The sequence below is a fragment of the Acinetobacter sp. YH12098 genome, from assembly GCF_013419235.1.
In the GTDB taxonomy this organism is placed as follows: Bacteria; Pseudomonadota; Gammaproteobacteria; order Pseudomonadales; family Moraxellaceae; genus Acinetobacter; species Acinetobacter amyesii.
The window spans coordinates 1-82,264 of sequence record NZ_VPAO01000014.1; the positions used below are offsets into that span (position 1 = coordinate 1).

General features: G+C 40.7%; 98 protein-coding genes, 3 tRNA genes and 4 pseudogenes. 68 read left to right on the forward strand and 37 right to left on the reverse strand.

Annotation, left to right across the window (positions count from 1 at the left end):
* Positions 1–110 (forward strand): annotated as a pseudogene (locus FTU38_RS05780) (IS5/IS1182 family transposase); the annotation flags it as partial.
* A gap of 144 nt (positions 111–254) precedes the next feature.
* Here FTU38_RS05780 and map read toward each other — a convergent pair.
* On the reverse strand, positions 255–1,082 hold the full coding sequence (gene map / locus FTU38_RS05785; RefSeq protein ID WP_078191991.1) for a type I methionyl aminopeptidase: 828 nt from the start codon (positions 1,080–1,082) through the stop codon (positions 255–257).
* Between the two features lie 207 nt (positions 1,083–1,289).
* Here map and rpsB point away from each other — a divergent pair, with 207 nt between their 5' ends.
* The 3 genes from rpsB to FTU38_RS05800 all read left to right on the forward strand — a co-directional run bounded on the left by rpsB (position 1,290) and on the right by FTU38_RS05800 (position 3,737).
* Complete coding sequence (gene rpsB, locus FTU38_RS05790) at positions 1,290–2,036, forward strand: 30S ribosomal protein S2 (protein WP_078190314.1); 747 nt, start codon at positions 1,290–1,292, stop codon at positions 2,034–2,036.
* Between the two features lie 141 nt (positions 2,037–2,177).
* Complete coding sequence (gene tsf / locus FTU38_RS05795; protein ID WP_078190313.1) at positions 2,178–3,053, forward strand: translation elongation factor Ts; 876 nt, start codon at positions 2,178–2,180, stop codon at positions 3,051–3,053.
* A gap of 174 nt (positions 3,054–3,227) precedes the next feature.
* Positions 3,228–3,737, forward strand: coding sequence for a DUF3465 domain-containing protein (locus tag FTU38_RS05800; protein WP_180007645.1), 510 nt, complete (start codon positions 3,228–3,230; stop codon positions 3,735–3,737).
* Positions 3,738–3,990: 253 nt separating this feature from the next.
* On the opposite strand, the pseudogene FTU38_RS05805 reads toward FTU38_RS05800, so the two are convergent.
* The 7 genes and pseudogenes from FTU38_RS05805 to FTU38_RS05835 form a co-directional block, all read right to left on the reverse strand.
* A pseudogene (locus FTU38_RS05805) lies at positions 3,991–4,447 on the reverse strand (DUF962 domain-containing protein).
* A gap of 152 nt (positions 4,448–4,599) precedes the next feature.
* Positions 4,600–5,214, reverse strand: a complete 615-nt coding sequence (locus FTU38_RS05810) for a septal ring lytic transglycosylase RlpA family protein (RefSeq protein WP_078190310.1) — start codon at positions 5,212–5,214, stop codon at positions 4,600–4,602.
* Between the two features lie 287 nt (positions 5,215–5,501).
* On the reverse strand, positions 5,502–6,503 hold the full coding sequence (gene mltB / locus FTU38_RS05815) for a lytic murein transglycosylase B (protein WP_078191987.1): 1,002 nt from the start codon (positions 6,501–6,503) through the stop codon (positions 5,502–5,504).
* A 787-nt stretch (positions 6,504–7,290) separates the two neighbouring features.
* Entirely contained in the window at positions 7,291–7,941 is a 651-nt protein-coding gene (locus FTU38_RS05820; RefSeq protein WP_180022475.1) for a hypothetical protein, read from the reverse strand.
* 17 nt (positions 7,942–7,958) lie between these two features.
* Entirely contained in the window at positions 7,959–8,777 is an 819-nt protein-coding gene (queF, locus tag FTU38_RS05825; RefSeq protein ID WP_180003222.1) for an NADPH-dependent 7-cyano-7-deazaguanine reductase QueF, read from the reverse strand.
* The gene (locus FTU38_RS05830) at positions 8,777–9,550 is read right to left on the reverse strand and encodes an ABC transporter permease (RefSeq protein WP_180003220.1); all 774 of its coding nucleotides are present in this window, start codon (positions 9,548–9,550) and stop codon (positions 8,777–8,779) included. Before FTU38_RS05830 ends, queF begins: the two co-directional genes overlap by 1 nt.
* Entirely contained in the window at positions 9,547–10,482 is a 936-nt protein-coding gene (locus tag FTU38_RS05835; protein ID WP_180003219.1) for an ABC transporter ATP-binding protein, read from the reverse strand. The genes FTU38_RS05830 and FTU38_RS05835 overlap by 4 nt, the downstream gene beginning before the upstream one ends.
* A gap of 188 nt (positions 10,483–10,670) precedes the next feature.
* Here FTU38_RS05835 and FTU38_RS05840 point away from each other — a divergent pair.
* The 6 genes and pseudogenes from FTU38_RS05840 (at position 10,671) to FTU38_RS05865 (ending at position 18,591) form a co-directional block, all read left to right on the forward strand.
* A tRNA-Arg gene (locus FTU38_RS05840) sits at positions 10,671–10,746 on the forward strand.
* Positions 10,747–11,213: 467 nt separating this feature from the next.
* Positions 11,214–13,028, forward strand: coding sequence for an allophanate hydrolase (atzF, locus tag FTU38_RS05845; RefSeq protein WP_180110743.1), 1,815 nt, complete (start codon positions 11,214–11,216; stop codon positions 13,026–13,028).
* Positions 13,029–13,047: 19 nt separating this feature from the next.
* Positions 13,048–16,647, forward strand: coding sequence for an urea carboxylase (uca, locus tag FTU38_RS05850; protein WP_180003215.1), 3,600 nt, complete (start codon positions 13,048–13,050; stop codon positions 16,645–16,647).
* 2 nt (positions 16,648–16,649) lie between these two features.
* Positions 16,650–17,336 (forward strand): GntR family transcriptional regulator, encoded by a 687-nt coding sequence (locus tag FTU38_RS05855; RefSeq protein ID WP_180003212.1) that lies wholly within the window; start codon positions 16,650–16,652, stop codon positions 17,334–17,336.
* A 159-nt stretch (positions 17,337–17,495) separates the two neighbouring features.
* Positions 17,496–17,897, forward strand: a pseudogene (locus FTU38_RS16820) (guanosine-3',5'-bis(diphosphate) 3'-pyrophosphohydrolase); the annotation flags it as partial.
* A gap of 556 nt (positions 17,898–18,453) precedes the next feature.
* Positions 18,454–18,591, forward strand: coding sequence for a hypothetical protein (locus FTU38_RS05865; protein ID WP_180003210.1), 138 nt, complete (start codon positions 18,454–18,456; stop codon positions 18,589–18,591).
* Positions 18,592–18,621: 30 nt separating this feature from the next.
* Here FTU38_RS05865 and FTU38_RS05870 read toward each other — a convergent pair whose 3' ends face one another.
* Together FTU38_RS05870 and FTU38_RS05875 are read right to left on the reverse strand one after the other, a co-directional pair.
* Positions 18,622–19,317, reverse strand: coding sequence for a pirin-like bicupin family protein (locus tag FTU38_RS05870; RefSeq protein WP_168379153.1), 696 nt, complete (start codon positions 19,315–19,317; stop codon positions 18,622–18,624).
* Between the two features lie 192 nt (positions 19,318–19,509).
* Entirely contained in the window at positions 19,510–20,730 is a 1,221-nt protein-coding gene (locus tag FTU38_RS05875) for a L,D-transpeptidase (protein WP_180003208.1), read from the reverse strand.
* A gap of 205 nt (positions 20,731–20,935) precedes the next feature.
* On the opposite strand from FTU38_RS05875, the gene hemE reads away from it, so the two are divergent.
* From hemE to FTU38_RS05900, 5 genes are all read left to right on the forward strand, one after another.
* Positions 20,936–22,006, forward strand: a complete 1,071-nt coding sequence (gene hemE, locus FTU38_RS05880; RefSeq protein ID WP_078191978.1) for a uroporphyrinogen decarboxylase — start codon at positions 20,936–20,938, stop codon at positions 22,004–22,006.
* Positions 22,007–22,046: 40 nt separating this feature from the next.
* Positions 22,047–22,838: a DUF817 family protein gene (locus FTU38_RS05885; protein ID WP_373683033.1), complete on the forward strand. Its 792-nt coding sequence runs from the start codon at positions 22,047–22,049 to the stop codon at positions 22,836–22,838.
* A 150-nt stretch (positions 22,839–22,988) separates the two neighbouring features.
* Positions 22,989–23,459: a DUF3015 family protein gene (locus tag FTU38_RS05890; protein WP_180003204.1), complete on the forward strand. Its 471-nt coding sequence runs from the start codon at positions 22,989–22,991 to the stop codon at positions 23,457–23,459.
* Positions 23,460–23,538: 79 nt separating this feature from the next.
* Positions 23,539–25,443 (forward strand): DUF4105 domain-containing protein, encoded by a 1,905-nt coding sequence (locus tag FTU38_RS05895; RefSeq protein WP_180003202.1) that lies wholly within the window; start codon positions 23,539–23,541, stop codon positions 25,441–25,443.
* 106 nt (positions 25,444–25,549) lie between these two features.
* Positions 25,550–26,926, forward strand: a complete 1,377-nt coding sequence (locus FTU38_RS05900) for a diguanylate cyclase (protein WP_180110744.1) — start codon at positions 25,550–25,552, stop codon at positions 26,924–26,926.
* An 80-nt stretch (positions 26,927–27,006) separates the two neighbouring features.
* On the opposite strand, the gene FTU38_RS05905 is transcribed toward FTU38_RS05900, so the two are convergent.
* The 21 genes from FTU38_RS05905 to FTU38_RS06005 form a co-directional block, all read right to left on the reverse strand.
* The gene (locus FTU38_RS05905; RefSeq protein ID WP_180003198.1) at positions 27,007–27,363 is read right to left on the reverse strand and encodes a cupin domain-containing protein; all 357 of its coding nucleotides are present in this window, start codon (positions 27,361–27,363) and stop codon (positions 27,007–27,009) included.
* A 118-nt stretch (positions 27,364–27,481) separates the two neighbouring features.
* Positions 27,482–28,030, reverse strand: coding sequence for a GTP cyclohydrolase I FolE (folE, locus tag FTU38_RS05910; protein WP_171262632.1), 549 nt, complete (start codon positions 28,028–28,030; stop codon positions 27,482–27,484).
* 95 nt (positions 28,031–28,125) lie between these two features.
* Complete coding sequence (locus FTU38_RS05915) at positions 28,126–28,815, reverse strand: Smr/MutS family protein (protein ID WP_078190270.1); 690 nt, start codon at positions 28,813–28,815, stop codon at positions 28,126–28,128.
* A gap of 111 nt (positions 28,816–28,926) precedes the next feature.
* Positions 28,927–29,910 carry a hypothetical protein gene (locus tag FTU38_RS05920; protein ID WP_180003197.1) on the reverse strand — a complete coding sequence of 328 codons (984 nt, stop codon included), beginning with the start codon at positions 29,908–29,910 and terminating at the stop codon, positions 28,927–28,929.
* A gap of 106 nt (positions 29,911–30,016) precedes the next feature.
* Complete coding sequence (gene trpC, locus FTU38_RS05925; RefSeq protein ID WP_180003195.1) at positions 30,017–30,823, reverse strand: indole-3-glycerol phosphate synthase TrpC; 807 nt, start codon at positions 30,821–30,823, stop codon at positions 30,017–30,019.
* 16 nt (positions 30,824–30,839) lie between these two features.
* A complete protein-coding gene (trpD, locus tag FTU38_RS05930) occupies positions 30,840–31,886 on the reverse strand; it encodes an anthranilate phosphoribosyltransferase (RefSeq protein ID WP_168379163.1) in 1,047 nt (348 codons plus the stop codon).
* Between the two features lie 18 nt (positions 31,887–31,904).
* Complete coding sequence (locus FTU38_RS05935) at positions 31,905–32,489, reverse strand: aminodeoxychorismate/anthranilate synthase component II (protein ID WP_078190263.1); 585 nt, start codon at positions 32,487–32,489, stop codon at positions 31,905–31,907.
* A 119-nt stretch (positions 32,490–32,608) separates the two neighbouring features.
* Positions 32,609–32,878, reverse strand: coding sequence for a hypothetical protein (locus tag FTU38_RS05940; protein ID WP_078191966.1), 270 nt, complete (start codon positions 32,876–32,878; stop codon positions 32,609–32,611).
* On the reverse strand, positions 32,878–33,198 hold the full coding sequence (locus FTU38_RS05945; RefSeq protein ID WP_180110745.1) for a hypothetical protein: 321 nt from the start codon (positions 33,196–33,198) through the stop codon (positions 32,878–32,880). Before FTU38_RS05945 ends, FTU38_RS05940 begins: the two co-directional genes overlap by 1 nt.
* On the reverse strand, positions 33,195–33,509 hold the full coding sequence (locus FTU38_RS05950; protein ID WP_180048701.1) for a hypothetical protein: 315 nt from the start codon (positions 33,507–33,509) through the stop codon (positions 33,195–33,197). The genes FTU38_RS05945 and FTU38_RS05950 overlap by 4 nt, the downstream gene beginning before the upstream one ends.
* Positions 33,506–33,874: a hypothetical protein gene (locus tag FTU38_RS05955; RefSeq protein WP_180110746.1), complete on the reverse strand. Its 369-nt coding sequence runs from the start codon at positions 33,872–33,874 to the stop codon at positions 33,506–33,508. The genes FTU38_RS05950 and FTU38_RS05955 overlap by 4 nt, the downstream gene beginning before the upstream one ends.
* Complete coding sequence (locus FTU38_RS16750; protein ID WP_218954698.1) at positions 33,867–34,307, reverse strand: hypothetical protein; 441 nt, start codon at positions 34,305–34,307, stop codon at positions 33,867–33,869. The genes FTU38_RS05955 and FTU38_RS16750 overlap by 8 nt, the downstream gene beginning before the upstream one ends.
* A complete protein-coding gene (locus FTU38_RS05965) occupies positions 34,307–34,690 on the reverse strand; it encodes a hypothetical protein (RefSeq protein WP_180110747.1) in 384 nt (127 codons plus the stop codon). The genes FTU38_RS16750 and FTU38_RS05965 overlap by 1 nt, the downstream gene beginning before the upstream one ends.
* Positions 34,690–34,974: a hypothetical protein gene (locus FTU38_RS05970; protein ID WP_257225682.1), complete on the reverse strand. Its 285-nt coding sequence runs from the start codon at positions 34,972–34,974 to the stop codon at positions 34,690–34,692. The genes FTU38_RS05965 and FTU38_RS05970 overlap by 1 nt, the downstream gene beginning before the upstream one ends.
* Positions 34,971–35,591 carry a lambda exonuclease family protein gene (locus FTU38_RS05975; RefSeq protein ID WP_180110748.1) on the reverse strand — a complete coding sequence of 207 codons (621 nt, stop codon included), beginning with the start codon at positions 35,589–35,591 and terminating at the stop codon, positions 34,971–34,973. Before FTU38_RS05975 ends, FTU38_RS05970 begins: the two co-directional genes overlap by 4 nt.
* A complete protein-coding gene (locus tag FTU38_RS05980; protein ID WP_180110749.1) occupies positions 35,572–36,411 on the reverse strand; it encodes a RecT family recombinase in 840 nt (279 codons plus the stop codon). The genes FTU38_RS05975 and FTU38_RS05980 overlap by 20 nt, the downstream gene beginning before the upstream one ends.
* Positions 36,412–36,422: 11 nt before the next feature.
* Positions 36,423–37,433, reverse strand: a complete 1,011-nt coding sequence (locus FTU38_RS05985; RefSeq protein ID WP_180110750.1) for a hypothetical protein — start codon at positions 37,431–37,433, stop codon at positions 36,423–36,425.
* Positions 37,430–37,864, reverse strand: coding sequence for a hypothetical protein (locus FTU38_RS05990; RefSeq protein ID WP_180110751.1), 435 nt, complete (start codon positions 37,862–37,864; stop codon positions 37,430–37,432). Before FTU38_RS05990 ends, FTU38_RS05985 begins: the two co-directional genes overlap by 4 nt.
* Positions 37,861–38,112 carry a hypothetical protein gene (locus tag FTU38_RS05995; RefSeq protein ID WP_180110752.1) on the reverse strand — a complete coding sequence of 84 codons (252 nt, stop codon included), beginning with the start codon at positions 38,110–38,112 and terminating at the stop codon, positions 37,861–37,863. Before FTU38_RS05995 ends, FTU38_RS05990 begins: the two co-directional genes overlap by 4 nt.
* Positions 38,109–38,465, reverse strand: coding sequence for a hypothetical protein (locus tag FTU38_RS06000; protein WP_180110753.1), 357 nt, complete (start codon positions 38,463–38,465; stop codon positions 38,109–38,111). Before FTU38_RS06000 ends, FTU38_RS05995 begins: the two co-directional genes overlap by 4 nt.
* Before the next feature lie 207 nt (positions 38,466–38,672).
* Positions 38,673–39,362, reverse strand: coding sequence for a LexA family transcriptional regulator (locus tag FTU38_RS06005; protein ID WP_180110754.1), 690 nt, complete (start codon positions 39,360–39,362; stop codon positions 38,673–38,675).
* Between the two features lie 99 nt (positions 39,363–39,461).
* Between FTU38_RS06005 and FTU38_RS06010 the strand changes: the two genes are divergently transcribed.
* The 34 genes from FTU38_RS06010 to FTU38_RS06170 all read left to right on the forward strand — a co-directional run bounded on the left by FTU38_RS06010 (position 39,462) and on the right by FTU38_RS06170 (position 57,849).
* Positions 39,462–39,692 carry a hypothetical protein gene (locus tag FTU38_RS06010; protein WP_180110755.1) on the forward strand — a complete coding sequence of 77 codons (231 nt, stop codon included), beginning with the start codon at positions 39,462–39,464 and terminating at the stop codon, positions 39,690–39,692.
* 42 nt (positions 39,693–39,734) lie between these two features.
* The gene (locus tag FTU38_RS06015) at positions 39,735–40,025 is read left to right on the forward strand and encodes a hypothetical protein (RefSeq protein WP_180110756.1); all 291 of its coding nucleotides are present in this window, start codon (positions 39,735–39,737) and stop codon (positions 40,023–40,025) included.
* Between the two features lie 14 nt (positions 40,026–40,039).
* Complete coding sequence (locus FTU38_RS06020) at positions 40,040–40,750, forward strand: phage antirepressor KilAC domain-containing protein (protein ID WP_180110757.1); 711 nt, start codon at positions 40,040–40,042, stop codon at positions 40,748–40,750.
* Entirely contained in the window at positions 40,747–41,781 is a 1,035-nt protein-coding gene (locus tag FTU38_RS06025) for a hypothetical protein (RefSeq protein WP_257225683.1), read from the forward strand. Before FTU38_RS06020 ends, FTU38_RS06025 begins: the two co-directional genes overlap by 4 nt.
* Complete coding sequence (locus FTU38_RS06030) at positions 41,778–42,623, forward strand: hypothetical protein (RefSeq protein ID WP_180110758.1); 846 nt, start codon at positions 41,778–41,780, stop codon at positions 42,621–42,623. The genes FTU38_RS06025 and FTU38_RS06030 overlap by 4 nt, the downstream gene beginning before the upstream one ends.
* On the forward strand, positions 42,620–42,847 hold the full coding sequence (locus FTU38_RS06035) for a hypothetical protein (protein ID WP_180110759.1): 228 nt from the start codon (positions 42,620–42,622) through the stop codon (positions 42,845–42,847). Before FTU38_RS06030 ends, FTU38_RS06035 begins: the two co-directional genes overlap by 4 nt.
* The gene (locus FTU38_RS06040; RefSeq protein ID WP_180110760.1) at positions 42,844–43,107 is read left to right on the forward strand and encodes a winged helix-turn-helix domain-containing protein; all 264 of its coding nucleotides are present in this window, start codon (positions 42,844–42,846) and stop codon (positions 43,105–43,107) included. Before FTU38_RS06035 ends, FTU38_RS06040 begins: the two co-directional genes overlap by 4 nt.
* The gene (locus tag FTU38_RS16825; protein WP_257225684.1) at positions 43,104–43,280 is read left to right on the forward strand and encodes a hypothetical protein; all 177 of its coding nucleotides are present in this window, start codon (positions 43,104–43,106) and stop codon (positions 43,278–43,280) included. Before FTU38_RS06040 ends, FTU38_RS16825 begins: the two co-directional genes overlap by 4 nt.
* Positions 43,273–43,695 carry a hypothetical protein gene (locus FTU38_RS06045; protein ID WP_257225685.1) on the forward strand — a complete coding sequence of 141 codons (423 nt, stop codon included), beginning with the start codon at positions 43,273–43,275 and terminating at the stop codon, positions 43,693–43,695. Before FTU38_RS16825 ends, FTU38_RS06045 begins: the two co-directional genes overlap by 8 nt.
* Complete coding sequence (locus tag FTU38_RS06050; protein ID WP_180110761.1) at positions 43,692–43,883, forward strand: hypothetical protein; 192 nt, start codon at positions 43,692–43,694, stop codon at positions 43,881–43,883. Before FTU38_RS06045 ends, FTU38_RS06050 begins: the two co-directional genes overlap by 4 nt.
* Entirely contained in the window at positions 43,880–44,347 is a 468-nt protein-coding gene (locus FTU38_RS06055; RefSeq protein ID WP_180110762.1) for a dATP/dGTP diphosphohydrolase domain-containing protein, read from the forward strand. The genes FTU38_RS06050 and FTU38_RS06055 overlap by 4 nt, the downstream gene beginning before the upstream one ends.
* Complete coding sequence (locus FTU38_RS06060) at positions 44,340–44,678, forward strand: DUF1064 domain-containing protein (protein ID WP_180110763.1); 339 nt, start codon at positions 44,340–44,342, stop codon at positions 44,676–44,678. Before FTU38_RS06055 ends, FTU38_RS06060 begins: the two co-directional genes overlap by 8 nt.
* A gap of 10 nt (positions 44,679–44,688) precedes the next feature.
* Positions 44,689–45,201 carry a hypothetical protein gene (locus FTU38_RS06065; protein WP_180110764.1) on the forward strand — a complete coding sequence of 171 codons (513 nt, stop codon included), beginning with the start codon at positions 44,689–44,691 and terminating at the stop codon, positions 45,199–45,201.
* A gap of 601 nt (positions 45,202–45,802) precedes the next feature.
* Positions 45,803–45,878, forward strand: a tRNA-Arg gene (locus FTU38_RS06070).
* 2 nt (positions 45,879–45,880) lie between these two features.
* Positions 45,881–45,957 (forward strand) — tRNA-Met (locus FTU38_RS06075).
* Between the two features lie 234 nt (positions 45,958–46,191).
* A complete protein-coding gene (locus tag FTU38_RS06080) occupies positions 46,192–46,365 on the forward strand; it encodes a hypothetical protein (protein WP_180110765.1) in 174 nt (57 codons plus the stop codon).
* A complete protein-coding gene (locus tag FTU38_RS06085; RefSeq protein ID WP_180007703.1) occupies positions 46,358–46,633 on the forward strand; it encodes a hypothetical protein in 276 nt (91 codons plus the stop codon). The genes FTU38_RS06080 and FTU38_RS06085 overlap by 8 nt, the downstream gene beginning before the upstream one ends.
* Before the next feature lie 34 nt (positions 46,634–46,667).
* Complete coding sequence (locus tag FTU38_RS06090) at positions 46,668–46,979, forward strand: Gp49 family protein (RefSeq protein ID WP_180007704.1); 312 nt, start codon at positions 46,668–46,670, stop codon at positions 46,977–46,979.
* A 23-nt stretch (positions 46,980–47,002) separates the two neighbouring features.
* Positions 47,003–47,488: a recombination protein NinB gene (locus FTU38_RS06095; RefSeq protein ID WP_180110766.1), complete on the forward strand. Its 486-nt coding sequence runs from the start codon at positions 47,003–47,005 to the stop codon at positions 47,486–47,488.
* Between the two features lie 248 nt (positions 47,489–47,736).
* A complete protein-coding gene (locus FTU38_RS06100; protein ID WP_180110767.1) occupies positions 47,737–48,516 on the forward strand; it encodes an AAA family ATPase in 780 nt (259 codons plus the stop codon).
* Between the two features lie 113 nt (positions 48,517–48,629).
* A complete protein-coding gene (locus FTU38_RS06105; protein WP_180091892.1) occupies positions 48,630–49,082 on the forward strand; it encodes a terminase small subunit in 453 nt (150 codons plus the stop codon).
* A 4-nt stretch (positions 49,083–49,086) separates the two neighbouring features.
* Positions 49,087–50,760: a terminase large subunit gene (locus tag FTU38_RS06110; RefSeq protein ID WP_180110768.1), complete on the forward strand. Its 1,674-nt coding sequence runs from the start codon at positions 49,087–49,089 to the stop codon at positions 50,758–50,760.
* A 60-nt stretch (positions 50,761–50,820) separates the two neighbouring features.
* Positions 50,821–51,417 carry an HK97 family phage prohead protease gene (locus tag FTU38_RS06115; protein WP_180110769.1) on the forward strand — a complete coding sequence of 199 codons (597 nt, stop codon included), beginning with the start codon at positions 50,821–50,823 and terminating at the stop codon, positions 51,415–51,417.
* Entirely contained in the window at positions 51,414–52,742 is a 1,329-nt protein-coding gene (locus tag FTU38_RS06120) for a phage major capsid protein (RefSeq protein ID WP_180110770.1), read from the forward strand. The genes FTU38_RS06115 and FTU38_RS06120 overlap by 4 nt, the downstream gene beginning before the upstream one ends.
* A 76-nt stretch (positions 52,743–52,818) precedes the next feature.
* On the forward strand, positions 52,819–52,986 hold the full coding sequence (locus FTU38_RS06125; RefSeq protein WP_171292543.1) for a hypothetical protein: 168 nt from the start codon (positions 52,819–52,821) through the stop codon (positions 52,984–52,986).
* A gap of 10 nt (positions 52,987–52,996) precedes the next feature.
* Positions 52,997–54,433 (forward strand): phage portal protein, encoded by a 1,437-nt coding sequence (locus tag FTU38_RS06130; protein WP_180110771.1) that lies wholly within the window; start codon positions 52,997–52,999, stop codon positions 54,431–54,433.
* Entirely contained in the window at positions 54,430–54,720 is a 291-nt protein-coding gene (locus tag FTU38_RS06135; RefSeq protein ID WP_180110772.1) for a head-tail connector protein, read from the forward strand. The genes FTU38_RS06130 and FTU38_RS06135 overlap by 4 nt, the downstream gene beginning before the upstream one ends.
* A gap of 8 nt (positions 54,721–54,728) precedes the next feature.
* Complete coding sequence (locus tag FTU38_RS06140; RefSeq protein ID WP_180110773.1) at positions 54,729–55,058, forward strand: phage head closure protein; 330 nt, start codon at positions 54,729–54,731, stop codon at positions 55,056–55,058.
* Positions 55,059–55,065: 7 nt separating this feature from the next.
* Entirely contained in the window at positions 55,066–55,545 is a 480-nt protein-coding gene (locus tag FTU38_RS06145) for an HK97-gp10 family putative phage morphogenesis protein (protein ID WP_180110774.1), read from the forward strand.
* A complete protein-coding gene (locus FTU38_RS06150) occupies positions 55,542–55,898 on the forward strand; it encodes a DUF3168 domain-containing protein (RefSeq protein WP_180110775.1) in 357 nt (118 codons plus the stop codon). The genes FTU38_RS06145 and FTU38_RS06150 overlap by 4 nt, the downstream gene beginning before the upstream one ends.
* A gap of 143 nt (positions 55,899–56,041) precedes the next feature.
* Positions 56,042–56,593, forward strand: a complete 552-nt coding sequence (locus FTU38_RS06155; protein WP_180110776.1) for a hypothetical protein — start codon at positions 56,042–56,044, stop codon at positions 56,591–56,593.
* A 105-nt stretch (positions 56,594–56,698) separates the two neighbouring features.
* Complete coding sequence (locus tag FTU38_RS06160) at positions 56,699–57,187, forward strand: phage tail tube protein (protein WP_180073750.1); 489 nt, start codon at positions 56,699–56,701, stop codon at positions 57,185–57,187.
* A gap of 3 nt (positions 57,188–57,190) precedes the next feature.
* Positions 57,191–57,634, forward strand: coding sequence for a phage tail assembly chaperone family protein, TAC (locus FTU38_RS06165; protein WP_180110777.1), 444 nt, complete (start codon positions 57,191–57,193; stop codon positions 57,632–57,634).
* An 89-nt stretch (positions 57,635–57,723) separates the two neighbouring features.
* Complete coding sequence (locus tag FTU38_RS06170; RefSeq protein ID WP_306670421.1) at positions 57,724–57,849, forward strand: hypothetical protein; 126 nt, start codon at positions 57,724–57,726, stop codon at positions 57,847–57,849.
* Positions 57,850–58,020: 171 nt separating this feature from the next.
* Here FTU38_RS06170 and FTU38_RS06175 read toward each other — a convergent pair whose 3' ends face one another.
* A complete protein-coding gene (locus FTU38_RS06175; RefSeq protein ID WP_168378338.1) occupies positions 58,021–58,350 on the reverse strand; it encodes an Arc family DNA-binding protein in 330 nt (109 codons plus the stop codon).
* Between the two features lie 115 nt (positions 58,351–58,465).
* Between FTU38_RS06175 and FTU38_RS06180 the strand changes: the two genes are divergently transcribed.
* From FTU38_RS06180 to FTU38_RS06240, 13 genes are all read left to right on the forward strand, one after another.
* Positions 58,466–58,627 (forward strand): hypothetical protein, encoded by a 162-nt coding sequence (locus FTU38_RS06180; protein ID WP_168378337.1) that lies wholly within the window; start codon positions 58,466–58,468, stop codon positions 58,625–58,627.
* Positions 58,628–58,706: 79 nt separating this feature from the next.
* Entirely contained in the window at positions 58,707–59,540 is an 834-nt protein-coding gene (locus FTU38_RS06185) for a Bro-N domain-containing protein (protein WP_180110779.1), read from the forward strand.
* Between the two features lie 93 nt (positions 59,541–59,633).
* The gene (locus tag FTU38_RS06190; RefSeq protein ID WP_180110780.1) at positions 59,634–60,350 is read left to right on the forward strand and encodes a hypothetical protein; all 717 of its coding nucleotides are present in this window, start codon (positions 59,634–59,636) and stop codon (positions 60,348–60,350) included.
* 80 nt (positions 60,351–60,430) lie between these two features.
* A complete protein-coding gene (locus FTU38_RS06195) occupies positions 60,431–60,835 on the forward strand; it encodes a hypothetical protein (protein ID WP_180110781.1) in 405 nt (134 codons plus the stop codon).
* Between the two features lie 60 nt (positions 60,836–60,895).
* Positions 60,896–64,357, forward strand: coding sequence for a transglycosylase SLT domain-containing protein (locus tag FTU38_RS06200; protein WP_180110782.1), 3,462 nt, complete (start codon positions 60,896–60,898; stop codon positions 64,355–64,357).
* Positions 64,358–64,394: 37 nt separating this feature from the next.
* Entirely contained in the window at positions 64,395–65,537 is a 1,143-nt protein-coding gene (locus tag FTU38_RS06205) for a hypothetical protein (RefSeq protein WP_180110783.1), read from the forward strand.
* Entirely contained in the window at positions 65,534–66,634 is a 1,101-nt protein-coding gene (locus tag FTU38_RS06210) for a phage BR0599 family protein (RefSeq protein ID WP_180110784.1), read from the forward strand. Before FTU38_RS06205 ends, FTU38_RS06210 begins: the two co-directional genes overlap by 4 nt.
* A gap of 2 nt (positions 66,635–66,636) precedes the next feature.
* Positions 66,637–66,852, forward strand: a complete 216-nt coding sequence (locus FTU38_RS06215) for a hypothetical protein (protein ID WP_180113475.1) — start codon at positions 66,637–66,639, stop codon at positions 66,850–66,852.
* Positions 66,849–67,070 carry a hypothetical protein gene (locus FTU38_RS06220; RefSeq protein ID WP_180004828.1) on the forward strand — a complete coding sequence of 74 codons (222 nt, stop codon included), beginning with the start codon at positions 66,849–66,851 and terminating at the stop codon, positions 67,068–67,070. The genes FTU38_RS06215 and FTU38_RS06220 overlap by 4 nt, the downstream gene beginning before the upstream one ends.
* Entirely contained in the window at positions 67,036–69,825 is a 2,790-nt protein-coding gene (locus tag FTU38_RS06225) for a phage tail protein (protein WP_180110785.1), read from the forward strand. The genes FTU38_RS06220 and FTU38_RS06225 overlap by 35 nt, the downstream gene beginning before the upstream one ends.
* Position 69,826: 1 nt before the next feature.
* Complete coding sequence (locus FTU38_RS06230; protein WP_180110786.1) at positions 69,827–70,720, forward strand: hypothetical protein; 894 nt, start codon at positions 69,827–69,829, stop codon at positions 70,718–70,720.
* 49 nt (positions 70,721–70,769) lie between these two features.
* Positions 70,770–71,327, forward strand: a complete 558-nt coding sequence (locus FTU38_RS06235) for a hypothetical protein (RefSeq protein ID WP_180110787.1) — start codon at positions 70,770–70,772, stop codon at positions 71,325–71,327.
* The gene (locus tag FTU38_RS06240; RefSeq protein ID WP_180110788.1) at positions 71,324–72,070 is read left to right on the forward strand and encodes an N-acetylmuramoyl-L-alanine amidase; all 747 of its coding nucleotides are present in this window, start codon (positions 71,324–71,326) and stop codon (positions 72,068–72,070) included. The genes FTU38_RS06235 and FTU38_RS06240 overlap by 4 nt, the downstream gene beginning before the upstream one ends.
* Before the next feature lie 14 nt (positions 72,071–72,084).
* Here the strand turns inward: FTU38_RS06240 and FTU38_RS06245 are convergent, their stop codons facing one another.
* Genes FTU38_RS06245 through FTU38_RS06255 form a run of 3 tightly spaced genes read right to left on the reverse strand, consistent with a single transcriptional unit; the run spans position 72,085 to position 74,452 of the window.
* The gene (locus FTU38_RS06245; RefSeq protein WP_180110789.1) at positions 72,085–72,948 is read right to left on the reverse strand and encodes a restriction endonuclease; all 864 of its coding nucleotides are present in this window, start codon (positions 72,946–72,948) and stop codon (positions 72,085–72,087) included.
* 58 nt (positions 72,949–73,006) lie between these two features.
* Positions 73,007–73,231, reverse strand: a complete 225-nt coding sequence (locus FTU38_RS06250; RefSeq protein ID WP_180110790.1) for a hypothetical protein — start codon at positions 73,229–73,231, stop codon at positions 73,007–73,009.
* Positions 73,232–73,240: 9 nt separating this feature from the next.
* The gene (locus FTU38_RS06255; RefSeq protein WP_180110792.1) at positions 73,241–74,452 is read right to left on the reverse strand and encodes an integrase arm-type DNA-binding domain-containing protein; all 1,212 of its coding nucleotides are present in this window, start codon (positions 74,450–74,452) and stop codon (positions 73,241–73,243) included.
* Positions 74,453–75,528: 1,076 nt separating this feature from the next.
* Between FTU38_RS06255 and glnA the strand changes: the two genes are divergently transcribed.
* Both glnA and FTU38_RS06265 read left to right on the forward strand, forming a co-directional pair.
* A complete protein-coding gene (gene glnA, locus FTU38_RS06260) occupies positions 75,529–76,944 on the forward strand; it encodes a type I glutamate--ammonia ligase (protein ID WP_180004821.1) in 1,416 nt (471 codons plus the stop codon).
* A 96-nt stretch (positions 76,945–77,040) separates the two neighbouring features.
* Positions 77,041–77,319: a hypothetical protein gene (locus FTU38_RS06265; RefSeq protein WP_180004871.1), complete on the forward strand. Its 279-nt coding sequence runs from the start codon at positions 77,041–77,043 to the stop codon at positions 77,317–77,319.
* Positions 77,320–77,405: 86 nt separating this feature from the next.
* Here FTU38_RS06265 and FTU38_RS06270 read toward each other — a convergent pair whose 3' ends face one another.
* Positions 77,406–78,320, reverse strand: coding sequence for a polysaccharide deacetylase family protein (locus FTU38_RS06270; RefSeq protein WP_180004820.1), 915 nt, complete (start codon positions 78,318–78,320; stop codon positions 77,406–77,408).
* 203 nt (positions 78,321–78,523) lie between these two features.
* Between FTU38_RS06270 and FTU38_RS06275 the strand changes: the two genes are divergently transcribed.
* The 4 genes from FTU38_RS06275 to FTU38_RS06290 all read left to right on the forward strand — a co-directional run bounded on the left by FTU38_RS06275 (position 78,524) and on the right by FTU38_RS06290 (position 81,934).
* Entirely contained in the window at positions 78,524–79,009 is a 486-nt protein-coding gene (locus FTU38_RS06275; RefSeq protein WP_180004819.1) for a chorismate lyase, read from the forward strand.
* 22 nt (positions 79,010–79,031) lie between these two features.
* Positions 79,032–79,913, forward strand: a complete 882-nt coding sequence (ubiA, locus tag FTU38_RS06280) for a 4-hydroxybenzoate octaprenyltransferase (protein ID WP_180004818.1) — start codon at positions 79,032–79,034, stop codon at positions 79,911–79,913.
* 122 nt (positions 79,914–80,035) lie between these two features.
* Positions 80,036–81,490, forward strand: a complete 1,455-nt coding sequence (locus FTU38_RS06285) for a S9 family peptidase (RefSeq protein ID WP_180110791.1) — start codon at positions 80,036–80,038, stop codon at positions 81,488–81,490.
* 183 nt (positions 81,491–81,673) lie between these two features.
* Entirely contained in the window at positions 81,674–81,934 is a 261-nt protein-coding gene (locus FTU38_RS06290) for a hypothetical protein (RefSeq protein WP_180004816.1), read from the forward strand.
* Between the two features lie 75 nt (positions 81,935–82,009).
* On the opposite strand, the pseudogene FTU38_RS16830 reads toward FTU38_RS06290, so the two are convergent.
* Positions 82,010–82,141: pseudogene (locus FTU38_RS16830) on the reverse strand (DUF559 domain-containing protein); the annotation flags it as partial.
* Positions 82,142–82,264: the final 123 nt, after the last annotated feature.

Sequence of the window (82,264 nt, forward strand, 5' to 3'; positions counted from 1 at the left end):
TGAAAACCTTCAAAATTCTTGCTGAGCGATATCGCAATCGAGGCAAAAGACTAGCATTAAGATTCAATCTAATTGCTGGAATTTATAACTTGGAGCTGAGTGAAAAATGACTTATGAAAGAAATCTATTGAGTTACTTAAATTTTTAATCAAATTTTATGGAAAAATCTTAAAGTCACGGATAAAAAAAGGGCATAAAAAAGGCCACAACCTGTGTGACCTTTTTAATTAAATTTTATACTTCAAATACTTTGCTTATTGAACAAAACGCGATAAATCTTCTTCAGGGCGAGCAGTTAGCACTTCTACACCATTTTTTGTTACAAGTAGCGTGTGTTCGTACTGTGCAGACAAGCTATGATCTTTAGTCACGACAGTCCATTTATCGCCAAGAAGTTTGGTTTTCCAGTCGCCACCATTCACCATTGGTTCAATCGTGAATGTCATGCCTTCTTCTAAGATCATGCCTGTATTTGGTTGACCATAGTGTAAAACTTGTGGTTCGTCATGGAAAACGGTACCAATACCATGACCACAATATTCACGTACAACACCAAAACGTTCTGATTCAACATATTGTTGAATAGCATGGCCGATATCACCCATGGTTGCGCCTGGTTTTACCACCGCCATACCACGGTACATGGCTTCTTGGGCAACTTTGCATAAACGGTTCGCTAAAATAGATGTTTCACCACCCACGATATACATCATGTTGGTATCACCATGGTAACCATCTTTGATCACAGTGACATCGATGTTTAAGATGTCACCTTTTTTTAATTTTTTGCTTTCAGATGGAATACCGTGACACACCACATGGTTCACTGAAGTGCAGATAACGTGCTGAAATGCTGGACGACCCGGCGCAGCGCCATAACCTAAACATGCAGGAATAGCTTCTTGTTTATTGACAATATAGTCATGACAAATCGTATCAAGTTCTAGGGTAGTCACACCTGGAACAATATGCGGTTTGATCATATCCAAAACTTCTGCCGCCAGTCGACCCGCGACGCGCATTTTTTCAATTTCGTCAGGCGTTTTAATTAATCGACGTGGAGCTTCGTAAGTACTGTTCATGATCTCTAAAAACTTTTGGAAATTTGTATGTGACTATGGTATAAATAGCCGCCCATTTTATCAAATGCTTTTTCGTGAATATCTTTCACGAGCTTTGTGCGATGGGGCAATAAAATCCGCACATATATCGACACATTTCTCTGGGTGCCTTTTTAGGTGGAGAATGCGGGTATATGGAGGCCTAACCCAAACTTTAAGGTAAAGAAAATGGCAGATTACAACGTAAGCATGCGCGACCTTCTTCAAGCAGGCGCACACTTCGGTCACCAAACACGTTTTTGGAATCCAAAAATGCGCGAATACATCTTCGGTGCGCGCAACAAAATTCACATCATCAACCTTGAGCACACTGTTCCTGCGTTAAATGATGCTTTGAACTTTGCTAACAACTTGGCTAGCAAAAAGAACAAAGTTTTGTTCGTTGGTACAAAACGTGCAGCTTCTGCAATCATTCGTGAACAAGCTCAACGTGCAGGTCAACCATATGTTGATCACCGCTGGTTGGGTGGTATGTTGACTAACTGGAAAACTCTTCGCCAGTCAATCAACCGTCTAAAAGACCTTCAAACTCAATCTACTGACGGTACTTTCGCTAAACTTACTAAACGTGAAGCTTTAGAACGTACTCGTGAGATGGAAAAACTTGAACGCGCTCTTGGCGGCGTTAAAAACATGGGTGGTTTACCTGACGCATTATTCGTAATCGATGTTGATCACGAAGCAATTGCAATTAAAGAAGCTAAAAACCTCGGTATTCCTGTTATCGGTATCGTTGATACAAACTCTAACCCAGACAACGTAGACTACGTTATCCCTGGTAACGACGATGCGATCCGTGCAGTTACTCTTTACGCTTCTGCTATGGCTGATGCGATTCTTGCTGGTAAAGAATATGCTCAATCACAAGCAAATGCACAAGCTAAAGGCGAAGAAGCTCCTGCTTCTGAGGCTTAATGCGTTTGACGTAAGCTTGTCATTTTTGCGACACGTGATGGTGGCAAAGTAAGCGTCATGTATGCAGACGGCCCAAGAGACAGCTCTGGGCCGTTTCTGTTCTAAAAAGAATTCATTTTCTACCGTATTTAGGAGATTAACATGACTGCAGTTACAGCAAGCATGGTTAAAGAATTGCGCGATCGTACTGGTCTTGCAATGATGGAATGTAAAAAAGCATTAACAGAAGCGGGCGGTGACATCGAATTAGCGATCGACAACCTTCGTAAATCTGGTCAAGCTAAAGCTGCTAAAAAAGCGGGTAACATTGCTGCTGACGGCGCGATCACTATCGCTCAAGAAGGCAACAAAGCAATCCTTGTAGAAGTTAACTGTCAAACTGACTTCGTTGCTAAAGACGAAAACTTTGCTGGTTTCTCTGCTAAAGTTGCTGCTGCTGCGCTTGCTGCTGGTGTAACTGATGTTGCTCAAATTGCTGAATTGAAACTTGAAGATGGTGCTACTGTAGAAGAAGCTCGTATCGCGCTTGTTCAAAAAATCGGTGAAAACATTCAAGTACGTCGTGCTCAAATCGTTGAAGGCGACAACCTTGCAGTTTATAAACACGGTTTAAAAATCGGTGTTGTAGTTGCATACGCTGGTGATGCTGAAACTGGTAAAGGTTTGGCTATGCACATCGCTGCATTCAACCCAGTTGCTGTAAACGAAGCTGGCGTTTCTGCTGAACTTATCGCTAAAGAAAAAGAAATTGCTGAAGCGAAAGCAATTGAATCTGGTAAACCAGCAAACATCGTTGAAAAAATGGTAACTGGTTCAGTTCAGAAATACTTGAACGAAGTTGTTCTTGAGAACCAAATGTACGTTATCGACAACGATAAGAAAGTTGCAGAAGTTCTTAAAGCAACTGGTACTACTGTTGCTAACTTCGTACGTTTCGAAGTTGGTGAAGGTATTGAGAAAAAAGCTGAACTTTCTTTCGCTGAAGAAGTTGCTGCTGCTCAAGCTGCTGCAAAATAATCTCTGATTATTTGTAGAAAAAAGCCCTCGTTTTAGAGGGCTTTTTTTATGGCTGTAGCTTTACTGATTTCAAAGCTATTTAAACTTTATATTGTGTGCATTCTTGTGCATAGATTCTATTTTTATCCATATTAATGACTATAATGAGTTGAAAATTTAGATTTAAACTATCTTATGGCAAACAAAACAAATTTAACCATCGGCGGAATTATTGTTGCGCTTACAGCCGCTTATTTCGGAATCGATTTACAACAACAAAAATCTGCACCAGTTCAGACGACAGCGGAACAAAACGCACAGCCAAAAATAGAATCAGTACAACCTGTAGATGCTCAACAAAAAGGGCAGAGTGCTGAAGATATTATTGCACATGCATTTAAAAATAAACTCAGTAATGTTCAGGTTGAGGGTGCAGGTCAAGTCAAAGCGGTACTTCGAGATGATAATGAAGGTAGCCGACATCAAAAGTTCATTTTGACCTTAAATAATGGTCAAACGCTTTTAGTCGCACATAATATCGATCTTGCTCCACGCATTGATGACTTGGAAAAAGGCGATACAGTTCAATTTTACGGTGAATATGAATATTCAGATAAGGGAGGTGTGATGCATTGGACACATCACGATCCGAATGGACGTCATCAAGATGGTTGGTTAAAGCATCAAGGTAAAACCTATCAATAAAAATCACGTAGTCATTTTTAACTTTAGTCATTTAAATGATCATGATTCAGATGAAGCTATCAACATAAAATTGGATTAACCATATTGAGTAAAAGCCAGTGTTTAAACACTGGCTTTTTGGTCGTATAAATAGAAAAAATGATTGGAAATACCAGAGATAAATACACCTATAAACAATAGGGTTTTAAGCATCGAATATGAAGAAAACCAATGTCGAATAAGTGAAAAAGAGATCTATGAAATTAATCGTGCTCTAAATGCTCTTTATTTGCGATTTATGGTGTGTTTTCCAATTACTAAGTACTTTTGCTTGCAAATGTATCTAAACACCAAATAGGGCCAATGAGGAGGAATTGGAGATCTTTGAAAAAAGAGGGCTTTTTACCTTCAATTTTATGGCCATAAAATTGACCAATCCATGCGAATACAAAGAGTGCGATATAAAAGCCATAACCAACTGGTAGTACCCAAATTAGCCATACCATGATTAACGTTAACGCGGCCATTGCAACAGCAAGGACAATGTCTAAACGTGCGTAAAAGATAAATGCTAAAGCAAGTAAGACAGCAGTAAGTAGCGCGCTAAAATGTGCCAATATGCCAACGATTGAAAAATAAATCGTGGGTACGCAAATCCAGTGAATAATTTTATTGGTTTTATTTTGATGACTTTCGCTGTATTCATCAAACCATTCGTTGATTGTTTTCATGATAGTCCTTAATCATGGGGAAGGACTTCAATATAAACAAGAATGCGGGAAGGGTCAAAATCAGGATTACTGAAGATTAGAAAGGCTAAGAGGCTTCAAATAAAAAACCACGCTAGGCGTGGTCTGTTAAATGCAGTCACTTCATTGGAGAATTAAGAATTTGGACCGTCTACGCGCTCAATGCTCACATTTGCAGTACCCGCACTGGTAATACCCAATTGCTTAGCAGCACCATAAGATAAATCAAGAACACGGTTACCATGGAATGGACCACGGTCATTTACTTTCACCACGACGCTTTTACCATTATTGCGATTCGTAACACGAATAAAGCAATTAAGTGGCAGGCTACGATGTGCTGCTGTAAGTGCGTTCATGTCAAACGTTTCACCGCTTGCTGTTTTACGACCGTGGAATTGACGACCGTACCAAGAAGCAGTACCTGTTTGAGTGAACTTACGAACAGTATTCGATGCAACAGTATTTAACTTTTCAATCACTGAAGGCTCATCTTCAGGAATTTCGATTTTAGCAGCGATTGTTTGACGACGAATTTTATCGCCAGAACGCTCAGTGATTGAAAGGCTACTTAAATTCGTAAAGTTTGAATTGAAGCTTTGAGCTTCTTTATTCAATACACGAGCTGCAAGACGAGAGTTGTCATTATCATGATTGAATGATGATGACTGAACCATCTCAGCTTGTGACTGACTTAGCGCAACTGCCGTGGCAACCGCTAAGGCATATTTAATAATTGATGACTGCATTGTTTATCTCCCAATGGCATATTTACTGGTTCAACTAAGTCGCTGATATCCATGTAAACACGTCTGATATTTCACTTTTGCAACTATATTTAACGAGATGGATAATATTCATGCCATCAATAGGCTGTCTAGTGTTTAATTAAAATACTTTGAAAATGTCTAAAAAATTAACAATAGTTGGTTAAAAAATAATCAATAATGTAACAAGGTGTGTAAAATGTCGAATAAATGCTCGTTTTGGTGAAAATATTTGTTGACTTTTTTGCTCTATAAGAAAAAAACCAGTCTTATCGACTGGTAACTTCAGTGCCTAAAAGCCATAGTGCAGTCGCATACATACGGCTTTTGTTATAGGTTGTAATGACCTGAAAATTTGGATAAGTAATGTAATAAATTGGTCCATAACTATCTTGCAATTGGATGACATTGACTAAATCGAGATCATCGATTTTTACCAATGGATTCATAGGGGTTACACCTTGAGCCTTGAGTACACCATAGGGTGTTGGCTGGTTTAAATCCTTTGCAATAATAGCATCTGGGTTATTTCCGCTATAGCGAGCAGCAAAAGCAATCGGTTGATTACGCTGCCAACCATAATTTGCTAAATAATTTGCAATTGAACCAATGGCATCGACAGCTGAATTACGCAGGTCAACATGACCATTGCCATCGTAGTCCACACCAAATTTTGGAATGTTACTTGGCATAAATTGAGGATAACCCACAGCACCTGCATATGAACCGACGACAGAGTTGGTTGGAACACCATCTTTATATGACCAAGCAATCAGTGCAGCAAGTTCATCTTGGAAATATTGCGCACGGCGTTCATAGCCAAAACCAAGGGTCGCCAAAGCATCACGGGTAATAAAATTACCTTTATTGCTGCCATAGCCTGTTTCAACACCCAAAATGCCTAAAATCACGGATTGAGGCACACCAAATTGTTGTTCTGCACGATTTAAAGTGTCGGCATATTGATTTTTGAAGCGAACACCGCGTTGAATTGTACTTTCAGCTAAAAAATTGGTTTTATATTGATACCAAGGCTTTGATTCGCCGGGTCGATTCATAATGCTAATAATATTGGGTAGGTTTTTACTACCTTGCATTGCCCAATCAATTTGATTTTCACTCAGACCATAGGTTTGCATTGCATTTTGTTTAAAGCTTGCATATGCCGGATGAGATTGGAAGTCGTTAGCCTGACAAAAACTGGTCAGTGAAATTGAACCGGCCATAATGGCAATATGTGATAGTTTTTTATAAAAATTTCGATTTAGCATAAATAAAAAATTTCCAGTTGCTTTAGCGATGAGTATGAACAAAATTTCGAGGGGAAAAGATCCTGAAAATTGTGATGACCTTCTGGTTTCATAGCTCATTAAAGGTAAAGGTTACCAATAGCAACTAAGATACCACTGACAGCGCATGCTTTCATAAATAGATATACAAAAAAAGACAAAGCAAAGGGTTTTTTCGCAGTTAACATATTGAAAAGTGACATATTCATTTACATAACTTGCAAATATTCACAAATCATTTGAAATAAAGATGACTCTAAAACTCATGCTTCATAAAAACGCAGAACGAGTAAACTTTATCGCGTTGCGAAATACTGTTTAGAAGCTACAAAAGTTGCAATGTTATATCTAAAAATAAAGGGACAGGATTAAAAAGGTACCGGTCTAAAAGCTTCCATATGCATGTGATGGCATATTCACCTCGTGGGTGTTTTCGCTAACGCTTCAATGCTGTTGAAAACGTTGCTATATAAAGTAGAAATATAGAATGAATGATAAAAAAGAAAGAGATTGAATATTAAAATGGACACATTGAAATTTAAGCCAAAATGACGACTAACATTAAAAGTTGATCTGTAATCAGGTTCTTTCTTTTCTGTGTGGATTTTTAAAAATAGTACATATAAATGTACTGTCATTTAATTGAGATCAGTTCATATTCTAGAACTGTGTTTGCATGACTATATATAGTCATTGTATCGGGATTCGATTTTATGCGTTTAGCCATAAAAAAACCTAGCTGAAGCTAGGTTTTGACGAGTAGTGCGATTTATTTGTTAAACATCGAATCATGTGCTTCTGCAAGGGCACCTAGCTCTTCTTTGGTCAGATTTGGGAAAATCTTATCAATCGCGATATGAATTGCTTTAATCACGGCAGAAGAACCGATATCGGCTGCTTTACGTTTAATCATGCCTAAATCGAGTGTTTTATTAAAGTCATTCATAAAATGACGTACTGCAGCTTCAGCAAACTGTTTATACAGTTCACCAAAAGCAGCTTTATTGACATCTACACCCGATTTAATTTCGGCATAACTGTTCTTAAGGTTAGTGACCAGTCCTGCATCTAAGCTCAGACCTACACGATGAGCGCCGACTGTGTCCTGAAATAAACTTCGTTCTGAAAATTCAATGGATTGTTTCACCACATCATTCGGAGATTTACCCAGTAGCTGCTTTAACAATACAGCGACTGTTGATTTGACATAGCCAGCCAGTTTTTCTGCTGTGTCGCGCTTATCGCTTGCAGGAAACAGATGAACAGGAGCTAATATAGTTGCACCAATGATTTCTTCATTAATCAGCAAAGCTGTTTTATCACGTAAAGGATAAAGGGGTTCACTTGAATTTTTTTTCGCGTGACCAGTTTGGATACTGTTTAGAAGTTCCTCAGAAGGAATAAAACCAAAAAATGGCATCACTAACCTCAATTTTTTTATTGTCGCGCCAATCGAATGGGGCGAGGCATCCATGTTAAATCCGATACACGACAAGGGTTGATATCCAATCCACCACGGCGTGTATAGGCAGCATATACCATCAGCTGACTTGGTTTTAAATGTTGCCAAATATCGGCAAACATTTGCTCCACACATTGTTCGTGGAAACCATTATGCTGACGGTAAGAAATAATATAAGCCAGAATACTACGATAACAAGGCTTAGTACCTTTATACCTTATAAATACCGTTCCCCAATCAGGTTGACCCGTGACTGGGCAGTTACTTCTTAATAAATGTGAATAAAGTTGAATTTCAACTTCTTCTTGCGCTGCATCTTCATCTAAAGCGAGTAAAGCTGCATTTGGATGATTTTCTAACTGGGTGGGTTCTAAGTCATCAATACAAATGCCTTGCGGTTTTGAAATTTCAACATCATCGACATGAAATAGATCAATAGTCACAGCGGCATTGGCTGCTGCCGATAAGTCTTTTTCAACGGTTGCTTTAAACGCTGCCTGAGAATCAAATTTGGTAAAGTTCATACTATTAAAGTAGAGCTTTAAAGATTTCGATTCGATGAGGTTGTCTGAACTTGCAGGCAAAGTTAAACGGCCAATAGCGACTTGAGGCACACCTGAAGTATTTAACCAAGAAATTTCAAAAACATGCCACCAGTCTTTACCTTGGCGGATGCCTTCCACATGGGCATATTGTTCACGTGCAGTGGCACGTGCAATCGGAAAAAGAATATCAGGTTGATATTCTGTTGGGTAGTTGGTGTCTTTACCTAAAAGGGATTGTTCTACACTCATTATTCACGCATTCCTGAACTACGAGAAAGTAAATGATACGCCACGCCATAAAGAACAACGCAACATGCAGTAATTACTGTCAGTGAAATGCCGACATTCACATCGCTATGACCTAAAATACCGTAGCGGAATGCATTGACCATATACACGACAGGGTTGATTAAAGAGAGATTTTGCCAAAAAGGACTCAGTGATGAGATGGCATAGAAAACACCGCCTAAATAAGTCAGCGGAGTCAGGACGAAAGTCGGGATAATCGAAATGTCGTCAAAAGATTTTGCATAAACAGCATTAATAAATCCGCCAAGAGAAAACAGCAGCGAAGTAATGAGAACTGTATATATAGTTACGAAGATATTGGTCAGGTGTAATTCAGTAAAAAATAGGCTCATCACAGTGACAATAAAGCCGACTAAAACACCACGGCAAACACCACCGATCACATAACCCCAAAGCACCATATGTAACGGCACCGGGCTCATGATTAATTCTTCGATGCTTTTTTGAAATTTTGCACTAAAGAAACTGGATGACACATTGGCATAGCTGTTGGTGATGACCGCCATCATAATTAAGCCGGGCACGATGAACTGCATATAGCTAAAACCACCCATTTGCCCAATGCGTGAACCGACTAAATTACCGAAAATCACAAAGTACAAACTCATGGTGATCGCCGGTGGGAGAAGAGTTTGCGGCCAAATACGCATGAAACGGCGAATTTCTTTATACACTAAGGTGTAGAGGGCGATACACAGTTGGTTAAAATTCATTGTGCTGCACCTTCAAGATTTTTTTCGACCATACGGACAAACAGTTCTTCTAGTCGGTTAGATTTATTACGCATACTTCGAACCTGAATACCTTGTGATTCCATGAGTTGGAATAAATCATTTAAGGTATGGGCTTTATCCATAGTGACTTCTAAGGTGATAGGATCTACTAAGTTGAAACGGACACCAATAATTTCTATATGGATCGGTTCAATGGGTTCGGCTAAATCGAAAATAAAGGTTTCTTCATTCAACTGACTGAGAAAACCTTTCATGCTGGTGTCTTCTTTAATCACACCACGATCAATAATTGCGATTCGACGGCACAACATTTCAGCTTCTTCTAAATAGTGTGTCGTTAAAATAATGGACGTGCCTTTTTCGTTCATTTCAGTGAGGAAATCCCACATTGAACGGCGTAGCTCAATATCAACACCAGCAGTCGGCTCATCTAAAATCAGTAGTTTAGGTTCATGCATCATGGCACGAGCGATCATTAAACGGCGTTTCATACCGCCCGATAGCATGCGTGCTTGGGTGCTACGTTTTTCCCAAAGGCCAAGCTTTTCTAAATATTCCTCTGCACGTTTCTCTGCTATCTTTTTAGAAATACCGTAATAACCAGCTTGAGTCACCAAAATATCAAATGTTTTTTCAAATTGACCAAAGTTAAATTCTTGAGGTACAACGCCCAAACACTGCTTTGCATGCGAGGGATGGGTATCTAAATTATGGCCAAAAATTTCGACAGTACCTGAAGTTTTACGGGTTAGTGAACTGATAATACTAATCGTGGTAGATTTTCCTGCACCATTGGGACCTAAAAGTGCATAAAATTCACCTTCGGGTACTGTTAAATCAATACCTTTAAGCGCCTGAAACCCATTTTTATAGGTTTTTGACAGCTGCTTTAACGTTAGTGCATCAGTCATAAATAATTCACTCTATAAATAGTGTGAGTATTGTGCGATATCGGGGCAAATAAACCAAGTAAATCGTATGGAATTCTGCATTTTATAAATAGAACGTTGTATAAAGCTTAAGCAGAAAAAAGCCTAACATCTATATAGTTGCTTTACCTTACAGTTTTTTTTGTTATGATGTGCGCAATCCAAAATAAGCGCTCATAGCTCAACTGGATAGAGTACAGGTCTCCGAAGCCTGTGGCGTGGGTTCGAGTCCCGCTGAGCGCACCATTTTTTAGTTTTGACTGTTTAACTAAATTTTGCGAATCAATAGCTTTTATTATTACTACTTTTCTATTCAACCCGATCAATCTCAAAGCCCAATATTGCTTTAGCCATCATTGATGTATCTTTTTCTATATATAAAATTCAAAATATTTCTCAGTTGTTTTTATTCTAAGTTCAAAGTCATAAAAACATTTAAATTGAAAGTTTATAAAGAGTGAAAATAGAAAGTTCACTATATTTATATCTGCATCTAAATGAAAAGAATCTATTGAAAACACGATATTAAAAGTCATGCACCAAAATAGTGGAGATGGGAAACTTAATAGAACATTTATCCTTTTGTACTGGCTAAATAAAATAGGCCAATGATCGATAAAATATATTAAGATATTGAAAAATAAATAATAATTAGAGTTGGCATGATGTGTGCAACATAGTATTCAAACTTGGATACAAGAATGAGCACATCAATGAACTCAATAAAAACTTTAGGCTGGACTTTAGCGGAATGGAAAGCGGGCTACGCAAACAACACACTTCAACTTGAAGACTTATATGCCTTGGTCGAGCAATTTGACCATGCAGATCCAGCATGGATTTCCATTGCATCTATAGAGCAATTAACTGCACAGGTTGACGCTTTAAAACAAATTGAAAATGCGACTGCCTTACCTTTGTTTGGTGTGCCTATTGCAGTGAAAGACAATATTGATGTGGCAGGCTTTGCGTCAACGGCTGCGTTTAAATTATTTACTGAAATTAAAACTGAAGATGCCTATGTGGTACAACGCTTAAAACAAGCGGGTGCGATTATTGTAGGCAAAACCAATTTAGATCAATTTGCCACAGGATTGGTCGGTACACGTTCACCATTTGGTGCAGTGCCAAATACTTTTAATCCTGACTATGTAAGCGGTGGTTCAAGCTCTGGTTCAGGCAGTGTGGTGGCGCGTGGTTTAGTCCCGATTGCACTCGGTACAGATACAGCAGGCTCAGGACGAATTCCCGCAGCATTTAATAATATTGTTGGTTTAAAACCGACCAAAGGTCGCTTTTCAAATACAGGCTTATTGCCTGCGTGTAAAAGCTTAGATTGCATTTCAATTTTTGCCTTAACCGTCGCTGATGCGACTGCTGTGGCAGATGTTATGGAAGGTTTTGATGTAAGCGACAGCTATTCACGTGTGAATCCTGCAACAGCGCCTGCAACGTTCAGCGCACAATTAAAGTTAGCCATTCCAAAACAATTAGAATTTTTTGGCGATGCTCAATCGGCGGATGCATTTCAGCAAGCACTGACTAAATTAAAAAACTTAGGCGCAGAACTGACAGAAATTGATTTCAGCGCTTTTAGTCAATTGGCGAGCCAACTTTACCAAGGGTCATGGGTCGCAGAGCGAACTGCTGCAGTTGCAGACTTATTAGAAACATCGGTACAAGACTTTGATCCAACAGTTTTAGAAATTATTCAAAAAGGGCAGCAGTACACTGCGGTGGATGCTTATAACGCCGAATATTTAAAGCAAGAATTGGCTCGAGACATTCAGCAAATCTTAGCGCAATTTGATGCCTTAGTGGTGCCAAGTTCGCCAACCATTCACACACTGGCAGAAATGGCTGAAGCGCCAATTGAAAATAATAGCCAATTTGGCACCTATACCAACTTTACCAATTTAGCTGATCTGAGTGCCATTGCTGTACCTGCAGGCTTTCGCGCCGACGGGCTGCCTTTTGGAATTACTTTAATTGCACCGGCTTGGCACGATACGGCTTTAGCAAACTTTGCAGAAAAATGGCAAAACCATCTGAAATTACCACTTGGTGCAGTAGGCAAAACATTGCCTGAAGTAGCTTCAGTCATTTCTGCACCATCAGCACAGCATTTTCGAGTTGCGGTTGTAGGCGCACATCTCACAGGTATGCCACTCAATTTCCAACTGACAACACGCCAAGCTGTGCATGTCGAAACCACAACTACTTCTGCCGATTACGCCCTCTATGCACTGCCGGGCACAGTACCGCCGAAACCAGGTTTAGCGCGTCAGGAAGCGGGGCAAAAAATTATTGTCGAGCTTTGGGATATTCCAAAAGCACGCTTTGGTGAATTTGTCGCCGAAATTCCAACACCACTCGGTATGGGCAATATCGAGCTTGCCGATGGACGTTGGGTGAAAGGCTTTATTTGTGAACCTTATGGCCTAAACGGTGCAAAAAATATCAGTGAATTTGGCGGCTGGCGCGCCTATATCCAATCACTGCAAGCAACAACAGCAAAATCAAATTAAAAAAATCGGGGAAATAATCATGTTTAAAACAGTTTTAATTGCAAACCGTGGTGAAATTGCTGTTCGTGCGATTCGTACTCTAAAAAAATTAGGTGTGAAATCTGTTGCCGTGTATTCAGAGACCGATCGTTATGCACAGCATGTCTTAGATGCAGATGTGGCAGTTTCTCTTGAAGGTATTAAACCTGCAGAGACTTATTTAAGTATTGAAAAATTGATTCAAGCAGCCAAACAAACTGGTGCTGAAGCAATATTTCCCGGTTATGGTTTCTTATCTGAAAGTGCCGACTTTGCCCGTGCATGTGAGGAAAATAACATTGCTTTTATGGGGCCAACCGCCGAACAAATTTTAGAATTTGGCTTGAAGCATCGTGCACGTGAATTGGCTGCGGCAGCCAATGTACCCATGACACCGGGCACAGGTTTATTGGCAAGTTTGGATGAAGCACTCGCATCTGCTGCAGAGATTGGCTATCCCATCATGCTGAAAAGCACCGCAGGCGGTGGCGGGATTGGTTTAACCCGCTGTGATGATGAACAATCATTAAAAGATGCGTATGAAAGTGTAAAGCGTCTAGGCGAGCAGTTTTTTAAAGATGCGGGTGTTTTCCTCGAGCGTTTTGTCGATAAAGCCCGTCATGTAGAAGTACAAATTTTTGGTGATGGTTTAGGGCAAGTCGTTGCCTTTGGTGAGCGTGATTGTTCCTTGCAGCGCCGTAACCAAAAAGTGGTGGAAGAAACACCAGCACCGCATTTACCTGAAGCAACCCGTCAAAAATTGCACCGTGCTGCTGTAGAGCTTGGTCAATTGGTGAAATACCGCAGCGCAGGTACGGTTGAGTTTATCTATGATGCTGCCCGTGATGAAGTGTATTTCCTTGAAGTGAATACCCGTTTGCAGGTTGAACACCCAGTCACTGAAATGGTGACGGGTTTAGATTTGATTGAATGCATGCTGAAAGTGGCGGCAGGTGATGCTTTAGATTGGGAAAAACTCAGCAATATTCAACCCAATGGTGCTGCCATTGAAGTGCGAATTTATGCGGAAGATCCAGTGAAAAACTTCCAGCCAAGTCCGGGTGTGTTGACGGATGTGTATTTCCCTGAAGATATTCGTGTGGATACTTGGGTGTCTACAGGTACTGAAATTTCACAATATTTTGACCCGATGATTGCCAAAATTATTGTGCATGCTGCAGACCGAGACAGTGCGATTGCCAAGTTAAAAACAGCCTTGGCTGAAACCCGCTTGAATGGCATCAGCACCAACTTAGACTATGCGCATACCGTAGTGTCTGATGCACGCTTTGAAAATATGCAAATTTGGACACGCCTGCTGGATGATTTTAAATATGTGCCAAATGTGATTGAGGTGCTGCAACCAGGTACACAAAGTACGATTCAGGATTATCCGGGGCGTGTGGGCTATTGGGATATTGGTGTACCGCCATCAGGCCCAATGGATGATTATGCATTTCAGTTGGCCAATCAAGTTGTGGGTAATCCAAAATCGGCAGCAGGCTTTGAATTTACCTTACAAGGACCAAGTCTTAAATTTCATGCCGACAGCATCGTAGCCTTAGCAGGTGCGCCATGTAGCGCGACTCTAGATGGTGTGAATGTCGATTTTTGGCAACCGATCAGCATCAAAGCAGGGCAAACATTAGTACTTGGACAAGTTGAGTCGGGTTGCCGTACTTATCTTGCAATCCGCAACGGACTAAATGTACCTGAATATCTAGGCAGCCGCTCAACCTTTGCATTGGGTAATTTTGGCGGTCATGCAGGGCGAGTGCTGCGTGCAGGTGACATGATTAAAATGGTCAATCCAAGTCTGCCTTTAGATGGATTGGAAATTGCAACAGCAGCACCGCAAGCTTTGGCAGCAGAACGTATTCCAAGCTATGGCAAAGAATGGAAAATTGGTGTGCTCTATGGCCCGCATGGTGCACCAGATTTCTTTAAACCTGAATATATTGAAGAATTTTTTGCTTCAACATGGAATGTGCACTTTAACTCAAACCGTTTAGGCATTCGCTTAACAGGCCCGACACCAAGCTGGGCACGTGAAAATGGTGGTGAAGCAGGTTTGCATCCATCCAATGTGCATGACTGTGAATATGCCATTGGGGCGATTAACTTCACTGGTGATTTTCCCGTGATTTTGGCTAAAGATGGCCCAAGCCTCGGTGGCTTTGTTTGCCCAGTGACGATTGCCAAAGCTGAACTTTGGAAAATTGGTCAACTGAAGGCAGATGACAGCATTAGTTTCTATCCGATGAGTGTTGAACAAGCCAATGCATTGGAAGTTCAGCAAATTGCCGATATCCAAAACTTTGCTCAAGTACCTGAAAAGTCAGCGTTGGTCAATTTTGAATGCAAGCCTGAAGGGATATTGGCTGTGCGTGAAGCGGATGCACATGCGCCAAAAGCGGTCTATCGTCAGGCAGGTGACAGTTATATCTTGTTGGAATATGGCGAAAACGTTCTCGACCTTGCATTACGCTTACGTGTTTATCGACTGATGCAGCTCATTCGTGAAGCGACCATTGATGGCATTTTAGAGCTTTCACCAGGTGTACGTTCACTGCAAATTAAATATGATGGATTGCGTTTCAGCCAAGCGAATTTAATCCAGTTCTTATTAGGACTCGAAAATGAGATGGGAGATTTGAGCCAAATCAAGATTCCATCCCGTATTATTCACTTGCCGATGGCATTTGAGGACTCGGCCACTTTAGGTGCTGTGGAACGTTATCAAGAAAGTGTCTGTGCCAAAGCGCCTTGGTTGCCAAATAACGTCGATTTCATTCAGCGCATTAATGGCTTAGACAGTCGTGAGCAAGTCAAAGACATTCTTTTTGATGCAAATTACTTAATTTTAGGTTTGGGTGATGTGTATTTAACTGCACCTTGTGCAGTGCCAATTGATCCGCGTCATCGTTTGCTCAGCTCGAAATATAACCCTGCACGTACTTTTACTGCAGAAGGCACAGTGGGTATTGGCGGTATGTACATGTGTATCTATGGCATGGACTCACCAGGCGGTTATCAATTGATTGGCCGTACACTGCCTATTTGGAATAAGTTTAAAAAGAACAAACAGTTTGGCGATCAGCAATGGTTCTTACGCTTCTTTGATCAAATTAAATATTATGAAGTAACCGAAGCTGAACTGGATCAATTCCGTGCTGACTTTGCCAATGGTGTGGCGGAAATCAAAATTGAAGAAACTGAATTTGATTTTGCAGCCTATCAAGCCTTTTTGGAAACAGAGAAGGACAGTATTGCCGAATTTAAAGCACAGCAGCAGCAGGCATTTACAACTGAAGTTGAACGCTGGAAAGATGAGTTTGATGCACCTGCGGAAATGGAAATCCTGCAAGATGATACCGACTATAGCCAGTATGCAGCTTTAAATGCATCGATGACCGGCAACATTTGGAAAATTTTTGTCGAAGCTGGACAGTCTGTGAAGAAAGGTGAGACTGTAGCCATTATTGAAGCGATGAAAATGGAGCTTCCAGTCTATGCCGATGATGATGGTATCGTGAAAGCGATTATTTGCCGTGCAGGACAAACGGTACATAGCGGTGAACCGCTGGTTTATATGGAATAAACATGACCTCAGCCATTGTTGGGAAAAGCTCAGACAACTTGTCTGAGCTGGTTTTCCAAAAAATAAAAAACGATATTTTTGATTTCCAGCTCAAACCGGGCGCACGTTTTACCGAATCTGAAATTGCCGAGTTGTATGAAGTGAGCCGTACACCCGTACGTCAGGCTTTATACCGTTTACAGCAAGATGGCTATGTAAGGGTGCATTTTCGTAGCGGTTGGGAAGTGAAGCCACTCAATTTTAAAGCCTATGAAGAACTCTATGATTTACGGATTTTGCTGGAATGCTATGCCATTGAGCAGCTCTGCAAAATGGAATCAGAGCAACTCAAACAGGCTTTACAGGACTTGGTGAATTTGTGGTGTATTCCGCCTGAGCAGTTTTTGCATGATTTAAAAACTTTATCGATGCAAGATGAAGCATTTCACTGCCAATTGCTTGAAGCAATCGCTAATAGTGAAATGGCAAAGGTGCATCGGGATGTGAGTGAAAAAATTCGTATTATTCGTCGCTTAGATTTTTCTAAAGATTATCGAATTGAAGCCACTTATGCAGAGCATCAACAGATTTTACAATTGATCCTTGGACATAATGTTACAGCGGCATTGGAGAAAATGCGCAGCCATATTCAGCAAAGTAAAGAAGAGGTGAAAAAAATTACTTTGGAAATGTTGGCGCGAATGGCATAGAAGTATTTGCAAAAGATCTACCTCATGGAAAGTCTTGGAAAATATGCATTTTACGAGTCAATCTGTGTCGTTAGGGGCGTGCTTAGAGCTACAAATATCTGTATTCACTGGTTAATATGATGGAGAAAAATAAAAAAAACCACGAAGGGGAGGTTCTATATTTCAACTTTAGAAAACGCGATTTCTTTGGCGACTGAACGCCATTTCGGACAAGTCGATAAAGCGGGTCAAGCTTATATTCAGCATCCACTTCGTGTGATGCAAAATGTGCAACATCCCGACGCTAAAATCGTCGCTGTATTACATGACATTTTAGAAGATACAGAGACAACGACGGATGAGCTTCATGCTTTAGGTTTTCAAGCCCATATTATCGACGCAATACAGGCACTAACTAAAACAACAGGTGAGAACCGATTTCAAGCGGCGCAGCGTACTGCTAAAAATGCAATAGCGTGTGAAGTAAAACTCAGTGATTTACACGACAATATGGATTTGTCTCGCTTAACTTCGGTCACAGTAAAAGATAAACGTCGGTATCAACAATATGTAAAAGTTAAACATAGATTAGAGTGTGCTCGGAGCGTCCATTTACATCTGATCAATTTAAATCTAACAACAGATTATCCGAGATTTCAATTTCAAAGTTCACAGCAAAATTTTCAATATCTTCTCAATGCGATGTTTGATCTAGAGCATTCATTAGGTGGTATTCAGATTGGAAGTCCACAGGAATGGTGGAATTTATTTGAAGATGTCAGCGCATATTTTGCATATTGCCAAAGAAAGGGAGTGGTTCCCAAGCAGGCAATATTCTTAAATTTAATTTTAACCATAGATCGAGACTATTTCGGGGGCATTTTTCAAGCTGAACAAGATCGGCAATTATTTGCTTCTATGTTTGGCGTCTTTATGCAAAATCATTTTTATCGCGTGGAAGCTTAAGGCTGACTGGGTGGATTCTAGGGGTCGTACATAAAGTGCAAGCGCACCAAGAGAAAGTCACTGGTGATTGATGAATCTTATCTAGATAATTAGATGCTGAGTGTCATTTAAGAATATCTCGAAATGCTTGATTTCGAGACTTTTAAAGTGATTCCATCCATTGACATCTCCAATGAAACATGTGGCCATGCTTGCTGAACCTTATGCTTCAATCCTACATGGCATCATGGTGGCTGCAGGATTTATCATTCCAACTTTGGTGTTGATGTGGTTGTATAAACGAAGTGAACGCCTGAGCCAAGCGGCATAAAAAAAGCCCTCACATTTGAGGGCTTTTTCGTTATTTTACTTCGGGTAAATCAAACCAAATCACTTGAGCATCTTCAAGCGCTTCAATTTGGCTATCTTCTAAGAACGCAATTGCACCACCAGCTTCAACTTTATGTTCAGCAATTTGCACTGAACCTGAAATAACATGGATATAGTTGATATGCTGCGTTGCATGGATATCTAAAGATTGACCTTTCGTCAAAAATGCAGATTTAACTTCCGCTTGCTGGCGAATATGCATAGCTGCATTGTCATTTGGACCGACAATTAAATGCCATTGATTGGGTTGATCGCGTGGATCACATTTAATTTGTTGGTAGGTCGGTTCAGCATCACGTTCATTTGGAACGATCCAAATTTGTAGTAAATGCACATCTTCATCACCTTGGTTCATTTCGCTATGACGCACACCTGTACCTGCACTCATCAGCTGCCATTCACCTGCAGAAATGCCACCATGGTTGCCCATACTGTCTTTATGCGTAATGGTACCTTTTAACACACAAGTTAAAATTTCCATGTTGTCATGTGGGTGTTGACCGAAACCTTCATGTGCTGCAATTAAGTCATCATTAATTACACGAAGCGCACTAACGCCCATGTATTTCGGGTCATACCAGTTACCAAAAGAGAAGCTGTGTTTAGACTCAAGCCAGCCCATTTTTACGTGACCACGGTTTTCACTTGGATGTAAAAAAGCATTCATGGCATTCATCCTTATCTTAATTATTGAACATGTGCCTATTTTAAGATTGAACTAAATCGGGATATATAGTTTTTTAGCGACAATTCATCCTATTTTTGCAACGATCATTCATGATTGAGTCTTTTGTTATGCATGAATGCACAGCTATAAAAAAAGCCTGCACGAAGCAGGCTTTTTTAAATGTGACTAAAATTATTCTAAGAATTTAACAGTCACACCAGATTTCACTTTCTTACCTAAGTCATTTGCATCCCAGTTGGTCAAACGAATACAACCGTGTGATGCAGTTTTTGAGATAGCAGATGGGTTCGGTGTACCGTGAATACCAAATGATTTTTTGCTCAAGCCAATCCAGATATTACCGACAGGGCCATTTGGACCAGGTGGTAATGAAAGTGGTTTTTTGTTGTTGCCTTGAACAAAGTTAGACGGTGAGTAGCTGTACCATGGGTTTGGTGCAACACCTGTGACTTTGTATGTACCTGTAGGCGATGGAGTATCTGAACTACCAATCGTTGCAGGGAATGAACCGATCATTTGGTTGCGGCTATTAAACAAGTAAAGTTGTTTCGCGCCTTTATGTGCAACGATTAGGTGAATATCTTCAGGAACTTCGTTACGAATATTCGCTACTAAGATTTTTTCACCAGCTTTTTTAAATGTCGCTTTTGGATTCAACTTTTTCAAAAAGTCTTCATCCATGTGGAATTTTTCACCCAACATTTCAGTCACACGTGTGTAGTACAAGCCCTTCATTTTTGCTTGTAATGCATAGTCGTGTGGAATCGATGCTGCATAAGGACCTTTCAAGTCTGCATCAGTCAACGTGTATTCAATGAATGCAGGTTTAGAACCTTGTTTCGCAATCAGCGCATCCCAAGTTTCTTTAGTTAAAGTCCCTGTAGGTTTCAACCCATTCATTTGTTGGAATGAAGCGATCGCCTTTAGGGTATTTTTACCACTGGTACCATCAATTGCACCCGGTGAAGCATGTGCATTATTGAGCATGACATGCGCACGTGCATAAACAGGGAATTGACCTTTACCAATGTTGTCATACCACTGAGCATTATTTAGGTCATTTAAACCCCAAGCAACTTTGGCAGCAGGCGAAGTTGATGTTGGAGTTGTAGCAGTCGCTGTAGCAGGTGCAGCACCGATGTCGGCTTTAACATCTTCTGATTGTTGCAAGCTGTCTAAAGTTTGCGATGCTTGGTTCAGATCTTCTTGTTCTTGAGCGCTAATCTGGCTAGTTGCAGATGAAGCTTCAGTCGCTAACGGATCAATGGGATCCTGAACTGCAACATTAGTCACTTTTTTTGGCGTTAATGGTTGTTCAGCAGTAGATGCGGCAATAGCTGTACCAGCAAATATGCAACTTAGGCTCAGTGCGAGCATGGTGCGAACGAACATGTAATTCAACCTTAAGAATTATTCATTTACTGTGTATTAAAAACTGGCTAAGTATTACAGAAAAAAAGTGGAGATGCAGTAGTTGTTTTGTGTAAATATCATTTTTGGCACTCAACATGATCGGTTTTTAAATGCTTGAGAAGTTATTATATTTACAACCTTTTTGATATGATGATGCCAATATCGAATTAAGTTGGGAAAGTGAATGACGACCTTAAAAAATGATCGTTTCTTGCGCGCCTTATTACGTGAACCGGTAGATGCAACTCCGGTTTGGATGATGCGTCAGGCTGGCCGTTATTTACCAGAGTATCGTGAAACACGTGCCAAAGCAGGTGATTTCCTATCCCTTTGTAAAAATACAGAATTTGCTTGTGAAGTTACATTACAACCTTTGCGTCGTTATGACTTAGACGCAGCCATTTTATTTTCAGACATTTTGACTGTACCTGATGCGTTGGGTTTGGGACTGTATTTTGAAGCTGGTGAAGGTCCGAAGTTTCATAAAACTGTACGTACTGAACAAGATGTACTGAATTTACCTAAGTTTAATGCCAAATCTGACTTAGATTATGTCATGAATGCTGTGACTACGATTCGTTCAGCATTGGGCGGACAAGTTCCTTTGATTGGCTTCTCAGGCAGTCCTTGGACATTGGCAACCTATATGGTGGAAGGCGGTTCAAGCAAAGATTTTCGTTTTACGAAACAAATGATGTATGCACAACCTGAAGTGCTGCATGCCTTATTAGACCGTTTGGCTGTGGCGGTGACTGAATATCTCAATGCGCAGATTGATGCAGGTGCGCAAGCCGTACAAATCTTTGATAGTTGGGGTGGGGCATTAGCACACCGTGAATACATTGAATTTTCACTGAACTACATGCAAAAAATCGTGGCAGGTTTACAGCGTGAAAAAGATGGACGCAAAGTCCCTGTGATTTTGTTTACCAAAGGTGGTGGTCAATGGTTAGAGCCAATGATTGCAACGGGTGCAGATGCCTTTGGTTTAGATTGGACTACGCCATTAAATGTAGCACGTCAAACAGTCGCAGGCCGTGCAGCATTGCAAGGCAACTTAGACCCAGCAACATTGTATGGTTCGCCTGAAGCGATTGCGAAAGCGACGCGTGCCATGTTAGATGACGCATATGCCAACGGTGAAAAAACCGGTTATGTGGCGAACTTAGGTCATGGTATTACCCAGTGGGTAGATCCAGCCAATCCAAAAGCTTTTATTGATACGGTACACGAATATAGTGCCAAGTATTTATAAGGCTTTAGGGAAATTGGTTTAGGATTCAACCGTGGTCAAGATTATAAAATCATGTTTTGAGTTCTCTTATAAGGCAGCTTCGGCTGCCTTATTTGGGATATTACTGCTGATCGCTTTTGCATTCACTGCAGCAATGGGAAGTCAGGAATATTTTGGCTTTTTCCGTTATGATTATTTATTGTTTTATGCACTGATTATTCAAGTGTGTTTACTCTGCTTAAAACTCGAGTCTTGGGCGGAAGCCAAAGTCATAGCACTGTTTCATATCCTTGCAATGGGGATGGAAATATTTCTGACCCATCCACATATTGCCTCATGGCAATATCCGCAGCCTGCGGTTTTTAAACTGCTGACCGTGCCATTATTTGCAGGTTTCATGTATTCGGCAGTAGGAAGTTTCTTTGCACGTTCGTTACGTCTATATCAGGTGTCGTTCAGTAACTTACCGCGTTTTGGCAATATGCTGTGCTTAGCCGTTTTGTCATATCTTAATTTTATGACCAAATTTTTTGTGCCAGATATTCGTATGTTTTTGTTTGCTTGGAGTGTGGTGATCTTTTGGAAAACCAAGCTGAGTTTTCAATTACAAAATCATGTGATTCAGTTGCCTATGTTACCAGTACTGTTGATTTTGGCATTCTTGATTTGGATCGCAGAAAATATCAGTACCTTCTATCAAATTTGGTTATATCCAAGTCAGGTCGATGCATGGCATATGGTCGGTTGGGGGAAACTCGGTTCTTGGTATTTGTTGCTATTACTCAGTCTGGTTTTAGTACTCAAAATCCTTGGAAAACGGGATGAAAATGGTACTTGGTTGCTCAAAAAATAGTGAAAAAGAACGTATTATTTTTAGCCAAAAGTTTTAGATGAAAATGTTTTGCCTTATCTGAAAGATCAAGTTAATCTACAGGTGTGTAATCAAAATTACACATGTTTTAATAATTAAAAACAATGGAATAAAATTCCCTGGAGAAGTGCTATGTTAAAAAAATTAGCTTTAGTTGCAGTCGTTGCACTAGGTTCTACAGCTGCTTTTGCTGACCGTGACGTAGGTTGTGGTGTTGGTTCTCAAGTTTGGGCTGGTCAATCAGGTAAAATTCCTAAAATTTTAGCTGCGACTACCAACGGTATTTTTACTAACCAGTTACTTGGTATTACCTTTGGTACTTTAGGTTGTAGCGGTACAGGTACAGTAACTGCTCAAGCGGTAACATTTACCAATGAAAATGCTGAATCACTTGCTCGTGATATGGCAGTTGGTCAAGGTGAGAGCCTGAATGTTTTGGCTGAGCTTTTAAACATCCAATCAACAGATAAAGCACGTTTCTTTGCTGTGTCTAAAGCAAATTTTGCTGAAATCTATTCAGCTGAAAACCAGTCTTCTCTACAAGTACTTGCTTCATTGCAAAACGTAATGGCGAAAGATGAAGTACTTAAAGCATACGTTTAATCGTTGTTTTCAAAACCCTGTCTCTTGGCAGGGTTTTTTATTATCTAAAATATATAAAAATGGATTTGAATTTAACTGAATGAAATCAATTGCTTTATTTTGTACCTTTATGATTCCGAGCATCTTATATGCTCAGCAAGTTGTAGATCCAAACCTCTCTAAAACCGTAGAGGTGCAGCGATATATTGAACTTGCACAATCAAAAAAACTGTCTGAACACATCAGTTGGCAACGACTCTTGTATACAGATCATAAAGGACAAAGTGAAGTTGCTTTTTCAGGTTACTTTCTAGCTGAAAATGGCCGTCAAAATGCCCAAGCCGAATTAGAGGCAGATGTCGCTGCACTGTTTCAAACCGCCGAACCTAATCAAGTCTTTCGTTGTCGTTTCCCTGCGCGTAGTCAGTGGCTGATGCAAGAATTATTCATCCGTTCAGAGCAGTTACCTGTGGTGAGTTGCCCTGAGTTTGATGAATGGTTTGGGAAAATTAAGCCGTATAAAGCGACATTAATTTACGCCACAGACTTTATGGGGAATCCAAGTTCTATGTTTGGACATACCTTGTTGCGTCTCGATCCGAAAGATCAGAAAGAGCTAAATTTGGTGTCCTTTGCCATTAACTATGCAGCGACAGTTGCAGGTGAAGATAACTGGTCTTATGCATGGAAAGGCTTAACAGGGCAATATCCTGGTGAATATTCCTTGATGCCGTACTACCGGAAGGTGAAAGAATATGGTGATTTTGAAAGTCGTGATTTGTGGGAATATGAGCTAGCGCTGACCGAGCAAGAAACCAGTTATTTGGTTAAACATATTTGGGAAATGCAAAATGTCAGTTTTCCCTATTATTTTGCTAGCGATAACTGTGCTTATCGTTTACTAGGCTTAATGGATTTGGTTCGCCCGACACTGAATTTAACCGAGAAATTTAAAGTTGCTTCGATTCCCGTTGAGACGATTAAAGCGATCAATGATGAACAACTGATTCAAGCAGCGGTGTATCGTCCTGCATTAGAAACGCAGCTTTTATCACAAGCGCAGCAACATGGATATCGTTTAGCACGTGAAGCGCATAAGCTCGCTGAAATTGAACCTGCGATGATGTCGACAGCACTCGCTCAGTTTAATGAAGCAGAGCAAGCGAAAATATTAGAAATGGCGTATGACCATCTGTATTTATTGCTGATTGGTCGAAAGGTGAGTGCGGAAGAAACGCAGCCTAAATTGCGTCAAATCTTGGCCTTACGTAGCCAGTCTTCGCAACCAAAACAACGGACTGAACCTACGCAGCCAAGTCTAGATCCAGTGAATGGACATCATGCGCGAAATTTTTCAGCTACCGTGGGTGAAGTTCAAGGTGAAAAATATATCGAACTCGGTCATCGTCAGGCTTATCATGATTTGATCGATCCGCAAGGTGGTTTTCGGATTGGAACGCAGCTGATGTTTTGGGATGGCTCGATCCAATATCGAGACGACCAATTCAAACTCAATCATTTTGATTTTTTATCGGTCAATTCTTACAACCCGATCACGCCATTTAAAACACCGCTAAGCTGGGGTTTTAATTTTGGCTGGCAGCAAGTGTCTGTAGATGCAGGTCAATTTAGCGAAACGAAACAACATGGCGTAGCTACATTAAAAGCGCAATCTGGATATAGCTGGGCCAATCAAGAACGCACGCATTTGTGTTATGTGCAGTCTCAAATGCAGGTGCAGGGCGGTAAGTCTCTCGATCAGGGCTGGCGAGTTGGCCTTGGGCCGACACTGGGTTGCCAAAATATTTGGTCAGAAAAATTAAATAGTTTGGTTCAGGCAGAGCTTCCGTATTGGGAAGATGCACATCAATGGAATCTGAAACTCGATGCAGAATTACAATATATCGTCAACCAACAAAATGCCTTAAGACTAGGCTATGAATACCAGCAGCAAGATGATCAAGATTGGAATAAATTGAAATTGAGTTATGTATTTTTCTATTAATTTTTAAGATAGATAAAATATGAAATATCAAATAAATTTGTTTTTTTATGTAAGTAAAGCAAGGTATGATTGCTAGCTTTGTAATAGCTGTGGTTTGTGTCACCGAATGAATCAAGAATGTATTACAGGTCTAAGTCAGACTTGGAAAGATATTTGTGATCAATATACTGAAAATGAACATCTTGCAGCATTGCAATTTATCCAAAGGCATGTTGAACATTTAGTTACTGTTTTTTATGAACAAATGTCACGTGAGCCAGAGTCGGCTGAATTTTTTAAAGACGATATCATTCAAAAAAGGCTCATCGACACTTTAAGAAAATGGTTGTTAGAAACGTTTAATGTCGCACTGAATGGTGAATTTGAAAGCTCAGTCAAAAGACAGCAGAAAGTTGGAATGGTACACGCGCGTGTTGGTATTCCGTCATGGTTCATCATACGTGGTGTGCGTGAAATAGAACGTAAAATATTTGAAATTTTAGAGCTAAACCAAACGCAAAGTATTCTCCATATGTGCAGTTATATTGTACAAATTATGGGGTTCAGCACAGAAATTATGTGCCGATCTTATGAGATCAATACGGAAAAAAACCAAGAAACAAAACACAATTATCGCTTATTTTCAGCGATGCAAGATGTGGCCGTGCATAAAGATAAACAACGGGGTTCATTGCTCGACTGGGAAAATGAACTGATGTTTAAAATCTTTTCGGGCAATGTTGGTTTTTATCATCCCTTATTTTCAAAATCAGAGTTTGGGCTATGGTTCATTCATAAAGCGGCATATGCTTTTTCAGGTTCAGATCAGGTTCAACTGATTATTGACCGAATTTATGAAGTGGATCAATTAACCCAGCAAACGATGCAGATGACGGAAAAAGATCAGCTGCAACAGTTGATTCAACAGATTCGTGAATTGAACCGTGAAATTCAGCATTTAGTCGATCAACTATTTCAAGTGGCTGAATATATTGAGTCTGGCAACGATTCTTTGACTCAACTTCTAAACCGCCGCTATCTCAGTACGATTATTTCACGTGAAATTACCTTTGCGCGGAAAAATGAAACGCCATTGTCTTTGCTCGCCTTTGACGCGGATTATTTTAAAATGATCAATGATAAGTTTGGTCATGCAGCAGGTGATCTCGCACTCAAATTTATTGCTGAAGCCTTGCAGCGTTATAGTCAAGGTAGCGATTATGCATTCCGTATCGGTGGTGAAGAGTTCTTATTACTCTTGGTCGATACTGGTGTAAACCGTGCGATGAAAATTGCAGAAAATATTCGCCAATATATTGAAAAGGGCTTGATCCGAACGGCACAAGGTCAGCAATTTAGTTTTACCGTAAGCATTGGTTGTGTGCAGTATGATGGCCATCCTGATTATCAGCGTTTCTTAGATGCCGCAGATCATGCGCTGTATGCGGCAAAAAATAATGGTCGAAACTGTATACAAGTCACAAAGCATTTGTCGTATATCTAATTTATCCTGAGAATAAAAAACTCCCATATGTGGGAGTTTTTTTATGGGTAAATATGTTTTATGGCGAGATGTGCCGTAATTTAAACTTCGACAACTACATAGTATTTTTTGACGGCTTCGACAACTTCAAACTTGCCCTGAAAAGATGGGGGAATAATGCCCGCATGGCCAGCGGAAACCTCGATATATCCACCTTGTTGATCATGAATACGTACTAAACCTTCAAGGATTGTAAAAAATTCTTGTTTATTGGGTGCAAAGACAATATTCCATGCGCCAATTTCACATTGCCAAATCCCGCAGTCCATATTGGGGTGTACATACAGGCTTGCAGTTTCACGTTTAGGATTGCCCTGAACCAAACGGTCTGGGCGAGGGAAGTCTATGCTGTGTTTGGCTTGCGCTAAACCCTGACCGGCAATATATACATCTGACATGATTCATCCTGAAAATAGTGCTTTGCTATCAAAGCAAACGATTTGCGATATTAAAACACAAATAAAAAAAGCCTCAAAAGTTTGAGGCTTTTTTAAAGAGCTGACGCTGAATGTTCTATTAATAGCTTTCAGGCACAGCACTTAAGAATTCACGGCGTTCTTCTTTATTGGTTTTAAAGTCACCGACAAAAGAAACGGTACGGGTTGTAGACTCTTGTTTACCTACACCACGCATCATCATGCACATGTGAGCTGAATCAATCACCACAGCAACACCACGCGCACCAGTCACTTCAGCCACTGCTTCAGCAATCTGCTGAGTAAGGTTTTCCTGAATTTGTAAGCGACGGGCAAACATTTCTGTAATACGTGCGAATTTTGATAAACCTAAAACATTGCCTTCTGGGAGATAAGCAATATGTACACGGCCATAAAAAGGCAATAAATGGTGCTCGCACAAAGAATAGAATTCGATATTCTTAACTAAGACCATTTCACGGTTATCGGATGGGAAAACCGCATTGTTGGTCACTTCTTCAAGTGTCTGGCTATAACCAGAAGTAAGATATGAAAAAGCTTTAGCAGCACGCATAGGCGTATCTTTAAGACCTGGGCGATTCAGATCTTCACCAACGGCAGTTAGGATATTTGCGTAGGATTGCTGCATAGACATAAGACGTGTTCACTTACACTGAGAGATTGAACAAGGACGGCATTGTAGCAGAAAACTATTACAATGCCTTCTTTTGGAGTTAAATCCGATTATTGTTTAAACTGTGGGTTCTTTTCTGCACGTTTAAGCAGAACCAGTACAGCACCTGTACCGCCTTGTTTTTCTGGGGCGCTCACAAATGCCAATACGTCACGGTGTTGACGTAACCAACTATTTACATAAGTTTTTAAAATTGCTTCTGGCCCTTTGCCATGCACAATTTTAATGACGTTTTGATTGTCATCTTTCGCCATTTGAATGATTTGCAGCACAGCCGAACGAGCTTCTTCTACAGTGCAACCGTGTAAGTCGACTGCTTCGAACCAACGTAGATTACCGGCTTTTAAATCTTCAAAAACTTTATGCTGTAAGGTTGCAATGCGATAGCTTAAGGCCGCTTGACTGGCAACAGGGTTGAGCATCGCTTGCGTATCAGAAAGTAATGCATCATCTGTTTCCATAGGACCAATTGCAGCAGCACGTTTAGCCAACGTTTGCGCATCAGGTTTTTTACGACCCACTTTTTCCATTTTTGCAGTATTTCCTGCATTCATTTTTTGAACACCTTGCATTTGCTTTTGGAAAAGCGCGAAGTCTTCTTCCTGCTCTTGTTCAACAGTCTTTGGCGTTGGCTCAGGCTGTTTAGCAATCGTAGAGGAATGTGGATTCGTAATTTGCTTTTTAAAAGATTTCAGTAGGTTGTACTGATCTTTTGAAAGCGAAGAATCGTGTTTGCTCATAATGAAAAAACGGGAAATATACAAAAATTTAAAGCAATTATAGCCTTAAATGGCACTGATTTGAACTGGAAAGACTTTATATAAAGAAGATCTCTTAATTCATTACAAATCCTATTTGGACTTCAAAGTTGAATTAATTAATTTAATAACTTTTTTATTTTTATATTGTTCTGCAAGAGCTAATGCTGATTGTTCTTCATTAAATTTAGAAATACACACGATTTCGGTTGAAGCGCCTTTTTCAAGTAAATAAGAAATTATCTGATATTGATTTAGGCGAATGGCTTTACCTAATGGGGAGCATCTAGTGAAATAATATGTTTGTGGTTCAACTTCATCTACTACAAGTTCATTTATTTTTCTAAGCTTCATTTTTTTAATGAAAGAAATATCTGTGTGCTCGATTGCCGCCATAATTAAGGTGGTATCATAAAATTCATTGTTTTCACCAAAATTTAAATATTCAAGATACAAATTTTTGGCTTTTTCATAATTATCAATATCATTTTTCTGTGTCAGGTTCTTTATCGCATTTTGGAAAAAATCATTCATATCATCAAAATCATTTATTGCTGCATGGAACATGAATAGATTTATTAAATATGGCTCATCAGCTAAATTCTTTTTCAATAAATGAGGGGTATCTTTATAAAAAATCTGTTCAAAATGATTTAATTTTTCCATGGAAATAGGGTGAGATTTAATATTGATTGGTTTTGATAAAGAATTTTTATGTCCTTTAGAAATAGAAAAATAGGTTGAATTTTCAATATTCTTGTTTTTAGTATTGATTGAGTAATTAATGACTATTGGTAAGCCTTGATAACTAATGATTTCAATTTGATTATTATTGAAATCATAATTTTTGCCCTTTAGCACGTTAGTATTTATATTTGGAAAAATTTGATTTAGGTCAATCTGCGCAGCAATGATGCCTTCGGGCATAGTGGAAATATTGAAGTAGAGGATATGATTTTGGTCAATATGATACGGTGAGCCAGTATACAGAGTTATATTTTTTGCCCAACTTATCTGGTGTAGTGAAACCAAGATTAATGAAATGAATAGAAGAGTAGAAGAAATAATCGACTTCATTATTTTTAATTCTCAAATGAATAAAAATTATAAAAAGGATGTGTAATTTTTTTAATATGGATGCAAAGGAGAAAAAGGGTGAGCGAACTCACCCTACATATTTCATTTATATTTTATCAGGCACACCAAACAGCTCCTTAAACGCCTGATCAGGGCGTGGCTGCTTCATAAAACTTTCACCGACCAAGAATGCATGAATGTCATGTTCTTGCATCATGGCAACATCTGTGGGTGTGGCAATACCGCTTTCTGTCACGAGTAGGCGAGAAGGTTCAAGTAACTTTTTCAAACGTAATGATGTGTTGAGGTCAACATCAAAGGTTTTTAAATTACGATTATTGACGCCAAGTATACAGTTGTCAGAAAGACGCATTGCACGCTCAAGTTCTTCTTCGTCATGTACTTCAACCAACACGTCGAGATTGTGTTCAAAAGCAGTTTTCGACATTTCTTCGAGTTGTTGATCAGACAAACAAGCCACGATTAATAAAATACAGTCCGCATGTAAAGCGCGTGTTTCAATTACGCCATAAGGGTCAATCAAAAAGTCTTTGCGCAGGGCTGGCAAGTCACAGTGCGAACGTGCGATCTGAATGTTTTCATCAGCACCTTGGAAAAAATCCACATCGGTTAAAACAGACAAACATGCCGCACCAGCATCTTGATACTGCTGCGCAATTTCAGCAGGGTTAAAGTTTTCACGAATGATGCCTTTCGATGGTGATGCCTTTTTAATTTCAGCAATCACCCCCGGACGTTTAGAGCCGAGGTTTTGTGCAAAACCTCGAACAGGTGTAGCTGCTTGAGCTAGCTCTTCGACATCTTTATAGCTACGTTGTTTAAGACGGGCTGCAAATTCTTCTTTTTTACGTTCAACAATTTTACCTAAAATTGTATTGGCGATATCTACCATGATTTGAGTCCTAATCTTAAGCTTCGTATTCTTTTAAAGTTTTCGTAAATTCAGACAAAATGCCCATTTTCTCTAGAGCTTGACCGCCATAGATAATGTCATGTGCTAATGCAACACCTTGTTTATAGCTTTTGGTTAAGCCTGAAACATAGATACCGGCACCTGCATTTAGGGCAATCATATTCGCGGCTTTATCACCGAGAGCAGATTTATTTTTACCTAAAGCATCTTTGATCAATTTCAGACTTTCCGCAGCACTATCTACAGATAGACCTGTTAAGGTTTGCGACTCGATATCTACAGCTTCAGGTTGAATTTCCCATTCAGTGACTTCGCCATCTTTGAGTTCAGCAACATAAGTACTTGATGCAAGGCTAATTTCATCTAAACCGTCTTTAGAATGCACCACCAAGACATGTTCTGCACCGAGTTGTTTTAAAACTTCAGCCATAGGACGACATAATTCTGTAGAGAAAACACCAATCACAAAACGTTTTACGCCGGCCGGATTCGTAAGCGGGCCAAGTAGGTTGAAAATACTACGGAAGCCCAATTCTTTACGTGGACCAGCAGCATATTTCATGGCTTTATGATGATTAGGTGCAAAGAGGAAACCAACGCCCATTTCACGAATACAACGTTCAGTTTGCTGCATGTTCAGGTCAAGGTTAATTCCAGCTTGTTCTAAAAGATCAGAAGAGCCTGATTTTGATGAAACACCACGACCGCCATGTTTAGCAATGGTTGCACCTGCTGCTGCAATGACAAAACTAGACGCAGTAGAAACGTTAAATAAGTTTTGACCATCACCACCTGTACCAACGATATCCACCAAATGTGGCAGATCACTGACATCGATTTTGATCGCAAATTCACGCATTACACGTGCTGCGGCAGTGATTTCATCAATACTTTCACCTTTTTGGCGTAAGCCCATCATAAGTGCGCCAATTTGCGCATCGGTCGCTTCACCTTGCATGATGGTACGCATCACTTCTTCCATTTGAGGTTGAGTGAGTTCAATATTTTTCGTGATGTTATTTAAAGCTTGTTGAATATTCATAATATTTTTTGCACTCGATTAAGCGTAAATTTCTAAGAAGTTTTTAAAGATTTGATGACCATGTTCACTAAGAATTGATTCAGGGTGAAACTGCACGCCTTCGACAGGCAATGTCTTATGTTTAACGCCCATGATTTCTTCCATCGTGCCATCTTCTTCATTGGTCCAGCAGGTCACTTCTAAACATTCAGGCAAAGTCGCTTGATCAATCACCAAAGAGTGATAACGCGTTGCGGAAAATGGAGAAGGGAGGTTGCTGAAAATACCTTGATCGCTGTGATACATGTCAGATAAACGACCGTGCATCACTTTTTTAGCGCGAATAATATCGCCGCCAAAAGCTTGTCCTATGGCTTGGTGGCCTAAACACACACCCAGTAAAGGAATTTTTCCCGCAAAGTGTTGAATCGCAGGAATTGAAATACCTGCTTCACTTGGCGAACAAGGGCCAGGACCAATGACTAAATACTTCGGTTGCCATCGCTCGATATCTTCCAATGTCACGGCATCGTTACGTACAACTTTTACTTCCTGATTTAACTCGCCAAAATATTGGACGATGTTGTAGGTAAAAGAGTCATAATTGTCGATCATTAGAAGCATTTTGGATGTAAACCTCTGATTTTTATTGTGGTAATAATTAATTAATATAATTGTTACTCACAATGTTACTCACATTAGAATTTTTGCTTAAATTTAGCGCAATTAAAAAAGCCGCTAATTTAAGCGGCTACTTTATCAGAGTTTGAGGGTTGTGTGACAACTTCATTTACATAGCTATTCAGCCAGTAACTTAGTTTTCCATCCTTATTCGGTTTTTGAATCACACCATCATTAATACGAGAATAAAGAGAGGGGATTGAGATATTTAATCGTTGGGAAAACTCTCTCACATTTACTCGACGCTCATCCTTTTTTTGAATAGCTTTTTTTAGCTCTTGCATTTCATTAAAGATAGCTTGAAGCAATTCATGTTCAGCATTAGATTTCATCAAGACACCTCCAATCTTTTACCAGCTTTGATTTCCGCATCATTGGCATGAGAAAACCATTTTTTGGGATAACAATAGCCCTTGCCTTTCTTGCACTTCACAACAATATTTTTCCCTATTGTTGTTTCGTATTTAAAAATCCTTGTTTCCTTATCATTGCATCTTGAAACAACATTATCACCTTCTTCAAAAATATTATGCTGGCGGCGGTATTCTAGAAGCTGTCTATCTAATTCTTGATAGTACGCTAGCGTTATATCGCAGCTTCCAAGTCTAATTTTAGCCTTCTCATACCCACCCAACTGCTCAATTAGATTCATGACACCTCCTTCAAACTTTCCATCACATTTCTAGGCAACCCACTCAAATAACAACTAAACAAGTGATATAGCTCATCCGCATTCATTTCATTTACTTCGATCATTCCGCCTGTGCCATTCACTACACGCTGACGAGACCAACCACGCATATTGAAAGTAAACTCATTGTCGTAATCGACTGCATTCACAATTGCATTAAACAATCCAATTTCTTGCGCATCCCAATTTTCAAAGTAGGGCATATCTTTTGAAGTTAAGTTGTCAATTTGGAGTTGGGCGAATTGAGGTTTTGTTAATTGAATTTCAGTCATTTCACACCACCAAATACTTGACGCAATGCTGCGACTACTTGCTTGACTTCTTCTTCTGTTTGCCACCAGTAAAGAGGGTTTTCATCAGACTCATCAAGAATAATCTTCGAGTATTCACATGGTTCAAGGCTATTCAAAACAAACATAAATGTGTGTGGTTTGTAATTAGTTCCACAGGCAGGCACCTCAATCCCATTAATCATGATTGTTTGAGGTTTTAGGCGAAGCTTACAATCTATCAAAGCAGATATAACAACAAACTCTTTATCTATCAAATTCCACTTGTTGTCGTCCTCAAGATATTCAACATCCTCACCATTCTCCAACGCAATTAACGCATCTTTACCACTGATTAGATTAGTCATTGGCTAGCTCCTGTGGTTTCGGCGGTTCAGGCAACATTCCCCAGTGACTAATCAAGTCCTGAATAAGCGCTTCGCCTTCAACTGGATCTGAAAATCCAAAAGGTGATTGCCAGTCAGCAGTAATTTGCTCGCCGCTGATAAATATTTGATAGCGACCATCAATACGCGGTGACTGCTTTGTGTAGTCAATCCATTCCGGCACCGCTTGGGCTTTGGCTTCCTCCTTACTAACCGTACCCATTTCAATAAAATCGGCTTCATAAAGTCTTTTAACTTCAGCCGAAAACTCCTTAAAACCAAACTCAAAAGTCTGCACACCGCGACCAAGGCGCTTTTCAACATCAGCATGAAAGTCTGAAAATTCACCGCACAAAATGCCAGTAAAGCCTGAAATTATTACTGCCTGTTCTTTTGTTAATTTCTGAATATCCATCACGCCACCTTATAGAAGCGCTTGGCTTCTTCAAAATCAGAAGTAATTAACTCAGCATCATCTTTGTAGCAGTGCACGATTTCACCATACATAAAAGCTTGTTCAGCCTGCTGCATGTTTTTGCACTGATACATTGGCTCTTTAAACCAGTCTTCTGTGTAAAACATTTGTTCCTGGTGTTCTTTAGCTGTGCCTTCCCATTCTTGAACCTGAAAGTATTCATCAAATGATTCGATCATAAACTGATTGCCTTCAGCCTTAGTCATAGCTCTGTAGCGAGCCAAAGCACGTTCAGCAATTTCTTTTGATGCGGCAGGTGACTGCTCATGAGGACTATCATCTTCAGGGCAGATTCCTACGCACCACAATTTGTCATCTTCCATCACGCCACCTTCATTATTTGATTAGCCACAACACGCGCTAAATTTTCATTTGTTTCATCTGATATAGCAGGGCTGCGCAAGTGCATTTCATATTCATCAAATAGCGCTTGGCACGCCGCATTGCCCGTTAAATCATTTTTTACAAACACATAGCTCAAAGCCTTACGTGTGCCTTTACCGCTAAAAGTGCAACTACCATCTGCAAGGACTTTCTTCACATAACCGAGCTTCTCTAACCAAATTTTGAAGCCGTCGGCATGTTTATTTTTGATTCTGAAAATCATGCTGCCACCTCATACTCTGCATTCAGTTCAGCTATTGCCTTATCAACAACAATATTGAAATTAATGACTGCTTGTTCAACACCTGCAATGTCCAAATCTTTTGCAAATACCCGAATAATCACAATTTGCAGATGCTCAGGCAGGCGAGGGTCAAAGCTAATAAAGTCACACCATTTACGACGAGTACACGCCAATTGCCAAGTAATCTGCGGGATGTATTCCGCAGGCACTTCTTTAGTGAGTAACGTGTTCAAATGAGTTGTTGTAGCAGGGCACTTAACCTCAATTTGACCATCTAAATTAATTAATCCATCAGGCGATGCACCGCTTGATTTAATGACCGGATGATCAATTAACCCTGTGCCTTTAACAAAATTACCTGTCTCATTTTCATAAGCGGAAATCGCATTTTCTTCCTGATCAATACCCCATTGCATTGCTTTTGAGGTTGGAGTTTCCTCCTGAACGCCAGTAATGCGCTCAGAAAGAATTGTTAATGTTAGGGCATTGTATTTCTTACCTTTAACTGGTTTTGCGCCAATATCTTTAATGCGGCTTGCAGTCACTTTGCCGCAGCGATCTGCAAACCAACCTTCACTACGCTGGAGAATGGTCATAAGTTTCTCCTTGGCGTGCTAAAGCTTGATCAGCTAGTTCAGCGATTTGCTTTAAGTTTGCTGAGTGAGTGGTCCAAAAGATGCGCTTATATTCACCTTTTAACAAACCCATATATGCAGACTGTAATCTTTCTGAACCATATTGAGCTTCGTTCTGAAAATGAGGCAAATTCTCAGCTTCAAACGCTAGGTACTCAGCATTGTTTTCAGCAGGACTTACATCCATCATTGGCGCGTAATCCTGCAATTCATCCTCTGAATAAACACCCAAAATCACATCAGGAAAGTGTAGGCGGGCTAATTTTTTTGTCGCAAGGTATGCAATTTGTTGCTTTGGGTCATTCACCCATAAAGGTGAGTTGCGAACACTCCCAACCTGAGCAAATGACACATCAAGTACACGTGGATTTGAGTCACCCTTAATAGTTACCCATGTGCGGACGCCGATGTCATGAGCCTTGCAAGTCTTACCATCTACCTTTGACCAGTCACCATACCATTCGTAATCAGGACGACCAACAATAGGTCCCTTAGAGATAATGACCGCATTAATTAACTGAGCTTCATAACCGAGATTTCCGTTCACAATATGGGTTTTTTGAGCCACTGCAAAAGGATTCATATCCCACTGCATAGCTTGCATGGTTACCGCTAGACAATCACCAGGTTGTCCCTGTAAATGTTTTGGCACAGTGATAGTTGCTTTACTCATAAAGTCCGCAAAAGACACCATGTTTTGCATCGCCACTGGATCAAGCACAAGGTTTGAAGTTTGTGAATTTACTGGCAATACTGGATTTGTTTGAGCTACTGCATTCATATTCTTATTCCTTAAAATTTGATCGATACGTGAGGAACTAAGCCTTTATTGATTGCGTTCAGAATGGCTTTACCTTGATCAACATTCACACTAAGATCAGTCAGACCTTTAAGCGCTTCACTACAGATTTGCTTTTTGTGAGCCACATCAGCTTCACGCGCTTCAGCTGCTTTACGTTCAGCCTCAGCTTGTGCAAATTGTTCAGCTTCAATGCGTTTACGTTCAGTTTCAGCAGCTTGTTGAGCTCGTAACTCCGCAGCTTCTTTTTCAGCTTTAAGTCTAGCTTCACGCTGTTCTGCTTCACGTTTTTCACGCTCCACACGCTCAGCTTCAAAACGTGCTTTTTCTTCTGCTTCACGTGTCGCTTTCTCAGCAGCTTCACGGGCAATTTGAGCTTCATGTTCGCGCTGTAAACGAGCCTGTTCAGCTTGGCGTAAACGCTCCAATTCAGCCTGCTCAGCTTCAAGCTTTTCACGGTCTGCTAACGCTTTGCGCAATACTTCCAGTGTTTCAAATTTGGCAAGCTTGGCTTGTTCTTCGTATTCTTCAAACGTGTAATCCACATCAAAATTTTCTAGATGCTCAATGCGATTTGCGATGTAAGAGGAGTCAAGAGTGCTGAGTTCTTGCAAGTGCTCTTTGATAACCAAAATCGCATTTTCATGCTTTGCCACACGATCTTTTTCAGCTTGTTCCCAAGCATCACGAGGTGCCAAGATTTCATTGCGTAGCTCATCAAACTTCTTAACAGTTGCAATGCGGTCATCATCAATAAGCTTGATTTGAGCCTTTTGCTCGGCAACCAATTCCTTGCCACACTTCTCAATAAAAGTCTTGGATTTGCTAATTTTTAGAGCGAGTGAGCCAATCTGATCTCGTCCTTTTTTAGTGGTCACATCAGGCACATGTGAACGCGCTTCTTGAGCAATGCGCTCGAATAATTCAGCAGTACCGCCTGGTGTGCGAAATGCAGATACAACAATGTTTTGATCCGCGATTTCTAATTCAAATTTCGCATTCATCCGTAAATCTCCTCCGCAATATCTTCCGCAACGTAATTAGCTTGCTGTTCAGATTCCTTTAAAAACTGCTCTTCACACCAATCCACAATCAACACATTCAACGCACGTAACTGCTCAGGAAGTAAGACAAATTCATTGCCTTCTTTAGTTGCCACAGCATCAGTTTTCATTACAGTTACCAGTGTGTTTTCAATTGCTTTAAAAGCAGGGATATCAATTTCATGGCAGTTTTGTGGATCTGAATCACCAACTGCAAAACCTTGTGTGCATTCAAGTAATGGCATACTGCATTCGATTGACGCATCACTGATAAAATCGAAGCGATACTGAAGCGTGAATTCAACCTTGCCATCTTGAATAGCAATGTCTTCAACCACTTCAAAATCAGGGAAGACAGGGGCAAGGATTAAAGTATTAGTTTTGATGTTCATGCTGGAACCTCCATTTTTACCAACCAAAAACCATGACCATCTTCAATCTTTGAAAAACCCTTAAATTTAGTGCCAGTCAATGGAGACACGCCAACATCGATAAGCGGAAGCAGGTTAGTAATTAGCTTGTGAAAAGTGTCTACATCCATTCCATATTTGTCACAAAGAGCAGCATCAACATCGTCATAATCTGCATCTTCACTCAGACTGCACACATGGCAGGCCAACTCATAAGCATCGATACTCACTTCACACCCCCAGCAATCGCAGCGTTAATCTTTTGAATATCCACCTGATCAATGTATGCATTTACTTCTACACCATCTTTAGTGACGCTCATTGGTTCCATATAGCGAATTGACTCACCATCAAGCCCATATTCAACAAATACTTCGTAATCACCGATAGTGATTAGCGCAGGGCATTGTTCAGCACAAAATTTAAGTTTTTGCTTAAGCTTTACTTCGCCTGTAACGACAACTTGATTGTCATCAATCGGTGCGGTAGTGGAGGCAGGTGATATTGAAAATGCACCAATAATGAATGCTGCAAGTGCAATAGCACCACCAGCAAACTTGATTTGTTTCTTGTTACTATCCATAATAGACCCCGTAGTTCACGCCCCGCATCCGCCAAGATTGTTCGGGGCTTTTTTTGTGTTTACGAGGTTAATAATGAACTAATAGTTCACATTAGTAAAGTACCAAAAGTACATTTATGTGAACTTTTTGTTCACATTATTAATTTTTAAGAAATTATAGATAACAAAAAACCCGCGCTTGGCGGGTATATGATTTTGTTTGCTGCTCTAATTATTAAAAAAATATCTTCTTGCTGGCTTAAATGTGCCAACGTATTTACCAACAAGCACACAATCATCTTTCAATTGAATGACCTGTTCGCTCCAGTTTGGATTTAATGGCTTTAAGTAATACCCATCCGTTTCAGCAATTAATGCCTTGAAAGTGGCTTCTGTACCACATCTGACCACAACCATTTCACCAGTGTGAATGTCTGCTAATGCCCAGTCTGGGTCAATGCAAATTTTTTCACCTTCTTCAAAATAAGGCGCATTGCTTAGTCCACGAACTTCTAAATAAAAACTTCTCTTTCCTGCTCCTGGTACCAATGGGAGCATTTCACATTCTTGTATATTCACTGATTCCATGTCTGTCCAACTACCAGCCTGTACCCAAGATAGTAAAGGTGCATATCCAACTGTTTCAACAGAGTTGGTATCAACGCTGCTTTCTATGCGTCCAATTATGTCGCTTCCTTCACCAGTAAGTAACCATTGAATTGATTTATTCAGCCATTTTGACAACTCAGCAACTTTTTCAGTTTCAGGAATTGCTTCGCCTTTAATCCATTTCCCTGCGCCTTTTGGAGTCACTCCAAAACGTTTTGCTAATTCTGTGGCACGTCCACGCTCAGGCATACCAATATCATCCAGCGATTTATTAAGCCTTTCCGCAAATTCCATACGGTAATCAGTCATAGCATTTTCCTTGTGTACTACAAGTTCATAATAAAAGTTCTTGTAAGAATTATCAGTTCCCTATATAGTTGAACTAGAAGTTCACATTAGAGGTGTAAAATGAACTTAAAGTCATATATTGATGATGCAGGAGGTGTTTACACAGTAGCTGCATGGATCAACTTAAGCCCACGGTCTTTATACAAATGGATTTCGCGTGATGAGCTTCCGAATACTGAATATTCGGGTCGCACCAAGTACGCAGAAATCATCGAAATAAACACAAAGGGCAGAGTTAAAAAATCGCAACTTTTGGAGGCTGGTCGTCCAAAGGTGCGCGAAGTTGCATAACAAACAGACTTAAGAGGTCTTTCCACAATGGGAGTAGACGATATGCAAGAAGCATTGGATTTAGGTTTTCTTGATGTGCATGGGAAAAAGACCGATTCAACATCAGTCCGCATGACACATGAAGCATTGCAGGCGATTGATGCACTGGCAGCAATGGACGACATAAAGCGTTCAGAGTGGATTCGGGATGCAGCCATTGAGAAGCTCCTGAAGTTCAAGAAACAACATGAGTATCTCAGCAGAGCATTCGGTAATACCACGAATACGGTGAATACATCATCCACAAATAAAGAAAGCCCAGTAGCGCGAACTACTGAGCCTGACGTTCAATAAGGAGTCTAGTCAATATGAACATGCCAATTTTACCACAGTTCGGAAGTTCTGAACAGAAAATGTCAAGCAAAGACTTACTTGATTTGATTAATCAGGTTCGCACTCAATTCAACGAAAAACCAGTTCGATTGAATGATTTTAATAATCGAGTGGCTGATGAGCTTGATGGTGATAACTACGAAACTTTCGTAGTTCAGAATTTCAACAATACAGAGTCGGTTGTTTTTGAATTAACAATCGATCAATGCATATTGATCGGTATGCGCGAATCGAAAGGTGTTCGCAAGAATGTATTGGCAATTTTAAAAGAAAAGCAAAAGCCTTTCGACATCACAAACCCAGCACATCTACTCCAAGCAATTGAAGTTCAAGCCAAGCTTAATATTGAGCTTACTCAAAAAGTCGCAATCCTCGAACCAAAAGCAAAAGGCCTAGATCGCATTGCTGACTGCACCAATGTTTTAGGGATTCGTGAGGCCGCTAAAGTTCTCAAGGTTGGTCAAAACCAATTAACGCAATACCTACTGGACCACAAAGTCGTATATCGCGACAACTATTCAAAAATTCAGGCTTATCAGAAGTCCATTGATCAAAAGCTTGTGCATGTTGTGACTTCTGCACCTCGATTGTTTGAATCAGGTGAGAAGGTTTTTACGCAAGTTAAGTTAACTCAAAAGCTAATCACTCGTATTGCGAAATGGTTAGAGCAGGGAGTAGCCGCATGAGTGCAGTAAAAAAACACGAGGACAACATTGTCCAATTCAACAAAGGTAAAAAAATGGCTGACAAGTTTGAAAAAGGCTATGTCATGTCTAGTCGATTATATCGCCAAGAGGTTCGTCCATTTTTAAGTGATGCGGCAAAGAATGTGTATGCGGAGCTTGAGGATCGTATAAACGGCTTTAAGGACAAGGTGACTGACCATGTTAGCTACTCTCAATTGCAAGGCGGAAAGCTACCAGGCTCAAAAAAACTAAGCACAAAAACAGTGAGTAACGGTCTTAAAGAGCTCCTTAATTTAGGTGTGATTTCTATTGTTAGCGAGAACAGTCGAAAGGGTAATGAGTACCAGATTAATGAGGTTTCATTGGTCGAGCACTTCACTAAAGAAAGTACCACTTTACCTAGTAAAGCACTTCCATTAGTAAAGGGCACTACTTTACCTAGTAAAGCGGTAACCACTTTACCTAGTAAAGACACAATAGAATTAATTTATAGAACTATATCTATAGAATTATTAATTAAGTCGCTTCGCTCTAAAAAACCTTTGGAAGCCAATTTTTACAGTTACCCAATCTTTGTAAAACAGAAAAAAGCAAAAGCCGAAGCTGAACGCAAAGACAAGGCTCGTAAATTATCTTATGACGAAGTTATTAAGTTAACCGCATCAACCTTTGCGAAACTCTGTGATTTCTCTCTTTGGGAGCAATACGTTTCTAGTCGCTCAATGACAGCAAAAACCAAACTGACCAAAAATGCTCTAAATGCGATTTACAAAGATTTCCAGAAATGGGGATTTGATGGCAGCAACGAGTCTTTGAAAACTTCAATCACTGGAAACTACCAAGGCTTATTTGAGCCAAAGCAAACCAAGCAGACTGCAGCAACCGTCTACCAGTCGTCTGCAGCAAAAAACAGTAAGACCATGAATGACCATGATGCATTTTTCGCAAAGTATGGCATCGGATCTGAACAGCAGGAAATCATTGATGTGAATCCTGTGTTTGCTGCAGTTACTTGGGAGGGCGAGCAATGAGCATTTTTACAACTGAACACGCGGCTCGCCTGATGAACAAGATGAAGGCGTTTTATGGCAAGAAGTACGCTGAACAGTGGGGTGATATTCCTGCTGCAGATATTGCGGATGCAATGGTTGAATGTCTGCAAGGGTTGAGCCAAGAGGATTTTAAGCGCGGTTATATGCGGATGCAGCGCTCAACTTTCTGCCCAACCATCCCTGAATTCCGTTCTTGGTGCGAGCCAAAGACCGATGACTGGCTCGGCTCACATGAAGCATGGGCGATTGCTGAAAAGTCGATTGGTTTTGATGGTCAGGAATTAACAGTGATCTGGACTGAACAAATGGCTCAAGCATTCAGTCGTTGTGAAGACTTGGTTAAGACTGGTGATAAATACCAACGCGCTGAGGCGAAGAAAATCTTTTGTGATGCGTATGACCGCCTTGTGATTCAAGCCAAAGATCAGGGCTTAAAGCCGATTTATGTAGCTTCGCTGGGTACAGACAAAGATCAGGCGATTGCTGCTATCAAGCAAGCTGAGGTTGATGGTTTCTTACCAGCACCTGAAGCAAAGGCTTTACTTGAACACAAACAGACCAAAGCTGAGATCCAGAGTGAAGCATTGAAGTATAAGACTGTAGCTCAAGAAGCTTTAGCAAAAATCAAAGACTTAATTAAGCCAAATGTAAACAAGATGACAGAGGAAGTGAAAGAGCCTCAGCCTTGGGAATCTTACGAGATGCAGCACGTTGATCCGTTTGACAACTTTGATGAATACAAAGCGGCTTTGCAGGCTGAGCAAAAACCATTGCCGAATGCGGTGCGTTTTATGGATAAGCAAGTAGGAGGTGGGGTGTGACCAGACTCGAATACTTATCACAGTTCAGTAATGCGGTGCTTAGTCCTGAATTGAATTGCGATCCAAATAACATGCTTCAGGCAAAGTCTGCGGGTAGAGCGATGTTTGAAACTTTGGCTGTGACGCAAGTTGGTCAAGAAGAAAAAGAATTTCGAAAAATGTGGTGTAAGGAGCAGCTTGGGTTGATTGGTGAATTTGGCGCGGTGTTAGGAGGTGGGGCGTGAAGAATAAAACCGAAGTAAATCAAATTGTGGTTTTTGAGCGCGTTATTGCGGTTTTGCAAGCCATTCAAACTACGCCAGTCGCATCAACTTCTGAATTGAGAGAACAAGTATTGCCTGATTTAAGTCTGAGAAGCGCGCAAAGGTACTTAAAAGGCTTAGAGCGTGCAGGATATGTGCGTCGAGTGTTGGGTGGTCATTGTGATGATTCGCGATATTTTTTAACAGAAAAGGCAAAACAGCTATTTGGGGTGAAGGGATGAAAAAGCGCAATAAGAAATATAACCCGAACAAGCCAGTCAATCTGTATCGAAATGAATTAGCTAAAACTTATGAGCTTTGGTCATCGCTTGATGATGTTGAATTAACCGAAGCATCAGACAGATTAAAAGCTGCTGGTGTGTCAAAAAAAACAGATTATCGAGGGTATGTATGAGTATTTCGATGGTGATCTTGTTGTGCCAATTTTGTGGGATTTGATGGTGGACGACACTGCGTTTTTTGTGGGTATGGACTCGTATTACTACCACAAGGACGACCCAGTAGACATTCAAACGTCAGCAGTGCAGTTTGATGTTCCTTCCATGACATACGATCAATTCAAGCTTGGTGGCAGTGGTGCAAAAGTGCCGGATGAGCACGGTTTTAAACGCAGATGGAAAGGCTTGGAGAAAGAAACTGATGATGTGCATAAGCCATTTTTAGATAAGGTTTACAAGTTGTTTAAGTGCATGTGCTACATGAAAGCAGATGTGAAATTTAAAGACTTTCAGTCTTACAACAAGTTTAAAGCAGAGCGTGTGAATCGCGGGATGCGCAGGAAATATCGTTTACAGGAGTTAGTAGCATGAGCTTAACAATCGAACAAATGCGGGAAATTGTGGCGGGTGCGCCTGATGGTTGCGATACCTATGAGACAGATACACATGTATTTGATTTGGATGAGTTGAGGGCTGCCATCGCAGACCACGACCGCACTGACCATGTGAGTGATATCCGCAATCATATAGCGCCGACGACGAGGGTGATTGAGGGATGATTGGACAAAAACACGATAAGCAAAAGCCGAGAATGTCATTGCTTCCAAAAGGCTCTCTAAACGCTGTAATTCGAGTTTTGGAGTTTGGCGCTACCAAGTATCAGGAAAACAACTGGAAGCATGTTCCTGACGCTAAGGTGCGATATTACGATGCAATGCAACGCCACATAGACGCTTGGTGGCATGGTGAGCAGAAAGACCCCGAAACAGGAGAGCATCATTTAGCTCATGCGATTTGTTGCGGGATGTTCCTGTGGTGGTTTGATGACATGGACACCAAGGTTATGGCTGGTCAGGGATTTGCGGCAAAGTTTGTTCGCAAGGGTGATTTAGAAAAAATAGAAAATTGCTTACACATATCAACTTCGATGTTCCATGACGATAAAGCTGAATGCTTTGGGTGTGGTGCAGTTGTAAATCATGAGCGGAAAGTTATTGGTGTGAAGCGAGGTGATAGTGACTAAATACAACAACAAGAAGGTGGTGCTTAACGGCATCACTTTCGATAGTCAGAAAGAAGCGAGACGTTATCGGGATTTGTCACTGTTGGAGCGTGCAGGGGAAATCAAGAACTTAGAACTGCAAAAGGCATTCATTTTGGCTGAGGCGGTAAAGTTTGAAAGTGAGCCAAGACGCAAGCCAGCAGTGAAGTATGTCGCAGATTTTGTTTATCAAGAAAAAGGGCAACTGGTCGTTGAGGATGTCAAAAGCAAAATGACGCGGAATTTGCCAGTTTACCGCTTGAAAAAGCACTTGATGAAATCGGTTCATGGTTTAGAGATTAGAGAGATTTAGGGGAATAGGGATGAATGCAATGGTTAAGGCTCAAAATATTATGCAGGCGGTGGACTGGTCGAAATACTCACTGGAAGAATGGCTTTATCAATTTGGGGCATGGATGAATAGCGTATCTGGTGTATGTGGCAATAGCGTCAATCCGATTGCTGTTGCTATGGATCAGGCGGTTGTTAAGCAAAAGATTGCAAAACTGACCGAGCAGCAAAAGAAGGAAATTATTGCAGCTCACTTTCTTGATAGCGAAAAGCCAAAGCTCACACGAAGCAACATTACTTGTTTGATTGATGACAATGAAGCGCGAGCAGTACAGCGTTTGATTCTGGACATGCAAGGCCAAAGTGAAATCATGGACGAGTGGATGGATGCAATCATTTGTCGTTATTTCTACGGTAACTCATGGGCGCAAATGTGTAGCGAAAAGCGTACAGGCATTGACGCAAAATTTGATGTGAAATGCGGACTTGCAGCATTACACTGCCGCTATGGGTTTATTGCATACAAAAAAGTGAATAGTATTTGACCTTGATCAAGGCATCTGCTAAATTCATGGTATAGTGGTGCGAAGTGTAAGTAAGTCGCACTACTGATAAAGGATATTCACGAAAGCCAAAACGCCATGAGCGAGATTACGTGATGCGAAAGGGAACAATGAAATGGCGACCCTTAGCCCCTAGATACAAAGCGGTATTAGCGCATAAGGCAAAATGCAAAGTGTGTCAGTTAAGCCTAGAAGAAGCTCACCAAACGGTGGGCTTTTTTGTTGCCTGAAGGTTATCTATCAGTCCTTGATACCAAAAAGAGATAGACGCTTTGCATTGGTCAGCAAAGTGCATAGATGGGTGTCGAGATTTGAATAAATCCCACCCTTGGATTGACCACCTAAAAAGGCGAGTGTCTACTGTGAGAATTGGCAAGCTCTTAACGCATAAGTTAGCCTTGAAGCACGCTACCCCGCCAAGCCTAGAATCTTGGATTCCGAGATGCTGGACTGGATTCCAGTCGATGCTCAAACTGGCGGGTTTTAATGCCCTGAGAAATGTTTTTGTGTAAGCAATATCAGGGCACCTATGGCGGTTCCTATTAATTTCTAGTGGTTTTTAAATTGATTACCGCCACCCAATGCGCCTATGGCAGAAAGGATTATGCATCGGACTTCTATTCCGACTTATGTGGGTTCGAATCCTACTGGGCGCGCCAATGGGCCTTAAGCTTAAGTGGTATAAGCGTCCCGCTCATAACGGGGAGATAATCAGTTCGAATCTGATCGGGCCCACCAATATTCAGGAGATTCACATGCTCCAATTTTTAAAATGCTTATTCGGCTTTCATGGTGCGGTTGAAATTGACCACACGATTGATGGCGATGAGATAAAGGTTTGTCGTAGTTGTTTGAAAGAGATTAATTGACCCTCGTCACTTCGGTGGCATTTTTGCCGAACGTATTACGGCACACAAGACCCCGCTCAATATGCATTATTGGTGGGGTTTTTCTTTTCTTATTGGTGATTCCATGACAGACAAAGTACAAGCGAAACAAGACTTAGAATTTTGCAGTGCTGAGCTGTCAAAGTATCAGAATCTGAGTCGCACTGGTTTGACGCGGGCAGAGATGCTAACGATTGATGGCATCATGATTAAGCTGAAAGAGCGAATTAAAAATTTACGTGAAGTGTTGTATGCGTAGCCCGAAGCGATTGACTGAGATTAGAAAGCTACCTTGTGTGCGTTGTGGTAATCCAAACTCACAAGCGGCTCATTCAAATTCAAGCCGTGACGGTAAAGGGCGCGGAATCAAGGCTGATGATAGTAAGACCATTCCCCTTTGTTTTAAATGCCATGCTGCGTTTGATCGTTTTGAATTGGGTAATCGGGAAGAGAGTGAAGCAATGTTTGATCAGTGGCTGGTGAGAGTGAATCGGATGTTGAATCAAACAAATAAAGAGATTTTTTAACTGAGCCATGTGGCTCTTTTTTTGTGAGAAGAAAATGTCAAAAGCAGTAACTGAACAAGAACTTCAAGAAAAAGCCGTTGCACCACGTGTGACCAAAGATCAGATCGATGCCCTTATGGATCGTGTGACCTACGTGACCGTACAGCAGCCGGGCGATACAACTTCAACTTTTGTGCATGCTTTCCTTAATGGCAAGTTTTTCTTAGCCACAGGTTTTAGTGCATGTGTAAGCAAAGAAAATTTTAATGCTGATATTGGTGAGCGTTTAGCTAAAGGCAATGCTGCAAAACAAGCAGAAAATAAACTATGGGAGCTTGAAGGCTACCGATTGTTTGCAAGTGTGTAATTAGGTCAGTGTGGAGATAGGAAATGCAAAAAGCCGTGTTTCCTATCCAGAGTCATGCCGACATCACCAAAGCCATTAACTATATGCACACCAATTACACTCAGGCGATTAATGAGGGTAAGCCGTTGGTGGTGAGGATCAATCAAACACCAGATGAACGGTCAGCAGCGCAGAATAGGCTTTACTGGAAATGGATTGGTGAGATTAGAAGAAAGACTGGTCAGGATGAAGATTCACTCCATTACGAGTTCAAGAAGAAGTTTCTGATTTATATCTATCGTCGAGATGACCAGCAGTTTGGTGAAATGTGTCATGCCATTGCTAAGGTAAAGCAAACCGAACCAGATGAGTATAAGGCTATCGGTGAACAGGTCATCAGGCTTTGCAGTACAACCAAGGCGACAGTTAAGCAAATGACCGAGTATTTGAATTATGTGCATGACTTTGCTGTGACTCAGCTGCATGTGCATTTAACTGTGCCGGATGATTTGATGTATTTGAGGGAATAACTATGGCATGTGAAGGTTGTGAACAACGCAGACTAAAACTAAAGGCAATGTATGACAGCTCCAAAGAATCCATCACAAAAGCAATTGCTCGACTTACTAACCGAGATCGTAAAGCAGAACAACCAAGTGTTGCAGCAGAACAATCAGCTAATTCAGATAGTGGTGACACAGAGCGGTCAGATACAGGAATTGTTGCTTCAGCTAAATCCCGACGAGGACGAGCCAAGTCAACATGAGTACCTTGATTCATGAAACTCCCAAGACTCCAAACCAAACTGCAGGCGATGACACCGAAGGCACCAAAGTCAATCAAGCAGGTCAGCGATTCATGGCGTGATAGCAAGACCACGGCAGAGCGTGGATATGGGTACAAGTGGCAGAAGTATCGCTTAAGCTTCTTACAGCGCAATCCATTGTGTGTGTACTGCTTGGAGCAAGATAGAGTAACTGAAGCTAAGGTGGTCGATCACATTGAACCGCATCGTGGTGATCAAGATCTATTCTGGAATACAGACAACCACCAAAGCCTATGCATGTCTTGTCACTCATCTATCAAGCAACGTGAAGAAGCAGGGTCAAAGAACAGTACAGCATACGTGTTCATGCCTGACTGGTTAGGGCCAATACCTCGCTTAACAATCGTGTTCGGCTGTGCAGGTTCGGGCAAGTCTACATGGGTGAAGGAGCATGCCAAGCCTAATGATGTGGTCCTCGACTTAGATGAGATGATTGCTGACATTGGTGGTAAGCCAATCTACAAAGGTAATAAGCAAGACTTTGCATTAGCTGTCAGGAAGCGCAATAGCTTGTTGCTACAGATGTCTAAGCACAATCAGAGTGGTTATCTCATTCTTACAGGCTCAACTCCAGCACAGCGGCGCTGGTGGGTCTCTAAGCTACAACCATCCTCAGTGCATATCATGGAAACATCTAAAGAAGAATGCATTGAAAGGATTATGAGTGATGAAAGAAGAACCATGTCAGTTAAACAGAAACAGATTCAATCGGTTGGTAAGTGGGAGATTTGATTTCCCGATGGTGGGGGGAGCCAAATTGTTAAAAAACGATTGAAAAATCCTGACCACCAGCCAACCCACTTACAAAAAAAATTGTCCCACACAAATATGTTAAAGGAGGGTACATGGCTTTAACAGCAAAAAAGAAGGCATTTGCCCAATCTAAACATGATGGTGCAGATAACAAGCAAGCCGCTATTTTCGCGGGGTACAGTCCTGAATCAGCTTCACAAGCTGGATCGAGATTAGCCAAAGACCCTGATGTGATTGCACACATTGAAAGGCTTAAGATTAACACCGAAGTTAAAGCTGATGCCAAACCAGAACAGCGACCAATTATCACCAAAAAAGACATTGAAACTGCTGGCAATCGTGCTGACCCGCTCAAATTTCTAGAAGAGATTTGGACTGATCCGGTTGAAGATATGAAATTGCGAATGGATGCAGCAAAAGCAGCCCTTCCATATTTCCACGGCAAAGTTGCTGAAAAAGGCAAGAAAGAAACTAAAGCCGATGAAGCCAAAAAAGCCACTCAAGGCGGGAAGTTTGGAACATTGGGCTCACAGTTGAGAAGTTGATTTTATGTCAGCAATACTCTCAGAATGGTCGACATCTCTTCCAGACTGGGAGGAACGTATTGTCGCAAAAAAATCCCTAATGCCATGTGAACCGCTTTTCCCAGAAGTGGCGGACGTAGCAGAGCGGATTTTTAAAGAATTAATTTTGGTCGATGTGATGGGTAGCCCAAAAATGGGTGAAGTCACACTCGATTGGGTAATTGAATTTGTCCGGGCAATCTTTGGTGCCTACGACCCGGTGCAGAAGAAGCGGTTAATCCGTGAATTCTTCCTATTGATCTCCAAGAAAAACACCAAGTCGACGATTGCGGCCGGCATTATGATGGTGGCCTTGATCTTAAATGATCGTATGTCGGCTGAGCTTATTCTGTTGGCACCCACAAAAGAGGTCGCGGACAATAGTTTTAATCCAATTCGAGACTTTATTCGAGCAGACCCTGAGCTTCAGGAAATGTTCAATGTGTCTGAGCACACTAAAACAGTCACCCATTTGGGTACGAATGCGACCTTAAAAGTGATTGCTGCGGAAAGTAACGCTGCTGCAGGTAAAAAGGCTTCAATCATTCTAATTGACGAAGTTTGGTTGTTTGGAAAGCGCTCAAACGCTGAATCGATGTTTCGTGAAGCAAAGGGCGGCCTTGCATCACGGCCCGAAGGTTGTGTGATTTACCTGTCAACCATGTCAGATGAAACACCATGCGGTGTGTTCAAGCAATTGCTGGACTATGCGCGTGATATTCGGGACGGTGTGAAGGTTAATCCTCAGTTCTTGCCGCTGATTTACGAGTTTCCTGAGTGGATGCTTGAGGCAGGTGAGCACTTAAAACCTGAAAACTTCTATGTCACCAATCCAAACCTGGGTGCATCGGTTGATCTTGATTACCTGATTAATGAGTTTGAAAAGGTCAAAGATGCAGGCGAAGAATCTTTACGTGACTTTTTAGCAAAGCATTTAAATGTACCAATTGGCCTAAACCTTCGTGCTAACCGTTGGGCTGGTGCTGAATATTGGCTACAACAATCTAAACAATTCACACTGGATAAATTGATCGAGCAATCAGATGTCATCACCTGCGGTATTGATGGTGGTGGGCTGGACGATTTACTTGGCTTTGCTGTACTTGGTCGACATAACAAAAGCCGTAAATGGTGGCTCTGGAATCATGCCTGGTGCAATAAAACTGCAGTTGAGCGACGGAAAGAGAATGCGCCAAAGTATGCCGATTATGAAAAAGAAGGCAGCCTGACCATTGTTGAGCGTATCGGTGATGACATTGACCAACTAGCCGCCATTGCAAAGAAATGCTTCGACTCGGGCAAGCTCGACAAAATTGGACTCGATCCACTTGGTTTGGGTGGTCTTTTAGATGGCTTGCTTGACGCTGGTATTCCTGAAGACAAGCTCATTGCAGTAGCTCAAGGTTTTAAATTGATGGGCTATATCCTCACCACAGAGCGAAAATTAGCTGAAGGTAATCTTTACCATGCCGGACAAGGCTTAATGACTTGGTGTGTAGGGAATGCACGTGCTGTCGTGAAGGGTAACGGTATGATGATCAGCAAACAGGAATCAGGTGTCGGGAAGATTGACCCATTGATTGCTACGTTCAACGCGGTGGCCTTGATGTCAATGAATCCGGAACAGGCCGAAAAAGAATACAACGTCTTTTTCATTTAGAAATATGCAATTTATTGACCTCCTTATTTGGAGGTTTTTTCATTTTGGGAGAAAGCCTCAATGGGAGCTTTATTTAAAAATTTCAGCTCATTTGAAATTAAGAGTTTTGATGAAACTACTCGCACATTTACCGGCACAGCAAGCACAAGCAACCCTGATCGCGTAAAGGACATCATGGTGCCAAGCGGTGTGCAGTTTACCTTGCCAGTACCACTTCTGTTGCACCACGACAGCAAATTAGTGGTTGGTTACGTAACGAAAATCACTGTTCTTGAAAACACGATCGAAGTTGAATTCTACATTCCTGAAATCAAAGAAGAGGGGAAGCTCAAAGAGCGTGTGGATGAAGCTTTCCAAAGTGTCCAATACAAACTAATTACCGGACTGTCAGTTGGCTTTAACGCTGATTGGGAAAGTGCCGAATTTATTCAAGGTGGCGGCATTAAGTTCAATAAATGGGAACTTATTGAGCTGTCACTTGTAACCACACCGTGCAACCGTGAAGCGGGCGTGGATTACGCAAAAGCATTTGAGGAATACAAAGCCGCGTTGGGCAATGAACCTCAGCAACCCGCTGCAGATGGCGATTCATCTGAGCAAAAACACATTGTCGTAAAACTGAATTGCCCAGCAAAGGGTGGAGTGAAATTAGTATGAATAAATATTTAAAACAGCTGCTTGACGCTCTTGCTGCTAAAAATTTAGAGCTGCAAGGTCATATGACTAAATCATTGGACGCAGGTCAAACACCAGACGATGCAACTGAAGCCTCAATTCAAACAATTGAAAAAGAAATTGAAGCAATTGAAAAGAATATTGCTCGTGTCCGCAAACAAATTGAAGAAACGGAAAAAGCTGCAAAATCTGCTACGGCTACAAAAGGTGAGTCTGAGCAGGAAGCAAAAGATACTGCTGAAGGTAAAAAAGAAGTACCACGCATTCAGGTGGAATCAAACCTGCCCAAAGGTGTTGGTTTTGCACAATACGCACGTGCAAAGCTTTGCTCACAATTGGCAGCCAAAAACGGCAACTTCATTTCACCAGTAGACATGGCTAAGCAAATGGGCTTTGGTGGTGAAGTTCAGGACTTGGTGACAAAAGCCACACTCGGTACTACAACAGACGTTGGTTTTGCATCTGCATTAGTGCAAGAAAACCGCTTGGTTGGTGAATTTGTTGACATGCTCCGTGCTGCAACCGTATTTGACCAACTTACAGGCTTCCGTAATGTGCCGTTCAACTCAAAAATCCCAAGCCAATTAACAGGCGGCACTGCTGCTTGGGTGGGTGAAGGTGCGGCTAAGCCATTAACCAACCCAACCTATGGCGAAGTGGAAATTAAAGAACACAAGCTTGCGGCGATTACTGTTTATACGCAGGAATTAATGCGACGTTCTGATCCAGCGGTAGATGTTTTGGTACGTGATGATCTTATTGAAGCATCAAAAACGCTTATTGATAATACTTTCCTTGATGCGGTGGCTGCATCAACTACGCGCCCAGCGGGTGTTTTAAATGGCGTTGTAGCAACCCCGAACACAGGCACAACTGCGGCAGCATATGAAGCTGACCTATTAGCTCTTATTAATAGCTTTGTGACAGCCAACCTTTCATTGGATGGCTCATATTTCTTAATGTCTGAAACACGCGCCGCACAAATCAGTTTGTTGCGTGATGCGTTAGGCAATAGCTATTTCACAGGTATGGCGCTTCGCGGCACCCGTACATTAATGGGTATCCCGGTCATCACATCGCAGGCAGTAGGCGACAAGATCATTCTTGTGAAAACTTCTGAAATCCTGCTTGCTCAGGATGGTGGTGTGGATGTGTCTTACTCTGATCAAGCAACCTTGGTTGATGGTGGTACGACTCACCACTTATGGCAAGAAAACAAATTTGCGGTACGTGTTGAGAAATTCATCACTTGGGCTAAACGTCGTCCGATTGCTGCAGCATTTCTTAACTATGCAACAGGTGGTTAATCGACCTAAAACAGCTCCTTTTTAGGGGCTGTTTTTATATCTAAGCATCACAATTGTTTAGCTATAGGAACAGTCTATGAAGATTAAATATTTAAAGGTTATGCATAACGCCAATCCAGGTGATGTGCTTGAAGTTACCGAATTTGAAGCAAACATTTTGATTAAAACAGGTGTGGCGGAAGCTTACGAAGAACCTAAAAAGACGACTCGCAAGACCAAAACAGATACCACAGAGCAAAAATAAGGCGGTTTAGATGGGCATTTTTGACAGACTTTTCCGAAAAAAATCACTGCAAAGTGTCCATTCAAACCAAGGGTGGACTTCTTTATTTGTACACGAGCCTTATTCTGGTGCTTGGCAGAAAAACGATGAGCTGACTCGTGAAGATTTGGCGGCACATCCAGCAGTTTTCTCGTGTATTTCTTTAATCTCCCAAGATATTGGGAAAATGGGTGTTTTGCTTAAAAAGCAGAAAGGCGGAATTTTAGTTGATGCGCCCATTCCTGAGGATCTGGTGGTTCTTAAGCGGCCAAACCATTACCAGAACTGGCAGCAGTTTTTAGAGTTCTGGATGATCTGTCGAAAGCTCCGTGGTAATGCATACGGATTTAAGGTGCGTGATGTATTTGGGCAGGTAGTTAAAATTGTTATTTTAAATCCAGATCAAACAAAACCACTGATTAGTGATGATGGGCAAGTCTTTTACCAGCTTGGGATTGATCGGCTGAATGGCACAGAGTCTGTTGTTGTTCCAGCCTCCGAGATTATCCATGATCGTGAAAACTGCCTTTACCATCCATTGGTTGGTATTCCTGCCATTACTGCTTATGGAATTTCAGCAGGGCTCGGTTTAAATATTCTAAAAAACTCCAAAACTTCTTTTGGGAATATGAGCCGGCCAAGCGGTATTTTGGTTGCACCTGGTGCGATTTCAGAAGATAAAGCACGTGCCATCGGTGCATCATGGAATGCGAACTATACAGGCCAAAACATCGGTAAAACTGCGGTACTGGGTGATGATTTGAAATATCAGCCAATCAGCATGACAGCTTCGGATACTCAAACGATTGAGCAACTGAAAATGTCGAATGAAATTATTTGCTCAGTGTTACATGTGCCAGCGTTTAAGGTGGGCCATGGAACAATTCCGGCAGGGCAAAAGGTTGGCGATTTGAATGAAATCTATTTTTCTGACTGTCTACAAAGCCCGGTAGAAGCTATTGAAAACCTGCTTGATGATGCATTTGACTTAAAAGCGCGTGGCCTTGAAATATTCCTTGATGTTGATTCTCTTCTCCGCATGGATAAAGAAACAAAAATGGGCATTCAGGAACGCGGAGTTAAGGCTTCAATCTTTACTCCAAATGAAGCGCGTCAACAGTTCAATTTAGAGCCTTTGGTGGGCGGTGACACGGTTTACATGCAACAGCAGAACTATTCGCTTGAAGCATTATCCAAGCGCGACCAGATGGATGACCCTTTTGGCAAATCTGCACCAAATACGCCGCAAAATACCGAAAATTCAGACCAAAAAGGCCAATATCAAGGCGTTTTTAAGGCTGAAAACCAGTATAAATTAGGCCAGTTTGTGACGCATAAAGGCTCATTATGGCACTGCGAAAAAGATCATTCGGGTGAATTTAGCCATGAAAACTTTAAATTAGCGCAAAAGAAGTGGGGTGATGAATGAGCATTGTTGATTTAGACATCCTTAAAGAGCATTTGCGCTATGACGATGATTCAAACGACATGATGTTACAGGGATATTTGGACGCAGCTGATAGTGTTGTTAAAAATTACATCACAGATGAATTTGAGTCTGAATATCCGAAAGCGATTCACCAAGCAATTTTAATGCTTTGCGGGTATTGGGATAAATATCGAAATGCTGAATCAGATGCACCACTGAACGGTAATTATCTGCCTATGCCAGTGCAAGCCTTGTTATATCCATATCGTAAGCCAACTGCTGTTTAGGAGGTTTTATGACCCAAAACGCTGGCGAACTCCGCCATCGAATCATGGTGCAACACTTTACGTCAGGTCGCGACGAAGATGGCTATCCAATTCCTGAGCAATGGGTCGATTTCATGCCTTTGTGGGCCAAAGTCACCCATTTATCAGGTAAGGATCTAATTGCAGCACAAGCAAGTAATTCTAAAGTCGTTGCACGTGTAAAGATCCGCTACCGAGAAGATATCGACACGACCATGCGTGTGATTTACAAGGGCAAAACCTACTCAATTGATAGCCAAGCGCTTGAAGATACAAACACAGGTTACGAGTCGGTGACTTTCATGCTTTCGACCATGTGAGGTGCTTATGTCTGTTGATTTTAAACTTGAAGGCATGGATGATTTCATGCGCAATCTTGATGTGCTTAAAGATCGAAAAGCGGTAAATAAAAGAGCCAGAGCTGCAGCTAGAAAGGCCATGCAGCTTGTTCAATTTGCCGCAAAGGTTGGTGCTTCAAGAATTGATGATCCGGTAACTAGAGAAAATATCACCGAAAACATCGTCATCAGAAATGGTAAAAGCCGTGATTTAAATACTGTTCGAATGCGCGTTGGTGTTTTGGGTGGCGCAGCTGTAAACGCAAAAACTGATCGAGCAAAGTTAGCTGCCTTACCGGGTGGTGAAACTGTGTACTGGCGCTACATTGAGTTTGGTACATCAAAAGTTCCAGCCACTCCTTTCATGCGCCCAGCTCTAGCGGAGAACATTCAGGTGGTAACGGATGAGTTTAATAAGCATTTTATGAAAAGCATTGAGAATGCAATTAAGAAGGGCAAAATCACATGACAGCTCCAATCGCCAAAACCATAAAAGCGGATACTTATTTAGCATCAAAATTCGGAGATCGAGTCTTTTTAGGCCAAGCTGACATTGGCACAGCGGTTCCATATTTGGTTTTTCAAGGCATAGGCTCAGAACCTGAAAACACAATTGATTGTGGTGCGATCGATGAAAACGACACATATCAAATGGTGATTTGGCATTCCAATCCTAAGGAAGCGGAAGATTTGCGTTTAAAAGCTCGTAAATTGCTTGAAAAAGCAGGGTTTTATTACAACGGAAAGCATCCCGATAGTATCGATACCGAGACCAAATTACATGGCCGAGGTTGGGATATGAATTGGTGGTCTGAAACATAATTTAATTTAATTTTTTATACAGCGTCCGAAAGGGCGCTTTTTTTATGCCTAAATCATTGATTATGGTATAATAAAAAAACAAGCCCGATAAGTGTTGGAAGCACAAAACGAGCTTTAATCATAATGTTATTAAGGCTAACAAAATGACTGATATTAATTCTAAGATAACTGACAATGATAGTGCAAACTTCACATTTGCTGATGTATTGGCTCATGCTTATGATGCATCATTAGAGCAAGATTTTGAGACAATGATTAGCTTGCTGAAATTTACAGAAAAAAATGATGATGGTAAATCTGTAACATTCTCAATGCTGCGAATGGCTGTGCAAGATGCCTGTATTTTCAATTACAAGCTTTCTGTCTCACCAGAAAAGAAACTTGGAGAAGATGAATATTCAGTGGTTCACAGCTGGGTGAAAATATATGGGCAGAGAAATGGAATAAAAATAGTAAAAGGGAAACCGTTGGCAAGTGGGAAGCGCCCAGATTTTTTTGCAGAGCTTGAGGGTGAAACTGTTCCAGTTGAGTGTAAAAAGTCATTCACTAGCAAATCACTCGCTCAGCTGCTTGAATACATGCATGAAATGAATGTGAAATCTGGATATGCGATTGCTTGCGATTTCAAGGTTGACCTTCCAGATAATATTACCAAGATTATTGTTCCAAAGATGTGGATGCTCGATGAGGATTGATTACTTCATCTGATAGCCATGCCTATTTGAATAACCAAATTATTTCCAAACCAATGCCACCGAAAGGTGGTTTTTTTATGCCAAAAAATTGAGGAGTAGCTACTCATGGCGCGTATTAAAGTTCAAAAATCACAGTTGTATTACCACGAAGAAGGTGCGACCGCAGTTGAATCGGTTCAGTGTGCAAAAGAATTGGAATTAGGTACAGACACTGAAGAAGATATTGATGTGACTTGTCTTGACGATGAAGAAGATAACTTCGATCCGGGTAAGAAAACACCGGGTGAAGGGTCGCTATCAATTGATCTTGATGATGAAAACTCATCTCACTTAAAACTGATTGCACTTTCAAAAACCACACCACGTAAAAAAGTCACTTGGTATTTAGGCTCAAGCAATTCGGATGCTCCCCCAGAGGTCGCAGGCGGTGCGGTTACATTGCCACCTTCTCGCACTTGGTGGGTTTGGGAAGGTTATCTTAAGTTAGCTGAAAAGACTTTCGTGAAAGGGCAATTTGTTGGCTACAAATTCCCAATGAAGAAAACTTCTATTGTGAATGAAACAATTCGCACAATCCCACCTGTAGGGCCTTAAAACATGGCTAAAAAAAATAAATTAACACTTGCCTCTGTCCGCAAAGCGGCAGGGGTTGGGTCTTTTGTTGAAATGCCTGTTTCATTCCAAGATGATAAGGGTGAGGAATACAGTGGTGAGATCCTTGTAAAAAAACTTTCGCATAATGAAAGAGTGAAAGCGATTAATGAATGGGGGTTGGAAGACAAGACAACTGCCACTCTTGATCATGTGACGCGATCTTTTGTATTTGCTTCAATCTACACAGAAGAAGATAAAAAATTCTTTGAATCGATTGAGGAAACCGGAGATGTACCACCTGAATTCTTGAATTCACTATATGCAGCTTCCGAAAAGGTGAATGATTTCTCGGGAAAGTCGTGGATTTTGAATCAGAAGAATTCTGGTGCGAGCTCGTCATCAACGGAATCGGTGGAAGAACCATTGAAGAAGCAAAACAGCGAGTAAGTTCTGAGGAATTTGCGATCTGGTGGGCTTATCGTATGCGGAGAGGCTCTTTGTTTATCGGTCGAAGGGTTGAGCAAGGCTTTGGAAATTTGTCAGCAACATACTTGGCATCTAAAGGTGCCAAAGACATTAAAGCAATTTCTTTTATGCCGCACGAAGACCAGCCTGAAGATGAAATTTTGACGGTAGATGAGATGATGCAAAAAGGGATTTAAGCACCTTGGGGTGCTTTTTTTAAACCTCATATTTGAGGAGTGATCTGCAAATTTGCAGAGCTTGATGTGAGAATTTGCATATCATGATTCTCAGATTTGAGCATCATATCGGGAGCCTCAAATTGAGGCTCTGGAAGCAAAGACTAGATCTGGTATTTAGTCAGCGTTAACTTACTTTTCTTGGTTTTTTAATTCTTTGTAAATATCAAAAAGATATTTCTCATCAATCATAATTGCTTTAGTGATGCGCTCCATGGCTCTGGTAAAGGATGGATTAGGATTATCTGCTTCACTTGCAACAATCATGGCAATATTAGCCATAAGCATTCTTTTATAAGGATCAGAGGCAACTAGGTTTGTTTGGTTAAAGCTTTCCTCAAGACGAGTACATATTTCAGCGTTAATTGAGCGACTATGCAACTTTGCGGACTCAACAACCTTATCTCTCAATTCTTCAGACCAACGCAATTTATATTGTGGTTCTTTTTGGTTTTCACTCATCAGGGTAGCCAGAAAAATATTAGATATTTTTATAATAAAGTACCTCTTTGATGTTGACAATGACATAAAAGAGGTACAATATAGAAACGTACCTAAATGATGTTATGAGGACAACATGAGTATTAATCAGAAAGGCCAACAATACAAAATGCGGTTTTTAGATAATAAAGATCATGAAAAGCTGAAATTAAAGGGTAAAAAGGAGGATCGTTCAATCAATTGGCTTATCAACCAAGCCATAAAAGAGTTTTTAAACAAAGAGAGTGCGAAAGCATGAAATCAACAAGCACAAAAAAACCTTGTTCAACTCTCACATATCACAAGGTTCAGTTGCCATCACTTAAGGATGTAAACACATGTCTAGTTTAGCATTAAGTTTTAAAGAAGTAAATTTCACACCTGTTCAGCAGGACAATCAAGTATGGATTACTTCACGTGAGCTTGGTCAAGCTCTAGGTTATTCGCGTGAAGATGCAGTCAATAAGATTTTTGAGCGCAACTCAGATGAATTCACAGGAAGTATGACCCGTAACGTCAAATTGACGTTGCAGGGTCAAGCTCGTGAGGTTCGAGTGTTTTCTTTGCGCGGCTGTCATTTAATAGCAATGCTTTCAAGAACGGCAATCGCCAAACAATTCCGCAAATGGGTTTTGGATGTGCTTGACCGTGAAGTCGTTACTAAGCAGCTTGAAAGTCGCCAATCCATCTCACCAGAACAGCAAGCCCTGCTTCATGAAATTGTGGCTCGTCGATCACAGGGTGAACGTAAAATCTTTGCTGAAATGTGGGCGCGTCATAATCGACACTTTAAAATTCCACGTTATGCAGAGCTTTTGGCAATTCATTTTTCCGAGGCGGTGCATTATCTGGAGACAATGGAATTAAAGGCTCGTGTTTCAACCAAGCAAGATAATTTAATCCAAATAGATAAAAATTATCACAACAATGTGCAGGGTTTGGCATGGCACATGCTTTGGATTCGCGAATGGTGGAAAAAGTTTGGTGAACCAATAAGAGCAATAAGCCCTAATATGGCTGCAGCTATTCACGACCATTTTGTAGATGGGGCAATGTTTGCATATCACTTTATTGATAAAGAAGATTTAAAAAAGCAGCGAGAGCGAACTGAATATTTTCAATGGCACTTGAGCTCTGCTGAGCGCATATCATTAGATTATAGGCTTAAATGAAAAACATAAACCTCCTTCGGGAGGTTTTCTTTTACCTGTATAGACTTTTTTTAATAAATTGAGTAATTTATCACCTTAATTCAAGGGGGTAATATGAAAAAAATATTAACAATCGGTACTTTATCTTTAATTTCATCTTTGGCTTTAGCGAATAAACCTTTAGTGATTCAGCAAGGTGCACCTGCACCAATGAGTAACTATGAAGCCCCAGTAGCGGAAACACAATACACACCATTGCAACCAGCAAGATATAAAAACGAGACAGCGCTTAATGCTTCGTTAATGCTTGAGTATTCAGCTCAGAACGGTAAATTTGCAAATGATATTAATGAAGATCTAAAGGGTTTTGGTATCGGGATTTCATCAACTCCACACCGAAATGGTTATTGGGGTAAGTTTGAATATCAACAGAGTGATAATTACGATGGTAGCGCATACGAATTTTCATTCGGGGGACACTTAAACCTGATCAATGCTAATGGCTTTTATGCGTTAGCAGCCGTGGGTACAGGGGTGAGTATTTTAGAAGCCGATGGGTTTGATAATTCTACCTATTGGACGCTGCCAGTTGGTTTGGAGTTGGGATATACACCTACTCCTAATCTTTCTGTATATAGTGGTGTTGGATATAAATGGTCTTGGGATATCTCAGAAGGTGGTAAAACACGCTGTAATGACGGAACGTGGAGTGATAGCACGGGATCAGGCACATGCTCACACCATGGTGGGATCGACTATGATTACTATTCAAATTATATTGGCGACTATGATGGCGTAACCTACAAAGCCGGTATTCGATATAACTTTTAAAAGCAAACCACTCTTCGGAGTGGTTTTTTTGTGCATAAATTAGTATCTTGTCCTGAATTATAAATTTGCGTGGAGTGAACGTGGATAAAATCGGAACTGTCTTTGGTGTTGATGTTCATAGAAATATAACCCGCGCTAAAGCCCAAGAAATTGTTAGGGCTAAAGCAAAAAGAACTCAAGAAATATCAAATACCGATGGTGTTTCGCTTGCTAGAGCCGCACTCTTATCACAAGATGAATTACTAGAATTTGCAGATAAATTAGATACTGATAGTAAAAACGTTTTACTGAAATTTATCAAAGAAGAGCAGCAAATCTTGGCACACGAGCATAACGAAATTGTTAACAAAGTTGATAGTAAGATAAGAGAAACTAACAGCGAATTGGTCGATAACGAAATAAAAGATATTTCTATGTGGAAAAACATCACATGGTTTTTGATAATAGTAGTGGTCTTTGCTTTTTTGGTGTTTACCGTTAAATAAATCAATTCAAGATACCCAAACCCTGCATTTGCAGGGTTTTTTATTGCCTGAGGAAAAGTTATGGCTACAAACTCACTAGGTCGCCTTACATTGGATATGGTTGTAAAGCTTGGTAACTATATGGAAGGCCTGGATAAAGCAGGCCGTCAAGCAAAAAAATCAGGCAAAGAAATTGAAAGTGGAATGAATGTTGGTACTTTAGCAATTAAAGCGCTTGGTGCTGCTGCAGCAGGAATCACAATTGGTGGGATAGCTGCATTTGCCACCCAAACTATTGAGGCTGGCAATGAGATTAAGAAGTTCTCACAGCTTGCAAACACATCAATGCGTGATTTTCAGTATTACTCTAAAGGCGCAGTCACAGCCGGTATTTCAATTGAATCCTTTGCAGACAAAATGAAAGACATGCAAGACCGTATCGGTGACTTTCAGCAATCTGGTGGTGGACCGCTTGTTGATTTTTTTGAAAATATTGCGCCATTAGTAGGAGTGACAATCCAGCAATTTCAAAAGCTTTCAGGACCTGAAGCATTACAGCTTTACTATGATTCTTTGGTAAAAGTCGGTGCTACGCAGAACGATATTAAGTTCTACATGGAAGCCATTATTTCTGATTCTTCATTACTATTGCCATTACTTGAAAATAATGGGGCAGGTTTTAAAAAATGGGGTGATGAGGCTGAAAGAACAGGGGCTATCTTATCTGACGATATGGTGAATAGTCTCGCAAAAGCCAAGGAGCATTTGTATTCAATGGATTTGCAGTGGCAAGGATTGCAAGCAACCCTTGTAAATAATACTGTCCCAGTACTCCAAGCAGTAATTGATAATTTTGACAACATTGAGGCGGTAGCCGTTGCTGTTGCCGCAGGTATGGCCGCTAAATTCATTCCATCACTGATTGCATCAACGGTGCAACTCGGACAATTGGTGATATTTTCTGCACGTGCAGGCGCAGGCCTACTCTCCTTGTCTGGAAGTGCAGGGGTAGCTACAGGAACCATGGTGGCCCTTCGTGGAGCTGTTGCTTTTCTTGGTGGTCCGGCTGGCATAGCTATGCTAGCAATTCAAGGCGTTGCAGCCGCTTCAGCTTTTGCTTATATGAAAAAAAGCAGTTCAGATGCAGAAACCGCGCTCACAAAGCAAGGCAAATCAGTTGCTGAATTGGTTGTTGAATATAACAATTTAAGCGAAGCACAGAAAAGGGCTTTCAAATATCAAGAAACAGTTGAGCTAAAAGATCTTTCTGAATCATACGAGCAAGCACGCCAACAAGTACGTGCTTATGCAAGTTCAATTGCAGAAGTGGTTGCAAAAGACGAGTCCACCAAAAATACAATACGTGGCTGGATTAAGGATTTTGATAATCAAAAAATCAGTGCTGAAGATCTAGCAAATAAAATCAACAAGCTTAGCGATGTTGGTTCCGAAAACAAGCAGCACATGGATAAGCATGCTGTCGCTGCAACAAGTGCAAAAAACTCGATGGTTGCACAGCAAAAAGTTGTTGAGTCGCTTTCAACTCAAACGATGAATTTAACAAAGAAAAGTGATGCGTTAACTGTGAGTACAAATAACCAAGCACAAGCTTGGATTGCACTCACCCAAAAACAACGTGCAGCGCTAACAGGCATTCAGAATCAAAATGCGCGTTCGCAATACATTGCAAATAACATGGCGTTAGGTTGGTCTCGTGAGAAGGCTGAATACGTTGCTGATTATCGAGATGAAGCAGGTCTGGATTATGCAAAGCGCTTGACCAAGTATGAGTTAATTCAGCTTGAAAACGGTTTTAAAATTCAGCAGCAAGCCAAGGCAAAAGAGGAGTCTGAAAAGAAAATTGAAGACACTAAAAAGAAGCAGTTAGAGTTGAGTGAAAAGCAGTATTCATATTCTAATTCTGAATTAAAAATGCTTCAAAAGGTGTCTGAATTAAACTCTAAACACAATTTAAATAGTATTGGCGCTAAATACGGCATACCAAATAACATGCTGGCTGCTGTAATGGCGCAAGAATCAAAAGGAAATATCTCAGCTAAAAGCCCTACTGGTGCGATTGGCCCCTTCCAAACAACTAGTATCTATAGAAAGCAGCACGGTCTCACTGTCGCTGATTCATATGATGTTAAAAAATCCGCTGAAGCTGCAGCGAAAGATCTGGCAGCATCCTTTGAGATTTTTGGGAATTGGAACGATGCGATCACAGCGTATAACGCCGGAGTTCAGGGTACTAAAAATTTAAGAAACAAAGGGTATACAGGATCTGCTGCTAAAACCAAGGAAGCTAAAGAATATTCAGGTCTGGTGGACAAGTGGTTGGTAGGTCTTGGTGGATCTTCAAATAAAAGTTCAGGTGTTTTAGCTAACGATGCTGCTGCAAATCTTAAAGATTGGTCTGAATATTGGGGTGATCTAGAGGAGGTTCGCAAACAAGCTTTAGAAAATCAACAGACTGTTCAGCAAACCTATTTTACTGAAGAGCAGCGGTTAGCCTTTGATCATAAGGAAAAAATCAAAGCTATTGAACTTGCATATGCTGGTGACGATTCTGCAATCAAGGAGTACACCGATAAACAGAATGCTGCATATCAAAAAGACGTTGCTGAATATCAGGAAGCTCAGAAACAAAAAGAGCTGAGTGATAAAAAACAACTCCTTGAAGCCAAACGCCACTGGATATCTGCTGCTGACTACGCCAAAGAATATTACGCATTAGTACGAGAAGAGATTCTCAATACTGCTGAATATTCACCTGAAATGAAACAGAGCCTTGTTAAGGAGGCAAACTTTAATCAAGGGCTTGATTCTAACGCAGACCGTGAAAATATTTGGGGCGATTACAAGTCTATGATGGGCTTGGATAAATCGCCATATCAAGAAGATATGGATCTGCTTGCTGAAGCACGTGCTCAGATGCTGATTACTGAAGAAGAATATCAGAACGCAAGGTTGCAACTTCAAGCTAAATCAACTGCTAGTTATATGGAGGGTATGCTTGGAGGTTTTGCAAGTCTAGTTGATGAAAACTCTAAAACGTACGCCGTATTATTTGCTGCACAAAAAGCTTTTGCTGTTGCGCAAGCAATGCTAAACATCCCAGCTGCTTATTCAAAAGCTTATGATGCTGTTGTTGGGACGCCTTATATTGGCCCGTATATTGCGCCCGCAATTGGAGCGGCAGCGGCAGCATTACAGGTTGCCCAAGCTGCAAGCATTAGGTCGGTAAATATTACAGGTATGGCCCACAACGGTATAGATAGCATTCCGAAAGAGGGTACTTGGCTGCTTGATGGTGGTGAACGTGTGTTGAATCCACAGCAAAATAAGGATTTGACTAACTACTTGAACGATAAACAGACACAAGCTGCTCCAGCACAAGGTCAGCAACTCACAATCGTCAATCAAATTGAGCAGGATGATCTTGTTGGTAATTACATGCGTGGTGCTGCTGGAGGACAGATTTTAATTAACCAAATTAAAGCGAATCCGTCTGACTTTAAAGCAGCACTTGGTATCGCATAAGCTCACCTTGGTGAGCTTTATTATTTTAAGAGGCAATATGAAAATCCAAACGATACTTTTTGGCGAACTTGTATTGCTGACAGAATGCACCCTTGTAGGTTCATCAGAGTCACTGTCTTTCAGTACATATATGTTTGAATCTCACAACGGTACAGAGCAGCGCACCGCGTTGCGTGAAACTGCAGCCCAGTTGCTCAATATTGATTATGTGGCATTAAGAAAAGCCATGGCTCAGAATTTTAATGTGCTTTATGGCGGCCTGCGCTTAAAGTGGGCTATGCCAGTGGACATAGAATGGCAGCGCATACCCGCCGCATCGGGTGATTTTATTGCCTGTAATACTGGAATTTATGATTATCGACCCGATTCGCTTGCATTAATCAAAAAAGGCAATGAGTGTATTGTTGTTGAAATTCAAGAGGTGCGTAGCGATGGACTCAAGCTATATCAAGCAATAGACCTGCAAAACTTTATAATATGCCCACTTCGAGTGGGCTTTTTGTTGGGCGACGTTTCAGCACCGATCAATGCGGTTTGGAGTCAGCCTAAACTGCAATTTCAGGTGCTGGATGCTCCTTATAAAAATGCTCCGGCGCCAGCGCAGTTTCTGGGTAACGATATATATTTTAAACGTCTTCTTCTTGAAGGGGATTCGCTGAATGTCACTGTGTTGCAGCACCAGACAGTTGTTGATTTTGGCCTTGGCCCGATTGATCAGCACACAAATTGGCTGCATGCAAAATATGGCAAGCCGATGCGCTCAGTGATGAAAACGCAAGCTGAGCTGTATGAATATCGCCAGTTTCTGTTTAGACGGCTCGGCATGTTTAGATCATTCTGGCTTCCGACTTTTGAACGTAATTTCTATGTAAAAAGCACAGGCAATGTAGCTGCTGTACTGGATGTTGAATCTAACCAGTATTTGGAGTTTGCTGCGCATCGCAAGCATATCGCAATCAAAGCCAATAATGTCTGGTCTGCGCACACAATCACTGCTGCAGTAAAAAATGGTGTTAATACGAGACTGACCATTTCACCAGCTCTGAATAAGCCTGCGGCAAGCATTCAAATCATCAGTTATTTGGGCCTACATCGCCTAAATAACGATTCTACTGATATTCAATACAAAGGTGGCGGCATTACCGAGTCATCGGTATCTATGTTGGAGATTGAGCCATGATGCAATTTTTTAAGCGAGTGCTGGGCAATGGTCGCGAAACGATTGCCCGACGTGAGCTTTATCTGTTTAAAACCGGTGCTGTGGTTCGTGCTTATACCAATGGTGATGCATTTATTGAACACCTGGGCTATTCATTTGAGCCGCATGTCATCAAGCGTGGTCGGCACAAATCAGGCACAACACTTGAAAAAGAAGTCATGGATATTGAATTTTCTTTACAGTCAGAGCTTGCACAAAATCTCTCACGCTCTGAACTTGAAGAGTTGACGACTGTTGAAATGTTTGCGTATGAAGGCACGCAATTTAATCAGTTCTGGTCGGGCCGCTTAGTCAAAGTGAAGCCAAAAAGTGACGGTATTATGCTGCAGTTTGAAACTGAATATACAAAGGTTGGCCGCAATGCGGTCACACGCCGAATCCAAGCGCCGTGTCCGTATCGCGTATTCAGTGATGAGTGTCGACTGAATAAAGATGATTATGCAGTAAAAACTACAATCAAAAGCATTGATAAGTTGAGTGTTGTGCTGCGTGATCTTGAGTTGTACGCAGACAATTACTTCAAGATTGGAATGATTGAAGATCCAACCGGTGTCTTGATCACTATTGATGAAAGCAAGCAGAATTCGCTGATTCTGAAGCGCCGTTACGACAGCTTCTCTAAATATGTGATCGAAGATGTTCAGCTTGCAGCTTTGTTTGCAGCCATTGATGAAAAACAATTGGCTTTTGATACGGCTCAAACTGAATTGATTAACGCACAAGCAGATTTAGTAATCAAAACACAAGCTGAAATTGACGCACAAACCGTAGTTGATAACGCTGGTCCTGATGATCCAAATTATCAAGATTTGATAGATGCGCTAGCACTGGCGCAAGTTGAAAAACTGCAAGCCGAAACGGTAGTTTCAGACAAAACTGCAACGCTTTCTGTGACTGAAACCGAATTACAAGCCACAAAAGATGCAATTCCATATGTAACGCTCTACCCCGGCTGCATGCGCACACCGACAGCCTGCAAGGCCTACGGAAACATGCCAAATTATGGCGGCTTCCCTTTTGTGCCGACCAACAACCCACTTGAGCGGCAGGTGATCTAGCGATGAATTTACTGATTTATGCAGCAGTTGCCATGGTTGTTTCGCTGATTGTCAGCTTTGCGATGATGCGTGGCCAGCAAAACAGAATGTCAGCACAAGATGTGGAGGTTACTACTGCCGAAGAGGGGGTGACCAATAAAGTAGTGCTAGGTACGCGTGATGTGAAGGGTAGTGTGGTGTGGTTTGGTGATCAAAAAAGTCAGGCGATTAAGAAATGAGAATTTATATTCGACATATGCGAGCAGCTGGGTATTGCAGGAAAGAGGGCGTTAAGCCCTTTTTTAATGCCAGAAATTGGGATTGGCAAGACTTTTTAGCAAACGGAATTGAGGCGCAAAAATTGATTGATACAAATGATGCGATGGCTTTAAGAGTCGTAGAGATAGCAAAGGTGGAAGAAAATGAGCAGCGGAAAGAAACAGACAGTTGGGTATAAATATTCTGTCGGATTCCATGCCGTGCTTGCACATGCGGGTGCATATCTGCGCAGAATCTGGGTGGAAGATAAAGAAGCATGGTACGGCGGGGTGGGTAATGAATCTAGTAGAATTTCAAAGCCTCACTTGTTTGGTGGTGATGACTCTGGTGGTGGTGTTGCAGGCAATTTTAACTATTACATCGGCACACCAGATCAGCAGCCTGATCCATACCTTGAGTCGGTCTTAGGCGCAGGCAATGTACCAGCATACCGTGGTGTGAGTTCATTTGTCTGGAAGCAGGGTTATATTGGCAATCAAAACTACATGAAGGATTGGAAATACCGTATTTCACATGTTGATGGTATTAACTCCAATATCACCAATGTTCCTTCAAATTTTGTATTTGCTTTTGACTGCTCAAAATCACTATCAATGCAAGACTTTGTGCGCTTAAAGAATACACTTTCAAGCATTGTTAATACCTTAGTTTTTTTTAAAGAAACTTACTACAACTGTGTTTTAAATGTTCGCATTATCGCATTTGACGCAACTGTGACCTATAAGGATTTTATTGATTTTCAGGTCAGTGATGCGGGTGAATTTGGGGATTTTATTGCATATAAAGACCAGGTGAGTGGCAATTCATTTACAGAAATGATGAGCACAGGGTATTCATTTTTTTCTAAAAACGCAGAAGCGACGCGCAATACATTTGTCATTATTGCAGATGGGGAGGATGTTACAGCATCGCATACAGCAACAGCGCAGAGCCACTTCAACGCAGTTAAGCATTTTTGTTTATACACTCAGTTTATTGCTAACTCCAACAATGCTGACTTGCCGCACCATATTGCTTTGTCAAGTTTAGACAATACACCGGAAGACAATTGGGTACGTGAAGATGTCAAGCTAGGCGGTGGATTGTTGTGTCCGTGGATTTGGACTGATGATGGGTCTACATTAATTAATGAAGAAGCGTGGTTTGGTATTCGCACTGGTGAACCAGATATGAATCCAGCTGACATGTTATGGCTCTGCATCACAAATGCCCAGTGGGGATTAGGTCAACCTGAATCAATGCTTGATAAAGATTCATTCCTTGAAGCTTGGCGTGTCTTAAAAATTGAAGACATGTATATGAGCATTGTTTTTGATGATGAGGGGCAGATTCAAAACATTATTAATCTGATTTGCGAGCACATTGATGCGTCTTGTTTTGTTGATAAAAAAACAAATAAATGGACGCTAAAACTGATTCGTGATGACTATGAAGCAGAATCTTTGGTTGTGCTAGATGAGTCTAATGTGCGTTCAATTTCAGATTACGAAATTCGTACTGCAGCAGAGCAAGTAAACCAAGTCACTGTGACATACTGGAACAAAGAAACCGGTAAAAATGCGACATCAACCGCACAAGATCCCGCGCGTATTGCGCAAAACGGTTTAGTGAATAAGCCTGTTGAATACGATGGATTTACCAATGCAGCCACCGCATATCGTGCGGCAGAGCGTGATTTGCATGCGCTTTCAAGTCCGCTGAAAGTGGTCACATTGAATGAAGTGCATCCTGAATTTGGCCGCAAGCTGTCTGTTGGTGATGCTTTTACATGGGACTGGAGTGCGCATGGCGTTACTGGTGCGGTTATGCGTGTTAAGTCCATTGACTATGGTGATGCGCATGATCTCAGTGTAAAAATTGAAGCGATTGAGGATGTATTTAGCACGCCGATGAACTCGGTAGCACCATATGTGCCACCAACTGAAAACCCAACGAATCAGCCGCCGCTAGATAATCCGACTGTGCGTGTAATTGAGTTACCGTATTTTGATGCTGTACAGCTCTCAAGCGAATCAGAAGTGAATGCAGATCTTGATGCAGACCCAACACTTTCAAAAGTTGCGGTGATTGCAGCGCGGCATCAGCGCAATTCAACAAATGCAGATATGCAAGCAGGACAAGGCGGCTACAGCACAAAAGCAACATTGGACTATTGTCCATCTGCACTATTAAGTGCAGGCATTGATCGCATGCAGACAGTACTTTCAATTAAAGACGGCACAGATCTTGATTTGATTGAACTAAACGAATGGTTATTGCTTGATGACGAAAAGCTTGCTGTTACAGCAATTGATCTGGTTGCAAACACAGTTACAGTCAAACGCGGTGTGCTTGGGACTGTTCCAGCGATTCATGCAGCTGACGCGCGGCTTTATTTCTGTGATCAATGGCTGGCGGTAGACAATACTGACTACTACGCAGGTGAAATCGTGAATGCGAAAGTTCTGACAAATACCAGCTCTGCGCAGCTTTCGGCTGCGCTGGCTACTACACATTCAATCACATTGAGTGGTGAAGCATATCGTCCATATCCACCAGCCAGCGTCAAAATCAATAATGCCTTCATGCCGTCTTATTTTGAAGATGACTTTGTTTTGACATGGTCAAATCGAAACCGGTTGCAGCAAACTGGTGGTGAAATTCTTGGCTACTTTGAAGGCTCAGTTACGCTTGAGCCAAATACACAGACTTTACTGACTATTGCTGAGTTGGATGCAGATGATGTTGAGCTTGCAACCCATAATGTCAATGTAACCGCATTAAACAGCTACACATTACTTGAGTCTGTAATGCAGGCTGGAACTCGAGCGCTGCGCATTAATTTAAAAACAGTGCGTGATGGATATGAGTGCATGAATGTATTTGATTATGTTGCGAAACGAGCAGCATTGATCGCTCCAACAAACGTCACATTTGAAGCTATAGAGTATTGATATGTCAATCAAAATCAAAATCAATTGGGATAATGAAAATGTAGTGTCCGAATCTGTGCGAATTTATCGTGCAGATTCAGCATTCACCAAAGAGAACTTGCCACCAATACTTGCTGAAATCATTAGTGATGTATACGAGTATGAAGACTTAACAATAATCAAAGGACAGACGTATTTTTATATGTTGTCTGCAAAACTTGGTGACCAAGAAGTTTTTACAGAGTGCTTTAGTGTGATTGCGGAAAAACCCTCAATATACACAAAAGTCTATTACGTCGGTACATCTGACAGTGTCAGAGAGTCTGTATATAGAGGTATTGTGCAAGACCTTGGCTATGAATTTATCGTTGTTCCATGGATGAGCGTTTCAACAATACCATCCAACTGTAAACTCATTATCGCTACTGACATGAGCATTGACTTAGATGGCTTTAATGTATCAAGACTACAGACACTAACAAGTAGGTTCAATGATGGTACGCCCCTGCTTATATCAGTTGTAAGTAGTGTTGAGAATCAATTGCCGCAAACATATCCATCAACACTGGGACTGGCTTTAAAATTTAAAGATCTTGCAAATACAAACTCAGTCGATCTGTATGCTAACACTGTTCTCAGTCCACCATTTAACACAAGTCAATCTGCTTTAGTGATTCGACAGACAAACTATTACATGGCGGGTCTTGATACGGTAACTGCCAATGCAATAGTTTTTGCTAAAAAAGGCAGTGATTGCGCTGGTGCTATACTAAAGAAAGGTGCTATCAACAGAAATGGCGTAGCATCTCCTGCGAATGTTGCTTTTACAGGATTTGCTTGGACAAGATCAGGACAGCTTTTAAATCAGACTGGCAAAGATTTACTCAAAGATTTGATTAAACGGACAGTGAGATAGTTGTTTGCACCATCAGGTGCTTTTTTATTGCCAAAAAATAGGGGGCGCAATGCCAAATGACTACACAACCGATCCACCAGTAGCAACAGCAGGGCAGCTTCTTGTCATCTCAGACAAGATTAATGACATATCAAAAAATATGGATAAGCTTGCTGAAATGCCCCAAAAGCTCGACCGTATGAATATGCAGTTGGAGCAGCTCAATAAAGAGCATCAGCAGACCCGCAATGACTTAACTCAAACTCGTGACAATCTGCAAGAAGATTTAGATCGAGCAAAGTCAAACTTTAAAAGCGAGATCAAGCAACTCAGGAATGAAGTTGAGCCAAGATTTAAGGATGTGGATTCACAGATCAGAGTGCTACATGAAAGTAAGACCAAGATCGACAGTATTACTAATCTTGTGCGCTTTGGGGGCATTTTTTTAGCAGGTCTATTCGTCGTCGCTTGGAATACTCAAACAAGCAAGACAGACACAGTAAACACTCAAGCCACGACTAATGCCCAGAGCATTCAAGTTCTTGAAAAACAGGCCGAGCAGCTTTTAAGAACGGTTGAAGAAATCCGAAATAAACTTTACGAACGAAATATGAGAGAGGAAAAATGAAACTAATCCAAGAAAGTGCATTTCAGTACTTATCCGTAAAGCTCCCGCTACTGGGGGCTTTTTTAATGCTTGCAGTTTTAGTTATTCAATGGGCGTTAGACTTTAATTTTATCCCTGAGCAATATGCGCCTTTCATTATTGGCACAGTATTGCCAGCACTGAGTTGGGTAGGTCGTAAGATTGCACAGCCAAATTTGCACCAACCTTTAGGCTTTGCCACCATTACAGCTGGACACAGTAATACAGACCCCGGTGCAGTCAATGGCAAAATTAAAGAAGCGGATCTGGTCGTCAATTTCCGCAATGCAGTGACTCATTATTTGCGTGAAGCAGGGCTGCAAGTTAAAACCGATGGTACTGGCACCAAGAATGACCCACTGTCTGCTGCGGTAAAATTGATTCAGGGCTCAAGTGTTGCGGTTGAATTCCACATGAATGCTGCGGCATCAAAACAGGCAAATGGTATTGAGACAATTGCACTTCCCAAAGATAAAATCTTGGCTCAAAAGTTATCGAAAGCCGTGGCTGATGTTTTTGGCAGTCGCCTTCGTGGTGATAAAGGTTGGATTGATCAATCACAGTCAGCCCGTGGAAAACTTGGATTTATCAATGCTGGTGGCTTGATCGTAGAGCTTGGATTTATTTCAAATGCGACAGAACTTGCAGCATTTCATTCAAAATATTGGTCAGCTGCGAAAGCTGTTGCTCAAGTAATTATCGAACATGAAAAAGCCCTCAAGTGAGGGCTTATATATTTTTATGTGGATCTGTTTAAAATTTTTTTATTTTCATATCTAATATGATCATCAAATACAATTGCTTTTCTTCCTTGACTTAGATATTCAATGACCCCGATTAGTTTCTCCGAGTAGTCTATTAGAATATTGTCTTTACTAGGTTTAGGTATGATATAGGATACCTTATAGCCTAAAATATCAACTTCTTGATCTGCAGTTATAATTTTTCCTTTAAATTTACATACTTTTTCAAAGATACCTGATTCATTTTTATGGTCATCCAATAAAATGTGTTGTAAGTCAAACATCGAAAACTTTGCATTTGTATCTTCATTTATAATTATTATTTCGTTATTCATTCCTGATAAACTTAATGGGGTTTTGTGTTCTGTTTCTTTAGGCATAAAAATATTAAATCCAGTGATTCTGGCGGGATGAGTTACTGTCATTCCAATATTAATCTCACGAATTAATGGTGTTCCATCCTCATCCTCCCAGTCACTGTCATTCTGTTGTCTTACAATAAGAAGCTCAATATTATTATTATTTGCTTTTATTTCAGCACCAGACTGATAACCGACTTTTGTTGCAAAAACTCCCCTTAATTCAGGAAAATCTTGAAGTTTTCCAAGTAATGAATCAATTTTATCTATTGATATTTTGCTAGCGTAGTCTTTGCATTCGATGACCGTTTTATATAAAAATCCACCTAAGCTATACTCCCAATAGATATCAAATTGACGCTCAGTACCATTTTTATCAACTAATAGCTTATTGGTTTCAACTTCTATATTTTTTTGCCCAGATAATAATTCAGATTGTAATATCGCTTGATATAGGGACTGTACAAATAATTCGTAAGCTTTTCCTGTATTTTTACTCATAATATATTTCGCTTTTTGGTCATTATTAAGAAAAATCTTGATGATAATATTTAGATTATTATTCGTTCACAATCTTCACACCTTCCCAAAATTCGCCTTTCTTCTTAGCTAGAAAAATATTCGCATCCCGAACGCTCATAAAATATTTGGCTTTTTCATAATCATTGGTCCAGCACCAACCCGATTGATCTACAAAATTCACTTCTGATAATTCCCAATAATCCAAATCCTCTTCTTGTTTTACATAGGAGAGGTACTTTTTATTTTTCTTCATAACAATCATAGATTCACCTCACCAGCTATCAACCATATCAGCCCAATCTTGCATCATTTTTCTACGCTCTTCTAAATTTTGAGCGTGATTATATGTGCCACGAACCGCATTTTTATCTACATGCGCAAGCTGCAATTCTATCCATTCTGAACTATATCCAGCCTCATGAAGCAATGTTGATGCTGTAGCTCGAAAGTCGTGTGCTGTAAACTCAAAACCCATAGATCCAAGCGCTCGATTTATGGTGGTTTTGTTCATTATTTTTGATTTATTAAAGACCGAGCAAAACACATATTCATCATTTGATTGTAGTTTTTGACTCTCTAAGATTTTAAAAATTTGATCGCTAATTGGCACCAAATGAGTTCTGTTCATTTTGATGTTTCGCTCACCTTGATCCAGCTGCTCTTTCGTTGCTGGTGGTATGGTGATTAATCTATTTTCAAGATCAACCCACTCCCAGCGCAAGCGACAAACCTCAATCGATCGCATCATTGAATACAATAAAAGGAGTATGGAATTTTTAACCATTTCAGTAGATCGACTGTTTTTTAGCGCACTATTAAAACGTGATTTTTCATCACTCATTAAAGGTCTAGCGGTTTGCTTTGGAGGGCGCTCAACAGTTTGGCCAAGTGATATTGCTGGATTGCTTTCGCAGCGCAGATTGGCGATAGCGTAGTTAAAGATTGAATTCACAAGTTGGCGATTTCGAATAGCCGTGCTTTCTCCAGTACCATGATTCATCTGCTTGGATACACGCTTAATCGTATCTTTCTGCATTCTGAGCACATCATGCGGAGTAATTGTTTTTAAATCTTTACTGCCAAATGCAGGAAATAAATCACGCGCAAAAGCTTTCTCTACGGTAAGTCTAAATGATTCAGATCTTTTATTTTTCTTTACCTCATACCACTCAAGAGCAATATCCTTAAATGTAGATTCTGACTTAAGCTTAGCTTGTTCCTTTTCCTCAATTCGATATTTAGCTGGATCAATATTCTGATCCAACAGTGTTTTTTGATCTATAGTTTTTTGACGGGCAGTAGCCAGACTTACAACCGGGTATTCACCAAGACTTAACATTGATGCTTTCCCGAGAAAACGATAACGAAAACGCCAGTGCTTTGATCCATTCGGACGCACTTCAATACATAGTCCAGAATGATCTGCCATCCTGTACATTTTATCTCTTGGTTTTAATTGTTTGATCTTGGTATCATTTAGCATAGGTTGTGAGTAACGAAGTGTCGAAAGCTTGTTACTCACAATCTTACTCACATATCCATTTAATGCAATCAGACAATAATTTACGGTAGTTAATGTAAGAGGGTGTGTTGAGTAATTCTAACTATTTTATTTTTATAACAATTTATAATATTTAACAAATCTGATTCTTTTCGATCATCAAAAGCATGAGCGTATTAACCTTTGAAATTTATGCACTTAACTGTGCTTTGAATAGTCCGAAATGATTCTAAATAATTGTATATTGACCCAAATATCGTGTGGATATTTTTAATAGAAAAATAGTGAAATATTTAGAATGCAGCCAATCATAGCAAATATTATTCAATTTCTGCTGAACAATTTCGCCAAAGTTCATCGCAACTGGAATCATTTCAGCAAATTATCGACTTATAAATTTAGGATTTAAGTTGAACAAAGCAATCGGCTGAATTTAAGTGTTTAAAATGTGTTCAATTGATATTTTAAAAAGATCTGCTTGCTGTTGTTAAAAATAGCAATTCAGGCTCTAGCTGGAAAAATATGAACCGTTTTGAAGCAAAATCACCAAAATGGAGCACAATTAATGCAAAGGCAGATTGATTAAAATTAAAACAAAACGGTTAAATTTACTTCAATTAAAGGGTGTCTTATGCGCTAAAAAAAACCTAAATATCGATCATTAATTCAGTTGTATCGTAGGTGTATTATTATCCATAACTAGCTAAACCATTAGTTTCTATCGCATTTAAATTTGATACTAATGCTTTAATAAAATCCCAATAATTTTATCGTTGAAAGCGATTAATCATTTTGGTGAATACTGGTGCAAAACCAAGTTGCACTATTTTGATACACCTGCGAGAAGTTTTTAAACAAAAGTGATGAAGAGTGTCTGAATATGGTGCATTTACTGTTGCACACAGTATAATAGTCGAAAAGCAAGGAGTTAAAATCTTCTATTCTGATAAGGAATTCAATATTTTAGCTTGGCTTTTAAAAGTTGGTACGGTAATTGCTTAATAACTACCAACTACTAACACGCACTTCAGTGTGCACAAAAAAATCATCGGAGCAAAATGAGCATGGCGAACAAGGTCCTTCAACTCATCCAAGAAAGTGGCGCAAAATGGGTCGATTTTCGCTTTACTGATACTAAGGGTAAAGAACAACACGTAACTTACCCAGCAGATTCAATCGACGAAGATACGTTTGAAGATGGCAAAATGTTTGATGGTTCTTCAATTGCTGGTTGGAAAGGCATTGAAGCATCTGACATGATCTTACGTCCAGATGCAGAAACTTGTTTTATCGACCCGTTCTTTGCAGAAGCTACAGTTGTTGTGACTTGTGACGTTATCGAACCTTCAACTGGTCAAGGTTATGAACGTGACCCACGCTCTATTGCTCGCCGTGCGGAAGAATACCTAAAATCAACTGGTATCGGTGATACTGCTTTCTTTGGTCCAGAACCAGAATTCTTCGTATTTGACGAAGTAAAATGGGACATCGATATGTCTGGCGCGCGCCACACATTAATCGCTGAAGAAGCTGCTTGGTCTACTGGTAAAGATTACGAAGCAGGTAACTCTGGTCACCGTCCACGTGTGAAAGGTGGTTACTTCCCAGTTCCTCCTGTAGATTCTTCACAAGATATGCGTGCAGAAATGTGTGCAAAAATCGAAGACATCATGGGTCCAGGTCGTGTAGAAGTACATCACCATGAAGTTGCATCTTGCCAGCTTGAAATCGGTGTAAGCTTCAACACTATGGTTCGTAAAGCGGACGAAGTTCAACAGTTCAAATATGCTGTTTGGAACGTTGCTCACCAATATGCTAAAACTGCTACGTTTATGCCTAAACCAATGGTTGGCGATAACGGTTCTGGTATGCACGTTCACATGTCAATCTCTAAAGATGGCAAGAACTTGTTTGCTGGTGATGAATACGCTGGTCTTTCAGAAATGGCGTTGTACTTCATTGGCGGTGTGATCAAACACGCTCGTTCATTGAACGCAATCACAAACCCATCAACTAACTCGTACAAACGTTTAGTTCCACATTTCGAAGCGCCGATTATGCTTGCTTACTCAGCACGTAACCGTTCAGCTTCTATTCGTATTCCTTATGTTTCTAGCCCTAAAGGCAAACGTATCGAAGCACGTTTCCCAGATCCAATGATGAACCCGTACTTAGGTTTCGCTGCGCTTCTTATGGCTGGTCTTGACGGTATCCAAAACAAGATCCACCCAGGTGAAGCTGCTGACAAGAACTTGTACGACCTTCCTCCTGAAGAAGAAGCTAAAATCCCTACAGTGGCTCATAGCTTAGATATGGCGCTTGAAGCTCTTGCAGCTGACCATGATTACCTTCTTAAAGGTGGCGTGTTCACTAAAGAAATGCTTGATGCCTACATCGAACTTAAAACTGAAGAAGTTCGTCGTCTTAACACGACTACTCACCCAGTTGAATTCGACATGTACTACAGCTTGTAATTCTGTACAGAATTTCACTGTAAAAAGACCCGCCTTGTGCGGGTTTTTTTATGGGATGGGTTAAGATAAGGCAAAGAGTTGAATGAATATCTAAACATGGCAAAACCGCGAAAAAAACATACCGGTTTTTTCCCTTGGATTGATCCAGCAGATCAGGCAAAGGGATTTAAACTTAACTTCTCAGAAGTAACTTATTTGGAAGTGGGCATAACAGTTGAAGGTTATAAACAGGCTCAATTTGTCGAGCTGAAAAACCCAGAGCTGGCATTGGAGTTTGATTACCCTGAAAGTTTTTATATTACGACCGAAGGGTTGGTTTTAATAAAAACGCCGCAAGGCAAGTTTGAAGCCATTGCCAAGACAGATAACTTTTAATTCAATACTAAAAAAAATTGAACTGAAAAAATGACCTACAACGTTGCAGGTCATTTTTTATTGAGCATCTGTCAATTTACCAATCGTCATTGCAAACCATGCTGTTTTAAATTGTCGATTTCATATGGTGCATCTTCGGCAGGGTAGCGTAAGTTTTCTAATCCTTTTGTTTTGGCAATCGACCAAATCACACTTTCACCCGCAGGGATGTTTTGACTGTGCTGCGTATATAGTGGGTTTTGTAGGGCGTCTGCTGCTGAAATAAAAGTCCAGCCATGTTGCTGAAATGCGGTAATGACATCCTTTAAAAATGCAGCATTAATGGTATTTACATGTAAAAGTAAAACATGCTGCGGCGAACGATTTATGGTGAGCTGTGCAAGTTGGTCATAATAATCTGCACGGTTAAGCAGGTGAGCGATATATGTTTGTTTTAGGCGGTCTAATTTGTCCTGATCTTGCAGTTTGGCAAAGTCGAGATATTTTCGGTTATAAAACCAGTCACTGGCATCAATACTCACACCACCAATGCGGTATTTATGCTGTGCTAGCCATAGATAGACAGCATCACGCTTTTTAGCGCTATTACCTTCTTTTAAAAAAGGATACCGGTAAATACGTGTGTAATTTGGCAGCGTTTTTAGCACTGTATCCGCCTGTTCAATGCTGTGCAGATAATCTTTTAATGTGACATTTTCTTTATTCAGGTTTTGGTGCAGTGCACTATGATTGCCTATCAGATGGCCGGATTGTCCCCACGCTTGAATCAGTTGCTTACCTTGATAATCACCAATTTTAATCAGGCTCGGAAAAACAATACTTTTGATTTTTTGATCATGCAGATGCTTTAAAATTTGAGCATTGATTTGTTCCGCTTGTGCGTTAAACGCTGGATTTAATCCATCATCAAAACTGAGTGCAATAGATTTTGCTTGAACCGTGATATTGGCACAAAGTAAAACGAAAAAAATAAAAACATGTAGCGGGTAAAATGGAAACATTATGCTTGTGTAATTTAGTGGTTATCCACGACATCATACTGTGTATGTGAGGTTTGTGTTGATTGCATATGTAATGAAGTACTTAAGCCGTTTTGGTTTTGCTCATTTTACTGAAAACAAGCTATGGGTCATGAAAAACGATGTTGAGTTAGTTACACTAAGGATTCGCTATACTCAGCAAATGCTTATAAGGGAAATGAAATATGCAGCGTCAAGCATGCGAAATGCGGGATAAAAGAATGTCTCCTGAATTAAGAACATGGTTGTATGCTTCGGGTTCATTAACCCAACAATTAACAGATTTTGCCCAAGGCGTATTTAAGGTTGAGCCATGTATTGAGCAATTTCAACGTATGACGCTTCAAGATGCACGGTGGCTACAAATGCCAATACAGCACACAGCTTGGGTACGTGAAAGTTATTTATATGGCTGTGAAGCTGAGCCGTGGGTCAAGGCAAAAAGTATATTTCCAATCCTCAGTATACAAGGCCGTGCGCGGATTTTTCGGCATATTGGTAAAAAACCCATCGGACATTTTTTATTTCAACGGACCAATCCGAAGTGTGAGCGGCGTGTATTGTGGCTAGACGATGGTTGGACACGTCAGAGCTGTTATACTTGGCATGGTTGTAAATTTATAGTTCAGGAAACTTTTTTAGCGAGTTTTGAGCAATATTTGCAGAAATAACATTACCAGATGAAGGACAGTCATGGCCGTGGTGCAACAGATTACTTGGCAGCAGCGTTTAGAAGCTTATTACTATTTATGTCGCTTCGATAAGCCAATTGGCACGGAATTGGTTTTTTGGCCAACCATGTGGGCACTGTGGATTGCCAATCAAGGAACACCGCAATTCAGTATTTTGATTCCCATGATTTTGGGCACGATATTTATGCGTGCAGCAGGTTGTGCGATTAATGACTTTGCTGACCGTAAAGTCGATGGTGCTGTGGAAAGAACCAAACATCGTCCTTTAGCCACTGGAGTGATTAGTGCTAAAGAAGCCATATATGTGTTCTTGATCTTGGTGCTTGCTAGCGCATGTATGTTGTTCTTTTTACCGATAGAAACTTTTTATTGGTCCTTTGGTGCATTGTTTTTAGCGTTCATTTATCCCTTTATGAAACGCTACACGCATCTGCCACAAGTATTTTTAGGCGCGGCATTTTCATGGTCGATTCCTATGGCTTATACCGCTGTGGGGCAAACACCTGATTTGACTTGCTGGTTATTGTACTTTGGTAATTTGGCGTGGACCGTTGCATATGACACACAATATGCCATTACTGACCGTGAATATGATTTGAAAATTGGTGTGAAATCAACTGCGATTTTATTTGGTAAATATGATATAGAAATCATTTCTTTATTACAGGCGCTAAGCATTGTACTGATTGGTTCTGCGTTGTATTTAGAAGATCTCTTGATGCCATTTGGTTTAGTTGCAATGTTGGCTGTGGCTGCCGATTTTATTTACCAGTGGACTAAAACCAAAGGCCGTGATCCTCAGTTATGTTTTTGGGCGTTTCGCCATAACCGTTGGGTAGGGCTTATGATTTTTATTGGAATTTTCATGGCACTGACGCTTTAATGTCATTGATCTGAAACTGTTTAAAATGAGCTAAAGCATCCTATTTGGGTGCTTTTTTTTATGCATTAATAAAAAGGCATGTAGTTTCATGCTTAAAGAATAATGATTAAAAAGGATATTTTATGAAAAGTTCAAAAATAGCATTAGCTCTGACAGTTGCAGTTTCTATGCTGTCTTTAACCGCGTGTAATGACGATGATAATGACTCATCATCTTCGAATCAAAAATCAACATTTGTGTCTGAAGCAAATTATGCTTTAGATACTGTAGACAATACATCGTCCATTAAAGTCATGACGTATAACATGACCAATGTGCAGGGGAAAGCAGCAACAGCAACAGCCTTAGTATTATTTCCAAAAGCTACACAACCTAAAGATGGGTATCGTGTTGTGGTATGGGAGCATGGAACAGTCGGGGCTGGAGATGAATGTGCGCCAAGTAAAAATCTAATTCATCCACGTTTTAAAATTCTAGCTAATACGCTTATGGCGGCAGGTTATGTAATTGTGGCACCAGACTATGAAGGTTTAGGTACGAAGGGGGTGCATCCATACCTCAATTTATCGAGTGCGGCAAATTCGGCACTTACTGCGGTTAAAGCAGCAAAAGAACATTATGGTAAGCAACTCAATGGTCAGTGGATGTCGATCGGTCAATCGCAAGGTGGTCATGCATCCTTAGGGACGGCGGAATTTGCAAATACGGATGCAAACTATAAAGGGGCAGTGGCAGCCGCACCTGCATCGAGTTTGGGGACGATTATTAAGATCTATCTTGATCCTGCTTTAAATCTGGATGACAACGGCGTGAGTAAGGGCGTCAATATCTTAGATGAACAATTGCTTCAAATTCGTTACGCGCTTGCAAATAACATAATCAATGCACAGCAAGCAGATGCGTTAATGGGGCAACTTGCAGATGGCTATGCTGAGCTTTTGGCATATGCTGCATTGACCAGTTCGGGTATTAAAGCCTATGAGCCAAATTATGATTTAAAAAATATCTTTACTGCAGATGCTGGTGTTATTGCAGAAAAAGCCTATGGACGTACAGGGGATGATGGTGCATGTTTAAGTTATGCCGATCCAAATGGCGCAAATGGTTTGCAAGAACAGTTTAAAGCAGCTGTGATTGAATTCTTAAAAGATCCAACGCATATGGTTTCACAGTACGGAATTGATTTGAATAAAATCGATACCGATCCTGTTGTTCAGAAATTTTTAATTGACAATCAGCCAGCGACAAATGCTACTGCTGCCAAAGTAATTAAAGCGCCTGTGTATATTATTCAAGGTGCAAATGATCAGGCAGTTATTCCTGTGGTTACGCAAGCGCTATTTGCAAATATGAAAACTCAAGCGACGAAGTATTTCCCAGAGGCAAATTATGCTGAAGGTTATCAATTAGACATTGTGCCAAATGCAAGTCATACACAGGCAATTATCTGTAGAAATGCGCAAGCGGTCGAATTTATTCAAGCTAAAATGTCTGCAGGTACAGGTATTGTCTTAACCAATGAGCAAAAAGATGCAAGCCAAAGTCCACATTGTAAGGGGGTAGCTGCTTCAAGCTAAGTTTTTTCAATAATAAAAAAAGGAGCATGTCTCCTTTTTTTTTGCATATTGGATTATTAATCATCCAATCCTTAAAAATGAGGGGCACAGTTAGTTCGAGCAAAGAATGTTATGAAGACTTGAGCGAATTTTGTTTTTTGCTATATTGGGCGTCGAATTATTTATGTATATGAAAGAATAGTTATGTCTGAAGTTAAGCCAAAACCCAATACCAAAAAGATGATCATTCTGATGGCACTTGGGCTATTGATTCCTATATTTTTGGTCAGTATGGCTTTTCTTGCAGTCAATAGTGATGCCAAAAACCAAGAAAAATATAAGCAACAACAAGCTGAGATGATTGAGCGTATTAAAGCAAAAGAAGCCCAAGATGTGGCTTTGGCTGCTGAGGCTGACCAAGCAGTATCAGAAGTGCTGGCTGCTCAAAAGTCAAATGCTCAGTAAAATTCTGCTTACATTATGGATGTGAATGCAATGCGCATTCACTCAATGTTTGATTTTGATTTACGTATTTTACAACTATTTATTTACATCATGCCTGAGCGTGTGAACTGTTGGAATGTTGGTGTAGCGGATTACACGGTAGCCCGCTTCTTCAAGCATTGCATCACGTTCAGCATCTTCTTGCTCTTTGCCTATATGACTGGTGTCAACGGCATTCTAAAATTGACCCCTTTTACCTTTCAAATGGCAAAGTAAAATTGACCCCTTTGATCTCGTATTAAGTTTCAACCTGGGGCTGAATCCCAATTCTTTTTTTATCCTTCAAACGAT

Excerpts from the sequence above, each read along its gene's own strand:
- map (WP_078191991.1), bottom strand. The coding sequence starts at position 1,082 with ATGAACAGTACTTACGAAGCTCCACGTCGATTAATTAAAACGCCTGAC.
- rpsB (WP_078190314.1), top strand. The coding sequence starts at position 1,290 with ATGGCAGATTACAACGTAAGCATGCGCGACCTTCTTCAAGCAGGCGCA.
- tsf (WP_078190313.1), top strand. The coding sequence starts at position 2,178 with ATGACTGCAGTTACAGCAAGCATGGTTAAAGAATTGCGCGATCGTACT.
- FTU38_RS05800 (WP_180007645.1), top strand. The coding sequence starts at position 3,228 with ATGGCAAACAAAACAAATTTAACCATCGGCGGAATTATTGTTGCGCTT.
- FTU38_RS05810 (WP_078190310.1), bottom strand. The coding sequence starts at position 5,214 with ATGCAGTCATCAATTATTAAATATGCCTTAGCGGTTGCCACGGCAGTT.
- mltB (WP_078191987.1), bottom strand. The coding sequence starts at position 6,503 with ATGCTAAATCGAAATTTTTATAAAAAACTATCACATATTGCCATTATG.
- FTU38_RS05820 (WP_180022475.1), bottom strand. The coding sequence starts at position 7,941 with ATGCCATTTTTTGGTTTTATTCCTTCTGAGGAACTTCTAAACAGTATC.
- queF (WP_180003222.1), bottom strand. The coding sequence starts at position 8,777 with ATGAGTGTAGAACAATCCCTTTTAGGTAAAGACACCAACTACCCAACA.
- FTU38_RS05830 (WP_180003220.1), bottom strand. The coding sequence starts at position 9,550 with ATGAATTTTAACCAACTGTGTATCGCCCTCTACACCTTAGTGTATAAA.
- FTU38_RS05835 (WP_180003219.1), bottom strand. The coding sequence starts at position 10,482 with ATGACTGATGCACTAACGTTAAAGCAGCTGTCAAAAACCTATAAAAAT.
- atzF (WP_180110743.1), top strand. The coding sequence starts at position 11,214 with ATGAACTCAATAAAAACTTTAGGCTGGACTTTAGCGGAATGGAAAGCG.
- uca (WP_180003215.1), top strand. The coding sequence starts at position 13,048 with ATGTTTAAAACAGTTTTAATTGCAAACCGTGGTGAAATTGCTGTTCGT.
- FTU38_RS05855 (WP_180003212.1), top strand. The coding sequence starts at position 16,650 with ATGACCTCAGCCATTGTTGGGAAAAGCTCAGACAACTTGTCTGAGCTG.
- FTU38_RS05865 (WP_180003210.1), top strand. The coding sequence starts at position 18,454 with ATGAAACATGTGGCCATGCTTGCTGAACCTTATGCTTCAATCCTACAT.
- FTU38_RS05870 (WP_168379153.1), bottom strand. The coding sequence starts at position 19,317 with ATGAATGCTTTTTTACATCCAAGTGAAAACCGTGGTCACGTAAAAATG.
- FTU38_RS05875 (WP_180003208.1), bottom strand. The coding sequence starts at position 20,730 with ATGTTCGTTCGCACCATGCTCGCACTGAGCCTAAGTTGCATATTTGCT.
- hemE (WP_078191978.1), top strand. The coding sequence starts at position 20,936 with ATGACGACCTTAAAAAATGATCGTTTCTTGCGCGCCTTATTACGTGAA.
- FTU38_RS05890 (WP_180003204.1), top strand. The coding sequence starts at position 22,989 with ATGTTAAAAAAATTAGCTTTAGTTGCAGTCGTTGCACTAGGTTCTACA.
- FTU38_RS05895 (WP_180003202.1), top strand. The coding sequence starts at position 23,539 with ATGAAATCAATTGCTTTATTTTGTACCTTTATGATTCCGAGCATCTTA.
- FTU38_RS05900 (WP_180110744.1), top strand. The coding sequence starts at position 25,550 with ATGAATCAAGAATGTATTACAGGTCTAAGTCAGACTTGGAAAGATATT.
- FTU38_RS05905 (WP_180003198.1), bottom strand. The coding sequence starts at position 27,363 with ATGTCAGATGTATATATTGCCGGTCAGGGTTTAGCGCAAGCCAAACAC.
- folE (WP_171262632.1), bottom strand. The coding sequence starts at position 28,030 with ATGCAGCAATCCTACGCAAATATCCTAACTGCCGTTGGTGAAGATCTG.
- FTU38_RS05915 (WP_078190270.1), bottom strand. The coding sequence starts at position 28,815 with ATGAGCAAACACGATTCTTCGCTTTCAAAAGATCAGTACAACCTACTG.
- FTU38_RS05920 (WP_180003197.1), bottom strand. The coding sequence starts at position 29,910 with ATGAAGTCGATTATTTCTTCTACTCTTCTATTCATTTCATTAATCTTG.
- trpC (WP_180003195.1), bottom strand. The coding sequence starts at position 30,823 with ATGGTAGATATCGCCAATACAATTTTAGGTAAAATTGTTGAACGTAAA.
- trpD (WP_168379163.1), bottom strand. The coding sequence starts at position 31,886 with ATGAATATTCAACAAGCTTTAAATAACATCACGAAAAATATTGAACTC.
- FTU38_RS05935 (WP_078190263.1), bottom strand. The coding sequence starts at position 32,489 with ATGCTTCTAATGATCGACAATTATGACTCTTTTACCTACAACATCGTC.
- FTU38_RS05940 (WP_078191966.1), bottom strand. The coding sequence starts at position 32,878 with ATGAAATCTAATGCTGAACATGAATTGCTTCAAGCTATCTTTAATGAA.
- FTU38_RS05945 (WP_180110745.1), bottom strand. The coding sequence starts at position 33,198 with ATGAATCTAATTGAGCAGTTGGGTGGGTATGAGAAGGCTAAAATTAGA.
- FTU38_RS05950 (WP_180048701.1), bottom strand. The coding sequence starts at position 33,509 with ATGACTGAAATTCAATTAACAAAACCTCAATTCGCCCAACTCCAAATT.
- FTU38_RS05955 (WP_180110746.1), bottom strand. The coding sequence starts at position 33,874 with ATGACTAATCTAATCAGTGGTAAAGATGCGTTAATTGCGTTGGAGAAT.
- FTU38_RS16750 (WP_218954698.1), bottom strand. The coding sequence starts at position 34,307 with ATGGATATTCAGAAATTAACAAAAGAACAGGCAGTAATAATTTCAGGC.
- FTU38_RS05965 (WP_180110747.1), bottom strand. The coding sequence starts at position 34,690 with ATGGAAGATGACAAATTGTGGTGCGTAGGAATCTGCCCTGAAGATGAT.
- FTU38_RS05970 (WP_257225682.1), bottom strand. The coding sequence starts at position 34,974 with ATGATTTTCAGAATCAAAAATAAACATGCCGACGGCTTCAAAATTTGG.
- FTU38_RS05975 (WP_180110748.1), bottom strand. The coding sequence starts at position 35,591 with ATGACCATTCTCCAGCGTAGTGAAGGTTGGTTTGCAGATCGCTGCGGC.
- FTU38_RS05980 (WP_180110749.1), bottom strand. The coding sequence starts at position 36,411 with ATGAATGCAGTAGCTCAAACAAATCCAGTATTGCCAGTAAATTCACAA.
- FTU38_RS05985 (WP_180110750.1), bottom strand. The coding sequence starts at position 37,433 with ATGAATGCGAAATTTGAATTAGAAATCGCGGATCAAAACATTGTTGTA.
- FTU38_RS05990 (WP_180110751.1), bottom strand. The coding sequence starts at position 37,864 with ATGAACATCAAAACTAATACTTTAATCCTTGCCCCTGTCTTCCCTGAT.
- FTU38_RS06000 (WP_180110753.1), bottom strand. The coding sequence starts at position 38,465 with ATGGATAGTAACAAGAAACAAATCAAGTTTGCTGGTGGTGCTATTGCA.
- FTU38_RS06005 (WP_180110754.1), bottom strand. The coding sequence starts at position 39,362 with ATGACTGATTACCGTATGGAATTTGCGGAAAGGCTTAATAAATCGCTG.
- FTU38_RS06010 (WP_180110755.1), top strand. The coding sequence starts at position 39,462 with ATGAACTTAAAGTCATATATTGATGATGCAGGAGGTGTTTACACAGTA.
- FTU38_RS06015 (WP_180110756.1), top strand. The coding sequence starts at position 39,735 with ATGCAAGAAGCATTGGATTTAGGTTTTCTTGATGTGCATGGGAAAAAG.
- FTU38_RS06020 (WP_180110757.1), top strand. The coding sequence starts at position 40,040 with ATGAACATGCCAATTTTACCACAGTTCGGAAGTTCTGAACAGAAAATG.
- FTU38_RS06025 (WP_257225683.1), top strand. The coding sequence starts at position 40,747 with ATGAGTGCAGTAAAAAAACACGAGGACAACATTGTCCAATTCAACAAA.
- FTU38_RS06030 (WP_180110758.1), top strand. The coding sequence starts at position 41,778 with ATGAGCATTTTTACAACTGAACACGCGGCTCGCCTGATGAACAAGATG.
- FTU38_RS16825 (WP_257225684.1), top strand. The coding sequence starts at position 43,104 with ATGAAAAAGCGCAATAAGAAATATAACCCGAACAAGCCAGTCAATCTG.
- FTU38_RS06045 (WP_257225685.1), top strand. The coding sequence starts at position 43,273 with ATGTATGAGTATTTCGATGGTGATCTTGTTGTGCCAATTTTGTGGGAT.
- FTU38_RS06050 (WP_180110761.1), top strand. The coding sequence starts at position 43,692 with ATGAGCTTAACAATCGAACAAATGCGGGAAATTGTGGCGGGTGCGCCT.
- FTU38_RS06055 (WP_180110762.1), top strand. The coding sequence starts at position 43,880 with ATGATTGGACAAAAACACGATAAGCAAAAGCCGAGAATGTCATTGCTT.
- FTU38_RS06065 (WP_180110764.1), top strand. The coding sequence starts at position 44,689 with ATGAATGCAATGGTTAAGGCTCAAAATATTATGCAGGCGGTGGACTGG.
- FTU38_RS06080 (WP_180110765.1), top strand. The coding sequence starts at position 46,192 with ATGACAGACAAAGTACAAGCGAAACAAGACTTAGAATTTTGCAGTGCT.
- FTU38_RS06085 (WP_180007703.1), top strand. The coding sequence starts at position 46,358 with ATGCGTAGCCCGAAGCGATTGACTGAGATTAGAAAGCTACCTTGTGTG.
- FTU38_RS06090 (WP_180007704.1), top strand. The coding sequence starts at position 46,668 with ATGTCAAAAGCAGTAACTGAACAAGAACTTCAAGAAAAAGCCGTTGCA.
- FTU38_RS06095 (WP_180110766.1), top strand. The coding sequence starts at position 47,003 with ATGCAAAAAGCCGTGTTTCCTATCCAGAGTCATGCCGACATCACCAAA.
- FTU38_RS06100 (WP_180110767.1), top strand. The coding sequence starts at position 47,737 with ATGAAACTCCCAAGACTCCAAACCAAACTGCAGGCGATGACACCGAAG.
- FTU38_RS06105 (WP_180091892.1), top strand. The coding sequence starts at position 48,630 with ATGGCTTTAACAGCAAAAAAGAAGGCATTTGCCCAATCTAAACATGAT.
- FTU38_RS06110 (WP_180110768.1), top strand. The coding sequence starts at position 49,087 with ATGTCAGCAATACTCTCAGAATGGTCGACATCTCTTCCAGACTGGGAG.
- FTU38_RS06115 (WP_180110769.1), top strand. The coding sequence starts at position 50,821 with ATGGGAGCTTTATTTAAAAATTTCAGCTCATTTGAAATTAAGAGTTTT.
- FTU38_RS06120 (WP_180110770.1), top strand. The coding sequence starts at position 51,414 with ATGAATAAATATTTAAAACAGCTGCTTGACGCTCTTGCTGCTAAAAAT.
- FTU38_RS06125 (WP_171292543.1), top strand. The coding sequence starts at position 52,819 with ATGAAGATTAAATATTTAAAGGTTATGCATAACGCCAATCCAGGTGAT.
- FTU38_RS06130 (WP_180110771.1), top strand. The coding sequence starts at position 52,997 with ATGGGCATTTTTGACAGACTTTTCCGAAAAAAATCACTGCAAAGTGTC.
- FTU38_RS06135 (WP_180110772.1), top strand. The coding sequence starts at position 54,430 with ATGAGCATTGTTGATTTAGACATCCTTAAAGAGCATTTGCGCTATGAC.
- FTU38_RS06140 (WP_180110773.1), top strand. The coding sequence starts at position 54,729 with ATGACCCAAAACGCTGGCGAACTCCGCCATCGAATCATGGTGCAACAC.
- FTU38_RS06145 (WP_180110774.1), top strand. The coding sequence starts at position 55,066 with ATGTCTGTTGATTTTAAACTTGAAGGCATGGATGATTTCATGCGCAAT.
- FTU38_RS06150 (WP_180110775.1), top strand. The coding sequence starts at position 55,542 with ATGACAGCTCCAATCGCCAAAACCATAAAAGCGGATACTTATTTAGCA.
- FTU38_RS06155 (WP_180110776.1), top strand. The coding sequence starts at position 56,042 with ATGACTGATATTAATTCTAAGATAACTGACAATGATAGTGCAAACTTC.
- FTU38_RS06160 (WP_180073750.1), top strand. The coding sequence starts at position 56,699 with ATGGCGCGTATTAAAGTTCAAAAATCACAGTTGTATTACCACGAAGAA.
- FTU38_RS06165 (WP_180110777.1), top strand. The coding sequence starts at position 57,191 with ATGGCTAAAAAAAATAAATTAACACTTGCCTCTGTCCGCAAAGCGGCA.
- FTU38_RS06175 (WP_168378338.1), bottom strand. The coding sequence starts at position 58,350 with ATGAGTGAAAACCAAAAAGAACCACAATATAAATTGCGTTGGTCTGAA.
- FTU38_RS06180 (WP_168378337.1), top strand. The coding sequence starts at position 58,466 with ATGAGTATTAATCAGAAAGGCCAACAATACAAAATGCGGTTTTTAGAT.
- FTU38_RS06185 (WP_180110779.1), top strand. The coding sequence starts at position 58,707 with ATGTCTAGTTTAGCATTAAGTTTTAAAGAAGTAAATTTCACACCTGTT.
- FTU38_RS06190 (WP_180110780.1), top strand. The coding sequence starts at position 59,634 with ATGAAAAAAATATTAACAATCGGTACTTTATCTTTAATTTCATCTTTG.
- FTU38_RS06200 (WP_180110782.1), top strand. The coding sequence starts at position 60,896 with ATGGCTACAAACTCACTAGGTCGCCTTACATTGGATATGGTTGTAAAG.
- FTU38_RS06205 (WP_180110783.1), top strand. The coding sequence starts at position 64,395 with ATGAAAATCCAAACGATACTTTTTGGCGAACTTGTATTGCTGACAGAA.
- FTU38_RS06210 (WP_180110784.1), top strand. The coding sequence starts at position 65,534 with ATGATGCAATTTTTTAAGCGAGTGCTGGGCAATGGTCGCGAAACGATT.
- FTU38_RS06215 (WP_180113475.1), top strand. The coding sequence starts at position 66,637 with ATGAATTTACTGATTTATGCAGCAGTTGCCATGGTTGTTTCGCTGATT.
- FTU38_RS06220 (WP_180004828.1), top strand. The coding sequence starts at position 66,849 with ATGAGAATTTATATTCGACATATGCGAGCAGCTGGGTATTGCAGGAAA.
- FTU38_RS06225 (WP_180110785.1), top strand. The coding sequence starts at position 67,036 with ATGAGCAGCGGAAAGAAACAGACAGTTGGGTATAAATATTCTGTCGGA.
- FTU38_RS06230 (WP_180110786.1), top strand. The coding sequence starts at position 69,827 with ATGTCAATCAAAATCAAAATCAATTGGGATAATGAAAATGTAGTGTCC.
- FTU38_RS06235 (WP_180110787.1), top strand. The coding sequence starts at position 70,770 with ATGCCAAATGACTACACAACCGATCCACCAGTAGCAACAGCAGGGCAG.
- FTU38_RS06240 (WP_180110788.1), top strand. The coding sequence starts at position 71,324 with ATGAAACTAATCCAAGAAAGTGCATTTCAGTACTTATCCGTAAAGCTC.
- FTU38_RS06245 (WP_180110789.1), bottom strand. The coding sequence starts at position 72,948 with ATGAGTAAAAATACAGGAAAAGCTTACGAATTATTTGTACAGTCCCTA.
- FTU38_RS06250 (WP_180110790.1), bottom strand. The coding sequence starts at position 73,231 with ATGATTGTTATGAAGAAAAATAAAAAGTACCTCTCCTATGTAAAACAA.
- FTU38_RS06255 (WP_180110792.1), bottom strand. The coding sequence starts at position 74,452 with ATGCTAAATGATACCAAGATCAAACAATTAAAACCAAGAGATAAAATG.
- glnA (WP_180004821.1), top strand. The coding sequence starts at position 75,529 with ATGAGCATGGCGAACAAGGTCCTTCAACTCATCCAAGAAAGTGGCGCA.
- FTU38_RS06265 (WP_180004871.1), top strand. The coding sequence starts at position 77,041 with ATGGCAAAACCGCGAAAAAAACATACCGGTTTTTTCCCTTGGATTGAT.
- FTU38_RS06270 (WP_180004820.1), bottom strand. The coding sequence starts at position 78,320 with ATGTTTCCATTTTACCCGCTACATGTTTTTATTTTTTTCGTTTTACTT.
- FTU38_RS06275 (WP_180004819.1), top strand. The coding sequence starts at position 78,524 with ATGCAGCGTCAAGCATGCGAAATGCGGGATAAAAGAATGTCTCCTGAA.
- ubiA (WP_180004818.1), top strand. The coding sequence starts at position 79,032 with ATGGCCGTGGTGCAACAGATTACTTGGCAGCAGCGTTTAGAAGCTTAT.
- FTU38_RS06285 (WP_180110791.1), top strand. The coding sequence starts at position 80,036 with ATGAAAAGTTCAAAAATAGCATTAGCTCTGACAGTTGCAGTTTCTATG.
- FTU38_RS06290 (WP_180004816.1), top strand. The coding sequence starts at position 81,674 with ATGTCTGAAGTTAAGCCAAAACCCAATACCAAAAAGATGATCATTCTG.